Origin of the sequence: Buttiauxella sp. BIGb0471 (assembly GCF_024807715.1) — a bacterium.
Classification (GTDB): Bacteria; Pseudomonadota; Gammaproteobacteria; order Enterobacterales; family Enterobacteriaceae; genus Buttiauxella; species Buttiauxella agrestis.
Genome location: NZ_JANUEU010000003.1, coordinates 576,714 through 671,556, shown reverse-complemented (window position 1 = coordinate 671,556; position 94,843 = coordinate 576,714). Strand labels below are relative to the sequence as shown.

Annotated in this window: 93 protein-coding genes, 2 tRNA genes and 1 rRNA gene (1 of these 96 running past the window's edge); 54 read left to right on the top strand and 42 right to left on the bottom strand. The window is 49.7% G+C overall.

The features are described 5' to 3' along the window. Nucleotides 1-94: ribosomal RNA gene (gene rrf / locus M2371_RS13860) — 5S ribosomal RNA — on the top strand; the annotation flags it as partial. Nucleotides 95-191: 97 nt separating this feature from the next. Here rrf and M2371_RS13855 read toward each other — a convergent pair. The 5 genes from M2371_RS13855 to M2371_RS13835 form a co-directional block, all read right to left on the bottom strand. Beyond that, nucleotides 192-950 (bottom strand): amino acid ABC transporter ATP-binding protein, encoded by a 759-nt coding sequence (locus M2371_RS13855; RefSeq protein ID WP_034498941.1) that lies wholly within the window; start codon nt 948-950, stop codon nt 192-194. Between the two features lie 10 nt (nt 951-960). Further along, on the bottom strand, nt 961-2,061 hold the full coding sequence (locus tag M2371_RS13850; RefSeq protein WP_259267956.1) for an amino acid ABC transporter permease: 1,101 nt from the start codon (nt 2,059-2,061) through the stop codon (nt 961-963). Nucleotides 2,062-2,070: 9 nt separating this feature from the next. Next, a complete protein-coding gene (locus M2371_RS13845) occupies nt 2,071-3,252 on the bottom strand; it encodes an amino acid ABC transporter permease (protein WP_259267955.1) in 1,182 nt (393 codons plus the stop codon). A gap of 69 nt (nt 3,253-3,321) precedes the next feature. Further along, nucleotides 3,322-4,347: an amino acid ABC transporter substrate-binding protein gene (locus M2371_RS13840; RefSeq protein WP_172893083.1), complete on the bottom strand. Its 1,026-nt coding sequence runs from the start codon at nt 4,345-4,347 to the stop codon at nt 3,322-3,324. A 504-nt stretch (nt 4,348-4,851) separates the two neighbouring features. Next, nucleotides 4,852-5,073 carry a hypothetical protein gene (locus M2371_RS13835; protein ID WP_034498932.1) on the bottom strand — a complete coding sequence of 74 codons (222 nt, stop codon included), beginning with the start codon at nt 5,071-5,073 and terminating at the stop codon, nt 4,852-4,854. 481 nt (nt 5,074-5,554) lie between these two features. On the opposite strand from M2371_RS13835, the gene M2371_RS13830 reads away from it, so the two are divergent. Then, the gene (locus M2371_RS13830; RefSeq protein WP_072011214.1) at nt 5,555-5,878 is read left to right on the top strand and encodes a DUF1889 family protein; all 324 of its coding nucleotides are present in this window, start codon (nt 5,555-5,557) and stop codon (nt 5,876-5,878) included. Between the two features lie 89 nt (nt 5,879-5,967). Here M2371_RS13830 and fis read toward each other — a convergent pair whose 3' ends face one another. From fis to msrP, 11 genes are all read right to left on the bottom strand, one after another. Next, nucleotides 5,968-6,264, bottom strand: coding sequence for a DNA-binding transcriptional regulator Fis (gene fis, locus M2371_RS13825; RefSeq protein WP_000462905.1), 297 nt, complete (start codon nt 6,262-6,264; stop codon nt 5,968-5,970). 25 nt (nt 6,265-6,289) lie between these two features. After that, nucleotides 6,290-7,255 (bottom strand): tRNA dihydrouridine synthase DusB, encoded by a 966-nt coding sequence (gene dusB, locus M2371_RS13820; RefSeq protein ID WP_034498926.1) that lies wholly within the window; start codon nt 7,253-7,255, stop codon nt 6,290-6,292. A 374-nt stretch (nt 7,256-7,629) separates the two neighbouring features. Further along, nucleotides 7,630-8,370 carry a carbonic anhydrase gene (locus M2371_RS13815; RefSeq protein ID WP_172893089.1) on the bottom strand — a complete coding sequence of 247 codons (741 nt, stop codon included), beginning with the start codon at nt 8,368-8,370 and terminating at the stop codon, nt 7,630-7,632. A 168-nt stretch (nt 8,371-8,538) separates the two neighbouring features. Next, on the bottom strand, nt 8,539-9,420 hold the full coding sequence (gene prmA, locus M2371_RS13810) for a 50S ribosomal protein L11 methyltransferase (protein ID WP_034498923.1): 882 nt from the start codon (nt 9,418-9,420) through the stop codon (nt 8,539-8,541). A gap of 11 nt (nt 9,421-9,431) precedes the next feature. Further along, entirely contained in the window at nt 9,432-10,886 is a 1,455-nt protein-coding gene (gene panF, locus M2371_RS13805) for a sodium/pantothenate symporter (RefSeq protein WP_259267954.1), read from the bottom strand. Further along, nucleotides 10,876-11,118: a YhdT family protein gene (locus M2371_RS13800; protein ID WP_115627124.1), complete on the bottom strand. Its 243-nt coding sequence runs from the start codon at nt 11,116-11,118 to the stop codon at nt 10,876-10,878. Before M2371_RS13800 ends, panF begins: the two co-directional genes overlap by 11 nt. Before the next feature lie 116 nt (nt 11,119-11,234). Further along, nucleotides 11,235-12,581, bottom strand: a complete 1,347-nt coding sequence (accC, locus tag M2371_RS13795; RefSeq protein ID WP_034498918.1) for an acetyl-CoA carboxylase biotin carboxylase subunit — start codon at nt 12,579-12,581, stop codon at nt 11,235-11,237. A gap of 10 nt (nt 12,582-12,591) precedes the next feature. Continuing rightward, nucleotides 12,592-13,065, bottom strand: coding sequence for an acetyl-CoA carboxylase biotin carboxyl carrier protein (gene accB, locus M2371_RS13790; protein ID WP_034498916.1), 474 nt, complete (start codon nt 13,063-13,065; stop codon nt 12,592-12,594). Between the two features lie 21 nt (nt 13,066-13,086). Next, nucleotides 13,087-13,539: a type II 3-dehydroquinate dehydratase gene (aroQ, locus tag M2371_RS13785; protein ID WP_034498914.1), complete on the bottom strand. Its 453-nt coding sequence runs from the start codon at nt 13,537-13,539 to the stop codon at nt 13,087-13,089. Nucleotides 13,540-13,771: 232 nt separating this feature from the next. Beyond that, on the bottom strand, nt 13,772-14,371 hold the full coding sequence (msrQ, locus tag M2371_RS13780; RefSeq protein ID WP_172893091.1) for a protein-methionine-sulfoxide reductase heme-binding subunit MsrQ: 600 nt from the start codon (nt 14,369-14,371) through the stop codon (nt 13,772-13,774). A gap of 1 nt (nt 14,372) precedes the next feature. Beyond that, complete coding sequence (msrP, locus tag M2371_RS13775) at nt 14,373-15,377, bottom strand: protein-methionine-sulfoxide reductase catalytic subunit MsrP (RefSeq protein WP_259267953.1); 1,005 nt, start codon at nt 15,375-15,377, stop codon at nt 14,373-14,375. A gap of 298 nt (nt 15,378-15,675) precedes the next feature. Between msrP and csrD the strand changes: the two genes are divergently transcribed. The 8 genes from csrD to tldD all read left to right on the top strand — a co-directional run bounded on the left by csrD (nt 15,676) and on the right by tldD (nt 27,990). Next, nucleotides 15,676-17,616, top strand: coding sequence for an RNase E specificity factor CsrD (gene csrD / locus M2371_RS13770; protein ID WP_172893093.1), 1,941 nt, complete (start codon nt 15,676-15,678; stop codon nt 17,614-17,616). Between the two features lie 308 nt (nt 17,617-17,924). Beyond that, nucleotides 17,925-18,968, top strand: coding sequence for a rod shape-determining protein MreB (gene mreB, locus M2371_RS13765; RefSeq protein WP_034498906.1), 1,044 nt, complete (start codon nt 17,925-17,927; stop codon nt 18,966-18,968). Between the two features lie 67 nt (nt 18,969-19,035). Further along, nucleotides 19,036-20,061, top strand: a complete 1,026-nt coding sequence (mreC, locus tag M2371_RS13760; RefSeq protein WP_115627129.1) for a rod shape-determining protein MreC — start codon at nt 19,036-19,038, stop codon at nt 20,059-20,061. Next, entirely contained in the window at nt 20,061-20,549 is a 489-nt protein-coding gene (gene mreD / locus M2371_RS13755) for a rod shape-determining protein MreD (RefSeq protein WP_034498903.1), read from the top strand. Before mreC ends, mreD begins: the two co-directional genes overlap by 1 nt. 8 nt (nt 20,550-20,557) lie before the next feature. Next, nucleotides 20,558-21,151 (top strand): nucleoside triphosphate pyrophosphatase, encoded by a 594-nt coding sequence (locus M2371_RS13750; RefSeq protein ID WP_172893094.1) that lies wholly within the window; start codon nt 20,558-20,560, stop codon nt 21,149-21,151. Next, nucleotides 21,141-22,610: a ribonuclease G gene (gene rng / locus M2371_RS13745; RefSeq protein WP_034498898.1), complete on the top strand. Its 1,470-nt coding sequence runs from the start codon at nt 21,141-21,143 to the stop codon at nt 22,608-22,610. Before M2371_RS13750 ends, rng begins: the two co-directional genes overlap by 11 nt. Before the next feature lie 59 nt (nt 22,611-22,669). After that, complete coding sequence (gene yhdP, locus M2371_RS13740) at nt 22,670-26,470, top strand: AsmA2 domain-containing protein YhdP (protein ID WP_259267952.1); 3,801 nt, start codon at nt 22,670-22,672, stop codon at nt 26,468-26,470. A gap of 74 nt (nt 26,471-26,544) precedes the next feature. After that, nucleotides 26,545-27,990, top strand: coding sequence for a metalloprotease TldD (tldD, locus tag M2371_RS13735; protein ID WP_034498895.1), 1,446 nt, complete (start codon nt 26,545-26,547; stop codon nt 27,988-27,990). A 68-nt stretch (nt 27,991-28,058) separates the two neighbouring features. Here the strand turns inward: tldD and aaeR are convergent, their stop codons facing one another. Beyond that, the gene (gene aaeR, locus M2371_RS13730) at nt 28,059-29,000 is read right to left on the bottom strand and encodes an HTH-type transcriptional activator AaeR (RefSeq protein WP_172893097.1); all 942 of its coding nucleotides are present in this window, start codon (nt 28,998-29,000) and stop codon (nt 28,059-28,061) included. Nucleotides 29,001-29,159: 159 nt separating this feature from the next. Here aaeR and aaeX point away from each other — a divergent pair, with 159 nt between their 5' ends. The 5 genes from aaeX to M2371_RS13705 all read left to right on the top strand — a co-directional run bounded on the left by aaeX (nt 29,160) and on the right by M2371_RS13705 (nt 34,112). Continuing rightward, nucleotides 29,160-29,363: a p-hydroxybenzoic acid efflux pump operon protein AaeX gene (gene aaeX, locus M2371_RS13725; protein WP_034498893.1), complete on the top strand. Its 204-nt coding sequence runs from the start codon at nt 29,160-29,162 to the stop codon at nt 29,361-29,363. A gap of 28 nt (nt 29,364-29,391) precedes the next feature. Continuing rightward, complete coding sequence (gene aaeA, locus M2371_RS13720; protein ID WP_404979392.1) at nt 29,392-30,303, top strand: p-hydroxybenzoic acid efflux pump subunit AaeA; 912 nt, start codon at nt 29,392-29,394, stop codon at nt 30,301-30,303. Nucleotides 30,304-30,315: 12 nt separating this feature from the next. Then, a complete protein-coding gene (gene aaeB, locus M2371_RS13715; protein WP_259267951.1) occupies nt 30,316-32,277 on the top strand; it encodes a p-hydroxybenzoic acid efflux pump subunit AaeB in 1,962 nt (653 codons plus the stop codon). A 74-nt stretch (nt 32,278-32,351) separates the two neighbouring features. Further along, on the top strand, nt 32,352-33,806 hold the full coding sequence (locus tag M2371_RS13710) for an NAD-dependent succinate-semialdehyde dehydrogenase (protein WP_259267950.1): 1,455 nt from the start codon (nt 32,352-32,354) through the stop codon (nt 33,804-33,806). 33 nt (nt 33,807-33,839) lie between these two features. Further along, nucleotides 33,840-34,112, top strand: coding sequence for a hypothetical protein (locus tag M2371_RS13705; RefSeq protein WP_034498890.1), 273 nt, complete (start codon nt 33,840-33,842; stop codon nt 34,110-34,112). Nucleotides 34,113-34,180: 68 nt separating this feature from the next. Here the strand turns inward: M2371_RS13705 and yhcN (M2371_RS13700) are convergent, their stop codons facing one another. The 3 genes from yhcN (M2371_RS13700) to argR all read right to left on the bottom strand — a co-directional run bounded on the left by yhcN (M2371_RS13700) (nt 34,181) and on the right by argR (nt 35,696). Continuing rightward, the gene (gene yhcN / locus M2371_RS13700) at nt 34,181-34,447 is read right to left on the bottom strand and encodes a peroxide/acid stress response protein YhcN (RefSeq protein WP_172893101.1); all 267 of its coding nucleotides are present in this window, start codon (nt 34,445-34,447) and stop codon (nt 34,181-34,183) included. Nucleotides 34,448-34,577: 130 nt separating this feature from the next. Beyond that, complete coding sequence (gene yhcN, locus M2371_RS13695) at nt 34,578-34,841, bottom strand: peroxide/acid stress response protein YhcN (RefSeq protein WP_034498968.1); 264 nt, start codon at nt 34,839-34,841, stop codon at nt 34,578-34,580. Between the two features lie 384 nt (nt 34,842-35,225). Then, nucleotides 35,226-35,696, bottom strand: coding sequence for a transcriptional regulator ArgR (argR, locus tag M2371_RS13690; RefSeq protein WP_034498888.1), 471 nt, complete (start codon nt 35,694-35,696; stop codon nt 35,226-35,228). A gap of 433 nt (nt 35,697-36,129) precedes the next feature. On the opposite strand from argR, the gene mdh reads away from it, so the two are divergent. Further along, complete coding sequence (mdh, locus tag M2371_RS13685; protein WP_034498887.1) at nt 36,130-37,068, top strand: malate dehydrogenase; 939 nt, start codon at nt 36,130-36,132, stop codon at nt 37,066-37,068. A 70-nt stretch (nt 37,069-37,138) separates the two neighbouring features. Here mdh and degS read toward each other — a convergent pair whose 3' ends face one another. The 3 genes from degS to zapG all read right to left on the bottom strand — a co-directional run bounded on the left by degS (nt 37,139) and on the right by zapG (nt 40,248). After that, complete coding sequence (gene degS, locus M2371_RS13680; protein WP_034498886.1) at nt 37,139-38,206, bottom strand: outer membrane-stress sensor serine endopeptidase DegS; 1,068 nt, start codon at nt 38,204-38,206, stop codon at nt 37,139-37,141. A gap of 86 nt (nt 38,207-38,292) precedes the next feature. Beyond that, entirely contained in the window at nt 38,293-39,663 is a 1,371-nt protein-coding gene (gene degQ / locus M2371_RS13675; RefSeq protein ID WP_034498885.1) for a serine endoprotease DegQ, read from the bottom strand. Nucleotides 39,664-39,846: 183 nt separating this feature from the next. Then, nucleotides 39,847-40,248 (bottom strand): Z-ring associated protein ZapG, encoded by a 402-nt coding sequence (gene zapG / locus M2371_RS13670; protein ID WP_034498884.1) that lies wholly within the window; start codon nt 40,246-40,248, stop codon nt 39,847-39,849. Nucleotides 40,249-40,428: 180 nt separating this feature from the next. On the opposite strand from zapG, the gene zapE reads away from it, so the two are divergent. The 8 genes from zapE (at nt 40,429) to M2371_RS13630 (ending at nt 47,729) form a co-directional block, all read left to right on the top strand. Beyond that, entirely contained in the window at nt 40,429-41,547 is a 1,119-nt protein-coding gene (gene zapE, locus M2371_RS13665; protein ID WP_259267949.1) for a cell division protein ZapE, read from the top strand. A 248-nt stretch (nt 41,548-41,795) separates the two neighbouring features. After that, nucleotides 41,796-42,224, top strand: coding sequence for a 50S ribosomal protein L13 (rplM, locus tag M2371_RS13660; protein ID WP_034459800.1), 429 nt, complete (start codon nt 41,796-41,798; stop codon nt 42,222-42,224). Between the two features lie 14 nt (nt 42,225-42,238). Continuing rightward, a complete protein-coding gene (rpsI, locus tag M2371_RS13655) occupies nt 42,239-42,631 on the top strand; it encodes a 30S ribosomal protein S9 (RefSeq protein WP_034459799.1) in 393 nt (130 codons plus the stop codon). A gap of 323 nt (nt 42,632-42,954) precedes the next feature. After that, entirely contained in the window at nt 42,955-43,596 is a 642-nt protein-coding gene (sspA, locus tag M2371_RS13650) for a stringent starvation protein SspA (protein ID WP_034498882.1), read from the top strand. Between the two features lie 3 nt (nt 43,597-43,599). Continuing rightward, nucleotides 43,600-44,097, top strand: coding sequence for a ClpXP protease specificity-enhancing factor (gene sspB, locus M2371_RS13645; protein WP_034498881.1), 498 nt, complete (start codon nt 43,600-43,602; stop codon nt 44,095-44,097). A 185-nt stretch (nt 44,098-44,282) separates the two neighbouring features. Next, nucleotides 44,283-45,065: a transcriptional regulator NanR gene (locus M2371_RS13640; RefSeq protein WP_034498880.1), complete on the top strand. Its 783-nt coding sequence runs from the start codon at nt 44,283-44,285 to the stop codon at nt 45,063-45,065. Between the two features lie 180 nt (nt 45,066-45,245). Next, the gene (nanA, locus tag M2371_RS13635; RefSeq protein WP_259267948.1) at nt 45,246-46,145 is read left to right on the top strand and encodes an N-acetylneuraminate lyase; all 900 of its coding nucleotides are present in this window, start codon (nt 45,246-45,248) and stop codon (nt 46,143-46,145) included. A 90-nt stretch (nt 46,146-46,235) separates the two neighbouring features. Further along, nucleotides 46,236-47,729 carry an MFS transporter gene (locus M2371_RS13630; RefSeq protein ID WP_259267947.1) on the top strand — a complete coding sequence of 498 codons (1,494 nt, stop codon included), beginning with the start codon at nt 46,236-46,238 and terminating at the stop codon, nt 47,727-47,729. Between the two features lie 59 nt (nt 47,730-47,788). On the opposite strand, the gene M2371_RS13625 is transcribed toward M2371_RS13630, so the two are convergent. Together M2371_RS13625 and gltB are read right to left on the bottom strand one after the other, a co-directional pair. After that, nucleotides 47,789-49,207: a glutamate synthase small subunit gene (locus M2371_RS13625; RefSeq protein WP_034498877.1), complete on the bottom strand. Its 1,419-nt coding sequence runs from the start codon at nt 49,205-49,207 to the stop codon at nt 47,789-47,791. A gap of 9 nt (nt 49,208-49,216) precedes the next feature. Then, on the bottom strand, nt 49,217-53,674 hold the full coding sequence (gene gltB / locus M2371_RS13620; protein ID WP_259267946.1) for a glutamate synthase large subunit: 4,458 nt from the start codon (nt 53,672-53,674) through the stop codon (nt 49,217-49,219). Between the two features lie 680 nt (nt 53,675-54,354). Here gltB and M2371_RS13615 point away from each other — a divergent pair. From M2371_RS13615 to mtgA, 4 genes are all read left to right on the top strand, one after another. After that, nucleotides 54,355-55,287 carry a TIGR01212 family radical SAM protein gene (locus M2371_RS13615; protein WP_259267945.1) on the top strand — a complete coding sequence of 311 codons (933 nt, stop codon included), beginning with the start codon at nt 54,355-54,357 and terminating at the stop codon, nt 55,285-55,287. A 61-nt stretch (nt 55,288-55,348) separates the two neighbouring features. Then, nucleotides 55,349-57,697 carry an aerobic respiration two-component sensor histidine kinase ArcB gene (gene arcB / locus M2371_RS13610; protein WP_259267944.1) on the top strand — a complete coding sequence of 783 codons (2,349 nt, stop codon included), beginning with the start codon at nt 55,349-55,351 and terminating at the stop codon, nt 57,695-57,697. A gap of 235 nt (nt 57,698-57,932) precedes the next feature. After that, nucleotides 57,933-58,586, top strand: coding sequence for an isoprenoid biosynthesis glyoxalase ElbB (gene elbB / locus M2371_RS13605; protein WP_259267943.1), 654 nt, complete (start codon nt 57,933-57,935; stop codon nt 58,584-58,586). Then, complete coding sequence (mtgA, locus tag M2371_RS13600; RefSeq protein ID WP_259267942.1) at nt 58,583-59,311, top strand: monofunctional biosynthetic peptidoglycan transglycosylase; 729 nt, start codon at nt 58,583-58,585, stop codon at nt 59,309-59,311. The genes elbB and mtgA overlap by 4 nt, the downstream gene beginning before the upstream one ends. A 1-nt stretch (nt 59,312) precedes the next feature. Here the strand turns inward: mtgA and npr are convergent, their stop codons facing one another. The 11 genes from npr to M2371_RS13545 all read right to left on the bottom strand — a co-directional run bounded on the left by npr (nt 59,313) and on the right by M2371_RS13545 (nt 67,254). Then, a complete protein-coding gene (gene npr, locus M2371_RS13595) occupies nt 59,313-59,585 on the bottom strand; it encodes a PTS phosphocarrier protein NPr (RefSeq protein WP_034498868.1) in 273 nt (90 codons plus the stop codon). Then, nucleotides 59,582-60,436 carry an RNase adapter RapZ gene (gene rapZ, locus M2371_RS13590; RefSeq protein WP_034498867.1) on the bottom strand — a complete coding sequence of 285 codons (855 nt, stop codon included), beginning with the start codon at nt 60,434-60,436 and terminating at the stop codon, nt 59,582-59,584. The genes npr and rapZ overlap by 4 nt, the downstream gene beginning before the upstream one ends. Before the next feature lie 53 nt (nt 60,437-60,489). Beyond that, nucleotides 60,490-60,981 carry a PTS IIA-like nitrogen regulatory protein PtsN gene (gene ptsN / locus M2371_RS13585; RefSeq protein WP_172893111.1) on the bottom strand — a complete coding sequence of 164 codons (492 nt, stop codon included), beginning with the start codon at nt 60,979-60,981 and terminating at the stop codon, nt 60,490-60,492. Between the two features lie 82 nt (nt 60,982-61,063). Then, entirely contained in the window at nt 61,064-61,351 is a 288-nt protein-coding gene (gene hpf / locus M2371_RS13580; RefSeq protein WP_034498864.1) for a ribosome hibernation promoting factor, read from the bottom strand. A 22-nt stretch (nt 61,352-61,373) separates the two neighbouring features. After that, nucleotides 61,374-62,807: an RNA polymerase factor sigma-54 gene (rpoN, locus tag M2371_RS13575; RefSeq protein WP_172893112.1), complete on the bottom strand. Its 1,434-nt coding sequence runs from the start codon at nt 62,805-62,807 to the stop codon at nt 61,374-61,376. Nucleotides 62,808-62,855: 48 nt separating this feature from the next. Then, nucleotides 62,856-63,581: an LPS export ABC transporter ATP-binding protein gene (lptB, locus tag M2371_RS13570; protein ID WP_034498860.1), complete on the bottom strand. Its 726-nt coding sequence runs from the start codon at nt 63,579-63,581 to the stop codon at nt 62,856-62,858. A gap of 6 nt (nt 63,582-63,587) precedes the next feature. Then, nucleotides 63,588-64,151 carry a lipopolysaccharide ABC transporter substrate-binding protein LptA gene (lptA, locus tag M2371_RS13565; RefSeq protein ID WP_034498858.1) on the bottom strand — a complete coding sequence of 188 codons (564 nt, stop codon included), beginning with the start codon at nt 64,149-64,151 and terminating at the stop codon, nt 63,588-63,590. Next, nucleotides 64,120-64,695 carry an LPS export ABC transporter periplasmic protein LptC gene (gene lptC / locus M2371_RS13560; protein ID WP_034498856.1) on the bottom strand — a complete coding sequence of 192 codons (576 nt, stop codon included), beginning with the start codon at nt 64,693-64,695 and terminating at the stop codon, nt 64,120-64,122. Before lptC ends, lptA begins: the two co-directional genes overlap by 32 nt. Beyond that, a complete protein-coding gene (gene kdsC, locus M2371_RS13555) occupies nt 64,692-65,258 on the bottom strand; it encodes a 3-deoxy-manno-octulosonate-8-phosphatase KdsC (RefSeq protein ID WP_115627150.1) in 567 nt (188 codons plus the stop codon). The genes lptC and kdsC overlap by 4 nt, the downstream gene beginning before the upstream one ends. A gap of 16 nt (nt 65,259-65,274) precedes the next feature. Next, nucleotides 65,275-66,261: an arabinose-5-phosphate isomerase KdsD gene (kdsD, locus tag M2371_RS13550; protein ID WP_259267941.1), complete on the bottom strand. Its 987-nt coding sequence runs from the start codon at nt 66,259-66,261 to the stop codon at nt 65,275-65,277. 15 nt (nt 66,262-66,276) lie between these two features. Continuing rightward, nucleotides 66,277-67,254: a calcium/sodium antiporter gene (locus tag M2371_RS13545; RefSeq protein WP_115627152.1), complete on the bottom strand. Its 978-nt coding sequence runs from the start codon at nt 67,252-67,254 to the stop codon at nt 66,277-66,279. 230 nt (nt 67,255-67,484) lie between these two features. Here M2371_RS13545 and mlaF point away from each other — a divergent pair, with 230 nt between their 5' ends. From mlaF to murA, 7 genes are all read left to right on the top strand, one after another. Next, complete coding sequence (gene mlaF / locus M2371_RS13540) at nt 67,485-68,300, top strand: phospholipid ABC transporter ATP-binding protein MlaF (RefSeq protein ID WP_172893115.1); 816 nt, start codon at nt 67,485-67,487, stop codon at nt 68,298-68,300. A 7-nt stretch (nt 68,301-68,307) separates the two neighbouring features. Next, on the top strand, nt 68,308-69,090 hold the full coding sequence (gene mlaE / locus M2371_RS13535) for a lipid asymmetry maintenance ABC transporter permease subunit MlaE (RefSeq protein WP_034498957.1): 783 nt from the start codon (nt 68,308-68,310) through the stop codon (nt 69,088-69,090). A 4-nt stretch (nt 69,091-69,094) separates the two neighbouring features. Continuing rightward, nucleotides 69,095-69,646 (top strand): outer membrane lipid asymmetry maintenance protein MlaD, encoded by a 552-nt coding sequence (gene mlaD / locus M2371_RS13530; protein WP_034498847.1) that lies wholly within the window; start codon nt 69,095-69,097, stop codon nt 69,644-69,646. Between the two features lie 18 nt (nt 69,647-69,664). Further along, nucleotides 69,665-70,294, top strand: coding sequence for a phospholipid-binding protein MlaC (gene mlaC / locus M2371_RS13525; protein ID WP_172893116.1), 630 nt, complete (start codon nt 69,665-69,667; stop codon nt 70,292-70,294). After that, on the top strand, nt 70,294-70,596 hold the full coding sequence (mlaB, locus tag M2371_RS13520; RefSeq protein ID WP_034498843.1) for a lipid asymmetry maintenance protein MlaB: 303 nt from the start codon (nt 70,294-70,296) through the stop codon (nt 70,594-70,596). Before mlaC ends, mlaB begins: the two co-directional genes overlap by 1 nt. 125 nt (nt 70,597-70,721) lie before the next feature. Continuing rightward, nucleotides 70,722-70,976, top strand: a complete 255-nt coding sequence (gene ibaG / locus M2371_RS13515; RefSeq protein ID WP_034459734.1) for a BolA family iron metabolism protein IbaG — start codon at nt 70,722-70,724, stop codon at nt 70,974-70,976. A gap of 53 nt (nt 70,977-71,029) precedes the next feature. Further along, nucleotides 71,030-72,301 carry a UDP-N-acetylglucosamine 1-carboxyvinyltransferase gene (gene murA, locus M2371_RS13510; RefSeq protein WP_034498841.1) on the top strand — a complete coding sequence of 424 codons (1,272 nt, stop codon included), beginning with the start codon at nt 71,030-71,032 and terminating at the stop codon, nt 72,299-72,301. A 49-nt stretch (nt 72,302-72,350) separates the two neighbouring features. On the opposite strand, the gene sfsB is transcribed toward murA, so the two are convergent. Together sfsB and ispB are read right to left on the bottom strand one after the other, a co-directional pair. Next, on the bottom strand, nt 72,351-72,614 hold the full coding sequence (gene sfsB, locus M2371_RS13505; RefSeq protein ID WP_034498839.1) for a DNA-binding transcriptional regulator SfsB: 264 nt from the start codon (nt 72,612-72,614) through the stop codon (nt 72,351-72,353). Between the two features lie 224 nt (nt 72,615-72,838). Beyond that, a complete protein-coding gene (ispB, locus tag M2371_RS13500) occupies nt 72,839-73,810 on the bottom strand; it encodes an octaprenyl diphosphate synthase (protein WP_034498838.1) in 972 nt (323 codons plus the stop codon). Nucleotides 73,811-74,071: 261 nt separating this feature from the next. On the opposite strand from ispB, the gene rplU reads away from it, so the two are divergent. The 4 genes from rplU to cgtA all read left to right on the top strand — a co-directional run bounded on the left by rplU (nt 74,072) and on the right by cgtA (nt 76,932). Further along, the gene (gene rplU / locus M2371_RS13495; protein WP_034498836.1) at nt 74,072-74,383 is read left to right on the top strand and encodes a 50S ribosomal protein L21; all 312 of its coding nucleotides are present in this window, start codon (nt 74,072-74,074) and stop codon (nt 74,381-74,383) included. 18 nt (nt 74,384-74,401) lie between these two features. After that, nucleotides 74,402-74,659, top strand: coding sequence for a 50S ribosomal protein L27 (gene rpmA, locus M2371_RS13490; RefSeq protein ID WP_024549632.1), 258 nt, complete (start codon nt 74,402-74,404; stop codon nt 74,657-74,659). A 118-nt stretch (nt 74,660-74,777) separates the two neighbouring features. Then, nucleotides 74,778-75,743 (top strand): DMT family transporter, encoded by a 966-nt coding sequence (locus M2371_RS13485; RefSeq protein ID WP_034498835.1) that lies wholly within the window; start codon nt 74,778-74,780, stop codon nt 75,741-75,743. Between the two features lie 16 nt (nt 75,744-75,759). Beyond that, complete coding sequence (cgtA, locus tag M2371_RS13480; protein ID WP_115627160.1) at nt 75,760-76,932, top strand: Obg family GTPase CgtA; 1,173 nt, start codon at nt 75,760-75,762, stop codon at nt 76,930-76,932. Between the two features lie 51 nt (nt 76,933-76,983). Here cgtA and pmrB read toward each other — a convergent pair whose 3' ends face one another. From pmrB to dacB, 3 genes are read right to left on the bottom strand one after another with little or no spacing between them, the layout of a single operon-like run. Beyond that, a complete protein-coding gene (pmrB, locus tag M2371_RS13475; RefSeq protein WP_259267940.1) occupies nt 76,984-78,042 on the bottom strand; it encodes a two-component system sensor histidine kinase PmrB in 1,059 nt (352 codons plus the stop codon). After that, nucleotides 78,039-78,701: a two-component system response regulator PmrA gene (pmrA, locus tag M2371_RS13470; RefSeq protein ID WP_172893118.1), complete on the bottom strand. Its 663-nt coding sequence runs from the start codon at nt 78,699-78,701 to the stop codon at nt 78,039-78,041. The genes pmrB and pmrA overlap by 4 nt, the downstream gene beginning before the upstream one ends. A 3-nt stretch (nt 78,702-78,704) precedes the next feature. Further along, nucleotides 78,705-80,138 (bottom strand): serine-type D-Ala-D-Ala carboxypeptidase, encoded by a 1,434-nt coding sequence (gene dacB / locus M2371_RS13465; protein WP_172893119.1) that lies wholly within the window; start codon nt 80,136-80,138, stop codon nt 78,705-78,707. A 253-nt stretch (nt 80,139-80,391) separates the two neighbouring features. On the opposite strand from dacB, the gene greA reads away from it, so the two are divergent. Next, complete coding sequence (greA, locus tag M2371_RS13460) at nt 80,392-80,868, top strand: transcription elongation factor GreA (protein WP_034498827.1); 477 nt, start codon at nt 80,392-80,394, stop codon at nt 80,866-80,868. Nucleotides 80,869-80,974: 106 nt separating this feature from the next. Here greA and yhbY read toward each other — a convergent pair whose 3' ends face one another. Then, on the bottom strand, nt 80,975-81,268 hold the full coding sequence (gene yhbY / locus M2371_RS13455; RefSeq protein WP_034498826.1) for a ribosome assembly RNA-binding protein YhbY: 294 nt from the start codon (nt 81,266-81,268) through the stop codon (nt 80,975-80,977). Nucleotides 81,269-81,394: 126 nt separating this feature from the next. Between yhbY and rlmE the strand changes: the two genes are divergently transcribed. The 14 genes from rlmE to pnp form a co-directional block, all read left to right on the top strand. Further along, nucleotides 81,395-82,024, top strand: coding sequence for a 23S rRNA (uridine(2552)-2'-O)-methyltransferase RlmE (gene rlmE / locus M2371_RS13450; RefSeq protein ID WP_115627163.1), 630 nt, complete (start codon nt 81,395-81,397; stop codon nt 82,022-82,024). 56 nt (nt 82,025-82,080) lie between these two features. Continuing rightward, entirely contained in the window at nt 82,081-84,018 is a 1,938-nt protein-coding gene (gene ftsH / locus M2371_RS13445) for an ATP-dependent zinc metalloprotease FtsH (RefSeq protein WP_172893120.1), read from the top strand. A 109-nt stretch (nt 84,019-84,127) separates the two neighbouring features. Beyond that, entirely contained in the window at nt 84,128-84,976 is an 849-nt protein-coding gene (gene folP / locus M2371_RS13440) for a dihydropteroate synthase (RefSeq protein WP_259267939.1), read from the top strand. Then, nucleotides 84,969-86,306 (top strand): phosphoglucosamine mutase, encoded by a 1,338-nt coding sequence (glmM, locus tag M2371_RS13435; protein ID WP_034498822.1) that lies wholly within the window; start codon nt 84,969-84,971, stop codon nt 86,304-86,306. The genes folP and glmM overlap by 8 nt, the downstream gene beginning before the upstream one ends. Nucleotides 86,307-86,539: 233 nt before the next feature. Continuing rightward, nucleotides 86,540-86,869: a preprotein translocase subunit SecG gene (gene secG / locus M2371_RS13430; protein ID WP_034498820.1), complete on the top strand. Its 330-nt coding sequence runs from the start codon at nt 86,540-86,542 to the stop codon at nt 86,867-86,869. A 45-nt stretch (nt 86,870-86,914) separates the two neighbouring features. Beyond that, nucleotides 86,915-87,001, top strand: a tRNA-Leu gene (locus M2371_RS13425). Nucleotides 87,002-87,061: 60 nt separating this feature from the next. Then, nucleotides 87,062-87,138: transfer RNA gene (locus M2371_RS13420), tRNA-Met, on the top strand. A gap of 210 nt (nt 87,139-87,348) precedes the next feature. After that, on the top strand, nt 87,349-87,801 hold the full coding sequence (gene rimP, locus M2371_RS13415) for a ribosome maturation factor RimP (protein ID WP_034498954.1): 453 nt from the start codon (nt 87,349-87,351) through the stop codon (nt 87,799-87,801). Nucleotides 87,802-87,828: 27 nt separating this feature from the next. Continuing rightward, nucleotides 87,829-89,334: a transcription termination factor NusA gene (gene nusA, locus M2371_RS13410; protein ID WP_034498819.1), complete on the top strand. Its 1,506-nt coding sequence runs from the start codon at nt 87,829-87,831 to the stop codon at nt 89,332-89,334. Between the two features lie 24 nt (nt 89,335-89,358). Further along, nucleotides 89,359-92,043 carry a translation initiation factor IF-2 gene (infB, locus tag M2371_RS13405; protein ID WP_034498817.1) on the top strand — a complete coding sequence of 895 codons (2,685 nt, stop codon included), beginning with the start codon at nt 89,359-89,361 and terminating at the stop codon, nt 92,041-92,043. Between the two features lie 68 nt (nt 92,044-92,111). Then, entirely contained in the window at nt 92,112-92,516 is a 405-nt protein-coding gene (gene rbfA, locus M2371_RS13400; protein WP_034459684.1) for a 30S ribosome-binding factor RbfA, read from the top strand. Beyond that, nucleotides 92,516-93,460, top strand: coding sequence for a tRNA pseudouridine(55) synthase TruB (truB, locus tag M2371_RS13395; protein ID WP_172893122.1), 945 nt, complete (start codon nt 92,516-92,518; stop codon nt 93,458-93,460). Before rbfA ends, truB begins: the two co-directional genes overlap by 1 nt. Nucleotides 93,461-93,613: 153 nt before the next feature. Continuing rightward, nucleotides 93,614-93,883: a 30S ribosomal protein S15 gene (rpsO, locus tag M2371_RS13390; protein ID WP_002434239.1), complete on the top strand. Its 270-nt coding sequence runs from the start codon at nt 93,614-93,616 to the stop codon at nt 93,881-93,883. Nucleotides 93,884-94,128: 245 nt separating this feature from the next. Continuing rightward, on the top strand, nt 94,129-94,843 hold the 5' end (the start) of the coding sequence (gene pnp, locus M2371_RS13385) for a polyribonucleotide nucleotidyltransferase (RefSeq protein ID WP_147295619.1). The gene runs 1,415 nt beyond the window's last position; the window shows 715 of its 2,130 coding nt (coding positions 1-715); the start codon lies at nt 94,129-94,131; its stop codon lies beyond the right edge, outside the window.

Genomic DNA, 94,843 nt, shown 5'->3' with positions numbered 1-94,843 from the left:
TCCCACCTGACCCCATGCCGAACTCAGAAGTGAAACGCCGTAGCGCCGATGGTAGTGTGGGGTCTCCCCATGCGAGAGTAGGGAACTGCCAGGCTTCAAATAAACAAGAAGGCCATCCGAAAGGATGGCTTTCTTGTTATGGATTTTTGTCAGGAAAATAAGGCCACTATCGTGGCCTTTATCTTTGAATATCAATGAATGACCTGCGACAAGAAAGCTCTGGTTCGCTCTGACTTCGGATGTGCAAAGAACTCATCGGGGGGCGCTTGTTCAACAATTTCCCCTCGATCCATAAAGATAACTCTATCAGCTACCGTTCGTGCAAAGCCCATTTCGTGTGTTACACACAACATCGTCATGCCAGATTCTGCCAGGCCAATCATCGTATCAAGCACTTCTTTAACCATCTCAGGATCGAGTGCAGAAGTGGGTTCATCAAACAGCATGATCTTGGGCTTCATACATAACGAGCGAGCAATCGCCACACGCTGCTGTTGCCCACCAGAGATTTGTCCTGGGAATTTATGCGCGTGCTCGGCAATTCGCACGCGTTCCAGGTAATGCATTGCGAGTGCTTCGGCCTCTTTCTTGGGCATTTTGCGCACCCAAATCGGGGCAAGCGTGCAGTTTTGCAGTACGGTCAGATGTGGGAAAAGGTTAAAGTGCTGAAATACCATGCCAACCTCAGTCCGCACTTTCTCAATATTGCGTAAATCATCATTCAGCTCGGTTCCATCAACAACAATACGCCCTTGTTGATGCTCTTCCAGGTGGTTTATACAACGAATTGTTGTTGATTTACCTGAACCAGAAGGGCCGCATAGAACAATACGTTCACCTTGTTTGACCTTCAGATTAATATCTTTCAGTACGTGAAATTGCCCGTACCACTTATTAACATTCTCCAGCATGATCATCGCATCAGCGGGTTGCATAGTCATTTGGCTCATTTATTCATCCTCAGTGCGGTGCTCTTCCGGTGTTAAAACGTTTTTCAAGATGCTGGCTGTAGCGCGACATACTGAAGCAGAAAATCCAGTAGATAAGCGCGGCAAAAACATATCCTTCGGTCGACATGCCTAGCCAGGCGGGATCAACCGTGGCTTGTTGCACGCTACTGAAGAGATCAAACAAGCCAATAATGATCACCAGACTGGTGTCTTTGAATAGGGCGATAATGGTATTAACCAGGCCTGGAATGACCATTTTTAGGGCTTGAGGTAAGATAACCAGCCCCTGTGTTTTCCAGTACCCCAGCGCCAGAGATTCCGCCGCTTCATACTGCCCTTTTGGTAGCGCCTGTAAGCCGCCACGTACAACTTCTGCCACATAGGCCGACTGGAACAAAATCACGCCAACCAATGCGCGGATCAATTTATCAATGCTTGTCCCTTCGGATAGAAATAACGGCAGCATGACGGATGACATAAACAATACGGTGATTAGCGGCACGCCGCGCCAGAATTCAATAAACACCACCGACAAAATTCTGACGACAGGCATTGTTGAACGGCGACCTAATGCCAATAAGATCCCCAGCGGCAATGCTCCGGCGATCCCAACGGATGCAATGATCAGCGTTAAAGTTAACCCTCCCCACTGACGTGTTTCGACACGATCCAACCCTAAAAACCCACCGTACAATAAACCCCAAACAACCAATGGATAGACGACGGCCCACACCGCGATATAACGTCCCCGGCGCGGCATCGCATTCCAGAACATAGGAATGATGGAAGCCAGGCCAATCAAAAGCGCCAGGTTAATGCGCCAGCGCTGATCATGAGGATAAAGTCCGTACATAAATTGCCCAAAACGTGCATGGATAAACACCCAACAAGCACCTTCTTTGGTGCAATCAGCACGGCTTTCACCTATCCAGTTCGCTTGGAAAATCGTCCAGTTTAACAATGGCGGGATCAGCTCCCACATCATCCACAAACAGAAAATAGTCAGTAAGCTATTAGACCAGCTTGAAAAGAGATTCTTGCGTGCCCACTGCACAGCTCCGGACCGAACAGCTTTTGGGCGCGTGTGATGTGACATTAATACTTTTGTCATCGTGGTTCCTTAGCGCTCAATCAGGGCTATTCGCCGATTATAGATATTCATCAAGAGTGATATTGTCAGGCTGATAATCAGATATACCGACATCGTTATGGCAATAGTTTCAATGGCTTGACCCGTCTGATTCAGCACCGTTCCGGCAAATAAAGAAACCATATCCGGATAGCCAATAGCGGCCGCCAGAGAGGAGTTTTTCACGATATTGAGATACTGACTGGTAAGCGGTGGAATGATGACGCGCATTGCCTGAGGAATGATGACCTGGCGCAATGTGACCGGGTTAGGTATGCCTAATGAGCGCGCCGCTTCGTGCTGGCCATAAGGAACTGACTGGATTCCGGCACGAATAATTTCGGCAATAAAAGCGGAGGTATAAACCGACAATGCGAGAGTTAATGCCGCAAGCTCAGGAATAAGCACCATACCACCGCGGAAGTTGAACCCACGCAAAGCTGGGACATCCCAATGCAGTGCCGCGCCGAAAATCCATTGAGCCGCAATCGGCAGCAATATCAATAAACCCAAAGCAAAGGGCCATGTACGGCGCAATTGCCCAGTTTTTATCTGGTGCATTTTGTTGTAGCGAAACAGGCCCGCAGAAATGATCAATGCAGCCGCAATAGCAGCAATAAAGGCCAGTATTCCTTCACCTATTTGCGGAGAAGGGATGTAAAGCCCACGGTTGCTCAGAAAGAGAAGATCAAAGGCATTAACCGCCTGACGGGGGCCGGGTAAGTTGCGCAGTACTGCAAAATACCAGAAGAAAATCTGCAATAAAGGAGGGATATTGCGGAACGTCTCGATATAAAAAGTAGAAAGTTTGCGTAGAAGCCAGTTATCGGAAAGCCGGGCTAAACCGAGGAAGAAGCCGATAAATGAAGCAAATACGATGCATAATGCAGAAACCAAAAGGGTATTCAGCAGGCCGACCACAAACACCCGACCATAAGTATCGCCCTGCTCATAATCAATGAGATGCTGGACAATACCGAAGCCTGCGCTGCGATCCAGGAATGCAAAACCGGAGGTAATGCCACGATTGCTAAGGTTGGTGACGGTGTTGTGTATCAGGTAAATGGCAATGCCAGCGACGATGACGACCGCAATAATCTGATACAGCCACGCACGAACCGCAGGATTTGAAAAGGAGAGATCTCCTTTTAGGAGTGGGCGGCGATGGGACATAAGCGAACCTCAATAACATGAACTCAAACCCTGGGCACTACCGCGGCAGTGCCCATTTTGACGTCTCGCTTAGCGAACCGGTGGTGCGTACTGAATGCCACCTTTATTCCACAGATTATTTTGCCCGCGCTTAATCTTCAGTGGGCTATCAGAACCCACGTTATGTTCAAAGATTTCAGCGTAGTTACCCACTTGCTTCACGATGTTATAGGCCCATTTGTTATCGAGCTTGAGGTCTTTACCGAAATCGCCTTCTTTGCCTAACAGATGCGCCATATCTGGTGTTGTCGGGTTAGCGGCCATCTGGTCAACGTTTTTAGAGTCAACGCCCATTTCTTCGGCATTCAGCATAGCGAACAGCGTCCAGCGTACGATGGAGAACCAATCTTCATCACCGCGACGAACTACCGGGCCAAGAGGTTCTTTGGAGATGACTTCAGGAAGAACGAGCCACTCGCCTGGCGTACTCAATTTGATACGGAGGGCGTAAAGCTGAGACTGATCAGAAGCCAGCGTATCGCAACGGCCTGATTCCAGCGCTTTGGCTGATTCATCAGAACGGTCGAAGGTCACTGGGGTGTACTTCATGTTGTTGGCTTTGAAGTAGTCAGCCACGTTCAACTCTGTGTCTGTACCAGCTTGAATACAAACTGTTGCGCCATCCAGCTCTTTCGCACTCTTCAGACCTGCTTTGTTGTGCGTCAGGAAGCCGATACCATCATAATAAGTGACGCCAGTAAACATCATGCCCATGCCAGCATCACGAGAGGACGTCCAGGTCGTATTGCGCGACAGAATGTCCACTTCGCCAGACTGGAGGGCGGTGAAACGCTCTTTTGCTGTCAGCGGGGTGTATTTAACTTTCGAGGCATCCCCAAATACCGCAGCAGCAACACCGCGACAAACGTCTACATCAATGCCGGTAAACTTCCCGTTGGCATCAGCATAGGAAAAACCTGGCAGGCCATCGCTAATCCCGCATTGCACAAAACCTTTCTTTTTTACCGCTTCAAACGTGGTCCCAGCGTGAGCCTGCCCGACGATTGCGAATAATGCACCGGCTGCGACCAGAGTGGAGAGTAGCGTCTTTTTCATAATGCATCCTGTGTGGCGAAATTATCGTTATAAGTATTGGCGCTTGCGTGGCGCCGTTTTCCTGTCTGTGGCATCTGCCAGTCTTGTTAAAGCAAAGGGAGTGCCAAGATTGCGAGTCGCGGTATGCGTGTACTACGCGTCGCAGTTAGCTGAGTGTAGACAGGAAAAATCGCTCGCATCGCCCTGAAACGGTGCAAAAATGAAACCTACGCCACATTTCAGCACAAAAAAGTTTCAGTTTTAGATCATATGAAAAGAAGTAGTTTCTGACGTTAATATTAGCTTGGGTGCTATTAATGTTGGGGTGTGAGAAGCATCACGGCTCTTGATGCAACAAAACAAAAAAGCACGAAACTGAGTGATTTGTTTCACTCTAAAAGGGCTGCAGGGGCGACCTAAAAAGGAAGGGGCTATCTTTGCTTGCACTTAAAAGATGCAGAGGGATTTTCTCAATAAAAAAGCGCGCCCTGATTGGGCGCGCTTTTTGTAATTCGAACGGAATGCTTATTTAGTTAATGCAACGATACCAAGCGTTAAGCCTGCAATCGCAGCGGCACCACCGGCGATTGCGCCTGCGGTTTCCCAGTTATCCTGAGTCGTCCCTTTCATGCAGGTATTGGTGTGCACCAGGCGGCCCTGATCATCATAAACAGGCACGCAAGGTGACTCTGTTGCACAACCTGCCAGAAGTGTTGAAAGCAACGCAGCAGCAATTAGCTTTTTCATTTGGAACCTCATTGAAACAAACCCCGGTGAGGGATAACTCGCGCTGTGGGCTACGGGAAATCTACAAACCTGAACCGGCGTGAATATGGTGATTTTATCACCGTCATCACCCTTGCGAGAGAAGGGAATAATTGCAATTCATGTGCTGTGTAAACAAAGTGGAGAGAAGGGGGCAAAAGCAAATAAATGTGGAGAGAAAATGAATTTGAGAATTTTCGGATTTTAATCCGGCATAGCAAAGTAAAGTTATCGTGGTTAACACCGCGCTTCTCAAGGCGTGCCTATAATTCAACAGGCAACGCTTCCAACCATGCTCGTTCTTGCACCAGCAGCAACCACTTTTCAGATTTAAAAGTGACCATTTCCTCAGGAAGCGTTCAGTGTGTCACAACTATTTAAAAGGGTGTTCACCCATAATGGTAACCTTTTAAATCATATGGTTAACTGAGGGAGTCGGTGCATGCACAGACTCGTTTAAAATATGGACAATTTTAAGGACAAGAATATGCCAACTGTCATTGAAAAAGCATTGGACTACATTGGCGGTATGAATACATCCGCATCAACGCCAGATTCTATGGACGAAAGTACAACTAAAGGAATTTTTAAGTATCTGAAAGAGTTGGGCGTACCGGTTAGTGCTGCCGATGTGACGGCTCGCGGTGATCAGGAGGGATGGAATACTGAGTTCACGAAAAAGGTGGCCGGTTGGGCTGAAAAAGTTGAGTCTGAAAATCGTATTGTTATTAAAAACCCTGAATACTTTTCTTCCTATATGCGGGAAGAACTCAGAGCGCTAGTGTGAGTTTCTACACACGCGTATCACCAAAATTAAAAAAGGCGCTTCCCCATGCCGAGTAGCGCCTTTTTAAACAACAAGTTAACTGATTAATATCAGTTCATGCCGTATTTTTTCAATTTCTTACGCAGCGTGCCACGGTTGATGCCCATCATCAGGGCAGCGCGGGTTTGGTTGCCACGGGTGTATTGCATCACCATGTCCAACAATGGCTGCTCTACTTCAGCCAATACCAGCTCATACAGATCATTAACATCCTGACCATTCAGTTGAGCAAAATAGTTCTTCAGTGCCTGTTTCACGGAGTCACGCAGAGGTTTTTGGGTAACCTGATCCTGTGAGTTAACGGTTGAAACGGTTAGTACGTCAGAATTTACGCGTTGTTCGAACATAGTTCTGTCAGCTCTTTATTTCTAATTACGCAAGATTTTCGAAGTATGCCTCCAACGCCTCAAGCTGTTCGCTTGCATCCTCAATGGCGTTGAATGTGCGCCGAAACTGGTCATTTGGAGCGTGTTCCTGTAGGTACCAGGAAACGTGTTTGCGAGCAATCCGGTATCCCTTTGCATGACCATAAAAGTCATGAAGTTCGCGAATATGCCCGCAAAGTAAGCGCTTCACCTCTGCCAGAGGCAGGGGAGGAAGCAGCTCTCCAGTGTCCAGATAATACTGGATTTCCCGAAAGATCCAGGGTCTTCCCTGAGCTGCACGTCCTATCATCAGAGCATCAGCCCCTGTATAGTCAAGCACAGCTCTGGCTTTAAGCGGGTCAGTAATGTCACCATTCGCGATTACCGGAATGGAAACTTTCTGCTTAACTGCCCGAATGCTGTCGTATTCAGCATCTCCCTGAAATAAACAGGCGCGGGTGCGTCCATGAATTGTCAGAGCCTGAATGCCACAGTCTTCAGCCAGTTGGGCAATCTCTTCACAGTTACGGTGCGCCGTATCCCAGCCTGTGCGAATCTTCAACGTCACAGGTACATCAACTGCGTTAATTACCGTCGTCAGGATAGACTTCACCAGACTTGGGTATTGCAGCAGAGCGGAACCCGCGAGTTTGCGATTCACTTTTTTCGCTGGGCATCCCATATTGATATCAATAATCTGGGCGCCATTAGCCACGTTAATGCGTGCGGCCTCTGCCATCTCATCAGGATCACTACCGGCAATTTGCACGGTGCGAATACCTGGTTCATTCACGTGCACCATCCGTAAACGTGATTTGTCGCTCGCCCAAACTTCTGGGTTAGATGACATCATCTCCGAAACAGTAAGCCCCGCCCCCATCTCGTAACACAGCGTCCTGAATGGTCTGTCAGTAATTCCAGCCATCGGTGCTGCAATCAGTCGATTCCTGAGCTGGTGGTGTCCAATGCGCATGAGTTAAGAAATGACCATACTTGCCTGCAAGGCGGCGTATATTACGCATTTTTAGCCTCAGATGAAAGGCCAAACTTTGAACAATCAGCTGTCGCAGATCAATGAATCCGCATATGGAATAACAGCCAAAACAAATTAATTATAATTATCAGCAAGTTAATTTAATTTGGTTTATTTATGCTCTTTTTGATTTTTGTGAAGCCGGGAGGCAATCTTCACCAATTTTGACCGCTATCACCCTATAAACTGCTGCTTTGTTCACCGATTTATGCATTTTTATGTGAGAGAAATCTCGTTTTTTTGCGCGAAAACGCTAACGTCAGGCGGGAGAAAAGTAAATGAAAACGGGGTAAAAAACCCCGTTAATAGACTATCTATTCAACAACCACGCGGCCATGTAAAGGCTGTACAGGACGGTTATTATCGTGATGCATCACTGAGGTGAATTGTTTCAGTTGTTGCTCAGACAGCGTCACAGGGTGTTTCATCACCAGCCAACGGACACCTTCTGAACACGGTGGCGTTGTCAGCGAGCCACTGAAACGATAGTGGCTCAAGTCAGAGGGTAACAGTTTGTTGATATCGATTTTCTGGGTGAGTTCGCCAGACTCTTCTGCTTTCGCTGGCATCGCCTGCCAAAGCTTATTCAACTCGCTGTTTGCCGCTCCGGTTTCGAACATGACTGCAACCACAGCAAGCTCCCCGTCGGCATTCTTGTGCACCAGATGCATTTCCATATCGTAATGTTTGCCATGAAGCGTGTTCTCGCTTGGCGCATGGAAATGGAGCTGCTGGAGCTGGAAAGAGACGCCATCAATCATCACGCTATCTTTCGCATTGGCTGTAAAACCTGCCTGCACCGTATGACCGTTGTTGATGATGGTGGCCGGAGAGTCAACGTAGCGGGTTTTAAGCGGGTTAACGTGCGCTTTAAGCGTATTGTCGATATCAATCGGTGATTGATTCATACCCTGCTTGCACATTTGGTTCTCTGGGCTGATTTCGCTCCAGTGCTCTGGCGAACCTTCACCTTCGTAACTCCAGTGAGAGGCCATTGCTAAAGCGGGCAGCATTCCCATTGCGAGAACTGCCAGAGTGCGCAAAGTGGTTTTCATTAATTCATTCCCTGATAAATTTTATTAAATAACGTCGTTTAACTGACACATTTGAAACGGCGCATTATAAAACTCGGCTTTCAGGAGGCAGGGGCAAAAATGGCGGGGGCGTTACATTTAGGAATAAGTGAGGAGTAAAAGTGGCCAATTGGCCACTTTTAAGGGGACTTAGCGTTTGAAGCCGGTAATTCGGCACCATTCTTCTTTTTCAGCAACAGGGTCGAGAGTGAATTTATCCTGATACGCTTCGCAGACACTTTCAGCCTGGCTTGCCAGAACTCCAGAAAGCCCAAGGAAACCGCCCTGAACCGGGAGCACGCTGATTAATGGTGCTAACTCACGTAATGGCCCTGCCAGGATGTTAGCGACCACTACGTCGGCGCTCATGGCTTCTGGTTGGTCCTTCGGCAGATACAGTTCCAGACGCTCAGAAACACCGTTGCGTTCCGCATTGTCACGGCTGGCTTGAATCGCTTGTGGATCGATGTCGATACCAATCGCATGCGCTGCACCCAATTTCAGTGCTGCGATGGCAAGAATGCCGGAGCCACAACCGAAATCAATCACGGTTTTGCCTGCTAAATCTAAGCTATCAAGCCACTCAAGGCACAACGACGTTGTTGGGTGCGTGCCTGTACCGAACGCCAGACCTGGGTCGAGCATGACATTTACAGCGTTGGCGTCGGGCACATCACGCCAGCTTGGGCAAATCCACAGGCGCTGGCCAAAACGCATTGGGTGGAAGTTATCCATCCATTCACGTTCCCAGTCTTTGTCTTCGATTTGCTCGATTTTATGGTGGAAACCAACGCTCAGCAGTGGGCAGCTTTCGAGAATGGCGACCACTTCGTTCATGTCAGCTTCAGCGTCGTACAAACCGATCACATCGGTATCGCCCCATAAACGGGTTTCGCCAGGTAATGGCTCGAATACCGGTGTGTCATGGGTATCCTGAAAGGTCACGGATACTGCGCCGCTTTCGATCAGTGCATCGCCGAGCTCTTCAGCGGTTGCGCCGGTGGTATTAATTTTCAGTTGAATCCATGGCATAGCGAAACTCTTTATTTATCAGTAGTTGGAACGAGTGCTGGGGCGGGCAGTGGCTGACCGAAACGGTTGCCTACCAGGAACGCCAGCAAACTTAGTAACAAGGATGGCACAATTGGGTGGAAGCCAAATAGCTGGATTTTGAAGCTCGCCAGCGCGGCATAAAGCCCACCGCCAATAATCATCGCGCTCAGTGCGCCGACTGCATTAGCACGCTCCCAATAGAGGCCCAAAACCAGCGGCCACAGGAACACAGCTTCGAGCCCACCAAACGCCAGTAAATTCAGCCAGATGATCATCTCTGGCGGACGCCACGCCGCAAGCAACAACAGCGCGCCAAGGATCAGCGTGATCACCGAAGACATTCTTTTCAGGCGCGTCTCGTTATGGATTTGCTCCGGGCGCATATTGAGATAAAGATCTTTGACGATCGTAGCGGATGATTGCAGCAATTGGGCATTAATTGTCGACATGATTGCCGCCATCGGTGCCGCGAGGAAAATCCCCGCAGCAAACGGCGGTAGAACTGTGACCATTAATGTTGGGATAACTAAATCCGGTACTTTCAAATCCGGTATCACTGCACGGCCTAACGCACCCGCCAAATGCATACCAAACATCAAAATCGCCACCACAATCGTGCCGAGGATAATCCCACGGTGTACAGCTTTGCTGTCTTTATAAGAGATGCAACGTACTGCCGTGTGCGGCAAGCCTATCACCCCAAAACAAACCAGGACCCAGAACGATGTCATAAATGTTGGGGACAGGATGTCATCAGCCCCCTGAGGAGACACCAGTTTCGGGTCGATACGCTGGAGCGTATCGACCGCGTTATGCAACCCACCTGCTGCGTGAACAATGCCAACCAACAGCAAAATCGTTCCAACCAGCATCACCATACCTTGCATCGCATCGTTGAGAACGCTTGCGCGGAAGCCACCAAAAGCGGTGTAAAGGGCGATACTGATGCCAAAAATTAGCAATCCCGTTTCGTAAGGAATCCCTGCAGCGGTTTCCAGTAAACGCGCACCGCCGATGAATTGAACGGTCATGGCACCGACAAAAGCCACCAGCAGGCTAATACTTGCCAGCCAGACTAATAGTCGGCTTTGGTAGCGAGCGTACAGCATGTCGTTCAGGGTCACGGCATTATAGCGACGCGCAAGAATGGCAAACTTTTTGCCCAGAATCCCCAATGATAACCACACTGCCGGGAGCTGAATCATCGCCAGTAATACCCAACCAAGGCCGTACTTATAAGCCGCCCCTGGCCCGCCAATAAAGGAACTGGCGCTGATATAGGTTGCGGTGAGCGTCATCGCTAATACGAACCCACCCATCGAACGGCTGCCGAGGAAATATTCGTTGAGGAAATTACCCGTAGTGCGGCGTTTCATGGCGTACATAGAAATGCCAAAAACCACCAGTAAATACGCCACTAGCGGCAAAATGACTTCAAGCTGCATGATCATCCTCCAACGGAATATCACGGAAGATAAACTTCACCATCGCCCAGCACAGCAAAATAAACAGCAGAGGTACCAGCAGGCATGCCATTTCAAACCAGTGCGGGAGACCGGTTGGGCCGATTTGGTTATCAGGTAAGTAAGCAGCCACTAACCATGCTGCAAGGTAGAGAAGGGTGAGCCAAAGCGCCCAGCGGGCTTCTTTATGGGCCTGAACAAAACGCGCGTCCATTATTGTCCCTTGAGTTGGCGGAAAGCGGCGATTGTAACGCATAGCGACAAATTGAGGATCAAAAAAGAAAAAGGCCGGATAACCGGCCTTTTAACGATGTAACTACTTGAGAAAACTTAGTCCTGAAGACCCAATTTTTTCTCCAGATAGTGGATGTTAGTTCCACCGTGCTGGAAGTTTTCGTCGTTCATAATGCGGGTCTGCAAATCAACGTTGGTTTTAATGCCATCGATGATCAGTTCCGCCAGGGCGTTCTTCATACGCGCGATTGCCACTTCACGAGTTTCACCGTAACAGATGAGCTTCGCGATCATTGAATCGTAGTATGGAGGAACGGTGTAGCCGGAATAGATATGCGATTCCCAACGTACACCAAAACCACCCGGCACATGGCAACGAGTAATTTTACCAGGGCTTGGCAGGAAGGTATTCGGGTCTTCGGCGTTGATACGGCATTCAACCGCATGGCCACGAACCTGAACATCTTCTTGCTTGATAGACAGTGGCTGCCCAGCTGCAATGCGAAGCTGTTCTTTAATCAAGTCAACGCCGGTGATCATTTCTGTTACCGGGTGCTCAACCTGAATACGGGTGTTCATCTCGATAAAGTAGAACTCACCGTTTTCGAACAGGAACTCGAAAGTACCCGCGCCGCGATAGTTGATATCGATACACGCTTTAGAGCAGCGCTCACCGATGAATTTACGCAGCTCAGGCGTGATGCCTGGTGCTGGCGCTTCTTCAACAACTTTCTGGTGACGACGCTGCATAGAGCAGTCACGTTCAGCCAGATAAATAGCGTTACCCTGGCCATCAGCAAGAACTTGAATCTCGATGTGGCGTGGGTTTTCGAGGTACTTCTCCATATAGACCATATCGTTGTTGAAAGCAGCTTTTGCTTCCGCACGGGTCATATTAATGGATTGTTCCAGGTCTGCATCGCCACGTACAACGCGCATACCACGACCGCCACCGCCGCCAGACGCTTTGATAATAACCGGGTAGCCGATGCGTTTCGCATGGGCACGGTTTTTATCCATATCGCCGTCCAGTGGGCCGTCAGATCCTGGTACGCATGGTACGCCAGCTTTCTTCATTGCATTGATTGCAGAAACTTTATCGCCCATCAGGCGGATAGTATCAGCACGCGGGCCAATGAAGATAAAGCCTGAGCGCTCAACTTGTTCAGCAAAGTTGGCGTTTTCAGACAGGAAGCCGTAACCCGGGTGAATCGCCACCGCGCCAGTAATTTCTGCCGCAGAGATGATTGCCGGGATATTCAGATAGCTTTTTACGGACGGAGCAGGACCGATACAAACGGTTTCATCCGCCAGCAAAACGTGTTTTAAATCGCGATCCGCAGTGGAATGCACAGCGACAGTCTTGATGCCCAGCTCTTTGCAGGCACGAAGAATACGCAGGGCAATCTCGCCACGGTTTGCGATGACAATTTTATCCAGCATGTTCGCCTCGTTACTCGATGACGACCAGCGGCTCGTCAAATTCAACCGGTTGACCATTTTCAACCAGGATGGCTTTCACCACACCGGCTTTATCAGCTTCGATCTGGTTCATCATTTTCATCGCTTCAACGATGCAAAGCGTGTCGCCAACGTTAACTTTCTGGCCAACTTCAACAAATGATTTAGCATCCGGGCTTGGGGTGCGGTAGAAAGTACCGACCATTGGGGAACGCACGATGTGACCACTGACTTCAGCAGCCGCTGGCGCTTCCATTACCGGTGTTGCGGCAGGAGCAACAGCGCCAGCCAGAGTTGGCTGCGGCTGGTACATTGGAGCTGCATAAGCCTGTTGCATCATCGGGAAACCAGCGTTTGCCGGTGCGCGACTGATACGAACAGACTCTTCGCCTTCAGAAATTTCCAGTTCGGAGATGCCTGATTCTTCAACCAGCTCGATCAGTTTTTTAATCTTACGAATATCCATGAGTGGGTTCCGTACTCTTGTTTAGATGGATTTTGACAAGCGTTTTACCGCCGTCTGTAGTGCATATGAATAGCCGTCAGCGCCTAATCCGCAGATGACACCAACCGCTTTATCAGAAAGATACGAATGATGGCGGAACGGCTCGCGTGCATGAACATTACTGAGGTGGATCTCGATAAACGGGATATCCACGGCCAGCAAGGCATCACGCAGCGCAACGCTCGTATGTGTAAACGCGGCCGGATTAATCAGAATAAAATCGACAGTGTCTTTAGCCTGATGAATTCGGTCGATCAACTCATATTCCGCATTAGATTGCAGGTGGCTGAACGAGACATTTAACGTTTTCGCTTCGTCTTCGAGCGAGTTAACAATTTGAGCTAAAGTCAGCGTGCCGTACTTCTCAGGCTCACGTGTACCCAGCATGTTAAGATTCGGACCGTTCAAAAGCAAAATGTGAAAATTAGCCGACATCGTGCTGCCATCTCCTGCAATTTGTAGGTATTTTACAAAATATACCTAAGTTGCTCGGTTGTCACCTTCAGAGCCAGAAAATGGCCTGTCAGAAAAACCAAAGTCGCACATTATAACGATTTCGTAGCAATTGGCAGCTAAATACTGGTCTTATCAGGGAAGATGATCAACTCATATCCTTTTTAAGGGACGGGTTGATCACTTTTTTGCACGGATGAGCACATATCTGGAGTTATCGCCGCCACTGTCTGAATTTCTTGTAGCGCAAGGCCAGCAGAATGAATGCGCCCAGAGCATACAGCAGTGGTTGCGGGGAAATAACCTTCACTGACCACAGATAATGAACAGGTGCGAGGATAGCGACAAGATAGACGAGGTTGTGCAGTTTTTGCCAGCGCGGACCTAACTTTCGTTGCAATGATTGGGTCGACGTTGCCGCCAATGATAACAGCACCAACCAACTGATTATTCCTAAAGTTAAATACGGGCGCGTGACCAGTTCTCTTCCAAGCAGCGACAAATTGCTAATGCCCAACTCCAGCATCGCGTAACTGGTTAAATGAAGCGATGCCCAGGCAAAGCACCATAATCCCAACAGGCGACGGGTGCGAATCAGTAGCGGTTGTTTTCCGTAGCGGGCCAGCGGTGTGACCAGGAGCGTTGCCAGCAACAATTTTAGTGCCATTCTGCCGGTAAAATGTTGGATATCTTTTGCAGGATCGGCGCTTAAAAGCCCCTGGCTTGCCGCATAAAATAGCCACAAGAACGGCAAGAAGGCGGCGAGATGCAGCACCACTTTAAGCCAGGTAATTTGCTTCGCCGTGAGTCTCACGTTAGAAGTTCTCCTTCAGATTTAAGCCGCGATACAACGAAGCGACCTGATCGGCATAGCCATTAAACAGCAGCGTCGGCTGACGTTTCACATCGAGCACACCACCAGAACCAATGAATCTTTCGCTTGCTTGCGACCAGCGCGGGTGGTCTACGTTCGGGTTAACGTTGGCATAAAATCCGTATTCGTTGGGAGCGGCCATATTCCAGGTCGTGGGCGGTAATTCGCTTACTAATTTAATGCTGACAATCGACTTAATCCCTTTGAAACCATATTTCCACGGCACGGTGAGTCGAATTGGAGCCCCGTTTTGTGGCGGGAGGGCTTTGCCATAAACACCAACCGTGAGCAATGTTAAAGGATTCATCGCTTCATCGAGGCGCAGACCCTCCACGTAGGGATATTTTAACCCGCCGCCAATAAAGCGGTCTTTTTGCCCCGGCATTTGTTCCGGATCATAAAGGGTTTCAAAGGCGACATATTTCGCCTTGCTGGTGGGTTCAACCATTGCCAGCAACTTGCTCAATGGGAAACCGATCCACGGCACCACCATCGACCAGGCTTCAACACAGCGCATGCGATAGATTCGCTGCTCCAGCGGGAATTTCTTATACAGATCGTCCAGATCGAGAGTTTGGGGTTTTGCCACTTCGCCACTAATAGTGATTTTCCACGGCTCGGTTTTGAGGCTACCGGCGTTAGCGGCGGGGTCGGCTTTATCTAACCCGAACTCATAAAAGTTATTGTATCCGGTGACTTTGTCTTCTGGTGTCATGGCGAGTTTTGATTGCCACTGCTCGGGCTGGCTAAATTGCAGCGGTTTGCCCGACGGCGCTGGTGGCCTGTCATTGCCTTTAAACCAGGAAAGAATATCGGCATGTGTCGTTTGAGGAATGGAGAGCGCGGCGGCACTGATCCCCAGCGCTTTCAGTACCTGACGGCGTTTCATCATAAAAACGGATTCGGCTGTGACATCTGCTTCGGTAAAGCGCGTGACCTTCTTCATCTTAAACTCCTGCGTTGCTTAATACGTTAAGCATGACGGAGAACGAACAACCCTGCGAATATGTCACAAAAAATTGAAAATTAGACACTCTCAGGCAACGCTGGAATCACGTTCATGGGAAAAAAATGGCTGAAGGCTATACTTGAAATCTGGTGTGTAAAGAATGCCGGGTGCAACAAAGGGTGAAAATCTGTTCACTGCGTTTGCCAGGCCAGCGCTTTTGCTATGTAATGCCGCATCAGACGAGGCCTTAGGGTGTTTTGGCAGTATATCTTCACCAAACGGAGTTAACACAAGGATGCGATTAACGACGAAACTTTCTGCTTTTATGACACTACTGACCGGCCTCGCGATTTTTGTGACGCTCGTCGGCTGTTCATTAAGCTTCTTCAATGCGATGCACTTTAAAGTTCATCAACGCGTGGTTGCGGTTGCCACCATTATTGATAACGAACTGGTTTCAAGTTCCCCGCAAGATTTGATCAAACGCCTCAACGAAGTGATGGTCCCCATTGATATCACCGAGGTCGATTTCAAAATAGGCGATAACACCGTTTATCAACATCAACTGGCCCAAACCTATAGCTTGTTGGGAAACAGCTACAGTTTTCGCACCGTGACCGTTGAATTAATGAAGCATCCAGGGATGTTTCTGAGCCTGACATATCGCGACCCAGTTGCGAATTACTACAACTCTTTATTCACGACAGTCCCCCTTTCTATCACGGTCGGCTTCATGCTAATCGTGTTGTTCTTTGCTATTCGCTGGATGAAAAAGCAACTCGCCGGGCAAGAGTTACTGGAGGATAGGGCACGCCGTATCCTCAACGGTGAGCGCGGCGTTGGGGCGCGTGGTTCGGTGCTGGAATGGCCGCCTCAAGCCAGCAGCGCACTCGATTTGCTGCTATCCGATCTACAGAATGCCAGCGATCAACGGAGCAGAATGGATACATTAATTCGTGCTTTCGCCGCCCAGGATGCGAAAACTGGCCTGAACAATCGTCTGTTTTTTGATAACCAACTGGCCACTTTACTTGATGAGCAAGAACAAGTTGGTGCGCACGGGGTGGTGATGATCATTCGTTTGCCGGACTTCGATACCTTGCATGAAACGTGGGGGCGAAGTGCAGTAGAAGAATATTTGTTTACCATTATTAATATGCTATCGACATTTGTGATGCGCTATCCGGGTGCTTTGCTGGCACGCTACTTCCGCAGCGACTTTGCCGTTCTGTTACCGCATCGCACATTAAAAGAAGCCGATAGCATTGCCAGCCAGCTGTTAAAAGCCGTTGATTCGTTACCGCCGACACGGATGCTCGATCGTAATGACATGATGCACATCGGTATTTGCGCATGGCGTAGCGGGCAAACCAAAGAGCAAGTGATGGAGAATGCAGAGGTGGCGACGCGAAACGCTTCCTTGCAGGGAACCAACGGTTGGTCGGTGTATGACGATACTTTGCCTGAAAAAGGGCGCGGCAACGTTAAATGGCGTACGCTCATTGAGCAAGTCTTGCAGCGTGGTGGCCCACGATTTTATCAAAAGCCGTCGGTCAAGCGCGATGGCTATGTGCACCACCGTGAAATCATGTGTCGAATTTTCGACGGCGAGCAAGAAGTGCTGGCGGCGGAATATTTGCCGATGGTGAAACAGTTTGGTTTATCGGAGCAATATGACCGACAAACCATTGCACGTTTGTTACCGTTAGCCGGTTTCTGGCCAGAGGAAACGCTGGCAATTCAGGTCTCTGTCGAATCATTAATTCGCGTGCCCTTCCAGCGTTGGCTGCGTGATGCACTGATGCAGTCAGAAAAATCTTTACGCCGACGTATTCTTTTTGAACTTGCAGAGGCAGATGTTTGTCAACACATCAGCCGTTTACAACCTGTAGTTCGTTTAATCAAAGCGCTGGGAGCCAGAATTGCTGTGTCTCAGGCCGGTTTGACCGTAGTCGGTACGTCTTATATTAAAGAGTTGGATGTGGAGTTGATAAAACTGCACCCAGGGCTTGTGAGAAACATTGAGAAACGAACCGAAAATCAGCTGTTTGTTCAAAGCCTGGTGGAGGCATGTAACGGGACTCAGACGCAAGTTTTTGCGGTGGGAGTAAGAACTCGAAGTGAATGGCAGACACTGGTGGAGAAAGGCGTGACGGGTGCTCAGGGCGATTTTTTTGCCGCCTCACAACCCCTCGATAGCAACGTGAAAAAATATTCGCAAAGATATTCGGTTTAACCTGCCGTTTATAAATATTTCACGTAGAATAACGCGCGCTGCATCTCAAGGGGGCGAATACGCCTGCTGACCAGATTGTTGAAGCACGAAATGAACCCAGTTTGCTTCCTTGCACTGTTCGTTTAACCTACAGCGTTTGTTTATTTCCTCTGCATTTTGGGGATAAACGTGTCGAAGGTGTAACAGTCGTAGTAAACTGCACAATTTTTCACCATTGCAGAACATTTTTGCGCCTTGTCGCTGCAATGAGTGGTTGGTAAAGTAAGCGGATTTTGTTTCCGCCCCAGCTTTCAGGATTATCCCTTAGTATGTTGAAAAAATTTCGTGGCATGTTTTCCAATGACCTGTCCATTGACCTGGGTACCGCGAATACCCTGATTTATGTAAAAGGACAAGGCATCGTACTGAATGAGCCATCGGTCGTGGCCATTCGCCAGGATCGTGCCGGTTCACCTAAAAGTGTTGCGGCCGTAGGCCATGATGCTAAACAGATGCTGGGTCGTACCCCTGGCAATATCGCAGCTATCCGTCCGATGAAAGATGGCGTTATCGCCGATTTCTTCGTGACCGAAAAAATGCTGCAACACTTCATTAAACAAGTGCATAGCAATAGCTTTATGCGCCCAAGCCCACGCGTTCTTGTGTGTGTGCCAGTCGGTGCAACCCAGGTTGAGCGTCGTGCAATCCGTGAATCCGCTCAAGGCGCTGGTGCTCGTGAAGTCTTCTTGATTGAAGAGCCAATGGCTGCGGCTATCGGTGCTGGCCTGCCAGTTTCTGAAGCAACCGGTTCTATGGTTGTGGATATCGGTGGTGGTACAACTGAAGTTGCCGTTATCTCTCTGAATGGCGTGGTTTACTCCTCTTCCGTGCGTATTGGTGGTGACCGCTTTGATGAAGCCATCATTAATTATGTGCGCCGTAACTACGGTTCACTGATTGGTGAAGCAACCGCTGAACGTATCAAACACGAAATCGGTTCTGCTTACCCAGGCGATGAAGTGCTTGAAATCGAAGTGCGTGGTCGTAACCTGGCGGAGGGTGTTCCACGTGGCTTTACCCTGAATTCCAATGAAATCCTCGAAGCCCTGCAAGAGCCATTGACGGGGATCGTGAGTGCGGTGATGGTTGCACTGGAGCAGTGTCCACCAGAACTGGCGTCCGATATCTCTGAGCGCGGTATGGTTCTGACCGGTGGCGGCGCATTGCTGCGTAACCTCGACCGTCTGCTGATGGAAGAAACAGGCATTCCGGTAGTAGTTGCAGAAGATCCATTGACTTGCGTAGCCCGTGGCGGCGGCAAGGCACTGGAGATGATCGACATGCACGGCGGCGACTTGTTCAGCGAAGAGTAATCAGCCGCACGTAAGGGGCAGTCATCAAGACTGCCCTTTCTTGCTGGCCCTGGAATACGCATAGCCTATGAAGCCAATTTTTAGCCGTGGCCCTTCGTTACAGTTTCGCCTTATTCTGGCGGTGCTGGTGGCGATTGGTGTAATGATTGCCGATAGTCGCCTGGGTACGTTCAGTCAGATTCGAACGTATATGGATACTGCCGTCAGCCCTTTCTATTTTGTCTCAAATGGTCCCCGTGAATTGCTCGACAGCGTCTCGCAAACACTGGCATCACGCGACCAGCTAGAACTCGAAAATCGTGCACTGCGTCAGGAGTTGATCCTGAAAAACAGCGAATTACTGATGATGGGTCAATATCGTCAGGAAAACGCACGCCTGCGCGAACTGCTTGGATCACCGTTGCGTCAGGACGAGCAAAAAATGGTGACACAGGTTATTTCAACCGTTAACGATCCTTACAGTGACCAGGTGGTTATTGATAAAGGCAGCGTCAACGGAGTTTATGAAGGCCAACCTGTCATTAGTGATAAAGGCGTTGTTGGGCAGGTTGTCGCGGTAGCGAAACTCACCAGCCGCGTTTTGCTGATCTGCGATGCGACCCATGCGCTGCCCATTCAGGTTCTGCGTAATGATATTCGTATTATTGCGGCGGGTAACGGCTGCACTGACGATCTGCAACTGGAACATTTGCCGGCAAACACTGACATCCGCGTAGGCGATGTGTTGGTGACGTCGGGCTTGGGTGGTCGTTTCCCGGAAGGTTATCCGGTGGGTGTCGTTTCTTCGGTGAAACTGGATACTCAACGTGCTTACACCGTGATTCAGGCACGCCCAACCGCTGGCCTGCAACGTCTGCGTTATCTGTTGCTGTTATGGGGCGCGGATCGCGAAGGGAAAACCCCGATGCCACCGGATGAAGTGCATCGTGTTGCCAATGAGCGTTTGATGCAAATGATGCCGCAGGTTTTACCTCCGGCTGATTCTGTTGGCCCGCCAGCTCCGGCTCCTGTACCACCTCCGGCAACGGGAGTGGTACAGACTCCTGCGGTGAACTCTGGTTCTCCTGCTCCTGCGACTCAGGGAGGGCAGTAGTGGGAAGTTACCGTAGCCAGGGGCGTTGGGTAATCTGGCTCTCTTTCCTTATCGCCTTGCTATTACAAGTAATGCCCTGGCCTGACGATTTGAAAGTCTATCGTCCGGACTGGGTTTTACTGATCCTGCTGTACTGGATATTGGCATTGCCGCACCGCGTAAATGTGGGCACAGGTTTTGTGGTGGGTGCCATACTGGATCTGATCAGTGGTTCCACCCTTGGCGTGCGGGCGTTGTCTCTGAGCATCGTTGCTTATCTGGTGGCGTTGAAATATCAGCTATTCCGTAATCTGGCGCTTTGGCAACAGGCTCTGGTCGTTATGCTGTTGTCGCTGATGACGGATGTCATTGTTTTCTGGTCTGAATTTTTAGTCATCAACGTCTCTTTCCGTCCGGAAATCTTCTGGAGTAGCGTCGTAAATGGTGTGCTCTGGCCATGGATTTTCTTGCTGATGCGTAAAATTCGCCAACAATTTGCTGTGCAATAGGATTTAACATGACATCTTTGTATCTTGCATCGGGTTCCCCACGTCGTCAGGAGCTTCTGACGCAGTTGGGCGTCTCATTTGAGCGCATTATTACCGATGTTGAAGAACAACGACTTAATCATGAAAGCGCGCAACAATATGTTGTACGCCTGGCGCGTGATAAAGCGCGTGCGGGCGTGGCGCTTGCACCCCGTGATTTACCGGTTTTGGGTGCAGATACTATTGTTATCTACAACGGCAACGTGCTGGAAAAGCCTAAAGATGAACAAGATGCAGTTGCAATGCTGCGAATGTTGTCCGGCAACCAGCATCAAGTCATGACGGCTGTAGCGCTGGCAGATAGTGAATCGTTGCTGGATTGTCTGGTGACGACTGAAGTGACATTTCGTGCATTATCAGAACAAGATATCGCCGGTTACGTTGCCAGCGGTGAACCTATGGATAAAGCAGGTGCATACGGTATTCAAGGGCTTGGTGGCTGTTTTGTCAGGAAGATTAATGGCAGCTATCATGCAGTAGTCGGCTTACCGCTAGTTGAAACCTATGAATTGCTGAGTAATTTTCACGCATTGCGTGATGGACGAGGAAAACATGACGGCTGAATTATTAGTCAACGTGACCCCATCGGAAACTCGGGTGGCTTACATTGATGGTGGAATACTGCAAGAGATTCATATTGAACGCGAAGCTCGTCGCGGGATCGTAGGGAATATCTACAAAGGTCGTGTTAGCCGGGTGCTTCCGGGGATGCAGGCGGCATTTGTAGATATTGGCCTTGATAAGGCAGCGTTTCTCCACGCTTCTGACATCATGCCGCATACCGAATGTGTGGCAGGTGAAGAGCGAAAAAACTTCACAGTACGTGACATCTCAGAATTAGTTCGTCAGGGCCAGGATTTAATGGTGCAAGTGGTGAAAGACCCGCTGGGCACCAAAGGCGCGCGTCTGACAACTGACATCACGCTGCCATCCCGCTATTTGGTCTTTATGCCGGGCGCGTCACACGTGGGGGTTTCTCAGCGTATTGAAAGTGAAGCCGAACGTGAGCGCCTGAAGCGCGTCGTTAATGCCTATTGCGACGAACAAGGCGGATTCATTATTCGTACCGCGGCTGAAGGCGTTTGTGAAGACGATTTAGCGTCAGATGCAGCCTATCTCAAGCGTGTCTGGACTAAAGTCAGCGAGCGCAAAAAGCGTAACAAAACCCGCTGCCAGCTTTACGGTGAATTGGCGCTGGCACAGCGTGTGCTGCGTGATTTTGCCGATGCGGCACTCGACCGTATTCGCGTCGACTCCCGTCTGACTTACGACATGTTGCTGGAATTCACCGCAGAATACATGCCGGAAATGCACGAAAAAATCGAACACTACAGCGGTCGTCAGCCTATTTTTGACTTGTTTGACGTTGAGAACGAAATTCAGCGCGCGCTGGAACGTAAGGTCGAGCTGAAATCTGGCGGCTATTTAGTGATTGATCAAACGGAAGCGATGACCACCGTTGATATCAACACCGGCGCTTTTGTCGGCCATCGTAATCTTGACGATACTATTTTCAACACCAACATCGAAGCGACTCAGGCGATTGCCCGCCAGTTACGTTTGCGTAATCTGGGCGGCATTATCATTATTGATTTCATTGATATGAGTAATGAAGACCATCGCCGACGTGTGCTGCATTCGCTCGAACAGGCGCTGAGTAAAGACCGGGTCAAAACCAGTATTAATGGTTTCTCACAGCTTGGTCTGGTTGAAATGACGCGCAAACGCACTCGTGAAAGCGTTGAACATGTGCTTTGCAATGACTGTCCAACCTGCCATGGGCGCGGCACCGTGAAAACGGTCGAGACAGTCTGCTATGAAATTATGCGTGAAATCGTGCGTGTGCATCATGCTTATGATTCCGATCGTTTCCTGGTTTATGCATCACCTGCGGTAGGGGAAGCGCTGAAAAGCGAAGAGTCCCATTCGCTGGCAGAAGTGGAAATTTTTGTCGGTAAACAAGTCAAAGTGCAGATCGAGCCGCTCTATAATCAGGAGCAGTTCGACGTTGTTATGATGTAACTCGCTGCACGGATAGTGCAGTTTTGAGTTCCGCCCCGGCGGTAGATAAGGAGATATACGTGAGGCGACTGCCCGGCATTTTGCTATTCACTGGCGCTACGCTTATCGTTATCGTCGCACTGCTGGTGAGTGGTCTGCGGCTGGTTTTGCCGCATCTCGATGCCTGGCGGCCAGCGCTACTCGATAAAATCGAAGCCATGACAGGCACGCCTGTCGATGCCAGCCAGATAAAAGCAAGCTGGGAGAATTACGGCCCAACGCTCGATGTGCGCGATATCAAAGCGGGCCTGAAAGACGGCGGCGAAATGAGCGTAAAACGCGTCACGTTAGCGCTCGATCTCTGGCAAAGCCTGCTGCATGCGCGTTGGCAATTTCGCGATCTCACTTTTTATCAATTGCAGCTGCGCACCAACACGCCGCTGAGCCAAAACAAAAGCGACAGTAAATTCGAACCAGGCCAAATCAGCGATCTCTTTTTACGCCAGTTCGATCACTTTGATCTGCGTGACAGCTCGCTGAGTTTCTTGACCCTTTCCGGCCAACGCGCCGAACTCGCTATCCCACAACTCACCTGGCTTAACACAAAAAATCGCCACCGCGCAGAAGGGCTTGTGAGCTTGTCTAGCTTTACCGGTCAACATGGCCTGGCAAAAGTGCGCATGGATTTGCGTGACGAAAACGGTTTGCTGAATATTGGCAAGGTCTGGTTGCAGGCTGATAACGTCGACGTGAAACCGTGGCTTGGCCGCTGGATGAAAGATAATGTCGATTTGCAAACCGCTGAATTCACTCTTGAAGCCTGGATGGATATCAAAGATGGAGACATTTCCGGGGGCAACGTCTGGCTGAAACAAGGCGGCGCAAGTTGGGCGGGGAAAAGCACTTCGCATCAGTTGTCTGTTGATAATTTAATGGCCCACGTTAATCGTTCTGACGCGGGTTGGAACCTTGCTGTTCCCTCCACCAATATCACGCTTGATGGTAAAACCTGGCCAAAAGGCTCGCTCGCCCTGGCGTGGATTGCTCCACAAAATGTCGGTGGGAAAGAAAGCACTCGCAGTGACGAATTGCGCCTTCGTGCAACAAACATGGAACTGGAAAGTTTCACCGGATTGCTGCCTATCGCTGAGAAAATTTCACCAGACCTGGGCGAGATTTGGACCACTCTGAAACCGCGCGGACATATAGACGTGCTTGCGGTTGATATTCCTCTCCAGCAAACCGAAAACACGCGTATGCAAGGGCGCTGGAAAGAGGTCAGTTGGAATCAATGGAAGATGTTACCGGGCGTTGAGCATTTCTCCGGCTCGATTACAGGAAGCGTTGGTCACGGGCAACTGAATGCGCAGGTTCTGGATGCCAAAATGCCCTATGAAGGTGTGTTCCGCGCACCGCTGGAAATTGAACGTGGTGTCGCAACCCTTGAATGGCAGAAAAATGTCGAAGGTTTTCAGCTTGATGGTAAAAACCTTGATGTTAAAGCACGCTCGGTTTGGGCTGCGGGAGATTTCCGTTATTACCAGCCGAAGGATGGCGATCCTTGGTTAGGCATTCTGGCTGGAATCAGCACGCATAATGGCGCAGATGCCTGGCGTTACTTCCCTGAGAACCTGATGGGCAAAGAGCTGGTGGATTACCTCAGCGGCGCGATTCAGGGTGGCGAGGCGGATAATGCGACGCTGGTCTACGGCGGCAACCCGCATCTTTTCCCTTACCTGCACAACGAAGGCCAGTTTGAAGTCTACGTTCCACTGCGTAATGCAAAGTTTGCCTTCCAGCCGGACTGGCCTGCATTAGAAAATCTGAATATCACTCTCGATTTCATTAACGACGGTCTGTGGATGAAATCTGATGAAGTGAAACTGGGCGGCGTGACCGGGCGTAACCTTACGGCGATTATTCCGGATTACTCTAAAGAAAAGCTGTTGATTGATTCTGATATCAGCGGCCCAGGGAGTGCGGTTGGCCCGTACTTCAAAGACACGCCTCTTAAAGATTCGTTATCAGCCGCTCTTGATGAACTCCAGATTGGAGGCGATGTGAATGCTCGCTTACATCTGGATATTCCGCTTGATGGCACCATGACAACGGCAAAAGGCGATGTTCAGCTCAACAACAATACTTTGTTGATAAAACCGCTATCCAGCACCTTGAGCAATCTGACGGGTAAGTTCAGCTTTGTGAATGGCGATTTGAACAGCGAACCGCTGAAAGCGACGTGGTTTAATCAGCCTGTAACCATTGATTTTAATACCAAAACTGGTGATAAGGATTACCTGATTGGTGTTAATTTGCTGGGCGACTGGCAGCCAACAAAAATGGGCATTTTGCCTGAGCCTATCAATAAAGAGTTGAGCGGTAACATTCCATGGAAAGGTGATGTTGCGATAAAACTCCCTTACCGTGGTCAGACAACTTATCAGGTCAATGTCGATGCGGATCTGAAAAATGTAAGTAGTCACTTACCTGCACCTGTCGATAAAGCCGCGGGTCAGCCTCAGCCGTTGAAAGTCGCGGTAAAAGGCGACCTGAATAGCTTTAATCTGACCGGTAGTGCTGGTGCAAAAAATCATTTTTCCAGCCGTTGGTTGCTTAGTAAGAAGCTAACGCTTGATCGGGCTATATGGGCTTCAAATAGCCAGACCACTCCGCCTTTGCCTGAGAACTCGGGGCTGGAACTTGATCTCCCTGCAATGAACGGTGCGCAGTGGCTGGCGCTGTTTAGCCAGGGAGCTGCTGATAGCGTCGGTAATTCAGCGTCATTCCCGACGAATGTCACCTTGCGAACCCCATCTTTGACGCTTGGCGGCCAGCAGTGGAACAACCTGAGTCTGGTTTCCCATGCAATACCGGGTGGCACACGTGTTGAAGCACAAGGCCGTGAAGTGAATGGCTCTCTGACGATGCAAGATAATGCACCGTGGCGGGCAGCCATCAAGTATCTCTATTTCAACCCTGACTGGAATAGCGGCTCCACGAAATCAGCCAGTCATCCACTCCTTGATGAACGTGGTTCAATTGATTTCCGGTCCTGGCCTGATGTGCAACTGCGTTGCGCTGAATGCTGGCTAATGGGGCAAAAATTTGGACGCATGGAAGCTGACTTTGCGTTCAAAGGAAACACCCTGGAATTAGATAATGGTTTAGTGGACACCGGATTTGCGAGGCTAACCGGCACCGGGCAATGGGTTAATAGCCCGGCTGAAGAACGTACCTCTATAAAAGGTAAACTTCATGGCGGCAAACTGGATGCAGCGACTAACTTCTTCGGCGTTAAAACACCGATTCAAGGTTCGTCGTTCGACGTAGATTATGATTTGCACTGGCGAGATAAACCCTGGCAGCCTGATGTGGCGACATTAAACGGTATCCTGCACGCCAAATTAGGCAAGGGTCAGATTGCAGACCTCGGCACGGGGCATGCCGGGCAATTATTGCGTCTGGTCAGTGTCGATGCGTTGATGCGCAAACTGCGTTTTGACTTCAGCGATACTTTCGGAGATGGCTTCTACTTCGACTCGATTCGCAGCACGGCGTGGATTAAAGACGGTCAGTTACACAGCGACGATACGCTGGTGGATGGCCTGGAAGCGGATATCGGCTTGAAAGGTTCTGTGGATTTGGTTCGACGCCGTCTTGATGTCGAAGCGGTTGTGGCACCGGAAATTTCCGCGACTGTCGGCGTTGCGACTGCCTTTGTGGTTAACCCAATTATCGGGGCTGCTGTGTTTGCTGCCAGTAAAGTGTTGGGGCCGCTGTGGAGCAAAATCTCCGTGCTGCGCTACCACATCACCGGTCCAGTAGACCAACCGCAAATCAATGAAGTGCTTCGCCAGCCAAGGGTTAACGACGCTAAGTGATTTGACGCGGACGGCTAATTGCCGCAAGCTCAATAGATATCTCCAATCGATAGACAAATAAGAGTAGCGAAACGATGAGTCTGAACCTGGTAAGTGAGCAGTTGCTGTCTGCGAATGGCTTAACCCATCAAGATCTTTTTTCCATTTTGGGACAATTGTCCGAGCGTCGTCTCGACTATGGCGATCTCTATTTCCAGTCCAGTTATCACGAATCCTGGGTGCTGGAAGACCGCATCATTAAAGATGGCTCTTATAACATCGATCAAGGTGTTGGCGTGCGTGCCGTTAGCGGTGAGAAAACCGGTTTTGCTTATGCCGACCAGGTCAGTCTTTTAGCGCTTGAACAGAGTGCTCATGCTGCACGAAGCATTGTGCAGGAAAAAGGGAATGGTCGTGTCCAGACTTTAGGTGCGGTGCAACATAGCGCGCTTTATACCAGTGCAGATCCGCTGCAAAGCATGACGCGTGAAGAGAAGCTCGACATCCTGAAACGTGTTGATAGCGTGGCTCGTGCGGCAGATAAACGCGTTCAGGAAGTCACGGCCAGCCTGACTGGCGTCTATGAATTGATTCTGGTGGCGGCAACTGACGGTACTCTGGCGGCAGATGTTCGCCCTTTGGTACGACTTTCTGTCAGTGTTCAGGTTGAAGATAATGGCAAACGCGAGCGCGGTTCTAGCGGCGGCGGTGGTCGTTTCGGTTATGAGTTTTTCCTTGAAACCATTGATGGCGAAGTTCGCGCTGATGCCTGGGCGAAAGAAGCTGTGCGCATGGCGCTGGTGACTCTTTCTGCCGTTGCAGCTCCAGCGGGCATGTTCCCGGTGGTACTTGGCGCAGGTTGGCCTGGCGTTCTGCTGCATGAGGCGGTAGGCCACGGTTTAGAAGGTGATTTTAACCGTCGCGGGACTTCCGTATTCAGCGGTCAGATGGGCCAGTTGGTTGCTTCTGAACTGTGTACCGTTGTTGATGATGGCACCATGGCAAACCGCCGTGGTTCAGTCGCCATTGACGACGAAGGCGTTCCGGGTCAATACAATGTGTTGATTGAAAACGGCGTGCTGAAAGGCTACATGCAGGACAAACTCAATGCTCGCCTGATGGGTGTTGCGCCAACGGGGAATGGCCGTCGCGAATCTTATGCGCACTTGCCAATGCCGCGCATGACTAACACCTACATGCTGGCAGGTAAGTCGACGCCGCAAGAGATCATTGAATCCGTGGAATACGGTATTTATGCCCCGAACTTTGGTGGCGGGCAGGTTGATATCACATCCGGTAAGTTTGTGTTCTCAACATCCGAAGCGTATCTCATTGAAAATGGCAAAGTCACAACGCCAGTTAAAGGTGCAACGCTGATTGGCTCCGGCATCGAAACCATGCAGCAGATTTCGATGGTCGGTAATGACCTGGCACTGGATAACGGCGTCGGTGTGTGCGGCAAAGAAGGGCAGAGTTTGCCTGTCGGTGTCGGCCAGCCAACGCTTAAAGTCGATAACCTGACGGTTGGCGGCACAGCGTAATACTCTACTTTCGATAGTCATAAACAGCCGGGTTAATCCCGGCTGTTTTATTTTCAATACTGCCCATTTTACCCCACGTCTTTACCGCGCCCTTTGCTGTCACGTACGCCTTGATAAAGATGCGAAACCTTCACGAAATACTCGGTCAGGTAGTTAATACAAACCTGTACTTTCAGAGGCAGCTTATCTTTTTCGGTATACAGTGCGTACACCGGACGAGGATCGGATTGATAGCTCGGCATTAAGATCTCAAGCGTCCCTTCATTGATCTCATCGATCACCCACATCAGCGGAACGTAAGCGATCCCGGCACCTATTTTTAACCAGCGGCTTAACGTCATGGGATCGTTGGTGACGAATCGCCCTTGCGGGATCATCTTCGTGGTAAGCCCTTCGGGCGCGATCAACTCGAATTCATTGTGCGGGCGAATGCTGTATTCAAGCCAGGAATGGCTGGCAAGATCGGCGGGCTTTTCTGGCGTGCCGTTTTGTTGCAGATAACTTTTCGCGGCACAAATTACCATCGGCATCGATCCGAGGCGTGTGGAGAACAGGCTTGAATCCTGCAAAGCACCGACACGAATAACCACGTCCAGACCATCGGCAATCAGGTCCGGCGCTGGGATACCCGTCACCAGGTTTACCGTCAATTCCGGGTATTCTTTGAGCATGTCAGCGGTCATGGACGCGAGGACATTTTGTGCCATAGTTGAAGAACTGCCGATACGTAGCGTGCCGATGGGCGTGTTGTTGAATGCATAAAGCTGCTCATGTACTGCTTGCGCTTCATGCAGCATTTTACGGCAGCCAAGAAAGTATATTTTACCGGCCTCGGTTAGCCCAATGCTGCGTGTGCTGCGGTTTAGCAACTTAACTTGCAACTCGTCTTCGAGTTTTGAAACCGTTTGGCTGATGGACGACACGCTCATTTCTAGCTGCCTGGCCGCGGCGGTAAAAGAGCCAAGTTCGACAACTTTGGCGAAAACCGACATGCGCTTAAGTCTTTCCATTGTTCACTCTGAGTGAAAAGTGATTTAGATCACAGATTATAGATAACGGGCTAACTATTGCGGTAATATATTATTAACAACACGACCCGTATCATTCGTTAGCTCAGCATTCCTGGCTGTCCCAGGGTTTGTGTCTTCTGTATTTTCTGCAAGGTTAACATGAGTCTATTTCCCGTTATCGTGATATTCGGTCTTTCTTTTCCGCCGATATTCTTCGAGCTGATTTTATCGCTGGCGTTGTTCTGGTTGGTTCGCCGTCTGCTGACTCCGACGGGAATTTATGATTTTGTCTGGCACCCGGCATTATTTAACACAGCGCTTTATTGCTGCCTGTTTTATCTGATCTCGCGCCTGTTTGTTTGAGGTTGATGTGAAAGCACTTACAACAAAAATGATCCGCACTGCCATCACACTAATTCTGGTGCTACTGGCTTTCATCGCTATCTACCGCGCCTGGGTGTTTTATACCGAATCACCGTGGACGCGTGACGCCCGCTTTACCGCAGACGTTGTCGCGATTGCACCCGATGTCTCTGGCTTAATTACCGATGTTAAGGTCCACGACAACCAACTGGTGAAGAAAGATCAGATTCTCTTCACTATCGATCAGCCTCGTTATCAGAAAGCTTTAGAACAAGCCCAAGCCGATGTTTCCTACTACCAGGTTTTAGCTGGCGAGAAGCGCCGTGAAGCCGGGCGTCGTAATTCATTAGGCACGCAGGCGATGTCGCGTGAAGAAATCGAACAGTCCAACAATGTGCTTCAGACGGTTTTACATCAGTTAGCCAAAGCTGAAGCAACCCGTGATTTAGCCGAACTGGACTTGCAACGTACCATCATTCGCGCACCAGCAGAAGGTTGGGTAACTAACCTGAATGTGTATACCGGAGAGTTTATTACCCGTGGCTCAACCGCTGTGGCGCTGGTCAAACGTGGCTCTTTCTACATTCTTGCCTACATGGAAGAAACCAAGCTTGACGGTATTCGCCCAGGATACCGGGTGCAAATTACACCGCTTGGCAGCAATCGTGTATTACGTGGAACGGTCGATAGCCTTTCTGCCGGGGTGACGAATGCCAGTAGCACCAGAGACAGTAAAGGTATGGCGACTGTTGATTCCAACCTGGAATGGGTGCGTCTGGCGCAACGTGTGCCGGTGCGAATCCATCTTGATGAGCAAGAAGCTAACCTTTATCCCGCCGGGACAACGGCAACGGTCGTAGTGACTGGAGATAAAGACCGTGATACCGACCACGACTCGGTATTCATCAAATTCATGCATCGTCTGCGTGAGTTCGGCTAAGCATAGGTTGATATGTATTTTATCTCGCGGTTACATCTGCGCTTTGCCATCAAGCTGGCCTTTGCCATCGTATTGGCAATGTTTGTCGGGTTTCATTTCCAGCTTGAAACCCCGCGCTGGGCGGTGCTGACAGCAGCTATCGTTGCGGCAGGCCCGGCGTTTGCCGCAGGCGGTGAACCCTATTCCGGCGCAATTCGCTACCGCGGGATGCTGCGTATTGTCGGCACCTTTATCGGTTGTTTTGCTGCTCTGTTTATTATCACCTTACTGATTCGTGCACCGGTAGTGATGCTGCTGGTGTGTTGTATCTGGGCTGGTTTTTGTACCTGGATTTCCTCACTGGTTAAAGTCGAGAATTCTTACGCGTGGGGGCTTTCCGGCTACACGGCGCTGATTATTATCGTCACAATTCAGGCCCATCCCCTTTTGACACCGCAGTTTGCGGTTGAGCGCTGCAGTGAAATCGTGATTGGTATTGTTTGCGCGATTCTTGCTGACTTGCTCTTTTCTCCACGTTCCATCAAACAAGAAATTGATCGCGAGTTAGATAATTTGCTGGTGGACCAATATCGGCTGATGCAGCTGTGTATTGCTCACGGCGATAAAGAGGTGGTTGATAAAGCGTGGGCAGGGCTTGTACGCCGCACCACGGCTCTCGAGGGGATGCGTACCAATCTCAATATTGAATCTTCTCGTTGGGGCCGGGCGAACCGCCGTCTGAAGGCAATCAATACCATTTCGCTTACGCTCATCACGCAGGCTTGCGAAACCTATCTGATTCAAAACACGCGGCCGGAATTCGTCACACCAGAGTTCCGTACGCTGTTTGAGGCGCCCGTGGAAACCGCTGCTGATGTCCATAAGAAGATGAAGGTTATCCGCAAATTCATTTTCTACGCCGGTGAGAAAAATACTCCCGTTACTATCAGCAGTTGGACTGGTGCAATCACCCGCTACCTTTTGCTAAAACGCGGTGTGGCCGGCAACACGCGTATAAGCGTTGTGGAAGAGGAAGTACTGACCCAGGAAGTGGTGGTCAAAGTGCAGTCTGCCGAAGGCCATCACGCAATGATCAACTTTTGGCGCACAACCGTTTCTTGCCTGCTTGGTAGCTTGTTCTGGTTGTGGACAGGCTGGACATCAGGAAGCGGAGCTATGGTTATGATTGCCGTCGTGACATCGCTGGCGATGCGCTTACCCAATCCGCGTATGGTGGCTCTCGACTTCTTATATGGGATGCTGGCGGCATTACCGCTAGGCGCTTTCTACTTCCTGGTTGTCATTCCTTCTACGCAACAAAGTATTCTACTGCTGTGTATTAGCCTCGGTTTGCTTGGTTTCTTTATCGGGATTGAAGTACAGAAACGACGTCTGGGCTCGATGGGCGCATTGGCTGGGACAATCAACATCATTGTTCTCGATAACCCGATGACGTTCCACCTCAACACTTTCCTGGACGGCGCGTTGGGGCAAATCGTGGGCTGTTTCCTGGCATTGATGGTGATATTGCTGATTCGCGATAACTCGAAAGAACGCACCGGTCGTACATTGTTGAACCAGTTTGTCTCGGCTGCGGTTTCAGCACTCACTACCAACAAAAATCGCCGTAAAGAGAACCATCTTCCTGCACTGTATCAGCAACTTTTCTTGTTGCTTAATACCTTTCCGGGGGATATCGACCGCTACCGTTTAGCGCTGATCTTGATTATTGCTCACCAGAGATTGCGCGATGCGCCGATTCCGGTGAATGACGATCTTTCTGCTTTCCATCGCCAACTGCGCAAAACGGCAGATCGCGTAATTTCAGCATCCAGCGACGACAAAAGGCGGCGTTACTTCCAGCAACTGCTGGAAGAATTAGATATCTACCAGGAAAAATTGCGTATCTGGGAGGCGCCATTACAGGTCACCGAGCCGGTACGACGATTAGCCGAGGTGCTGCATAAATACCAGCACGCATTCATCGCCGCCTGACCCGAGCCGACGCCATGCGTCGGCTTTTTTGTATCTATACTTACCAGATGCACAATTCATAACAGGAGAAAACTATGACAAATCAGGCACTCCAGGACAGTGAATTATTTAACACCGGTTATCTGGTCAATGGTGAATGGCGCAAACTCAGCGCAACCTTCGATGTTCTCAACCCCGCTACCGGCGAAGTTGTCGCGAAAGTGGCAAAAGCCGGTAAAAAAGAGGCGGAAGAAGCGATTGCCGCTGCGGCTAAAGCTTTCCCTGCATGGCGTGCAAAAACCGCCAAAGAACGTTCCACGATTCTCTATAAGTGGTTCCAGTTAATTATTGAGAACAAAGCCTGGCTCGGGCGCTTAATGACCACAGAACAAGGCAAACCGTTGAAAGAGGCGGAAGGCGAAGTCGAGTATGCCGCAAGCTTTATCCAGTGGTTTGCCGAGCAAGCCAAGCGTGCAAACGGTGAAATTATTCCTCCGGCGAAACCCGGCTCGCGAATTTTAGCCACCCGGGAGCCTATCGGCGTAGTTGCGGCTATCACGCCGTGGAACTTCCCAATGGCAATGCTGACTCGCAAACTCGGCCCGGCGCTTGCAGCGGGTTGTACCGGCGTGATTAAACCTGCTAATAACACTCCGCTGTCTGCATTTGCATTGCTGGCTCTGGCGAAGAAAGCCGGTGTCCCGGATGGTGTACTCAACGCTGTGGCGGGGAATACGCAAGAAATTAGCGATGCAATTATGGCCAGCCGCGACGTTCGCAAAATATCATTCACCGGTTCCACTGCAGTGGGTAAAACCCTGGTGCGTAATGCGGCTGAAACAATGAAAAAGGTTTCGATGGAGCTTGGCGGCAATGCGCCGTATATCGTCTTTGAAGACGCTAATATTGACGAAGCCGTGAAAGGGGCTGTCGCGAATAAATTCCGTAATGCAGGCCAGGTCTGCGTTAGCGTTAACCGTTTCTTTATTCACGAAAAGGTCTACGATCAGTTCGTTAACAAACTCGCTGATGCCGTTAAAGCCCTGAAAGTGGGTAATGGTCTCGAAGAAGGCGTTGTTGTAGGGCCATTAATTGAAAAATCTGCGGTCGATAAAGTCCGTGAACATGTTGAAGATGCGCAGGCGAAGGGCGGAAAAGTGCTGGTAGGCGGGAAGATCCATGAATTGGGTGGCAACTTCTGGCAGCCAACGGTGATAGTGGATGCCAACGATGATATGAAACTCGCGCAGGAAGAAACCTTTGGCCCGTTGGCCGCCTGCTTCAGTTTCAGAACGGAAGAGGAAGTGATTGAGCGAGCGAATAACACGCCATTTGGTTTAGCGGCCTACTTTTATACTCAGAATCTGGCCCGCGTATTCCGCGTCTCGCAAGCGATTGAAAGCGGGATGATTGGTATTAACGAATGCGCCGTTTCGACCGAGTTGGGGCCGTTTGGTGGTGTGAAAGAATCCGGACTGGGTCGGGAAGGTTCCGTGTTAGGTCTGGATGAGTTTCTCGAAGTCAAAACCTTGCATATTGGCGGGCTATAGTCACCACAATGCGAATGGGTTAGGTGGCAATCTATGAAAAAATACACCTTTGATTTTAGTCAGATAGAAGATCAGCCGGGATTCTATCGCCACTTTATCCAGGTTTTTCAACTTGAGAAAAAACAGGTTCACGATCTCGATAGTTTGTGGGATGTCGTCGTTGGGGATATTTTGCCGCTCCCGGTAGAGATTGAATTTGTTCATCTGCCAGAAATGCAAAGGCGGCGGTATGGCGCTTTGATTTTGCTTTTTGACGAAGCGGAAGAGGAGCTGGAAGGGCAATTGCGGTTTAACGTGCGTGGCTAACGCTGATTTAAACCCATAAAAAAGCCCCCGCGAGCGGGGGCAAAGTCGCCAGATTTGACGACGAGGGTTTATTTATACAGTTCAGCGGTGGCGTGCCAGGTATCGCCCGAACGTGCTTCGGTAATGCGATAAGCAGAGGCACCTTCCTGAGTCGCTTTCTGTGATAATTCATGACGCATATCCATTGGCGCACTACCCACCTGGCTTACTGAAATACTGCCCATGGATTGCATGTTTTGAGCTTGTTCGCTAGTGACCTGATGCGCGGCTGCATTAGCGCCGAAAGAGATCACGGAGAAAAGGCTAAGTGCCGCGATGGTTAATTTGGTTTTCATGATGTCTACTCCTGAATAAGTTTTTCAACGACCGGAAGGGCTTAACTGCATTTATTGTTCTTGGGGTCGTCATTTTGTTTAAACGGTATATCACTATTATTTATGGCTAACTTCTTATGGCTACCGACTGTTATTTGTACAGCTCAGCAGTTGCGTGCCATGCATCGCCAGAACGTGCTTCGGTGATACGGTAAGAAGAAGCACCTTGTTCTTCAGCTTTTTTATTCAACATCTGGTGCATATCCATTGGTGCGCTACCTACCTGGCTTACAGAAACGGAACCCATTGACTGAAGGTTCTGCGCTTGTTCAGCGTTGATAGAAGTGGCTGCGAATGCACCAAATGACAGCATTGAAAGCAGGCTAGCGGCTACTACAGTTGATTTCATGTTCATGATTTTTACCTCGTCGTATTCTTTTATTGGGGTCTTCATTTCGTGACCCTCATCACAAAATCAAGTATACACTAATAACTCACAAAATTAATACCCTGCTAATTATTCTCTATGAAACTTTACAATAATAGAGGCTCTTGATATTACGTAAAGTTATTAAAAAGTCGTATATGTTGCTGTTTTAATGTTAAATATAAGTAAAAACAATGAGATGCCAGACTTTGATTTTTTGTGCGGTTTATCACATAACTAGCTGATGCAAGCAAGATTTAGGCTTAGGAAGAAGTTAAAACCGGGAGTTACTGACAATGGATGTGAGCAGGGGGATTGTTACGAAAGTGTTGTTCCCGTTGTTCATTCACAACGGGAATGGAGTATTAACGCTTACAGTTCTTGTTCAAACAGCACCAGGATCGCTTCATACAATTCTTTCACAGTGAAGTTTTTCGCGGGAGTGGTAAAGATAGTGTCATCCCCGGCAATGGTTCCCAGAATACCTTCCGCTTTACCTAAAGAATCCAGCAGGCGCGCAATAAGCTGCGCAGCACCAGGACTGGTATGAATGACCACCACGGCATCATTGTAATCAATATCCAACACCAGATTTTTTAGCGGGCTGGAAGTGGTTGGCACGCCAAGCTCTGCCGGTAAGCAATACACCATTTCCATTTTTGCGTTGCGGGTACGCACGGCGCCGAACTTTGTCAGCATGCGAGAAACTTTGGACTGATTAATATTTTCAAAACCATCGTTTTGCAATGCATGGACGATCTCGCCCTGAGAACTGAATTTCTCTTCTTTTAATAGTGCTTTGAATGCTTTGACTAATTCTTCTTGTTTTGAGGAAATACGCATAGGTTACCCATTTAAAGGTCAACAAAGATAACATTATTATGCATTTAAATGAATTATTATGCAAATGAATGGCAGGTTGTCAGCCTGAAATAATGTTATGAAAGAGGCGGATTTTATCAAATTTTGTTATCGAGGAACATGCCTTCGTCACGACTCGAAAATATGTAGGTAAGTAAATCAAATGTTATCAAAATGATGTTGTTTTGCTGCGTAGGGAGGGGTAATGTAACCGCCGTTGATGTGACAACATCAGGTTGTGACCGGGCGCTCAGGCGTCGTTTCCACCCGGTGAGTAAATGCAGCAGTAACGCTTCAGGGATGCGTAACTTCGCAAACCTTAAGCGGGAAGATTGTAATTACCCCTTCTCTGGATTATGGTCGCCACCGCATGGAGTTACGGCACCTATTTGCTAACCATAATAAGGAGTTTAGGATGAAAGTTGCAGTCCTCGGCGCAGCAGGCGGAATCGGCCAGGCGCTTGCCCTTCTACTCAAGACCCAACTGCCTTCAGGTTCAGAACTCTCTCTGTATGATATTGCACCGGTAACCCCAGGTGTTGCAGTCGATCTGAGTCATATCCCTACTGATGTGAAAATTAAAGGTTTCTGCGGTGAAGATGCTACACCAGCGCTGGTGGGTGCTGATGTCGTTCTTATCTCCGCCGGTGTCGCTCGTAAGCCAGGTATGGATCGCTCTGACCTGTTTAACGTCAACGCGGGAATCGTTAAAAATCTGGTTCAACAGATTGCTAAAACTTGCCCGAAAGCCTGTATCGGTATCATCACGAACCCGGTGAATACCACTGTTGCTATCGCAGCTGAGGTGCTGAAAAAAGCAGGTGTGTACGATAAGAACAAACTGTTTGGCGTGACTACGCTAGACATCATCCGCTCCAACACCTTTGTTGCGGAACTGAAAGGTAAACAGCCGACCGAGATCGAAGTCCCTGTCATCGGTGGCCACTCTGGCGTGACTATTCTGCCATTGCTGTCTCAGATCCCAGGCGTAAGCTTCACCGAGCAAGAAGTTGCTGACCTGACTAAACGTATCCAGAATGCGGGCACTGAAGTTGTGGAAGCGAAAGCGGGTGGCGGGTCTGCAACTCTGTCAATGGGTCAGGCTGCTGCACGTTTTGGTCTGTCTCTGGTACGTGCGCTGCAAGGCGAAAGCAACGTGGTTGAATGTGCGTATGTAGAAGGCAACGGCGAGCACGCTCGTTTCTTCTCTCAGCCATTGCTGCTGGGCAAAAACGGTATCGCTGAGCACAAGTCTTACGGCAAACTGAGTGCGTTTGAGCACCAGGCGCTGGAAGGCATGCTGGATACTCTGCAGAAAGACATTACCCTTGGCGAAGAGTTTGTTAACAAATAAACCCTGCGCTTAAGCGAAAAAAAACCGGAACACTGATTCCGGTTTTTTATTGCCTGCAATTCACTGCTTATTAGTTAGTGGCTGGATATTCCTGAATCGTTACCTGCAACGTCAGCTTTTTATCTTCACGCATCACTTCAACAGGAATGACTGAGCCTGGGCGAATCTCCGCTACCTGGTCCATTGTCCCCAATGCGGATATAGCCGGTTTATGGTTCACGGAGATAATCACGTCATTAACCAAAAGACCTGCTTTTGCTGCCGGGCCATCAGGGGTAACTTCATTAACGATGATCCCTTGAATTTGATCGATACCCGTTGCCGGGCCATGCAATGGCGTAATCTCACGGCCGCCAATACCAATATAGCCACGAATTACGCGTCCATCGCGGATCAGCTTATCCATAATTTTTGTCGAAAGCTGAGTCGGGATCGCAAAGCCGATACCTTCAGGGGTTTCGCCATCGTTGCTTTTATCAAACGACAATGTATTTATGCCCATCAGCTCGCCGAGGGAATTGACCAGCGCACCACCGGAGTTACCATGATTAATCGAGGCGTCCGTTTGCAGGAAAGACTGGCGGCCAGAAGGGCTAAGGCCAATACGGCCGGTAGCACTAATAATCCCCTGAGTAATAGTTTGCCCGAGGTTATACGGGTTACCAATCGCCATCACGACATCGCCAATATGTGGCATGCGTTTATTATTGATAGGGATGACAGGGAGATTGGTGGCGTTAATTTTCAGCACTGCTAAATCAGTCAGGCTATCTGAGCCAACCAATAAAGCTTCAAACACTCGGCCATCTTGCAGAGCAACGATGATTTGCTCGGCATCATTAATGACGTGTTTGTTAGTAATGATGTAGCCGCGTTCATCCATGATGACGCCAGAGCCGAGGGTTTTAATTTCTAACTGATTTTGTGAATTGTTCCCAACACTACGGTTGTAAACGTTAACCACAGCAGGCGCAGCGCGTCGCACCGCAGTGTTGTAGCTCAGCGGAGTTTCATCGGCACTGTCAAACTTCGAGGGTGCTAAGGGGATGATTTTCTGGCGCAGTGAAGGTAACGATACCAACAATATGCCAGCCACAATCAGGCCAATCACCACCGAGCGTAATATCTTCAGAAACATGGATTTGTATTAGTTAATAATAAGCCGGGAGCAGAATAGCATGAGTTAATCGGACATCGTATAGAGATGTCCGATTACTGAGCAGATTAGCGTACTAAGAGATAGATACTTTCTTCGCCGCGAGCCACATGCAAAGCAATAACGTCTGGTTTAGTTTCCAGAACCTTACGCATCTCCGCAATGCTTGAAACTCTTTCGCGGTTTACACCAATGATGAAATCGTCTTTGTGCAGTCCCGCTTGTGCGGCTGGCGTACCTTTTTCAACGCTGTCGAGTTTGACGCCTTTAGTACCATCTTTGAGCTGACCATCGCTTAACGTCGCCCCCTGCAAGGCTGGCATAATTAGCTCGGCGTTCGCAGATGATGCGGTGCTCTTATCAAGCGTAACACTCACTTCAAGTGGTTTGCCGTCGCGCAGCAAGCCTAGTTTCACTACGGTTCCAGGCTCAGTAGTGGCAATTTTTGCGCGCAATTCGGCAAAGCTACTGATGGTTTTACCATTCAGGCTGGTAATCACATCACCCGCTTTCACGCCTGCTTTTGCTGAACCCGATTGCGGTAAGACTTCGCTGACAAATGCGCCACGTTGGGTGGTCAGGTTGAATGCTTTGGCAATATCAGCACTCATCTCGGTGCCTTTAATACCAAGCAAGCCACGCTTGATCTCGCCAAATTGCATCAACTGTTTGGCCAGAGTCTGCGCCATATTGCTGGGGATAGCAAAGCCGATACCGACGCTGCCGCCGCTTGGTGCGAGGATGGCGGTGTTAATACCAATAAGTTCGCCGTTCAAATTCAGCAATGCGCCGCCGGAATTACCACGGTTAATAGAGGCATCGGTCTGGATAAAGTTTTCCAGCCCTTCCAGGTTCAGACCGCTACGACCTAAAGCCGAAACAATCCCTGACGTTGCCGTTTGCCCCAGGCCGAATGGGTTTCCGACCGCAACGGCAAAATCCCCAACGCGCAGCTTATCGGAGTCGGCAACGGCGATTTGAGTCAGGCCACTCGCGTTCTGAATTTGAATCAGCGCGATATCACTTTGGTCATCGCCGCCAATCAGTTTGGCATCAAATTCACGCCCATCATTGAGCTGCACGCTGATTTTTTCGGCATGATTGATGACGTGATTGTTAGTCAGCACATAACCTTTTTCGGCATTAATAATCACGCCTGAACCCAAACCCTCAAAAGGCTGGGCTTCTGAAGGAGGCATGTCATCGCCAAAGAATTTCTTAAACTCTTCCGGGACTTTCTGGGCAGGTGCTGCCGCTGTCCCTTCTACCTGAACACTCACCACGGCAGGTAAAACTTTTTCCAGCATCGGTGCAAGGCTTGGCAAAGCCGGTTGACCCGGAATTTGTGCTGGCAACGCCGCATTCACCTGAGATGTCACACCGAACGTCAGTCCGACGCTTAACGCTAAGGCACTCAACAACAGTGTTTGTTTCTTCATTGATGGCTTGCTCTCGTGACCTGAACCTGGAAAAGGAAAACCCGATAACACTCCGATGTTATTGAAATATCAGCCGGGTAACAATGCTGTTATAGAGTGAAGTAACACAAGTAAATGATAGCTGTGCTGGAGAGAGATTGGGGTACGAAAGCGGTACCCCAAGAAAATATTCTGGATTTGTGATTAATCGCGTTTTGCGCGTTCGGTACGCAGCAAACCGGATGCGCCATCAGAGTAGTCACGCGGCATCTGCACCGGTGCCTGATCGTTGCTGGCTTCAGACTCAGCAAGGCGATTGCGGAATGGATTCTCTTCGGCTGACATTTCAGGCAGCAGGCTGCTGGAGCTTTTTGCCATGTGTTGATAAAGCTGGCGATAATCATGTGCCATGTTGTCCAGCAACTCGGCGCTGCGGGCAAAGTGGCTGACTAACTCTTCGCGGTACTCTTCAAGTTCTGCTTTGTTTTTCTCAATCTCGTACTGCATTGCCTGCTGCTGACGCAGCTTGCGGTTGCCAAAACGCATAGCAACTGCACCAACGATGATGCCAACAACTAACCCAATTAGCGCATATTCCCAGGTCATGAACTTCTCCCGTTGTCTTGTGTTTCCGTAGGGTAATGTAGCCACTATAACCGTTAACCTAAGAGAAGTGGAATCCTGACGCAGCATCGCTTAGGGTAGAACGGCCTTTTTTTCGACAACCGTCCCTTTTTGAGCATTAAGTAAACGGCAATCCGATTTTTAAGGAAATACCATAATACCATGCAAAATCTCTCCCCAGCATCGCGCTATCAACAAGCCCTGAATGAGGGCAGCTACCAACCTGATGATGTTCAGCGTGAGGCCGTAACCCGGTTGGACGCTATCTGGCAGGCTTTGAGCCAGCAAAAGCCGACTGAGCCTGTGAATGGTGGTTTCTTTGGCAAACTCTTTAGCAAACGTAATGTCGCGGTGAGTCAGGAATCGGTTCGCGGGTTGTATATGTGGGGCGGAGTAGGGCGCGGAAAAACCTGGCTCATGGATATGTTTTTTCAGAGTCTACCTGGCGAACGCAAGTTACGGCTGCATTTCCACCGTTTTATGCTGCGAGTCCATGAAGAGTTGGCGGCGCTTCAGGGGCAAACCGATCCCCTGGAAGTGATTGCTGACCGTTTCAAAGCAGAAACAGACGTTCTATGCTTCGATGAATTTTTTGTCTCTGACATTACAGATGCCATGCTGCTTGGCACGCTGATGCAAGCTTTGTTCGCGCGTGGGATCACGCTGGTGGCTACATCTAATATTCCGCCTGATGAATTGTACCGTAACGGCTTGCAGCGCCCGCGCTTCATCCCTGCGATTGATGCCATTAAACGGCACTGTGAAGTGATGAATGTCGATGCCGGTATTGATTACCGACTGCGAACGCTGACTCAGGCACACCTCTGGCTTTCTCCGTTGAACGACGAAACCGCGCAGCAGATGGAAAAACTCTATGCCGCGTTAGCAGGTACGGCGAGGGAAGGGGAACCGGTGCTCGAAATCAACCACCGCCCGTTAGCCACGTTAGGTTTGGCGAATCAGACACTGGCGGTAGATTTCAATACGCTGTGCGTTGACGCCCGCAGTCAGCATGACTACATCGCGCTCTCACGCCTCTTCCACACTGTGATTCTATTTAATGTGCCCGTGATGAACACCCGTAACGAAAATGAAGCGCGGCGGTTCATTGCGTTGGTGGACGAGTTTTACGAGCGTCACGTCAAATTGGTGGTTTCAGCGCAGGTTCCGCTGTTCGAGATTTACCAGGGGGAGAGATTGCGCTTTGAATTCCAGCGCTGTCTGTCGCGTCTGCAAGAAATGCAAAGTGAAGAGTATTTACGCTTGTCGCATATGCCGTGAACCGCAGTTTGAACGCAGAGTGACCATAAAGTGTGACAAAAACTACAAAAAGGTTCGACCTTTAGGGGCGACTTCCCTATAATCTTGCGACCCCACGTTACAACCAAAGTTTTTTTCCCAAAACTTGGTCGTGCTGGCATTGGCTATTCGAAGGGGTAGGTTTGCCGGACTTTGTCGTGTGAACCTTGAACTGATTTTAAACGTTTGGGTGAACACCTACGTGTAACTATATATTGGGTAAGCTTTTAATGAAAACTTTTACAGCTAAACCAGAAACCGTACAGCGCGACTGGTTCGTTGTTGACGCTGACGGTAAGACCTTAGGTCGCCTGGCTACTGAATTGGCTCGCCGTCTGCGCGGTAAGCACAAAGCGGAATACACTCCGCACGTTGATACTGGTGATTACATCATCGTTCTGAACGCAGAAAAAGTTGCTGTAACCGGCAACAAGCGTACTGACAAAGTGTATTACCATCACACCGGCCACATCGGTGGTATCAAACAAGCGACCTTTGAAGAGATGATTGCCCGCCGTCCTGAGCGTGTGATTGAAATCGCGGTTAAAGGCATGCTGCCAAAGGGCCCGCTGGGCCGTGCTATGTTCCGTAAACTGAAAGTTTACGCGGGCACCGAGCACAACCACGCGGCACAGCAACCGCAAGTTCTGGACATTTAATCGGGATTATGGCAATGGCTGAAAATCAATACTACGGCACTGGTCGCCGCAAAAGTTCCGCAGCTCGCGTGTTTATCAAACCGGGCAGCGGCAAAATCATCATCAACCAACGTTCTCTGGAACAGTACTTCGGTCGTGAAACTGCCCGCATGGTAGTTCGTCAGCCGCTGGAATTGGTTGATATGGTTGAGAAATTCGATCTGTACATCACTGTTAAAGGTGGTGGTACTTCTGGTCAGGCTGGTGCGATCCGTCACGGTATCACCCGCGCTCTGATGGAGTACGACGAGTCCCTGCGTGGCGAACTGCGTAAAGCTGGTTTCGTTACTCGTGATGCTCGTGAAGTTGAACGTAAGAAAGTCGGTCTGCGTAAAGCACGTCGTCGTCCTCAGTTCTCCAAACGTTAATTGTCCTCTGCTCTTGCAGAATACAATTCGCGAAAAGCCCGGTCTTGTACCGGGTTTTTTTATGCCTGAAAATTATATTTAGCGTTGCTAACTATTTGATGTTGAATGTATTTCAGACGAATTCCAGATCCATTCCCCACAAAACCCGTAAAATCTGGTAAACTATCAACCAATTTTCTGCCCAAAGGTCGGCATCCGGTTGTTTTCGCCTTGTTTTCTGGCGACTGGTGGTTTTCCGGCGTATCTGGGTATCAAACGGTCAGGTTAGTTGCCGCTTTCTGCGGCCATTAGCAGTAATTTTCTGAATAAACTTGGAGGTTTTCATGGCTGTCGCTGCCAACAAACGTTCGGTGATGACGCTGTTTTCCGGTCCTACTGACATCTATAGCCACCAGGTACGTATCGTCCTGGCTGAAAAAGGTGTTAGCGTTGAAATTGAGCATGTGGAAACGGATAACCTGCCTCAGGATCTGATTGACCTCAACCCAAATCACAGCGTACCGACCCTGGTTGACCGCGAACTTACTCTGTGGGAATCCCGCATCATCATGGAATATCTTGATGAGCGTTTCCCGCACCCACCATTAATGCCGGTTTACCCGGTTGCACGTGGTGAAAGTCGCCTGTACATGCATCGTATCCAGAAAGACTGGTATTCCCTGATGCACATCGTGATGAACGGTTCTGCTCAAGAAGCTGATGCTGCACGCAAGCAATTACGTGAAGAATTGCTGGCAATCGCACCTGTATTTACTCAGAAACCTTTCTTCCTGAGTGATGAGTTCAGTCTGGTAGATTGCTACCTGGCACCACTGCTGTGGCGTTTGCCGCAGATGGGTATTGAGCTGACAGGCGCAGGTTCTAAAGAGATGAAAGGTTATATGACTCGCGTATTTGAGCGTGATTCATTCCTCGCTTCTCTGACCGAGCCTGAGCGCGAAATGCGTCTGCAAACCCGGGGCTAATTGATGGATATGTCACAATTGTCACCACGTCGTCCGTATCTACTTCGTGCTTTTTACGAGTGGCTGCTGGATAACCAGCTCACACCGCATCTGGTGGTGGATGTGACATTGCCTGGCGTACATGTTCCTATGGAATATGCTCGCGACGGGCAAATTGTCCTGAATATTGCACCACGTGCAGTAGGAAACCTGGAATTGGCCAACGGTGATGTGCGTTTTAACGCGCGCTTCGGTGGTGTGCCACGCCAGGTATTTGTTCCTATGGCCGCGGTTCTGGCTATTTATGCTCGTGAAAACGGCGCTGGCACAATGTTCGAACCAGAAGCCAGTTATGACGAAGATGTTGAAAGTCATAATGATAACGAGCAGTTGTCGTCTGATTCAGAAATGGTCATGCAAGTGATTGATGGCTCACGCCCCGATCACGATGAAGATGACAACGACCCGGATAACGAGCCACCTCCACGTGGTGGTCGTCCGGCGCTGCGCGTAGTGAAGTAATTCAACGATATTATCCGCGTAGCTTGCCAGTAAAAATGCAAATCGAAGCCAGTCTCAGGACTGGCTTTTTATTGCCTTAAATAAACCTGGCAACTGCATCTTTACGTAAGCCAAGATTTGCTGTGTTATGATTCGACAATACTATTTGTCATGCTTCTTCCCTAAAACGGCCAATTCCCGACGCTATGAGCACATTTGACGAGCAACCATCTGAGATGACAGAAACCATCGGGCATACGATGCGCCGTCGTCCTCTTGCGCGTAAAAAACTCTCGGAAATGGTGGAAGAAGAACTTGAGCAGATGATTCGCAGACGTGAGTTTGCAGAGGGTGAGCAATTACCGTCTGAACGTGAGCTGATGGCATTTTTTAATGTTGGACGCCCTTCAGTGCGTGAAGCCCTGGCAGCACTAAAACGAAAAGGTTTGGTGCAAATCAGTAATGGCGAGCGCGCTCGCGTATCTCGCCCTTCAGCAGATACCATTATTGGTGAGTTATCTGGCGTGGCAAAAGATTTCCTTTCGCGGCCAGGTGGCATTGCCCATTTCGAACAGCTACGTATGTTCTTTGAATCCAGCCTGGTCCGCTATGCCGCTGAATTCGCGACAGATGAACAAATAGCCCGCCTTGCAAAAGCGCTTGAGCTGAATAATCAGGCTCTGGATGATAACGAACTCTTTATTCGATCCGACATCGAATTCCACCGTGAACTGGCAGAGATCCCTGATAATCCGATCTTCATGGCCGTGCATGTTGCCTTGCTCGACTGGTTGATCGCCGCGCGGCCAACGGTTGCTCAGGATATTTTGCATGCCCATAATAATGTGAGCTATCAGCAGCATATTGAAATTTATAATGCAATTCTGGCACGCGATCCTGATGCTGCTGACAGTGCATTAAAAGCCCATTTAAAAAGCGTTTTCGCCTCCTATTACCCCACGCCCCGTAAACGCACCGCAAAAAAATAGCAGTGCTAATTTGAGATCCTCCCCACGTCTAAGTAAGTAATTTCTGATCACCCATCATTATTTCATATGAGCCAGATCTCATCCTGACCTCTTCGATATGTGGTGTTTACTTTTTGATCTGGTATAACAGGTATAAAGGTATCCCGTATCATTTAAATATCAGACAACAAAGAGGCGTTTATGGCACAGAATCTTCGCGGTGTGATGCCCGCATTGCTTACTCCGTTTAACCCGCAACAACAGATCGACACCGACAGTTTGCGCCGTCTGGTTCGTTTCAATATCGAGCAGGGTATCGATGGCCTTTATGTCGGTGGTTCCACTGGCGAAGCATTTTTGCAGACCACACAAGAACGTGAGCAAGTGCTGGAAATTGTCGCCGAAGAAGCGAAAGGCAAGGTGACGTTAATTGCACATGTGGGGGGTATCAGCACTCATGAGAGTCAGACGCTGGCGAGTGCCGCACATCGTTATGGATTCGACGCCGTCTCAGCGGTCACACCATTTTATTATCCGTTCAGCTTCAATGAACACTGCGACCACTACCGCGCAGTCATCGATTCGTCGGGTGGGCTGCCGATGGTGGTTTACAACATTCCGGCTCTGAGCGGTGTGAAGCTCTCGCTTGAACAGATTGATACTTTAATCAGCTTGCCGGGCGTTGGGGCGTTAAAGCAAACCTCAGGTGATCTCTACCAGATGGAGCAGATCCGTCGTGCTCATCCGGATCTGGTGCTCTACAACGGTTATGACGAGATCTTCGCCTCTGGCCTGTTGGCAGGGGCTGACGGCGGTATTGGCAGCACTTACAACGTAATGGGCTGGCGATATATGGCCATTAAAAATGCCTTACAGGAAGGCGATGTTCAACGAGCCAGACAGCTTCAAAGTGAGTGCAACAAGGTCATTGATTTGCTGATTAAAGTCGGTGTTTTCCGCGGGCTGAAAACAATTCTGCATTATATGGATGTGCTGGCAGTGCCGCTTTGTCGCAAACCTTTTGCACCGGTTGAGGAGCAATATCTGCCTGAGCTTAAAGCACTCGCGACGCAGCTTCAGAAAGAACGCGCCGCGCTCTGAATGGCATATGCAAACCGTGGTGCCGTAAACCATACCTAATCAGACCTAACCAGAGGGCGGGTTTTTGCGAACTCGCACCGGGAGTGCTTTATGAATAACACTGCCCAACAGATCCCGTGGTACCGCCATTTAACTAAGCCGCAATGGAAAGCATTTTCAGCAGCATGGATTGGCTACTTATTGGATGGTTTTGATTTTGTCTTGATAGCGTTAGTACTGACTGAAATTCAAAGTGAATTTGGCCTGACAACTGTTCAGGCGGCGAGTCTTATCTCAGCGGCGTTTATTTCACGCTGGTTTGGTGGGCTGGTATTAGGCGCGATGGGCGATCGCTATGGCCGCAAACTCGCCATGATAACCAGTATCGTGTTGTTTTCTTTCGGGACGTTGGCGTGTGGTTTCGCTCCTGGTTTTACCACTATGTTCCTGGCCCGGCTACTGATTGGCATGGGGATGGCGGGGGAATACGGCTCCAGTGCGACCTATGTGATTGAAAGCTGGCCGAAACACCTGCGTAATAAAGCGAGTGGCTTTTTGATATCTGGCTTTTCTGTCGGCGCAGTGATTGCCGCTCAGGTATATAGCGTTGTGGTTCCAGCATGGGGTTGGCGCGCGCTATTTTTCATCGGTATTTTGCCTATTATTTTCGCGCTGTGGCTGCGTAAAAACATCCCTGAGGCTGAAGACTGGAAAGAGAAGTTTGCTGATACAAAACCGACCAAAACCATGGTGGACATTTTGTACCGTGGCGAGCATCGGTTTATAAATATCGGCCTGACCATTGTCGTCGCAACAGCGCTTTATTTCTGCTTCGCCGGTAATCTTGGCAATGCGGTACTTGTCGCAGTATTGGGTTTAATCTGCGCCGCCATATTCATTAGCTTCATGGTGCAAAGCAGCGGCAAGCGCTGGCCGACCGGTGTGACCTTAATGGTCGTCGTATTCTTTGCCTTCCTCTACTCCTGGCCGATTCAGGCGTTGCTGCCAACCTATCTGAAAACGGAACTGGCCTACAACCCAACAACCGTGGCGCATGTTCTGTTCTTTAGCGGATTTGGTGCCGCTGTCGGCTGTTGCGTGGGAGGATTCCTGGGGGATTGGTTAGGTACACGTAAAGCCTATGTCTGTAGCCTGCTGGTGTCTCAACTACTGATCATTCCTGTTTTCGCCATCGGCGGCGGAAATATCTGGGTCCTGGGTTTACTGCTGTTCTTCCAACAGATGTTAGGCCAGGGAATTTCAGGGATTTTGCCTAAGTTGATTGGCGGTTACTTTGATACTGAACAGCGTGCTGCGGGACTTGGTTTTACCTATAACGTTGGTGCATTAGGCGGGGCACTCGCTCCGATTATTGGCGCCACTATTGCGCAACGTCTTGATTTAGGGACTGCACTGGCATCGCTTTCGTTTAGCCTGACATTCGTGGTTATTTTGTTGATTGGCCTGGATATGCCATCGCGTGTTCAGCGCTGGATCCATCCGCAGGCGGTGCGAACGCACGATGCCATTGATGGTAAACCATTTAGTGGAGCAATTAAGATGGGCACGGCTAAGAGTCGGGTCATGCAAAAAGCGGTGAAATAACAAAGCATAAAAAAGCCCGGTGACTTTAGTATCACCGGGCTTTTTTGCATTTTAGTTTGTTAGACTTCGAGGAAGTTCAGGATCCCGTCAGCGGCTTTACGGCCTTCGGCGATAGCTGTAACCACCAGGTCAGAACCACGAACGGCGTCACCACCGGCAAAGATTTTCGGGTTGCTGGTCTGGAATGGGTTATCGCTGCCTTCCGGTGCCAGAATACGTCCCTGGCTATCCAACTCAACGCTGTGTTTTTCTAACCACTGCATGGCGTGAGGACGGAAACCAAACGCCATAATGACGGCATCGGCAGGGACAACATGCTCAGAACCGGCAACGATCTCTGGACGGCGGCGGCCATTGGCATCCGGCGCACCCAGCTCGGTACGCGCAACTTTCACGCCTGATACGCGACCATTGGCATTCACTTCCACACCAAGTGGCTGCACGTTGAACTGGAACTCAACACCCTCTTCACGCGCATTTTTCACTTCGCGTTTAGAACCTGGCATGTTCTCTTCATCACGACGATAAGCACAGATAACGTGCGTTGCGCCCTGGCGAACCGAACTACGCACGCAGTCCATCGCGGTATCACCACCGCCAAGTACCACAACACGTTTGCCTGACATATCCACATATGGCTCTTCTGGTGAATCACCGAAGCCCATAATTTTCTTGGTGTTAGCGATGAGGAACGGCAGAGCATCAAATACGCCTGTCGCATCTTCATTTTCTAAACCACCACGCATGGACTGGTAAGTCCCCACGCCCAGGAATACCGAATCAAACTCTTTCAGCAGGTCGTCAATGTGAACATCGCGGCCAACTTCAGTATTCAGTTTGAATTCGATACCCATGCCGCTAAAGATCTCACGGCGTTTAGTCATCACTTCTTTTTCCAGTTTGAACGCTGGAATACCGAAGGTCAGCAGGCCACCAATTTCTGGATGGCGGTCATAAACTACCGCTTTCACACCGTTACGCGCTAACACGTCGGCACATGCCAGGCCAGCAGGACCAGCACCGATGATAGCGACGCGTTTACCGGTTTGTTTCACGCCAGTCAGGTCTGGTTTCCAGCCCATCTCAATCGCTTTATCGTTGATATAGCGCTCGATGTTACCGATGGTCACGGCTCCAAACTCATCATTGAGCGTACAAGAACCTTCGCACAGACGGTCTTGCGGGCAAACGCGACCACATACTTCCGGCAGGCTGTTTGTCTGGTGAGACAGTTCAGCCGCTTCGATAATGCGCCCTTCATTGGCCAGTTTCAGCCAGTTGGGAATGTAGTTATGTACTGGGCATTTCCATTCACAGTACGGGTTGCCGCACGACAGGCAGCGATCTGCCTGCGCTTTAGCCTGGCCTTCTGAGAACGGCTCGTAAATTTCCACAAATTCAATTTTACGGATCTTGAGCGGTTTCTTTGGCGGATCAACGCGCTGTAAGTCGATAAATTGATAAACGTTTTGACTCATCGTGACCTCTTACTGCGCCTGCACCCGCAACTCGGCGGCGCTTCGACTACGGTGACCCAACAATGCTTTGACATCACTGGACTTCGGTTTAACCAACGTGAATTTCGAGGCAAATGCCGGCCAGTTAGCCAGAATTTCTTCGCCGCGCTGGGAACCCGTCAGCTGCACATGCTCGGTAATCATACCGCGCAGGTGTTCTTCGTGGATGGCCAGTTCTTCAACATTGATAAGCTCAACCAGCTCAGGGTTAACGCGTTTACGGAAATCGCCGTCTTCATCGAGCACATAAGCGAAACCACCGGTCATACCTGCACCGAAGTTCACGCCTGTTTTGCCGATGATGCAGACAATACCGCCAGTCATGTATTCACAACCGTTATCGCCAATGCCTTCAACCACAGTAATAGCACCGGAGTTACGCACGGCGAAACGCTCACCTGCGCGGCCAGCAGCATAAAGTTTGCCACCGGTTGCACCGTACAAACAGGTGTTACCGATGATAGTCGCTTCATGGCTGCGGAAGGCCGAGCCAACCGGAGGACGCAAGGAAATCAGACCGCCTGCCATACCTTTGCCAACATAGTCGTTAGCATCGCCAGTCAGATGCAATTCAACACCACCCGCGTTCCACACACCGAAGCTCTGCCCGGCGGTGCCGCTGAAATGCGCTTTAATCGGATCGGCAGCCAGACCCTGATCGCCATTATGCGTCGCGATATAACCTGACAGCGTGGCACCCACTGAACGGTCGGTGTTGCGGATATCAAACCAGAACGTTTTGCTCTGCTTGTCGTCGACATACTGTTTCGCCTGAGCGAGCAGTTGCGCGTTCAGGTCGCCTTTATCAAATGGCGGGTTATTCTCGGTGCAGAACACCGCTTTGCCCGGCATAGGCTCAGCCGTTTTCAGCAGGTTAGACAGATCCAGGTTTTGCTGTTTAGCAGTAAAACCATCCAGCTCTTTGAGCAGATCGGTACGGCCAATCAGGTCGACCAGACGCTTCACGCCTAACTGCGCCATCAACTCACGGGTTTCACGAGCAATGAATTCAAAGTAGTTAGTCACTTTGAACGGCAGGCCGTGATAGTGGTTTTTACGCAGTTTTTCGTCCTGAGTTGCAACACCGGTTGCGCAGTTGTTCAGGTGGCAAATACGCAGGTATTTACAACCTAACGCCACCATCGGGCCGGTACCGAAACCAAAGCTTTCTGCGCCAAGAATCGCCGCTTTGATAATGTCTAAGCCGGTTTTCAGGCCGCCATCAACTTGCAGACGGATCTTATGACGCAGACCGTTAGCCACCAGTGCCTGTTGTGTTTCCACCAGGCCCAGTTCCCACGGGCAGCCGGCATATTTCACGGATGACAGCGGGCTTGCACCTGTACCACCGTCGTAACCGGCGATAGTAATCAGGTCGGCATAAGCTTTAGCCACACCGGTCGCGATGGTGCCAACGCCTGGTTCGGAAACCAGTTTGACGGAAATCATCGCTTTCGGGTTGACCTGTTTAAGGTCGAAAATCAGCTGCGCCAAATCCTCGATAGAGTAAATATCGTGATGCGGCGGTGGCGAAATCAGCGTAACGCCAGGCACGGAATAACGCAGTTTTGCGATATACGGCGTGACCTTATCACCCGGTAGCTGGCCGCCTTCGCCTGGTTTTGCACCTTGCGCGACTTTAATCTGGATAACATCAGCATTCACCAGGTAAGCCGGAGTGACGCCGAAACGACCAGAAGCGACCTGTTTGATACGGGACACTTTATTGGTGCCGTAACGAGCAGGGTCTTCACCGCCTTCACCGGAGTTAGAATTCCCGCCGATGCTGTTCATTGCTTCTGCCAGGGATTCGTGTGCTTCCGGGCTTAATGCGCCGATAGACATCGCCGCAGTGTCAAAGCGCTTGTACAGCTCAGTGGCTGGCTCCACGTCTTCGATTCTGACTGTTTCACCTTGCGGATCGAGTGCAAGCATATCGCGCAGTGTTGCCACCGGGCGCTCGTTCACCAGCTTCGCGTACTCCTGATAATCTTTGTACTCGCCGCTGTTAACTGCTTTTTGCAGCGTCTGAACCACGTCAGGGTTATAAGCGTGATATTCGCCACCGTGGACGTATTTCAGCTGACCACCCTGATCCAACGGCTTACGGGCGAGCCATGCGCGTTTAGACAGGTTCAGCAAATCTTGTTGGAAGTCGTTGAAGCCTGCACCACCAATACGGCTAACAACGCCCTGGAAGCACAGCTCAGAAACTTCTTTATGCAGGCCAACCGCTTCAAACAGTTTCGAGCAACGATAAGAGGCGATAGTCGAGATGCCCATTTTGGACATGATCTTGTACAGCCCTTTATTGATGCCGTTGCGGTAGTTCTGCATCACTGCGCGGTAAGATTTTTCAATCGCGCCGTTATCAACCAGTTTCGCCAGCGTTTCGTAGGCGAGGTACGGGTAGATTGCCGTCGCGCCAAAGCCGAGCAGAACAGCGAAGTGGTGCGGGTCACGCGCACTTGCCGTTTCAACGATGATGTTGGCATCGCAACGCAGGTTTTTCTCAACCAGGCGAGTCTGAATCGCACCCACAGCCATTGGCGCAGGAACCGGCAGGCGATCTTTCGCGATGTTACGGTCGGACAGCACCAACAGAACAGTACCGTTGCGTACCATGCGCTCAGCTTCATCGCACAGTGCTGAAACTGTTGCGTGCAGTGACTGAGCAGAAGCATCGTAAGTGATGTCCAGCGTGTCTGCGCGATAGTGCTGTTCTTCAAGCGAGGTCAGCTGTTGGAAATCAGACCACAGTAGAATTGGCGATTTGAAGCTCAGGCGGTGCGCCTGGCCTTCTGCTTCACAGAAGACGTTCATTTCACGGCCAATGCTCGTCGCCAGAGACATTACGTGTGCTTCACGCAGCGGATCGATTGGCGGGTTGGTCACCTGCGCAAACTGCTGGCGGAAGTAGTCGTAAATAATACGTGGCTGGCTGGAGAGCACGGCAAATGGGGTATCGTCACCCATTGAACCGACCGCTTCCTGGCCATTTTCACCCAACACGCGAATGACAGAATCCAGCTCTTCGCTGCTGTAGTTAAACTGTTTTTGGTAGCTTGCGAGCGTATCGTCATCCATCTCGCGCGAGCCAACTTCTTCGTCTGGCAAATCTTCAAACGGCACCAGGCGACGAACGTTGTTCTCCATCCACTCTTTATACGGGTGGCGGCCTTTTAAATCGGCATCGGTTTCAGCGGAATGCAGAATGCGACCGATACGCGTGTCGATAACCATCAACTCGCCAGGGCCGACGCGGCCTTTTTCCACCACTTCGTCAGGCTGGTAATCCCAGATCCCAACTTCAGAAGCGCAAGTAATCAGCTTATCTTTAGTGATGACGTAGCGCGCCGGACGCAGGCCGTTACGGTCCAGGTTACAGGCGGCGTAGCGCCCATCGGACATAACGATACCGGCCGGACCATCCCATGGCTCCATGTGCATGGAGTTAAAGTCAAAGAACGCACGCAGCTCGGGATCCATGTTCGGGTTGTTCTGCCAGGCTGGTGGCACTAACAGACGCATTGCACGAACGATATCCATCCCGCCAGCCAGCAGCAGCTCAAGCATGTTGTCCATGGAGCTTGAGTCAGAGCCCGTTTCGTTAACGAATGGCGCTGCGTCATGCAGGTCTGGGATCAGTGGAGTCTGGAATTTATAGGTACGTGCACGCGCCCACTGGCGGTTACCGGTGATGGTGTTGATTTCACCGTTGTGTGCCAGGTAGCGGAACGGTTGAGCCAGCGGCCAGCGTGGCACGGTGTTGGTGGAGAAACGCTGGTGGAACAGGCAAATTGCTGATTCCAGGCGTAAGTCCGCCAGATCCAGGTAAAAGCGCGGCAAATCTGCCGGCATACACAGACCTTTATAGATATTGACCAGGTTTGAAAGACTACATACGTAGAAGTCTTTGTCCTGAATACGTTTCTCAATGCGACGGCGAGCAATGAACAGGCGACGTTCCATATCACGTGGACGCCAGCCAGCCGGGGCATTAACAAAAATTTGTTCGATGCGAGGCTTTGAGGAGAGGGCGATTTCACCGAGTACGTCTTCATTGGTTGGCACTTCGCGCCAGCCAACAATCGACAGGGTCTCGTTTTGCAACTCTTCTTCAACGATGCGGCGGCTTGCGCTCGCCAGAGCGTCGTCTTTATTTAAGAAAATCATGCCGACGGCATAATTTTTTGCCACACGCCAGCCACGCTCTTCCGCAACGATTCGGAAGAAACGGTCAGGCTTTTGTAACAGCAGGCCACAACCATCACCGGTTTTACCATCGGCGAGGATTGCTCCACGGTGTTGCATTCGGGCCAGTGCGTGAATAGCAGTACGCACTACCTTGTGGCTAGGTTCGCCTTCTATGTGGGCGATCAGGCCGAAACCACAGTTATCCTTCTCAAGGGATTTATCGTACAACATATCAGTGAACCTCCCCAGGCTCTACGTGATTCCCGATACCGATTGCGTCCAGACGCAGCAAGGGCATGGCGACGGGGTTTGCGCATCTACGCTTACCTCGCGTGTCGCCCTCTTTATGTCTAACGCATCCGGTTGCACAAGTATTGAGGACTTGCTTTAGAGGGAATCTTAATTACTGCATAAATATGATGGGCACAGAACCCATCCAGAAAGCTTCCAGCGGATTTCCAAGTTATCGGGAAAGCGCACACAGGTCAAATGGCATTCTTATTTATACGAATATGTGCTAAATGACATTTAACATTATGAAATTAAACATTTTATTATCATTTTTATCGTATTTAAACGGCAGGGGAATCGCTTGGGTTATGTGATCTCTCTCACTGTATGAGAGGCTGCAAAATTCCAGACCATGCTGGCAATGATGTTATTGGCAGGATCTTATGCTAACAACGCGGTTTCGCGTGTTGTATGACACTGTTTTTCACAAGGTGACATATTCTTTAAAAATAGCGGGTCAACATAAGGAAAAGTAATCATCTTTTAGATGCGTAAAATTGCACTAATTGTGAATTTATATTCAATAGATAAAGCTGCGCCGGAGCGATTGATCCAGGTCATCGCTAAATTGGGCAGATAATGGCAGGCTACGTCCCTTTTACAGGGCGGCCCATCAGATTATGCAGTTACAAAAATTAGTCAATATGTTTGGTGGCGATCTTCAGCGTCGGTATGGTCATAAAGTCCATAAACTCACGCTGCACGGCGGTTTTAGCTGCCCAAATCGTGATGGCACAATTGGTCGTGGCGGTTGTACTTTCTGCAATGTTGCGTCATTTGCGGATGAAGCCCAACAAAATCACTCTATCGCCGACCAACTCGAGCGCCAGTCGCAACTCGTCAATCGCGCTCAACACTACCTTGCCTATTTCCAGGCATACACCAGCACATGGGCCGAAGTGCAGGTGCTGCGCTCGATGTATCAACAGGCTGTCAGCCAGGCGAGCATTGTGGGGTTATGCGTCGGGACACGCCCGGATTGCGTACCGGATAGCGTGCTGGATTTGCTCAGTGAATATCATGAAAAAGGCTATGAGGTCTGGTTAGAACTGGGACTGCAAACGGCACATGATAAAACGCTGCATCGTATCAATCGCGGGCATGATTTTGCCTGTTATCAGGAAACCACTCGCCGCGCTCGCGCACGTGGCCTGAAAGTCTGTAGCCATCTGATTGTCGGCCTGCCGGGTGAAGGGCAGGAGCACTGCATGGAGACGCTGGATAAAGTGGTTGAAACCGGCATTGATGGCATCAAGCTCCACCCTCTGCACATAGTGAGTGGCAGCACGATGGCTAAAAGCTGGCAGGTAGGGCGCTTACAGGCAATTGAATTAGAAGAGTATGCGACAACTGCCGGGGAGATGATTCGCCATACTCCGCTTGATGTCGTCTTCCATCGTATTTCGGCTAATGCCCGCCGACCCACGTTGCTGGCACCGCTGTGGTGTGAGAACCGCTGGAGCGGAATGGGGGCGATTGATAGCTATCTCAATGAGCACGGTACGCAAGGCTCGGCACTCGGTACCCCGTGGAACCCGACAATTCTGTTGTAAATCCTGAGCGTGAGATCTTTTTGCGGTATATTTAGCAGATTGAAGGCGAGGGAAACGTTCCATGAAGCAAATCCGGTTACTGGCACAATATTACGTTGATTTGATGGTGAAGCTCGGATTAGTGCGCTTCTCTTTGTTGCTGGCCTCCGCCCTGGTGGTGCTGGCTATCGTGGTGCAAATGGCCGTGACGATGCTGTTGCGCGGCCAGGTTGAAAGCATTGATGTTGTGCGCTCCATCTTTTTTGGCCTGTTAATTACGCCATGGGCCGTCTATTTCCTTTCTGTGGTCGTTGAACAACTCGAAGAATCGAGGCAGCGGCTGTCAAAACTGGTGCAAAAACTCGAAGAGATGCGCGAGCGAGATCTGAAACTCAATGTGCAGCTCAAAGACAATATCGCGCAATTGAACCAGGAAATTGCTGACCGTGTGAAAGCGGAAGACGAACGTCAGACGATGCTTGAGCAGCTCAAAGTTGAGATGCAGGAACGCGAAGAGACGCAAATCCAGCTTGAGCAACAATCTTCTTTTTTACGGTCATTCCTCGATGCCTCTCCAGATTTGGTTTTCTATCGTAACGAAGACAAAGAGTTCTCAGGCTGTAACCGCGCGATGGAACTGTTGACCGGTAAAAGTGAGAAGCAGCTGATAAGCCTGAAACCGGAAGATGTCTATTCGCCAGAAGCGGCGCAGAAGGTTATCGAAACCGACGAGAAAGTGTTCCGTCATAATGTGTCGCTAACTTACGAACAATGGCTGGATTACCCGGATGGGCGCAAAGCCTGTTTTGAAATTCGTAAAGTGCCTTATTACGACCGCGTGGGTAAACGCCATGGTTTAATGGGCTTTGGCCGCGACATTACCGAGCGTAAGCGTTACCAGGATGCGCTTGAACGCGCCAGCCGTGATAAAACCACATTCATTTCGACGATCAGCCATGAACTGCGTACGCCGCTAAACGGTATCGTCGGCTTAAGCCGCATATTGCTTGATACCGAGCTTAACCCGGAACAAACCAATTACCTCAAAACGATTCATGTTTCAGCGATAACTCTGGGTAATATTTTCAACGATATCATTGATATGGATAAGCTTGAGCGCCGCAAGGTTCAGCTTGATAACCAACCAATCGATTTCACCAGTTTCCTTGCTGACCTGGAAAACCTTTCTGGTTTGCAGGCGCAGCAAAAAGGACTGAAGCTGGAAATGAACCCGACATTGCCGCTGCCACATAAAGTGGTGACGGACGGTACGCGCCTGCGCCAGATCCTCTGGAATCTCATCAGCAACGCCGTGAAATTTACGCCAAAAGGTGGCCTGGTTTCGGTGCGCGTGCGTTATGAAGAAGAAAATACCTTACGCTTTGAAGTCCAGGATTCTGGCATTGGCATCCCGCAGGATGAGCAGGACAAAATCTTCGCTATGTACTATCAGGTGAAAGATAGCCACGGCGGTAAACCGGCAACGGGTACCGGGATTGGTTTGGCGGTGTCGCGCCGCCTGGCGAAGAGTATGGGCGGTGATATTACCGTCAGCAGTAAGCCGGGCGAAGGCTCGCTATTTACCTTGACCATTCAGGCTCCTCGCGTGGCGGATGAAATCGAAGACACGCTCGACGATGACGAAATGCCTCTGCCTGCATTGCACGTTCTGCTGGTGGAAGATATTGAACTCAACGTGATTGTTGCGCGTTCGGTGCTCGAGAAACTTGGCAACAGCGTAGACGTTGCGATGACAGGTAAAGAGGCGCTGGAAAAATTCACCCCAGGTGAGTATGACCTGGTGCTGTTGGACATTCAGTTACCTGATATGACTGGGCTGGATATTTCCCGGCAACTGACCACGCGTTATGCGCGTGAAGATTTACCACCGCTGGTGGCATTGACTGCTAACGTATTGAAAGATAAAAAAGAGTATCTGGATGCTGGCATGGACGACGTGCTGAGCAAACCCCTCTCGGTTCCGGCGTTAATGGCGATGATCCAAAAATTCTGGGACAACCAACAGTCAGAGTCTAAGAAGGAGTCTCAAGTGCCTCAAGTTAATAGTGAAAAACAGCAAGCATTGCTCGATATCCCCATGCTTGAGCAGTATATGGAGCTTGTCGGACCAAAACTGATTACTGATGGGCTGGCGATGTTTGAAAAAATGATGCCGGGCTACCTGAGTGTGCTGGACTCCAATATGACGGCTCGCGACCAGAAAGGGGTTGTGGAAGAGGGGCATAAGATTAAAGGCGCTGCGGGTTCTGTAGGGTTGCGCCATTTGCAGCAAGTTGCCCAGCAAATTCAGTCACCGGATCTACCAGCCTGGTCGGAAAACGTGGGTGAATGGATTGAAGAGTTGAAACAAGAATGGCAGCACGATGTTGACGTTTTGAAGGCTTGGGTCGCAAACGCTCCCAAAAAATGACCCCGGATAAACCGGGGTGCGCGAATTCTGCGCCAACACCAGGGAAAAAGTAGGCTGCGCCGTTGAGTTATAAGTCTTTATCCAAATGGCGCAGCCGATAATCTCGTGTGCTGCTCAGGCATTAAGATAGCAAATCTTAAATAGTTTGTTACATGAAACAGTAAAATGTGTGAAGCATAGCGATCAAATCGTCATAACTAATGATGGAAGTCGCGTGATGAAAAGGAATAGCTGAATGAAGAAGATTGGTGTGGTGCTCAGTGGTTGCGGGGTCTACGACGGAAGCGAAATTCAGGAAGCTGTTATTACCCTGTTAGCAATCGCTCGCTCTGGCGCTGAAGCTGTTTGCTTTGCACCCGACAAACCTCAAGCAGATGTTATTAATCACCTCGCTAATAATGAGTCTTTAGAGCATCGAAATGTGCTTGTTGAGGCGGCTCGAATCACCCGTGGATTGGTGACGCCATTGGCGCAGGCCGATGCCAGCAAATTGGATGCGCTGATCGTTCCCGGTGGTTTTGGGGCAGCGAAAAACCTGTGCAATTTTGCAAGTCTTGGCAGCGAGTGCGTGGTTGATGCTGATTTGCGTCGCCTGGCTCGCGATTGCCACGATCAGGGCAAGCCGCTCGGCTTTATCTGTATTGCCCCGGTGATGCTGCCAAAAATTCTCGATGTTCCGGTGCGTTTGACCATCGGCACTGATATTGATACGGCAGAAATTGTTGAAGAGATGGGGGCTGAACATGTTCCGTGCCCGGTTGATGACATCGTGGTTGATGAAGAACACAAAGTGGTGACGACGCCTGCTTATATGCTGGCCACACGCATTGATGAAGCGGCATTGGGTATAGAAAAACTGGTGGCTCGCGTTGTGAGTATGACTGCATGAAGAAAGGGCGTGTTGCGCTCTTAGGCACCCTCAAGCGTTGGCTATTACGCTTTGCGCTGGCGCTGGTGGGAGTTTGGTTGGCAGGGATAATCCTGTTCAGCTTTATGCCGGTACCGTTTTCGGCAGTTATGGTCGAACGGCAATTCAGCGCCTGGTTCTCAGGTGATTTTGGTTACGTGGCGCATTCCGATTGGGTCAGCATGGACGAAATCTCACCGTGGATGGGGCTTGCAGTTATTGCGGCAGAAGATCAGAAATTCCCGGACCATTGGGGGTTTGATGTTTCCGCGATTGAAAAAGCCATTGCACACAATGAACGCAATGAAAATCGCGTTCGCGGTGCGTCAACGCTTTCCCAGCAAACGGCGAAGAACTTGTTTTTATGGGATGGGCGGAGCTATGTTCGCAAAGGCCTGGAAGCGGGTTTAACACTCGGTATGGAAGTGGTGTGGACGAAACGCCGGATCCTGACTGTTTATCTGAATATCGCAGAATTTGGAGAGGGGATTTTTGGCGTGGAAGAAGCTTCGCAGCGTTACTTCCATAAACCAGCAAGTCGCCTGACGGCCTCGGAAGCCGCTTTGCTTGCCGCAGTATTACCTAATCCAATCCGCTTTAAAGCGAATGCGCCTTCAGGTTATGTTCGGCAACGCCAGCAATGGATTTTGCGCCAGATGCGCCAGCTAGGTGGCGAATCGTTTATGGCGCAGCATGAGTTGAAGTGAGTTAATCTTCGTCAAAACCGGCATTGAACAGCGCGATAACCGCGTTCAATGCTTGTTCTTCTTCAGGCCCGGTGACTTCAATTTCAATGTGGCCACCTTTGGCTGAATCTAGCATCAGTAGTGCAATCACACTATTAGCTTCGGCTTCGGTTCCGGCCTCGTTACGCAATATCACTTCGGCATCAAAACTTTGCACCAGTTCGAATAGTTTCATAGCCGGGCGCGCATGCATGCCCAGCTTATTGGTGATCTCAACGGTTTGTTTTACGGTCATGGTTTGCGTTTTTCCAGCGTACGGTGACGGGACTGCACGTTTTTCCCGCGTGAGCGGAAATAGTCTGCCAACTGCTCTGCAATATAAACCGAACGGTGTTTACCGCCAGTACAACCAATCGCTACAGTCAAATAGCTGCGGTTGTTGGTTTCCAGCATCGGTAACCAAAGCTCAAGATAGCTACGCGTCTGGTAGATAAAGTTGTGTACTTCGGTATGACGATCAAGGAACGCCGCAACAGGCCTGTCGAGACCCGTCATTGGACGCAGTTTTGGATCCCAGTGCGGGTTTGGCAGGAAGCGCACGTCAAATACGTAATCTGCATCAATCGGAATGCCGTGCTTAAAGCCGAAGGATTCGAAGACCATCGTCAATTCACGTTCACGCTTGCCGAGCAGACGAGTCCGTAACATTTCCGCGAGTTCATGCACCGACATTTCAGAGGTGTCGATGATTAAATCGGCTCTGGATTTCAACGGTTCCAGCAGATCGCTTTCTTCATCAATCGCACTCTCCAGCGACAAGTTTTTACTGGAAAGCGGGTGTAAACGGCGTGTGTCGCTATAACGACGAATCAGCGTGTTGCGATCGGCATCGAGGAACAGCAATTGCGGAGAAAATGAATCAGGTAGATTGGTCATCGCCTGTTCAAAAATTTCCGGGTTTTCCGGCATGTTACGCACGTCGATGCTGACTGCCGCAGAAATTTGTCGTTCTGCGAGAGTTTTGGCAAGATCAGGCAACAGCACCACTGGCAGGTTATCTACACAGTAGAATCCCATATCTTCTAGTGCACGCAAGGCTACAGACTTCCCTGAACCAGAGCGGCCGCTGACAATCATCAGCACCATTTTATCACTCCCCCAACTTCTCTTGCTGTGGCACGTACATGACCGCAGCCAGATTATTCACTTTCACTACCATGTTCGGTTTCGGTAATGATCTGATAAAGCTCTTCATCGCTCTGCGCTGAACGCAGTCGTCGGCAAATCGTTTTGTCCGCCAGACGTTTTGCTACCAAAGACAAAGTGTGCAAATGTGTTTTTGTCTGATCGGCCGGAACAAGTAGCGCAAACATCAGGTCGACCGGCTGATTATCAATAGCATCAAACGCGATAGGGGTTTCCAGTTTAATAAACACCCCTACGGCGCGGGTGGTATCTTCTTCCAGTTTTCCGTGAGGAATGGCGATACCATTGCCGATACCGGTACTACCCATGCGCTCACGCGTCAGTACCGCCTCAAAGACGACTTGAGGTGGCAGACCGAGCTGTTTCGCCGCGAGTTCACTGATAATTTCCAGCGCACGTTTCTTACTTTGGCAATGTACATTGCTACGGGTACATTCTTTGTTCAGGACATGACTAAGTTGTAGAGCAGAATCGTTGTTCATCATAAGTTCACCTAAGCACTCTGTTGTGGCAACGGCCCGTTACTTCCGTAACGAGCCGTGAATGCCAAAACCGTTGCCTGGATTATCAGTGTTGTTTTAGTTTATCTTTATGTTTGGTTAACTGGCGCGCCAGTTTATCAATCAGACCGTCAATCGCTGCATACATATCCTGCCCTTCAGCGCTGGCATGTATTTCACCACCATTGATATGAAGTGTTGCGTCGGCAATATGCGTGACTTTTTCCACTTTTAACACAATATAGACTTGGTTAATCCTATCGAAGTACTGCTCCAGTTTGGCAAACTTCGTGCTCACAAAATCGCGCAGTGCGTCAGTGATTTCGACGTTTTGTCCTGTAATGTTGAGCTGCATAGTGTCTTCCTTATCGGTTAAGTCACACCAGTTGTTTACGCTGGTTTGACGGTGGTATGGATAAAGACTCTCGGTACTTCGCAACAGTGCGGCGTGCCACCATGATCCCCTGATCCGATAGCATAGTCGTTAACTTGCTATCACTCAGCGGTTTCGCAGGGTTTTCCGCAGCAATTAATTTCTTCACCAAAGCCCGAATAGCCGTGGAGGAGGCTTCACCGCCGCCCTCGGTATTGACATGACTTGAGAAGAAATACTTCAATTCAAAAATGCCTCGCGGACTGTGCAAATACTTTTGCGTGGTCACGCGGGAAATGGTGGATTCGTGCATTTCGACCACTTGGGCGATATCAGCAAGAACCATCGGTTTCATATGCTCTGCACCGAACTCAAAAAAGCCTTGTTGCTGTTCAACGATGCAGCGGCTAACCCGCAGCAAGGTATCATTGCGGCTTTCAAGGCTTTTGATCAGCCACTTCGCTTCTTGCAGGTTACTGCGAATAAATTGTGAGTCGCTGTCATTGCGGGCATTGGTGCCCATAGCAGCGTACTGTTGATTTATTTTTAGACGTGGGATGCTGTCGGCGTTGAGTTCTACCGTCCAGCGGCCCTGAGTTTTTTTGACCAACACATCAGGGATGACATACTCTGGTTCGCTGGTCTGAATGGACTGGCCCGGACGCGGATCAAGCGACTGAATCAGGCACATTGCCTCTTTCAGTACTTCTTCTTTCAGGCGCGTGACGCGCATCAGGCTGCGGAAATCATGGTTGGCGAGCAAGTCGAGATGTTCGCTAACAATCACGCGAGCTTCGGTTAACCAGGGTGTTTCCCGCGCGAATTGTGAAAGCTGTATCAGGAGGCAATCACGAAGGTCGCGTGCGGCGACGCCGACAGGATCGAAGCGTTGCACGCGTTTGAGCACCGCTTCCACTTCGTCGAGGGTGATTTCTTCATCGCCCATGCTTTCGAGAATTTCATCCAGCGAAACGGTCAGATAGCCCATTTCGTCAACGGCATCAACAATAGACGTTGCAATAGCGGTGTCGGTATCAGAAAACGGGGTGAGATCGACCTGCCACATCAGGTAATCCTGGAGTGACTGGGTAGTTTCTCCCTGATAAACCGGTAACTCGTCATCAATATAGTCAGTTCCGGTTCCCGATGGTGTACCTGCGGTGTAAATTTCGTCCCAGCTGGTATCCAACGGTAACTCGTCGGGCATCTCTTTTTGTTCGAGCGCCTCACGAGTATCTAACGCTTCATTTTCACGAACTTCCTGAGTTTCAATTTCTTCATGCAGATCGGTTTGCTCAAGCAGTGGGTTACTTTCCAGTGCTTGCTGAAGTTCCTGCTGTAATTCTAACGTCGACAGCTGCAACAGACGAATTGCCTGCTGTAACTGTGGCGTCATAGCAAGTTGTTGGCTGAGCCGTAATTGCAAACCTTGCTTCATATTCAGAGCGAACTTCCTCAGGTGTAATCGTTAATTATTCCTACCCTATCAGAGTCTGAACTCTTCGCCCAGATACACGCGTTTAACATGCTCGTCTTCCAGGATCTCAGCTGGAGTGCCGTGGGCGATTAAATGGCCCTGGCTTACGATGTAAGCGCGTTCACATACGGCTAACGTTTCGCGTACGTTATGGTCAGTTATCAGCACCCCAAGCCCGCTGTCGCGTAAATGCTCGATGATTCGCTTGATGTCGATAACGGAAATTGGGTCAACACCTGCAAAAGGTTCATCCAAAAGAATAAATTTTGGATTTGCTGCCAATGCGCGAGCAATTTCAACACGGCGACGCTCACCACCGGACAAAGATTGCCCGAGGCTATTACGCAAATGCTCAATGTGGAACTCTTCCATTAGCTCATTGGCGCGGTCTTCACGCTGCTCGGTAGAAAGATCATCACGGATTTGCAGCACGGCCATTAAGTTATCGAACACGCTTAAACGGCGGAAAATAGACGCTTCTTGAGGCAAGTACCCAATGCCACGTCGTGCACGTGCATGAAGCGGCAGCAGGCTGATGTCTTCATCATCAATAATAATGTTGCCCGCATCACGCGGAACAATACCGACCACCATATAAAAAGTGGTGGTTTTCCCTGCACCGTTAGGGCCGAGCAAACCGACAATCTCACCTGATTTAACAGTCAGACTAACGTCTTCTACAACGCGGCGGCCTTTGTAGGCTTTAGCGAGATTTTTTGCAATTAAAGTAGCCATAACGAATTAGTTACTCTTTTTCTGCGCAGGGGCGGGGGCCGGAGCCTTGCCGTCTTTTTTCTGCAACTGAGAAGGAACCAGAACGGTCGTAACACGTTTCCCTTTTTCGCTAAAGGCCTGCATTTTCTGCTCTTTAACGAGGTAAGTAATTTTGTCGCCTTTGATATTGCTGTCGACCTGCTCCAGATAGGCATTGCCGGTCAGCACGACAAAATCGTTTTGCAGCTCATAGTGCATAGTCGATGAGTGGCCGCTAACGGGTTTGCCGCTATCTTGCATCTGATAGAAAGTGGCTGGATTACCGTAGCCATCAATCACTTCTTTACCTTGCTCGCCGCCGGGGCGTGTGACAACGACTTTATCGGCATTAATCTTGATACTACCTTGCGTCACAACCACATTGCCGGTGAAGGTGACGACGTTGCCTTGCATATCCAGCGACTGTTGGTCAGATTCAATGTGAATCGGCTGATCGGTATCACCGGTCAGCGCAAATGCCGAAAAACTGGCGGCTAAAAGCGTACTGGTCAGTACTAAATTACGGCTGAGTTTGTTTATTCTGGATTTCATAGGATGTTCTAACCTTTTCAATCAGCTCGGCATTTTTGCTGCGTAAATTACCACGCATTTTGAGGCCGGTGGAGTTAAAGCTGGTTCCGTACAAGGTTACCTGGTCATCAGAGGCAACATCCTGAGTGACTAAATTAACCTGCGCATTATCCGTGGTAATTTTGCGTAGCTGCGAATCTGGCGTCAGAGCTGTAAGCACCACATTCCCATACAGATACAGCATCCGATCGTTAGTAAGTTTGGCGCGATCTGCTCGTAATGACCAGGTGGCGACTTTGTTTTCGTCGTATTGCGTCATCACCGGATTGGTGAACCACGAAACGGCGGTTTCGGAAAAATATTCAACGTGCTCAGCAACCAGTCGGTAATTTAAAGCCCCTTCAGGACTGTAGGCGAGAGTCGTGGAATGTTCACTTTTATAGGTTGGTTCATTCGTGTTCACTGTTGGAGGCGCAACGGCGTCTTTGTCGACCAGATTCACACCGATCAAAATCAGCACCAGCAATGAAAGCAGGATGATAACCCAACGTCTGGTCTTACTCATATAGATAGCCCTTTGGCCTCATCAAGCTTACCTTGTGCCAGTAACAGCAAGTCGCAGACTTCACGCACTGCTCCACGGCCGCCAGCAATACGCGTCACGTAGTCGGCACGAGGAATGAGTAAAGGATGTGCATCCGATACCGCAACGCTCAAACCGACTTTTGCCATCACAGGCCAGTCGATTAAATCATCACCCACATAAGCCACGTGTTCAGCTGGGATTGCGAGCTTATCTAAAAGATCCTGAAAAGCCACAAGCTTATCGGACTGACCTTGATAGAGATGCTTGATACCCAGCGTTTCACAACGGTCTTCAAGCAATTTTGCTTTACGACCGGTAATAATCGCGACGTTTATGTCTGATGTCAGCGCACAGCGAATACCATAGCCATCACGCACATTGAATGCTTTCAGCTCTTCGCCACTGTTGCCCATATAAATCAGGCCATCAGACATCACACCGTCAACGTCTAAAATGAGCAGGCGCACATTAGCGGCCCGCTCCATAACGCGCGCACTTACCGGCCCATAACAAGTGGCAAGAGACGCTTCATGGTTACTCATTAAGGCTAATCCTTTGTTAAACCACGCCTGCGCGTAGCATGTCATGCATATGTACCACACCGAGTAGTTGGTCGCCATCTGCAACCAATACCGAGGTAATATGGCGAGACTGCATCAAATTCAATGCATCAACCGCCAGGACTGTTGGGCGAACGCGAATTCCGCCGACGGTCATGACATCTGCGATATTCAGGGTGTGGAGATCTACGCCCATATCAAAGACACGACGTAAGTCACCATCCGTGAAGATCCCTTCGATTTTCATCAGGTCATCACAGATTACGGTCATCCCCATATTTTTACGCGTTATTTCCAGTAGTGCATCACGCAATGAAGCATCTTTACTGACATGCGGTATTTCATCGCCGCTGTGCATGATGTCGCTGACACGTAATAACAGTTTACGACCCAATGCGCCGCCTGGGTGAGAAAGTGCAAAATCTTCTGCGGTAAAGCCGCGGGCTTTGAGCATCGCAACAGCAAGTGCGTCACCCATGACCAATGTGGCAGTGGTGCTTGATGTCGGAGCCAGGCCCAGCGGGCAGGCTTCTTGTGGCACTTTCACGCACAGATGGATATCCGCCGCTTTGCCCATCGAACTTTCGGGACGGCTGGTGATGCAAATGAGTGGCACCTGCAAGCGTTTGAGAACGGGGATCAGCGCCAGAATTTCGTTCGACTCGCCAGAGTTTGAAATAGCGATGACAATATCTTGCGCGCTCACCATGCCGAGATCGCCGTGACTGGCTTCACCAGGATGGACGAAGAACGAAGGTGTGCCGGTACTGGCAAACGTCGCGGCCATCTTTTTACCGATATGCCCTGACTTGCCCATGCCCATAACGACCACTTTGCCCTGGCAATAGAACATTCTTTCACAGGCTTGCGTGAAATCTGAATTGATGTATTGCTCGAGCTGATCCAGGCCTTCACGTTCGATCTTCAGGACATCTCTGCCTGCTTGTTGAAAGTCAAAACCCGGTTGTAAATTAATCTGTGACATAATTTCCGTTCCGTTTTACCCAACGACCGGTGATGCAAGAAACCACAGCACCGCAATCCATACGAAGAAGCTACATGTTAACAGAGCACCTGCGGTCTTGCCGATAGAGCGAGGCTTACGCCAGCAAAGTACGGCGAAAATGGCACTAACAATCAACATGACCCAATAGTCCCGAGCAAAAGCGAGCGGGTCTATTTCGCCTGGCGCGATTAACGCCGGAATGCCCAGCACCAGAACAATATTGAAAATATTCGAGCCAATGATATTACCAATCGCAATATCATCTTCGCCTTTACGGGCTCCAGCGATCGTCGTGGCTAACTCTGGCAGGCTCGTGCCTACCGAAATAATCGTCAGGCCAATCACTAATTCGCTCACACCAAAGTAATGAGCCAGCACGCTGGCGTTATCGATAACCATGCGTGTCGCCATCGGCATAATGATTAGGGCGACGGCCAGCCATAAAAATGCAACAGGGCGATTACCTTCTCTGGGAAGTTCTGCCAGTTGCTCGCGCGTTAAATTGTCAGAGCCTTCATGCCCGGCGAGGCGTGCTATTTTAATGGTAAACAGCAGATACGCTATCGCTACAGCAATCAAAATTAAGCCATCGACGCGGCTTAACTGATTATCAAAAAGCAGCCAGCCAATAATTGCACTCACGACTAACATTAGGGGCAATTCGCGACGAAGAATATCGGAATTCACGGTAAATGGGTGTAAAAGCGCAGCTAAGCCGAGAATCAGCAGAATATTGGTGATATTCGAACCCAGTGCTGTTCCCACCGCCAGATTCAATTGACCATGAAGGGCGGCAGAGCTTGCGACGAGAAGTTCAGGCAACGAAGTCCCGATGCTGACGACGGTTAAACCGATAAGCAGTGGTGGAACCCCAAAACTGCGGCAAAGAATGGACGCGGCAAACACCAGTCGGTCGGCGCCATAGACGACCAAAAGCAAACCAATGATTAACAGAGCTGTAGCTAACAGCATTCAAAATCCTTTATTCAGGTATAATCGCCGGTCTTGTGCTGTGAAAGTACCGGCAGAGCGTACAGATCTGTAGGGCTGAGCATAATTCTTAATTCTGACTTTATGCGGCAGAAAAGTAAAACAAATGCCAGTTTTCGCTAATCGGGACGGGTAATATTCTGTAAAAATGATGGGTTGGAACTGAGTTTCCGTTCAATGCCTCGTCCGTGAACTTGATAAAAGGAAAGATGATGAGCCAGACGCAGACGAATCTGGTCGAAATTCGCGGTGTTAGTTTTACCCGCGGCAGTCGGCGCATCTTTGACAATATTTCACTGAACGTGCCGCGCGGCAAGATTACCGCCATAATGGGGCCTTCAGGTATTGGTAAAACAACACTACTACGGTTGATCGGTGGACAAATTCAGCCCGACAGCGGTGAAATCCTGTTTGACGGTGAAAATGTACCCGCGATGTCGCGCTCACGTTTATACACTGTTCGCAAACGCATGAGTATGCTGTTTCAATCTGGCGCGCTATTTACCGATCTCAATGTCTTTGAAAATGTTGCATATCCTCTTCGGGAGCACCGCCGCTTACCGGAAGAGTTGCTGCGTAGCACCGTGATGATGAAGCTTGAAGCGGTTGGATTACGTGGAGCCGCTAAACTGATGCCTAACGAACTGTCTGGCGGTATGGCCCGACGGGCAGCACTTGCCCGTGCCATCGCACTCGAACCCGATTTGATTATGTTTGATGAGCCATTCGTTGGCCAGGACCCTATTACTATGGGGGTATTGGTAAAACTGATTTCAGAATTAAACAGTGCGTTGGGTGTGACCTGTATTGTAGTTTCCCACGACGTGCCTGAAGTGCTTAGCATTGCCGATTATGCCTATATTGCGGCGGATCAGCACATTGTAGCCGAAGGGACTCCAACAGCTTTGCGTGAAAATAGCGATCCACGTGTACGTCAATTCCTCGATGGTATTGCCGATGGACCTGTACCGTTCCGTTATCCGGCAGCGGATTATCGGGATGACTTATTATCAGAAACAGGGAGTTAAGTTGCTCATGCTCTTTAATGCACTGGCATCGTTCGGGCGGCGGGGATTGAAAACCTGCGCGTCATTTGGTCGGGCCGGGATAATGCTTGTTAATGCGGTGGTGGGGAAACCGGAATTCCGCAAACATGCGCCATTACTCATTCGCCAGATTTACAATGTTGGCGTTTTGTCGCTGCTAATCATCATTGTGTCAGGCTTGTTCATCGGCATGGTTCTAGGTCTGCAAGGTTATTTGGTTCTGACAACTTATAGTGCGGAATCAAGTCTCGGCATGTTGGTCGCATTGTCGCTACTGCGTGAACTTGGGCCTGTTGTTGCAGCTCTATTATTTGCCGGGCGTGCAGGTTCAGCGTTGACTGCGGAAATTGGCCTGATGAAAGCGACAGAGCAACTCTCCAGTATGGAGATGATGGCGGTTGACCCGGTGCGTCGCGTCGTTTCACCTCGATTTTGGGCCGGTGTCATTTCGTTGCCACTGCTGACGCTTATCTTTGTCGCTGTGGGTATCTGGGGTGGCGCATTGGTTGGCGTTAACTGGAAGGGAATTGATGCAGGGTTCTTCTGGTCTGCGATGCAAAATGCCGTCAACTGGCGTACCGATCTGGTTAACTGTGTCATCAAGAGTGTGGTGTTCGCGATAACAGTGACCTGGATTGCATTATTCAATGGCTACGATGCCATTCCTACGTCCGCAGGGATTAGCCGGGCAACAACACGTACCGTTGTGCATGCCTCACTGGCCGTTTTAGGTCTGGATTTTGTGCTCACAGCACTGATGTTTGGGAATTAAGTTCATGCAAACTAAGAAATTTGAAACTGGGGTTGGCGCATTTTTAATTATCGCATTGGCTGCCATCGTCTTCTTGTGCCTGAAAGTGGCAAATGTCACTTCGTTACGCAGTGAGCCAACATACCGGGTCTACGCGACTTTTGATAATATCGGTAGCCTGAAAACGGGTTCTCCGCTGCGCCTCGGTGGTGTGGTGATTGGCCGCGTTGACGATATTACACTTGATCCGAAAACGTACTTACCTCGCGTCACCATGGATATCGAAACACGCTATGACCGCATCCCGGATACCAGCTCGCTGGCGATCCGCACCTCGGGTTTACTGGGTGAGCAATATCTTGCCCTAAACCTCGGTTTTGATGACCCTGAGCTTGGGTCATCTATCCTTAAAGAAGGTGGCACGATTCAGGACACTAAATCGGCGCTGGTACTGGAGGACCTGATTGGTCAGTTCCTGTATAAGAGCGGCAATGGTGATAATAAGAATTCAGGGGATACCCCTTCGCAGAATTCAGAGAATAATAGCGCAGAGCCACAGCCTGGCACGACGCACTAATCTAAGAGGACGAGTGTTATGTTTAAACGACTTATTATGATTGCTATGTTGGTTATCGCACCACTGGCGCATGCCGTGGATCAGAGCAATCCTTACAAGCTGATGGGCGAAGCGGCGCAAAAAACGTTTGATCGTCTCAAAAACGAACAACCTAAAATCCGTCAAAATCCTGACTATCTGCGCGAGATCGTGGGTCAGGAGCTTCTGCCGTATGTGCAGGTTAAATACGCAGGTGCGCTGGTATTAGGTCGTTACTATAAAGATGCAACGCCTGCGCAGCGTGAGGCCTATTTCAAAGCATTTGAAGAGTATCTGAAACAGGCTTACGGCCAGGCACTTGCTATGTATAACGGGCAATCTTATCAAATCGCCCCAGAGCAACCGCTGGGTAATGCCACCATTATTGCTATTCGCGTCACTATCATTGACCCGAATGGTCGTCCACCGGTGCGTCTTGATTTCCAGTGGCGTAAGAACAGCCAGACAGGCAACTGGCAGGCTTACGATATGATTGCTGAAGGTGTAAGTATGATCACCACCAAGCAAAATGAGTGGAGCGATATCCTACGCACCAAAGGGATTGAAGGTTTGACGTCTCAACTGCAATCAATCTCTAAACTGCCAATCACTCTGGAAAATAAAAAGTAATGGCCGACGAGCTTAGCTGGCAGTGTGAATCTGAAACCTTGCATCTGACAGGTGAGTTGGACAGCGATACCGTGGGGCCGTTATGGCGTCAGCGTGAGCAAATCATGGCGGGTATCAAGGTTTTGAATCTTTCAGGCCTTTCGCGCGTAGATACCTCAGGTTTAGCGCTGCTGATTCATCTTGTGGCCTTTGCTCGACGCCAAAATGTGGAGGTTGAGCTTCAGGGTGCAAGCGATAACCTTCAGACTTTGACCAAACTTTATAACCTACCTGAAGACATCCTTCCTGCTTTTGCAGGCTAGTGTTTTCATAGCGTTACTATCATTGCCCCTGATCTAATTGGATCAGGGGCTTTTTGCTTATTTAAGCCAGCGCCACTTTCCTCTAAGATGTGTGGCTTGTTTCATTAATCGACGAATTATATCCCATGGAAAATCATGAAATTCAGACAGTGCTGATGAACGCACTGCCCCTACAGGAAGTCCACGTCTCAGGCGATGGCAGCCATTTTCAGGTGATTGCGGTGGGTGAGTTATTCGCCGAGTTAAGTCGCGTGAAGAAGCAACAAACAGTTTATGCGCCATTGATGGAACTGATTGCAGATAACCGTATTCATGCGGTTTCCATCAAGACCTATACTCCGCAAGAGTGGGATCGCGATCGTAAACTTAATGGTTTTTGAGCAATTCGCCACGGCGGGTTGTAACGATTTGAATTTAATAGAGAGCAGTTTCAATGGATAAATTTCGAGTTCACGGGCCAACCCGACTGAGTGGTGAAGTGACGATCTCCGGGGCGAAGAATGCCGCTCTGCCGATCCTCTTTGCCGCTCTATTGGCCGAAGAGCCAGTTGAGATTCAAAACGTTCCAAAACTGAAAGACATTGATACCACAATGAAGCTGTTAAGCCAGTTGGGTACCAAAGTTGAACGTAACGGTTCAGTGTGGATCGACGCCAGTGAAGTTAATATTTTCTGTGCGCCGTACGACCTGGTGAAAACCATGCGTGCTTCTATCTGGGCGCTTGGGCCGTTGGTTGCACGTTTTGGCCAGGGTCAGGTTTCTTTACCTGGTGGCTGCGCAATCGGCGCACGTCCGGTCGATTTGCACATTACAGGTCTTGAACAACTTGGTGCAGAAATCAAACTGGAAGAAGGCTACGTTAAAGCTTCCGTTAATGGCCGTCTGAAAGGCGCGCATATCGTGATGGATAAAGTAAGCGTTGGCGCTACTGTTACCATCATGAGTGCTGCTACGCTTGCTGAAGGCACCACCATCATCGAAAACGCTGCCCGCGAGCCAGAAATCGTTGATACGGCGAACTTCCTGAATACTCTGGGTGCGAAAATCACCGGTGCAGGTACTGACCGCATTACTATCCAGGGCGTTGAACGCCTCGGTGGCGGCGTTTATCGCGTCGTGCCTGACCGTATTGAAACCGGGACTTTCCTGGTTGCTGCGGCCATTTCTGGTGGCAAAATTGTTTGCCGTAATGCTCAACCAGACACGCTTGATGCCGTGCTGGCGAAACTACGCGAAGCTGGCGCTGATGTAGAAGTTGGCGAAGACTGGGTGAGCCTGGATATGCACGGCAAGCGTCCAAAAGGCGTGACAATCCGTACTGCGCCACACCCTGGTTTCCCAACCGATATGCAGGCTCAGTTTACCCTGTTGAACCTGGTAGCTGAAGGTACGGGCGTTATCACTGAAACCATCTTTGAAAATCGTTTCATGCATGTTCCTGAGCTTATCCGTATGGGCGCTCATGCAGAAATCGAGAGCAATACCGTGATTTGCCACGGCGTTGAAAAACTGTCTGGTGCGCAAGTGATGGCAACAGACCTGCGTGCTTCGGCAAGCCTGGTTTTGGCGGGTTGTATCGCCGAAGGAACGACAGTTGTTGACCGCATTTACCACATCGATCGTGGCTACGAGCGCATTGAAGATAAACTTCAAGCGTTAGGTGCGCAGATTGAACGCGTGAAAGGTAGTGGCAGCGGCGAATAAATTTTTCTGCTGATACTCAAAAAGAGAAAACCGGGCTTGCCCGGTTTTTTTATCGTTTACGCATCAAACAAGCTCGATCAATGAACTGATCGGTTTGCGGATCGTAATAACGAGAGGGCCAAATTACCCACGGCGAAATATCTAACGCTTGTGCGATGATTAACTCACCTTTGGGCCAGGGGCGCGTCAACGCGTTAGCCAGCGTCGATGAACTCAGGCCTGCTTTCCTTGATTCAGCTGCCAGAGATGTTCCCCGTTTACGTAACCCTGCGATGATGTCTGCTGGGTGCCAGTCAGAATTTTTACTTTCCATGTTTCTCCCTGAAACCGCTTCGTTTTACCGGTTTACTCAAGAGCATTTATAACATGACAATCATCCAAAAGATTCCAATAAATAACGTAAAAAATTAAATCTGTGTGAGCCCACACAAAGTGAATGAAAACCAATGAAAACAGATTGCTATGAGGTTGGTGACTGAGGTGGTGGATAAATTTATTGGAAACTTAGCGCGCCATTAAAATGGCGCGCCAGGAAGTTTAACGGTCGCGTTGAACAGCCATATGAGCAAGAGCAATTAAAGCCTCTTTATGCTCACTTTCTGGAAGAACGGCTAAAGCCGCAATTGCTTTATCCGCTTCTTGCTCTGCGCGTAATTGAGTCCACTCTAGAGAACCACAGGCCGCCATCGCATCCAGTACGGGTTGAAGTAAATGACGCCCGTTGCCTTGCTCAATGGCTTCACGAATCATTTTTTCTTGCTCTGCGTTACCGTTACGCATTGCGTGCAGCAACGGAAGAGTCGGTTTGCCTTCATTCAGGTCATCACCAACATTCTTGCCCAGCGTTTGCCCGTCGGCACTGTAGTCAAGCAGGTCGTCAATCAGCTGGAAAGCGGTTCCCAGATAACGACCATAATCCTGTAATGCTTTCTCTTGCTCTTCAGTGGCATCGGCCAAAATACCGGAACATTGCGCGGCTGCTTCAAACAAACGTGCCGTTTTGCTGTAAATCACCCGCATGTAACTTTCTTCTGTAATATCGGGGTCATTGCAGTTCATCAATTGCAGAACTTCACCTTCGGCAATCACGTTTACCGCTTCGGACATGACCTCAAGTACCTTGAGCGAGCCGAGTTGCGTCATCATCTGGAAGGCACGGGTATAAATAAAATCACCCACCAATACGCTGGCAGCATTGCCAAATGCGGCATTGGCTGTAGCCTTGCCGCGGCGCATGTCTGATTCATCTACCACATCATCATGCAGCAGCGTTGCTGTATGGATAAACTCAATGAGCGCAGCAATATTCACATGCGCGTTGCCCTGATAACCCAGCGCGCGAGCAGCAAGAACGGCGATCATTGGACGGATACGTTTACCACCGCCACTGACGATGTAATACCCTAACTGATTGATCAATTGGACATCTGAGTTCAACTGCTCAAGGATGACCGCATTGACTCCCGCCATATCTTGCGCGGTTAACTCATTAATTTTTTCTAAATTCATCGCAAAAGTCTGGCTTAAAGTCCTGTTTACCACATGTCTTTACGGAATCACGTGAGGGTAGAGGAGTAATAATGTAGTACAGATTGTACTGAAAAAACGAGGCAGATAAACGGCTGGTGTGATGTTGCGTTTTTTTTCTACCATGTTTCATGACAGGGCTTGTCAAAGGCTCTCGTTTTGCGTAATATTCGCGCCCTATTGTGAATATTTATAGCGCCACCTGAAACATACGTAAGGTGCGTGCGGAAAGCGGAGTTTTATATGTACGCGGTTTTCCAAAGTGGTGGTAAACAACACCGAGTAAGCGAAGGTCAAACCATTCGCCTGGAAAAGCTGGACATCGCAACTGGCGAAGCAGTTGAGTTCGCAGAAGTTCTGATGATCGCTAATGGTGAAGAAATCAAAATCGGCGTTCCTTTCGTCGATGGCGGCGTAGTTAAAGCTGAAATTGTTGCTCATGGTCGTGGCGAGAAAATTAAGATTGTTAAGTTTCGTCGTCGTAAACACTACCGTAAGCAGCAGGGTCATCGTCAGTGGTTCACTGATGTGAAAATCACCGGCATCAGCGCTTAATACAGGGGAGCATATTAAATGGCACATAAAAAGGCTGGCGGCTCTACTCGTAACGGTCGCGATTCCGAAGCTAAACGTCTGGGCGTAAAACGTTTCGGCGGTGAAGCAGTTCTGGCAGGCAGCATTATCGTTCGTCAACGTGGTACTAAATTCCACGCTGGCACCAACGTAGGTTGCGGCAAAGATCATACTCTGTTCGCTTTGACTGACGGTAAAGTTAAGTTCGAAGTTAAAGGTCCGAAAAACCGTAAATTCATCAGCATCGTTGCTGAATAAGTTTTTCGCGTCCCGGTAACGGATAAAAGCCCCGCAACACGTTGCGGGGCTTTTTACATTCTGCGACCGGTAAATCAATGAAGTATATTCTTCAGATTTCGGGTTGCAGGAATAGATAATGAAACAGCAGGCAGGCATTGGCATTCTGTTGGCACTAACTACAGCAATATGCTGGGGTGCTTTGCCAATCGCGATGAAACAAGTCCTGACGGTAATGGAACCGCCGACAGTCGTCTTTTATCGCTTCCTGATGGCAAGTTTGGGTTTAGGTACCATTCTCGCTATACGCGGGAAATTACCGCCCTTGCGCCTGTTCCGAAAACCACGTTGGTTGGTATTACTTGCCATCGCAACGGGGGGATTGTTCGGTAACTTCTTGCTGTTTAGTTCGTCTTTGCAGTACTTGAGTCCAACGGCATCTCAGGTTATTGGCCAGCTTTCCCCTGTGGGAATGATGGTGGCAAGTGTGGTTGTGCTTAAAGAGAAAATGCGCGGCACACAGGTCATCGGCGCCATAATGCTGCTTTGTGGCTTGGTGATGTTCTTTAACACTAGCCTGATAGAAATTTTTACCCGCCTGACAGATTACACCCTTGGGGTGATTTTTGGTGTTCTGGCGGCGACAGTGTGGGTCACCTATGGTGTGGCGCAGAAGGTATTATTACGCCGCCTGGCCTCGCAACAGATCCTCTTTTTGCTGTACACTTTATGTACTCTTGCGCTTTTGCCGCTGGCTCAGTTGGATAAAGTCTTCCAACTCAGTCAATGGCAACTGGCATGTTTAGTTTTCTGTGGCCTGAATACACTGGTTGGGTATGGGGCACTGGCAGAAGCCATGGCACGGTGGCAGGCGGCACAGGTTAGCGCCATTATTACGCTAACCCCGCTGTTTACTTTGCTATTTTCAGATTTATTAGCGTTAGCCTGGCCCGATTTCTTCGCCATGCCGATACTTAACCTTGTGGGTTATTTCGGCGCGTTCGTCGTGGTTGCAGGTGCAATGTATTCAGCCATTGGTCACCGTCTTTGGGGACGTTGGCGCAAAACCGAAGCTGTTCTTCCAGTACAACGTTCGGGCGAATGATTTACGGAGAAGTAAAATGAAGTTTGTTGATGAAGCAACGATCCTGGTCGTAGCAGGTGATGGCGGTAACGGCTGCGTTAGCTTCCGTCGTGAAAAATATATTCCCAGGGGCGGCCCGGACGGTGGTGATGGCGGCGATGGTGGCGATGTTTGGCTTGAGGCGGATGAAAACCTCAATACCTTAATCGACTATCGCTTTGAAAAATCTTTCCGCGCTGAACGTGGTCAAAATGGCCAGAGCCGTGATTGCACCGGTAAACGTGGTAAAGATATCACCGTAAAAGTCCCAGTAGGTACGCGTGTAATCGACCAGGGCACTGGCGAAACCATGGGTGATATGACCCAGCACGGTCAGAAGCTAATGGTAGCTAAGGGCGGTTGGCACGGTCTGGGTAACACCCGTTTCAAATCCTCTGTAAACCGTACGCCACGTCAGAAAACCATGGGTACGCCGGGTGAGAAGCGTGATATTCAGCTTGAGCTGTTGCTGCTGGCTGACGTCGGCATGCTGGGTTTACCGAATGCGGGTAAATCCACTTTTATCCGTTCTGTCTCTGCGGCTAAACCAAAAGTAGCGGACTATCCGTTTACCACATTGATTCCAAGCCTTGGCGTTGTTCGTATGGATAACGAGAAGAGCTTTGTGGTTGCCGATATTCCAGGGTTAATTGAAGGTGCCGCTGAAGGTGCAGGCCTTGGTATTCGCTTCCTGAAACACCTTGAGCGTTGCCGTGTGTTATTGCACCTCATCGATATCGCGCCAATTGATGAATCTGATCCGGTTGAAAATGGCCGTGTCATCATTGGTGAACTGGAAAAATACAGCGAGAAACTTGCTGAGAAGCCACGCTGGTTGGTCTTCAACAAATGCGATTTGATGAGCAAAGAAGACGCAGAAGCGCGTGCGAAAGAAATTGCTACTGCGATGGGTTGGGAAGAGAAGTACTACCTGATTTCAGCGGTTAATCGCGAAGGCGTTAATGCACTTTGCTGGGATGTGATGGACTTTATCATTGCTAACCCGAAAGTTGCCGAGCTTCAACCTGTCGCGCCAGAGAAAGTTGAGTTTATGTGGGATGATTATCATCAGCAGCAACTCGATGCGGTGGAAGCAGAGGAAGACGAAGACTGGGATGACGACTGGGATGAAGATGACGACGAAGGCGTCGAAATCATCTATCAGAAATAAAACGTTATCCAATAAAAAGCCGGGAAGTTTCCCGGCTTTTTTATGTCTCAATTATTGGTTTTGCGCTGGGATCCAGCAGCAAGCTTGTAGCCCAATGCCATCCGCTCCGCTATCTAACGTCAATTTCCCGTTATGAAGATGAACAATACGCTGGACAATATTCAGTCCCAGCCCGCTGCCACCATAGCGTTGATCCATACGGCGGAAGGGATCGGTTATCGTCTGGCGATGTTCTTCGTCAATACCTGGTCCCTGGTCGGAAACCCCCAGCACTGCGCCATTTCCCTGAGTCACTAATGACACCGTGATGGTGCTTTCTGTTGGGCTATAGCGGGATGCATTTTCCATCAGGTTCCGCAACATCAGGCGAAGCAGCACTGCATCTCCTTGCACCATATCAGCACTTTCGCTTGGCCAGATAATGTTTTGCCCACGCAGGGCAACCATCTCCTCCATTTCCATTTTGAGCGGGGCGATGATGTCGCGATTCCAGTTCAATGTATCGTATTGACCGCTTGCCAGCGCTTGCCCTGCACGCGAGAGCATCAACAACTGTTCAATGGTATGCATGAGCTGATCGATGCGCTCCAGCAGCATAGGGGCTTGCTGAATGCCTGAGTTGGCCATTAACTCAAGGTGCAAACGCAGTCCGGCCAGTGGCGTGCGTAATTCGTGGGCGGCATCAGCAGTAAATAAACGTTCTTGCTGGATAGTATTGTCCAGACGTGCCAGCAACTGGTTTAGCGAATTAGTTACAGCCACCATCTCATCCATGTCTGAATACATAGGCAGAGGTGACAGGTTGTCGGCCGATCGATTAGCAAGGCTGGTGCGCAGGCGATTCAACGGACGTGTAATCCAGGTGATTGCCCAGAATGAGAAGAATAGCGTGAATCCAATCATCACCAGGGAAGGAACCAACAGAGATGCAATCGCCTCCCGGATTTCCTTCTCTACATGCTGGTTTCGAGCTTTGGCTGATAGCGTTTCACTGACCAGAAAACTGATTTGCTCACGGCTTTCATGCCACAACCAAATAACGCTGATTAACTGGAAAAACAGTAAGATAAGCGCGAGGAGAATCATTAACCTCTGGCGCATACTGTTCATTTTCGACTCTCCAGCCGATAGCCCACGCCACGTACGGTTTTGATTCTGTCCTTGCCTAATTTACGCCTGAGATTGTGAATATGTACCTCAAGCGTATTGGAGCCAGGATCGTCCTGCCAGCTGTAGATATCTTGCTGTAATGTCTCGCGGTGTACCGTTTGCCCGATACGCATCATCAAGCGTGTCAGTAATGCGAATTCTTTAGGCGTGATCTCGACGGGGTTATCTTGCAATAATACCTGCTGAGTTTGCAGGTTGAGAGTCAGGTCATCATGCTGGAGAAGGTTATCGCTATGGCCTTGATAACGGCGAATCAGTGCCCGGGTGCGGGCTTGTAATTCGGCTAAAGCAAAGGGTTTAACCAGATAATCATCAGCGCCTGAGTCCAGGCCATTAACACGGTCTTCCAGCGCATCACGTGCTGTAAGTATTAGCACTGGCGTGCTAATACTGCGACGGCGCCACTGCCTGAGCAGCGTAGCGCCATCTTTGTCCGGCAGGCCAAGATCAAGGATTACCAAGCCGTATTCACCGCTTTCAATCAGCGCATCTGCTTCAGCAGCTGTTGTTGCGCAATCCAGAGCATAACCCTCGCTGTTCAGTGCCAGCACCAGGCCTTCCCGTAACAGTAAATCGTCTTCAACAATCAGCAGTTTCATAACTTAATTATTCTGGTAGATATCCTTATAGAGGCGACTTTCAAAGCGCACTAACGGGATACGACGGTTACGTTGATCGGCAGGCTCTACAGCATAACCTGACAAATATTGCACAAAGGCCATGCGCTGGCCGCTGGCAGTGGTAATAAATCCTGCAAGGTTATAGACCCCTTGCAGTGAACCTGTTTTCGCCGAAACTTTTCCATCAACACCCGCCTGATGAAGACCTGCGCGGTACTGTAATGACCCGTCATAACCCGCTAACGGTAACATTGAAATAAAGTTAAGCTCAGTGTCATTCTGCGCGATGTATTGCAACACTTGCATCATCGTGGCTGGAGAAATGAGATTGTGGCGAGATAAGCCTGAACCATCCACAACAATACTGTTACCTAAATCGACACCTGCTTTCTGCCGCAGAATTTGACGCACTGCGTCCGCGCCGGCACGCCAGGTTCCCGGCACACCAAAGCGGTTATGGCCGATGGTACGAAAAACGGTATCGGCAATCATGTTGTCTGATTTCTTCAGCATGACCTTTAGCAAATCGTGCAAGGGTGCCGATTGTTTGCTGGCGATAACAGTTCCTGGGGTATTAGATAGCGTCTGACGTAATAGAGTTCCGCTATAGCTGATTCCCGCCTCCTTAAGCTCGGCTTTTAAAATCGCGCCTGCGTAACTTGCGCCATCCTGAATCGCAAATGCGAGTGGCAGTGGGTCGGCGCGTTGAGTCATACAGCCGGTGAGCGTAAAGCGATTCAGATCCCCAGGAACGACATCCAGCTCGCAATACTGTGCGTCCGGAGAGCCTTTGGCGAGGGTACGAACCTGGCTATTCATCACGACAGGGTAGTAAGAGGCAATGCGGATAAAGGCTAAATCGTCCGCTTTAGGTGCGCTGTAGAGCGAAACGGAAAAACAATTTCGGTCAACAATGGCCGCCGCCGGTGGGGCGCTAAAGCATTGCGTCATGTCATTCCACGGCCAGCCAGGCGCTTTGTCATGACTGGCAAAAATGGAAGTATCGATGAGCACATTGCCCTGAATTTGCTGGACGCCCGATTTCTTCAGAACCGCAACCATGTTGCGAATATCCTGGCGTTTTAGCGTCGGATCGCCGCCAAATCGTGCAATAAGGTCGCCTTGTAAAACACCGTTGCTCACTTGAGCCCGGCTTTCAAGGGTGGTAGTAAACCTGAAGTCTGGACCGAGTTGTAGCAGTGCGGCTAGCGCAGTAATGACTTTCTGGGTACTGGCAGGCAGCGCCATCTGTTGACTGTGATAGTCAATCGACGGAGCGGGAGCACCCACTTTTTGCACCATCAAAGCCAAATTCGCACCAGCAGGCAACTGGGAAGTATATTCTTCAATGTTGGCAGCCTGGACGGTAAACACCACAGCACTGGTCAATCCAATGACAAATCTAAAAAATCGCATAATCTCGCGGTAACAACCTGGAAACGTGCCGTCATACTACGGTGCATCGCAGTGCAAAGTAAACGATGACCCTCAGGGAACTCCAGGGTAAAATACAGGTCAAGTTGGAAACCGTTCCTGACCTGGCGCTTTGCGCCGGGTCAGTTTTATTTTGCTTAGTGCCAGGGGTTTGCCTTATTAATGCAGACTCGGCTCTGGATTCAGGAGTGCCGCAGGGCAGTTCTGAACAGGATAGTTTTGAAGAGGTATAACAATGCAACCTATTCCGATGACCCTACGTGGCGCAGAAAGATTACGTGAAGAGCTGGATTTCCTGAAGTCCGTACGCCGCCCGCAAATTATTGCCGCGATTGCTGACGCCCGCGAACACGGCGATTTGAAAGAAAACGCTGAATATCATGCCGCGCGTGAGCAACAGGGTTTTTGTGAAGGCCGTATCCAGGACATCGAAGCTAAGCTCTCCAACGCTCAGGTTATAGATATCTCAAAAATGCCAAATAATGGCCGCGTTATTTTCGGTGCGAGTGTGACTGTTTTGAACCTGGACAACGACGAAGAGCAGACTTATCGCATTGTTGGCGACGATGAAGCTGATTTTAAACAGAATCTTATTTCGGTGAACTCACCGATTGCTCGTGGCCTTGTGGGTAAAGAGCAGGATGATGTTGTTGTTATCCGGACCCCGGGTGGCGATGTAGAGTTTGAGATAGTTAAAGTGGAATATTTATAATTTCTGCTACGCTTTTTTATGGCGTGGAGTATTGTAAAGAAAGGAAAAAGGCCGCACCGCGGCCTTTTATCAACTAACAGAGCGTGGCATTTTGCACACTCTCTGCTTATTTCGGCAGAGAAATCTTGCGCTCTTTAGACGGGCGATAGAGCACCAGCGTTTTACCGATAACCTGTACATTACAGGCGCCGGTTTCACGCACGATGGCATCCACGATCAAGGTTTTAGTTTCGCGATCTTCAGTTGCGATTTTCACCTTGATTAACTCATGATGTTCGATCGCTTGTTCAATCTCGGCCAGTACCCCTTCGGTCAAACCGTTATTGCCAAGCATGACTACAGGCTTGAGCGGATGTGCAAGACCTTTCAGGTGCTGTTTTTGTTTAGTACTCAGATTCATCGTATTATTTGCTTACGTTGGGATTGAAAACGGTTCATTCTACCGCCATCTCTACTGTATCGCCAAATCGGCTGTGCTGATAACTCTACAGCCTGCTACTCACGATGAACAAAGTTGGAAAATGAGATGACAGGTAAAAAGCGTTCTGCCAGCTCTGGTCGCTGGCTGCAGGAACACTTTAGCGATAAATATGTAATTCAGGCGCATAAAAAAGGGTTGCGTTCCCGTGCCTGGTTTAAACTTGATGAAATACAGCAAAGTGACAAACTTTTTAAGCCAGGAATGACTATTGTTGATCTTGGTGCGGCTCCCGGAGGCTGGTCACAATATGTTGTGACTCAAATCGGGAACCAGGGGCGAATCATTGCTTGCGATCTTTTACCAATGGATCCTATCGTTGGTGTTGATTTCCTTCAGGGCGATTTTCGTGATGAACTAGTCGTGAAAGCTCTGCTGGATCGTGTTGGTGACAGTAAAGTTCAGGTTGTCATGTCAGATATGGCTCCAAATATGAGCGGGACACCGGCAGTTGATATTCCTCGGGCCATGTATTTAGTAGAACTGGCACTGGAAATGTGTCGTGATGTTCTGGCACCGGGCGGTAGTTTTTTAGTGAAAGTGTTTCAGGGCGAAGGTTTCGATGAATACCTACGAGAAATTCGCTCCCTGTTTACGACAGTTAAGGTTCGTAAACCGGACTCTTCTCGTGCCCGCTCACGTGAAGTGTACATTGTAGCGACTGGGCGAAAATTATAGTCCCCTGACGCTGTTTGTTAACACAGTTGTAATATGAGGTTAATCCCTTGAGTGACATGGCGAAAAACCTAATACTCTGGCTGGTCATCGCGGTTGTGCTGATGTCTGTGTTCCAGAGCTTTGGGCCCAGCGAGTCAAACGGCCGTAGGGTGGATTACTCCACTTTCCTGTCTGAAGTGAATCAGGACCAGGTTCGTGAAGCGAGTATCAATGGACGTGAAATCAAAGTTACCAAGAAAGATAGTAACCGATACACGACTTACATCCCCGTTAACGATCCTAAACTGCTTGATAACCTGCTGACCAAAAATGTGAAAGTAGTAGGCGAACCGCCTGAAGAGCCAAGCTTGCTGGCTTCTATTTTCATCTCCTGGTTCCCAATGCTATTGCTAATTGGGGTCTGGATCTTCTTTATGCGTCAGATGCAGGGCGGGGGTGGCAAAGGTGCCATGTCGTTCGGCAAGAGCAAGGCGCGTATGCTCACCGAAGACCAAATTAAGACCACTTTTGCTGATGTTGCTGGTTGTGACGAAGCAAAAGAAGAGGTTGCTGAACTGGTTGAGTACCTTCGTGAGCCAAGCCGTTTCCAGAAACTGGGCGGTAAAATTCCGAAAGGCGTGCTGATGGTTGGCCCTCCTGGTACCGGTAAAACCTTGCTGGCGAAAGCTATTGCAGGTGAAGCGAAAGTGCCGTTCTTTACTATTTCCGGTTCTGACTTCGTAGAAATGTTCGTCGGTGTGGGTGCATCCCGTGTTCGTGACATGTTCGAGCAAGCCAAGAAAGCGGCACCATGCATCATCTTTATCGATGAAATCGACGCCGTAGGCCGTCAGCGTGGCGCGGGTCTGGGTGGTGGTCACGATGAACGTGAACAAACACTGAACCAGATGCTGGTTGAAATGGATGGTTTCGAAGGTAACGAAGGTATCATCGTTATCGCTGCGACTAACCGTCCAGACGTACTTGACCCAGCATTGCTGCGTCCGGGCCGTTTCGACCGTCAGGTTGTGGTTGGTCTGCCAGATGTGCGTGGCCGTGAGCAAATCCTGAAAGTGCATAGCCGCCGAGTGCCACTGGCTCCAGACGTCGATCCAGCAATTATTGCACGTGGTACTCCAGGCTTCTCCGGTGCTGACCTTGCAAACCTGGTCAACGAAGCTGCTCTGTTTGCTGCCCGTGGCAACAAGCGCGTAGTGTCGATGGTTGAATTCGAAAAAGCGAAAGACAAAATCATGATGGGTGCGGAACGCCGCTCCATGGTGATGACGGAAGCGCAAAAAGAATCCACCGCATATCATGAAGCAGGGCATGCGATTATTGGTCGCCTGGTTCCAGAACACGATCCAGTGCATAAAGTAACGATTATTCCTCGCGGTCGTGCGTTGGGTGTAACGTTCTTCTTGCCGGAAGGTGATGCAATCAGCGCCAGCCGCCAGAAATTGGAAAGCCAGATTTCTACGCTGTACGGCGGTCGTCTTGCTGAAGAGATTATTTACGGCGCTGAGCATGTTTCTACCGGTGCGTCTAACGACATCAAAGTAGCGACATCTATTGCCCGTAACATGGTCACCCAATGGGGCTTCTCTGAGAAACTCGGTCCGTTGCTGTATGCGGAAGAGGATGGCGAAGTATTCCTGGGTCGTTCCGTGGCGAAAGCAAAACATATGTCCGATGAAACTGCGCGTATCATCGATCAGGAAGTGAAGCTGTTGATTGAGCGTAACTATGCTCGCGCACGCCAGCTCCTGAATGAAAATATGGATATTCTCCACACCATGAAAGACGCATTGATGAAGTATGAAACCATCGATGCGCCTCAGATTGATGACCTGATGAATCGTCGCGATGTGCGTCCGCCAGCAGGTTGGGAAGATTCAAACAACGGCAACAACAATTCTGATAATAACGGTACACCACGTGCACCGCGTCCGGTCGATGAACCGCGCACGCCGAATCCTGGAAATACTATGTCAGAGCAGTTGGGCGATAAATAAGTCGTCACTGCCAGATGTTAATGCAGTAATCTATAAAACCCTGGGCTTGTCCCGGGGTTTTTGTTTTTTTGTTTTTTTGTTTTAACCAAAGTCTATGCAGGGAATTTTGATGAAACTCACCGCACAGGGCACTACGCTCGATCTCTCGCACCCTCATATCATGGGGATCTTAAATGTCACACCCGATTCTTTTTCTGACGGTGGGCAGCACAATTCATTAGTGGAAGCCGTGAAACACGCGAATGCGATGATTAACGCTGGCGCGACGATTATTGATATTGGTGGTGAGTCCACGCGCCCCGGTGCGGCTGAAGTGAGTATCGACGAAGAGTTATCCCGTGTGATTCCTGCTGTGGAAGCCATTGCCCAGCGCTTTGAAGTGTGGATTTCTGTGGATACGTCGAAACCTGAAGTGATTCGTGAATCAGCAAGAGTCGGTGCGCATATCATCAATGATATTCGTTCCTTGCAAGAACCTGGCGCACTTGAAGCCGCCGCAGAAACAGGGTTACCTGTTTGCCTGATGCACATGCAGGGCGAACCTAAAAATATGCAGCAAGCGCCGCATTACGATGATGTCTTTGCCGATGTGAATCGCTTTTTTATCGACCAAATCGCTCGCTGCGAAGCAGCCGGAATCCCAAAAGAAAAATTGTTGCTCGACCCGGGCTTTGGTTTCGGTAAAAATCTAACCCATAATTATCAACTTTTAGCCCGACTCTCCGAATTCCACCACTTTGGCTTACCGCTGTTGGTGGGGATGTCGCGTAAATCAATGGTTGGCCAATTGCTGAACGTCGGACCGGATCAACGTCTGAGCGGCAGTCTTGCTTGCGCGGTAATATCTGCAATGCAAGGGGCTAATATCATTAGAGTTCACGATGTAAAAGAGTCAGTCGAAGCGATGCGCGTGGTGGAAGCCACACTTTCAGCGAAGGAAAAAAAACGCTATGAGTAACCGTAAATATTTTGGCACAGATGGCATCCGCGGTCGTGTAGGCGATTCTCCAATTACCCCTGACTTTGTGCTCAAGCTCGGCTGGGCTGCAGGTAAGGTATTAGCGCGCCACGGCTCGCGTAAAATTATTATCGGTAAAGACACCCGTATCTCTGGTTATATGCTGGAATCTGCTCTGGAAGCCGGTCTGGCGGCAGCAGGGCTGTCTGCCTCTTTCACTGGCCCGATGCCAACGCCTGCCGTTGCTTATCTGACCCGTGCATTCCGTGCTGAAGCAGGGATCGTTATCTCTGCATCCCATAACCCGTTCTATGATAACGGAATTAAATTCTTCTCCATCGACGGTACTAAATTGCCGGACGAAGTCGAAGAAGCTATCGAAGCGGAAATGGAAAAAGAAATTACCTGCGTGGATTCAGCGGAACTGGGCAAAGCCAGCCGAATCGTTGACGCTGCGGGTCGCTACATTGAATTCTGTAAAGGCACATTCCCGAACGAATTAAGCCTCAACAGCCTGAAAATTGTTGTCGATTGTGCCAACGGTGCAACGTACCACATTGCGCCAAATGTGCTGCGCGAGCTGGGTGCAACGGTTATTACTGTGGGCTGTGAGCCTAACGGCGTCAACATCAACGAAAAATGCGGTGCGACTGACGTGCGTATGCTTCAGGAGCGTGTGCTGGCTGAAAAGGCTGATATTGGTATCGCGCTTGATGGGGATGGCGACCGTGTCATCATGGTGGATAACCTGGGCCATAAAGTTGATGGCGACCAAATTCTTTACATCATTGCTCGCGAAGGTTTGCGTCAGGGCCAATTACGCGGTGGCGCTGTCGGTACGCTGATGAGCAATATGGGACTGGAACTGGCACTCAAACAGCTGGGTATTCCGTTTGCTCGCGCAAAAGTGGGCGACCGTTATGTTCTGGAAAAACTTCAGGAAAAAGGCTGGAGAATTGGCGCTGAAAACTCAGGCCACGTAATTCTTCTGGATAAAACCACTACTGGCGACGGTATCGTTGCAGGTTTGCAAGTACTCACAGCAATGGTGCGTAACCATATGAGCTTGCATGACTTGTGCAGCGGAATGAAATTATTCCCGCAAATTTTGGTTAATGTACGCTTTACCGCAGGCAGCGGTGATCCACTTGAACACGACTCAGTGAAAAAAGTGACTGCTGAAGTTGAAGAGGCGCTAGGCAATCGTGGCCGCGTGTTACTGCGTAAATCCGGCACAGAGCCTCTCATCCGCGTAATGGTGGAAGGTGAAGATGAAGCGTTGGTCATTGAATATGCCAACCGTATCGCTGATGCTGTAAAAGCAGTGTAAAGTCACGTTTGGTTATTGTGTGAAAAGGCGGCATTTGCCGCCTGTTTTCCAGGCGAAAGCGGGTGTGTTGCTGTTTTTTTCCGCAGTCAGCGAAATGTGAATAAATTGCCCTTGCGCAGTTCGAAGGCTTTGGTTAGTATTCTCACCCGCTTCAGTGGGTAAACTTAAACGTATCCGCTTGACTGGTTTGAAGCTTTGGTATGCGGTAATACCGCAAGGAACAGGTTGATAATATGTACGAAGCTCTTTTAGTTGTTTTCCTTATTGTAGCCTTGGGCCTTGTGGGTCTTATCATGCTGCAACAAGGTAAAGGCGCTGATATGGGAGCCTCTTTCGGAGCAGGCGCTTCCGCTACGCTGTTTGGTTCTAACGGTTCTGGTAACTTCATGACCCGTATGACCGCTGTGTTAGCAACGCTGTTCTTTATCATCAGCCTGGTACTGGGTAACCTCAATACCAACAAAACCGATAAAGGAAGTGTGTGGGATAACTTAACTCAGCCAACAAAAACTGAGTCACAGCCAGCGGCACCTACCAAGCCGAGCAGCGATATCCCGCAGTAAGTAGTAAGCTTCTGTACGGTAAGAAATGATTACCGTACGCAAAGTGCCGAGGTGGTGGAATTGGTAGACACGCTACCTTGAGGTGGTAGTGCCCGATTGGGCTTACGGGTTCAAGTCCCGTCCTCGGTACCAAAATATCTGCATTTCTTGCATTTTATGCAATATCGGCGTAATATTTGCCACGTTTTCGGACGCGGGGTGGAGCAGCCTGGTAGCTCGTCGGGCTCATAACCCGAAGGTCGTCGGTTCAAATCCGGCCCCCGCAACCACTTTCCCTGAGAGTTATTTTTCAAATATACTGTGAACACCAGTTGGTGCCTCGCGAAGAATTTAGAAAAAAATTCTCCTGGATGGTGTCCGGGCCGCAATCGCGGTGTACAGGGTTCAGTTATATAAAGCCTCGATTTATCGGGGTTTTTTGTTATCTGACTTCAGAATAACTGGGCTATATGCCCTTTTTTTATTTCTCGGGGGTGGGCTTGTCCACATTAGAGCAAAAATTAACAGAGATGATTTCAGCACCGGTCGAGGCGCTGGGCTATGAATTAGTCGGTATCGAATTCGTTCGAGGTCGCCAATCTACGCTGCGCATCTATATTGATAGTGAAGCTGGCATCAATGTTGATGATTGTGCTGATGTCAGTCACCAGGTAAGTGCAGTTCTGGATGTCGAAGACCCTATCACTGTAGCTTACAACCTGGAAGTTTCCTCACCAGGCCTTGATCGCCCAATGTTCACCGCAGAGCATTACGTTCGCTTTACCGGCGAAGAAGTGAGCATTGTGTTGCGAATGGCTGTGCAAAACCGTCGTAAATGGCAGGGTATAATTAAAGCCGTAGAAGGTGAGATGATCACGGTCACGGTGGAAGGTAAAGATGAAGTGTTCGCGCTGAGCAACATCCAGAAAGCGAACCTGGTACCCCACTTTTAATAGTTTGGATTGAGGTGAAAACCCAGGATGAACAAAGAAATTTTGGCTGTTGTAGAAGCAGTTTCCAATGAAAAATCACTGCCGCGCGAGAAGATTTTCGAAGCGCTGGAAAGTGCACTTGCAACAGCGACCAAGAAAAAATACGAACAAGAGATTGATGTGCGTGTCAGCATCGATCGTAAAAGTGGTGACTTCGATACTTTCCGCCGCTGGGTTATTGTTGAAGAAGTGACCCAACCTACGCGTGAAATTACCCTTGATGCAGCTCAATTCGAAGATCCAGAGCTGAATGTTGGCGGATACGTTGAAGACCAGATCGAATCTGTGACTTTCGACCGTATCACTACTCAGACCGCAAAACAGGTTATCGTACAAAAAGTACGTGAAGCTGAACGCGCAATGGTAGTTGATCAGTTCCGCGAGCTAGAAGGTGAGATCATCACAGGCGTGGTTAAGAAAGTTAACCGTGATAATATTTCGCTTGAAGTTCGCCCGATCGATGGCTCTAACACGAGTGCTGAAGCAGTAATTCCTCGCGAAGATATGTTACCGCGTGAAAACTTCCGCCCAGGTGACCGTATCCGCGGTGTGCTTTATGCTGTGCGTCCGGAAGCTCGCGGCGCTCAACTGTTTGTTAGTCGTTCCAAGCCTGAAATGCTGATCGAACTGTTCCGCATTGAAGTGCCGGAAATCGGCGAAGAAGTTATTGAAATTAAAGCTGCGGCGCGTGATCCTGGTTCTCGTGCGAAAATCGCTGTGAAAACCAACGATAAGCGTATCGACCCAGTAGGGGCTTGTGTTGGCATGCGTGGTGCGCGTGTCCAGGCTGTTTCTACTGAACTGGGTGGCGAGCGTATTGATATCGTGTTGTGGGACGATAACCCAGCGCAATTTGTTATCAATGCTATGGCTCCAGCAGACGTAGCTTCCATTGTTGTTGATGAAGACAAACATACAATGGACATCGCGGTAGAGGCAGGCAATCTGGCACAAGCTATCGGTCGTAATGGTCAGAACGTACGTCTGGCTGCTCAACTGAGCGGCTGGGAACTCAACGTTATGACTGTTGATGACCTGCAAGCTAAGCATCAGGCTGAAGCACATGCGGCCATTGATACCTTTACTAAATACCTCGAAATCGACGAGGACTTCGCCACTGTATTGGTAGAAGAAGGTTTCTCCACTCTCGAAGAACTGGCCTACGTGCCAATGAAAGAGCTGCTGGAAATTGATGGCCTTGATGAAGATACAGTGGAAGCATTACGTGATCGCGCCAAAAACGCCCTCACCACGCTGGCATTGGCGCAGGAAGAAAGCCTGGGCGATAACAAACCTAAAGAGGATCTGCTGAACCTCGAAGGTATGGATCGCAATCTGGCCTTTAAACTCGCTTCGCGCGGTGTGAGCTCGCTGGAAGACCTGGCTGAGCAAGGTGTCGACGATCTGTCAGATATTGAAGGTTTAACTAACGAGAAGGCCGGTGAATTGATTATGGCTGCTCGCAATATCTGCTGGTTTGGCGGCGAAGCGTAATAAACTGTAGCAGGAAGGAACAGCATGACAGATGTAACCGTAAAAGCGCTGGCCGCAGAGATTCAGACCTCCGTGGACCGCCTGGTACAGCAATTTGCTGATGCAGGGATCCCTAAGGCTGCTGATGATTCTGTCTCGGCCCAGGAGAAACAAACATTACTGGCGCACCTGAACCGTGAACATGGTTCTGCGCCAGATAAGTTGACATTACAGCGCAAAACGCGCAGTACTTTAAACATTCCAGGTACCGGTGGGAAAAGTAAATCGGTACAAATCGAAGTCCGCAAGAAGCGCACCTTTGTGAAACGTGATCCGCAAGAGACTGAACGTCTTGCCGCGGAAGAACAGGCGCAGCGTGAAGCGGAAGAGCAAGCCCAACGTGAGGCGCAGGAAGCTGCCAATCGTCAGGCGCAAGAAAAAGCTAAACGTGAAGCTGAAGATAAAGCTAAGCGTGAAGCCGCTGATAAAGCGAAACGTGAAGCTGCGGAAAAAGACAAAGTGAGCAATCAACAAGACGATATGACGAAAAGCGCCCAGGCCGACAAAGCCCGCCGCGAAGCAGAAGCTGCCGAGCTGAAGCGCGCTGCTGAAGAAGAAGCCCGTCGCAAATTAGAAGAAGACGCCCGCCGTGTAGCTGAAGAGGCCCGTAAAATGGCTGAAGCTAACGCAGGTGTATGGACGGAAGAAGAGAAAGTGGAAGACGACAAATCTGATTACCATGTCACCACCTCTCAGCATGCTCGCCAGGCTGAAGACGAAAACGACCGTGAAGTTGAAGCAGGTCGTACTCGCGCTCGCACTGCGACAACTAAAGCACCACGCCAGAAAAAAGGCGGCAAACACGGCGAGTCTAAAGCTGACCGTGAAGAAGCTCGTGCTGCAGTTCGTGGTGGTAAAGGCAAGCGTAAACCAAGTTCACTGCAGCAGGGCTTCAACAAGCCTGCACAGGCAGTTAACCGTGACGTCGTAATCGGCGAAACCGTTACTGTTGCAGAACTGGCTAACAAAATGGCTGTTAAAGGCTCTCAGGTCATCAAAGCAATGATGAAACTGGGTGCAATGGCAACCATCAACCAGGTCATCGACCAGGAAACCGCACAGCTGGTTGCCGAAGAGATGGGCCACAAAGTAATCCTGCGTCGTGAAAACGAACTGGAAGAAGCGTTGATGAGCGACCGTGACACTGACGCAGTTGCTGAGTCACGTGCGCCGGTTGTTACCATCATGGGTCACGTTGACCACGGTAAAACTTCACTGCTCGACTACATTCGCTCTACTAAAGTAGCGTCTGGCGAAGCGGGTGGTATTACCCAGCACATCGGTGCATACCACGTAGAAACTGACAACGGTATGGTTACCTTCCTGGATACTCCGGGCCACGCAGCGTTTACTTCTATGCGTGCTCGTGGTGCTCAGGCGACGGATATCGTTGTTCTGGTTGTTGCTGCAGACGATGGCGTAATGCCACAAACTATCGAAGCTATCCAGCACGCGAAAGCGGCGCAGGTGCCGGTAGTTGTTGCGGTGAATAAAATCGATAAGCCAGAAGCTGATCCAGACCGCGTTAAGCAGGAACTGTCTCAGTACGGCATCATGCCAGAAGAGTGGGGCGGCGAAAGCCAGTTCATCCACGTGTCTGCTAAAGCAGGTACAGGTATTGACGAACTGCTGGACGCAATCCTGCTGCAAGCTGAAGTTCTTGAACTGAAAGCAATGCGTGACGGTATGGCGAGCGGTGTGGTTATCGAATCCTTCCTTGATAAAGGTCGTGGTCCGGTAGCAACTGTTCTGGTTCGTGAAGGTTCCCTGAACAAAGGCGACATCGTTCTTTGTGGTTTCGAATATGGCCGTGTTCGTGCAATGCGTGACGAAATGGGTCGTGAAGTGACTGAAGCGGGTCCGTCTATTCCTGTTGAAATCCTGGGTCTGTCCGGTGTTCCGGCAGCGGGTGATGAAGTAACAGTTGTTCGTGACGAGAAAAAAGCTCGTGAAGTTGCTCTGTATCGTCAGGGTAAATTCCGCGAAGTTAAACTGGCTCGCCAGCAGAAATCTAAGCTGGAAAACATGTTCGCCAACATGACCGAAGGCGAAGTGTCTGAAGTGAACGTTGTGCTCAAAGCAGACGTTCAGGGTTCTGTTGAAGCGATCAGCGATTCCCTGCTGAAACTGTCTACTGATGAAGTTAAAGTTAAAATCATCGGTTCAGGCGTGGGCGGTATCACTGAGACTGACGCAACGCTTGCTGCAGCTTCTAACGCTATTCTGGTTGGCTTCAACGTACGTGCTGATGCATCTGCACGCCGCGTAATTGAATCTGAAAGCCTGGATCTGCGTTACTACTCCGTCATCTATCATCTGATTGACGAAGTTAAAGCAGCAATGAGCGGTATGCTGTCTCCGGAACTGAAACAACAGATCCTCGGCCTGGCCGAAGTTCGCGACGTGTTCAAATCGCCTAAATTTGGCGCAATCGCAGGTTGTATGGTTACCGAAGGTGTGGTCAAACGTCACAACCCAATCCGTGTACTGCGCGACAACGTTGTTATCTATGAAGGCGAGCTGGAATCTCTGCGCCGCTTCAAAGATGACGCGAACGAAGTTCGTAACGGTATGGAATGTGGTATCGGCGTGAAGAACTACAACGATGTGCGTGTTGGTGACGTGATCGAAGTATTCGAAATCATCGAAATCCAGCGTACTATCGCCTGATATCAGCCGAGTACATAGCTAATATCTTTAGGGGGCCGAGCGCCCCCTGATTTTATGGAGAATTTATTATGGCGAAAGAATTTGGTCGCCCGCAGCGTGTTTCTCAGGAATTGCAGAAAGAAATCGCAATCATCCTGCAACGCGAAATTAAAGATCCGCGTCTGGGCATGATGACCACCGTTTCTGGTGTCGAAGTGTCACGTGACCTGGCTTATGCCAAAGTGTTTGTAACCTTCCTGAACGATAAAGACGAACAGGCTGTTAAAGAAGGCATCAAAGTTCTGCAAGATGCTTCTGGTTACATTCGTTCTTTGCTGGGCAAAGCAATGCGCCTGCGCATCGTGCCTGAATTGACCTTCTTCTACGATAACTCGTTAGTAGAAGGTATGCGCATGTCGAATCTGGTTTCCAACGTCATCAGAAATGATGATGAGCGCCGTGTAAACGATACGGATGACAGCAAGGAGGATTAATGAGTCGTCCTCGTCGTCGTGGTCGTGATATCCACGGAGTGCTGTTGTTAGATAAACCTCAGGGCTTATCTTCCAACGATGCGTTGCAGAAAGTTAAGCGTATTTATAACGCTAACCGTGCCGGTCATACCGGAGCGCTTGACCCGCTTGCAACCGGAATGCTGCCGATTTGCCTCGGTGAAGCGACAAAATTCTCGCGCTATCTGCTGGACTCCGATAAGCGTTACCGTGTTATTGCCCGCCTTGGGCAGCGCACTGATACTTCTGATGCTGATGGCACAGTCGTTCAGGAGCGTCCGGTAGCCTTTACCGAGAAACAGCTGGCGCAAGCGTTAGAAAGCTTTCGTGGTGAAACACAGCAAGTTCCATCAATGTACTCTGCACTGAAATATCAAGGCAAGCCACTTTATGAGTATGCGCGTCAGGGTATCGAAGTGCCGCGTGAAGCGCGGTCTATCACGGTTTACGAACTTCTGTTTATTCGCCATGAAGGCAATGAACTTGAGTTGGAAATTCACTGTTCTAAGGGAACGTACATCCGGACCATCACTGATGATTTAGGTGAGAAACTCGGTTGTGGTGCCCATGTGACTTTCCTGCGTCGCCTTGCAGTAAGCAAGTATCCAGTCGAACGCATGGTAACGCTTGAGCAATTGCATGCATTGGTAGAGCAAGCACAAGCGCAAGAAATTGAGTCATCCGTGCTGTTAGATCCGTTATTGATGCCAATGGATAGCCCTGCGTCGGATTTCCCAATCGTGAATTTATTACCTGCTGTTGCGGGTTACTTCAAGAATGGGCAGCCGGTGCAAGTCTCGGGTAGCCCAGCAGAAGGGCTAGTCCGCGTCACCGAAGGTGATGAAGGCAAATTTATCGGCATGGCCGAAATAGACGATGATGGACGCGTTGCGCCTCGTCGTCTGGTCGTTGAGTATCCGCTCTGACACCTGGAGTTGCCTTGCGATAAGCGGTGGCTACAGGTAAAATGGCGCGGCTTAACTTTCATACCTTTGTTTAACATTGTTGTGAAAGTGCACTGGAGTTGCTGAATTAGAGATCGGCACTCTATCTTTTTATCTATAATTTTGGAGTTTAAAATGTCTCTAAGCGTTGAAGCTAAAGCTAAGATCGTTTCTGAGTTTGGTCGTGGTACTAACGACAGCGGTTCTACCGAAGTTCAGGTTGCACTGCTGACTGCACAGATTAACCACCTGCAAGGTCACTTTGCAGAGCACAAAAAAGATCACCACAGCCGTCGTGGTCTGCTGCGTATGGTTTCTCAGCGTCGTAAACTGCTCGACTACCTGAAGCGTAAAGATGTAGCACGTTACACCAGCCTGATCGAGCGTCTGGGTCTGCGTCGCTAAGTCTTGCGAGTTTCAGAAAAAGGGGCCTTTTAAGGCCCCTTTTTTCAACCATATGGCAGCAATTCTATGGAAACTAATGTATTGTTGCAGGGTGTGATCTTTGTTGCAGAGGTTCGCGCGGCTAATGAGAGGCTTTATCCGCATGGGCGGGTCAGGGTTGTCATTAGTCGCGAGGATGCGATGAAGGTCGGGTTAAACGGAGCAAGTGCAATCACCTGCTACCAAAGATTATTAAGGATATTATTTTGCTAACTCCGATTGTCCGTAAATTTCAATACGGTCAGCATACGGTCACAATAGAGACCGGTATGATGGCTCGCCAGGCTACCGCAGCAGTAATGGTAAGCATGGACGACACAGCTGTATTCGTGACCGTAGTCGGTCAGAAAAAAGCGAAAGCAGGTCAAGACTTCTTCCCACTGACTGTTAACTATCAGGAGCGTACTTACGCTGCTGGTCGTATCCCAGGCAGCTTCTTCCGTCGTGAAGGCCGTCCAAGCGAAGGCGAAACACTGATTGCGCGTCTGATTGACCGTCCAGTGCGTCCGCTGTTCCCGGAAGGCTTCGTGAACGAAGTTCAGGTTATCGCGACCGTTGTTTCTGTGAACCCACAAGTTCACCCAGACATCGTTGCCATGATCGGTGCTTCTGCAGCTCTTAGCCTGTCTGGTATTCCATTCAATGGTCCAATTGGTTCTGCTCGCGTGGGCTACATCAATGACCAGTACGTGCTGAACCCAACTGCTGACGAACTGAAAACCAGCAAGCTGGATCTGGTTGTTGCCGGTACCGAAGGTGCTGTGCTGATGGTTGAATCAGAAGCTGAACTGCTGAGCGAAGACCAGATGCTCGGCGCGGTAGTGTTTGGCCACGAACAACAGCAAGTTGTTATCCAGAACATCAACTCTCTGGTTGCTGAAGCTGGCAAACCGCGTTGGGACTGGCAGCCAGAAGCTGTTA

Bases quoted from the DNA above. Each gene is read 5' to 3' on its own strand.
- yhcN (WP_172893101.1), bottom strand. From the start codon at position 34,447: ATGAAAACCAAATTAACCATCGCGGCACTTAGCCTTTTCTCCGTGATC.
- hpf (WP_034498864.1), bottom strand. From the start codon at position 61,351: ATGCAGCTCAACATTACAGGACAAAACGTCGAAATCACTGACGCACTG.
- csrD (WP_172893093.1), top strand. From the start codon at position 15,676: ATGCGATTAACGACGAAACTTTCTGCTTTTATGACACTACTGACCGGC.
- prmA (WP_034498923.1), bottom strand. From the start codon at position 9,420: ATGCCATGGATTCAACTGAAAATTAATACCACCGGCGCAACCGCTGAA.
- aaeR (WP_172893097.1), bottom strand. From the start codon at position 29,000: ATGGAAAGACTTAAGCGCATGTCGGTTTTCGCCAAAGTTGTCGAACTT.
- sspA (WP_034498882.1), top strand. From the start codon at position 42,955: ATGGCTGTCGCTGCCAACAAACGTTCGGTGATGACGCTGTTTTCCGGT.
- M2371_RS13750 (WP_172893094.1), top strand. From the start codon at position 20,558: ATGACATCTTTGTATCTTGCATCGGGTTCCCCACGTCGTCAGGAGCTT.
- secG (WP_034498820.1), top strand. From the start codon at position 86,540: ATGTACGAAGCTCTTTTAGTTGTTTTCCTTATTGTAGCCTTGGGCCTT.
- lptB (WP_034498860.1), bottom strand. From the start codon at position 63,581: ATGGCTACTTTAATTGCAAAAAATCTCGCTAAAGCCTACAAAGGCCGC.
- greA (WP_034498827.1), top strand. From the start codon at position 80,392: ATGCAACCTATTCCGATGACCCTACGTGGCGCAGAAAGATTACGTGAA.
- ptsN (WP_172893111.1), bottom strand. From the start codon at position 60,981: ATGATGAACAACGATTCTGCTCTACAACTTAGTCATGTCCTGAACAAA.
- M2371_RS13800 (WP_115627124.1), bottom strand. From the start codon at position 11,118: ATGGACGCGCGTTTTGTTCAGGCCCATAAAGAAGCCCGCTGGGCGCTT.
- M2371_RS13830 (WP_072011214.1), top strand. From the start codon at position 5,555: ATGGACAATTTTAAGGACAAGAATATGCCAACTGTCATTGAAAAAGCA.
- truB (WP_172893122.1), top strand. From the start codon at position 92,516: ATGAGTCGTCCTCGTCGTCGTGGTCGTGATATCCACGGAGTGCTGTTG.
- aaeX (WP_034498893.1), top strand. From the start codon at position 29,160: ATGAGTCTATTTCCCGTTATCGTGATATTCGGTCTTTCTTTTCCGCCG.
- mreB (WP_034498906.1), top strand. From the start codon at position 17,925: ATGTTGAAAAAATTTCGTGGCATGTTTTCCAATGACCTGTCCATTGAC.
- infB (WP_034498817.1), top strand. From the start codon at position 89,359: ATGACAGATGTAACCGTAAAAGCGCTGGCCGCAGAGATTCAGACCTCC.
- rplU (WP_034498836.1), top strand. From the start codon at position 74,072: ATGTACGCGGTTTTCCAAAGTGGTGGTAAACAACACCGAGTAAGCGAA.
- rlmE (WP_115627163.1), top strand. From the start codon at position 81,395: ATGACAGGTAAAAAGCGTTCTGCCAGCTCTGGTCGCTGGCTGCAGGAA.
- ibaG (WP_034459734.1), top strand. From the start codon at position 70,722: ATGGAAAATCATGAAATTCAGACAGTGCTGATGAACGCACTGCCCCTA.
- msrP (WP_259267953.1), bottom strand. From the start codon at position 15,377: ATGAAGAAGGTCACGCGCTTTACCGAAGCAGATGTCACAGCCGAATCC.
- gltB (WP_259267946.1), bottom strand. From the start codon at position 53,674: ATGTTGTACGATAAATCCCTTGAGAAGGATAACTGTGGTTTCGGCCTG.
- M2371_RS13625 (WP_034498877.1), bottom strand. From the start codon at position 49,207: ATGAGTCAAAACGTTTATCAATTTATCGACTTACAGCGCGTTGATCCG.
- M2371_RS13845 (WP_259267955.1), bottom strand. From the start codon at position 3,252: ATGTCCCATCGCCGCCCACTCCTAAAAGGAGATCTCTCCTTTTCAAAT.
- M2371_RS13485 (WP_034498835.1), top strand. From the start codon at position 74,778: ATGAAACAGCAGGCAGGCATTGGCATTCTGTTGGCACTAACTACAGCA.
- rpsO (WP_002434239.1), top strand. From the start codon at position 93,614: ATGTCTCTAAGCGTTGAAGCTAAAGCTAAGATCGTTTCTGAGTTTGGT.
- murA (WP_034498841.1), top strand. From the start codon at position 71,030: ATGGATAAATTTCGAGTTCACGGGCCAACCCGACTGAGTGGTGAAGTG.
- M2371_RS13850 (WP_259267956.1), bottom strand. From the start codon at position 2,061: ATGACAAAAGTATTAATGTCACATCACACGCGCCCAAAAGCTGTTCGG.
- M2371_RS13640 (WP_034498880.1), top strand. From the start codon at position 44,283: ATGAGCACATTTGACGAGCAACCATCTGAGATGACAGAAACCATCGGG.
- M2371_RS13815 (WP_172893089.1), bottom strand. From the start codon at position 8,370: ATGAAAACCACTTTGCGCACTCTGGCAGTTCTCGCAATGGGAATGCTG.
- panF (WP_259267954.1), bottom strand. From the start codon at position 10,886: ATGCAGCTTGAAGTCATTTTGCCGCTAGTGGCGTATTTACTGGTGGTT.
- degQ (WP_034498885.1), bottom strand. From the start codon at position 39,663: ATGAAGAAACAAACACTGTTGTTGAGTGCCTTAGCGTTAAGCGTCGGA.
- folP (WP_259267939.1), top strand. From the start codon at position 84,128: ATGAAACTCACCGCACAGGGCACTACGCTCGATCTCTCGCACCCTCAT.
- mlaC (WP_172893116.1), top strand. From the start codon at position 69,665: ATGTTTAAACGACTTATTATGATTGCTATGTTGGTTATCGCACCACTG.
- aaeB (WP_259267951.1), top strand. From the start codon at position 30,316: ATGTATTTTATCTCGCGGTTACATCTGCGCTTTGCCATCAAGCTGGCC.
- zapE (WP_259267949.1), top strand. From the start codon at position 40,429: ATGCAAAATCTCTCCCCAGCATCGCGCTATCAACAAGCCCTGAATGAG.
- M2371_RS13835 (WP_034498932.1), bottom strand. From the start codon at position 5,073: ATGAAAAAGCTAATTGCTGCTGCGTTGCTTTCAACACTTCTGGCAGGT.
- ftsH (WP_172893120.1), top strand. From the start codon at position 82,081: ATGGCGAAAAACCTAATACTCTGGCTGGTCATCGCGGTTGTGCTGATG.
- pmrB (WP_259267940.1), bottom strand. From the start codon at position 78,042: ATGAACAGTATGCGCCAGAGGTTAATGATTCTCCTCGCGCTTATCTTA.
- rng (WP_034498898.1), top strand. From the start codon at position 21,141: ATGACGGCTGAATTATTAGTCAACGTGACCCCATCGGAAACTCGGGTG.
- nanA (WP_259267948.1), top strand. From the start codon at position 45,246: ATGGCACAGAATCTTCGCGGTGTGATGCCCGCATTGCTTACTCCGTTT.
- aroQ (WP_034498914.1), bottom strand. From the start codon at position 13,539: ATGTCGGCTAATTTTCACATTTTGCTTTTGAACGGTCCGAATCTTAAC.
- pmrA (WP_172893118.1), bottom strand. From the start codon at position 78,701: ATGAAACTGCTGATTGTTGAAGACGATTTACTGTTACGGGAAGGCCTG.
- arcB (WP_259267944.1), top strand. From the start codon at position 55,349: ATGAAGCAAATCCGGTTACTGGCACAATATTACGTTGATTTGATGGTG.
- rpoN (WP_172893112.1), bottom strand. From the start codon at position 62,807: ATGAAGCAAGGTTTGCAATTACGGCTCAGCCAACAACTTGCTATGACG.
- M2371_RS13705 (WP_034498890.1), top strand. From the start codon at position 33,840: ATGAAAAAATACACCTTTGATTTTAGTCAGATAGAAGATCAGCCGGGA.
- aaeA (WP_404979392.1), top strand. From the start codon at position 29,392: ATGATCCGCACTGCCATCACACTAATTCTGGTGCTACTGGCTTTCATC.
- mreC (WP_115627129.1), top strand. From the start codon at position 19,036: ATGAAGCCAATTTTTAGCCGTGGCCCTTCGTTACAGTTTCGCCTTATT.
- sfsB (WP_034498839.1), bottom strand. From the start codon at position 72,614: ATGGAAAGTAAAAATTCTGACTGGCACCCAGCAGACATCATCGCAGGG.
- lptA (WP_034498858.1), bottom strand. From the start codon at position 64,151: ATGAAATCCAGAATAAACAAACTCAGCCGTAATTTAGTACTGACCAGT.
- M2371_RS13710 (WP_259267950.1), top strand. From the start codon at position 32,352: ATGACAAATCAGGCACTCCAGGACAGTGAATTATTTAACACCGGTTAT.
- cgtA (WP_115627160.1), top strand. From the start codon at position 75,760: ATGAAGTTTGTTGATGAAGCAACGATCCTGGTCGTAGCAGGTGATGGC.
- elbB (WP_259267943.1), top strand. From the start codon at position 57,933: ATGAAGAAGATTGGTGTGGTGCTCAGTGGTTGCGGGGTCTACGACGGA.
- kdsD (WP_259267941.1), bottom strand. From the start codon at position 66,261: ATGTCACAGATTAATTTACAACCGGGTTTTGACTTTCAACAAGCAGGC.
- dacB (WP_172893119.1), bottom strand. From the start codon at position 80,138: ATGCGATTTTTTAGATTTGTCATTGGATTGACCAGTGCTGTGGTGTTT.
- glmM (WP_034498822.1), top strand. From the start codon at position 84,969: ATGAGTAACCGTAAATATTTTGGCACAGATGGCATCCGCGGTCGTGTA.
- rpsI (WP_034459799.1), top strand. From the start codon at position 42,239: ATGGCTGAAAATCAATACTACGGCACTGGTCGCCGCAAAAGTTCCGCA.
- kdsC (WP_115627150.1), bottom strand. From the start codon at position 65,258: ATGAGTAACCATGAAGCGTCTCTTGCCACTTGTTATGGGCCGGTAAGT.
- M2371_RS13545 (WP_115627152.1), bottom strand. From the start codon at position 67,254: ATGCTGTTAGCTACAGCTCTGTTAATCATTGGTTTGCTTTTGGTCGTC.
- mlaD (WP_034498847.1), top strand. From the start codon at position 69,095: ATGCAAACTAAGAAATTTGAAACTGGGGTTGGCGCATTTTTAATTATC.
- rbfA (WP_034459684.1), top strand. From the start codon at position 92,112: ATGGCGAAAGAATTTGGTCGCCCGCAGCGTGTTTCTCAGGAATTGCAG.
- lptC (WP_034498856.1), bottom strand. From the start codon at position 64,695: ATGAGTAAGACCAGACGTTGGGTTATCATCCTGCTTTCATTGCTGGTG.
- argR (WP_034498888.1), bottom strand. From the start codon at position 35,696: ATGCGTATTTCCTCAAAACAAGAAGAATTAGTCAAAGCATTCAAAGCA.
- sspB (WP_034498881.1), top strand. From the start codon at position 43,600: ATGGATATGTCACAATTGTCACCACGTCGTCCGTATCTACTTCGTGCT.
- mdh (WP_034498887.1), top strand. From the start codon at position 36,130: ATGAAAGTTGCAGTCCTCGGCGCAGCAGGCGGAATCGGCCAGGCGCTT.
- ispB (WP_034498838.1), bottom strand. From the start codon at position 73,810: ATGAATTTAGAAAAAATTAATGAGTTAACCGCGCAAGATATGGCGGGA.
- npr (WP_034498868.1), bottom strand. From the start codon at position 59,585: ATGACCGTAAAACAAACCGTTGAGATCACCAATAAGCTGGGCATGCAT.
- M2371_RS13855 (WP_034498941.1), bottom strand. From the start codon at position 950: ATGAGCCAAATGACTATGCAACCCGCTGATGCGATGATCATGCTGGAG.
- yhcN (WP_034498968.1), bottom strand. From the start codon at position 34,841: ATGAACATGAAATCAACTGTAGTAGCCGCTAGCCTGCTTTCAATGCTG.
- accC (WP_034498918.1), bottom strand. From the start codon at position 12,581: ATGCTGGATAAAATTGTCATCGCAAACCGTGGCGAGATTGCCCTGCGT.
- nusA (WP_034498819.1), top strand. From the start codon at position 87,829: ATGAACAAAGAAATTTTGGCTGTTGTAGAAGCAGTTTCCAATGAAAAA.
- yhbY (WP_034498826.1), bottom strand. From the start codon at position 81,268: ATGAATCTGAGTACTAAACAAAAACAGCACCTGAAAGGTCTTGCACAT.
- zapG (WP_034498884.1), bottom strand. From the start codon at position 40,248: ATGACCTGGGAATATGCGCTAATTGGGTTAGTTGTTGGCATCATCGTT.
- rapZ (WP_034498867.1), bottom strand. From the start codon at position 60,436: ATGGTGCTGATGATTGTCAGCGGCCGCTCTGGTTCAGGGAAGTCTGTA.
- accB (WP_034498916.1), bottom strand. From the start codon at position 13,065: ATGGATATTCGTAAGATTAAAAAACTGATCGAGCTGGTTGAAGAATCA.
- M2371_RS13630 (WP_259267947.1), top strand. From the start codon at position 46,236: ATGAATAACACTGCCCAACAGATCCCGTGGTACCGCCATTTAACTAAG.
- rplM (WP_034459800.1), top strand. From the start codon at position 41,796: ATGAAAACTTTTACAGCTAAACCAGAAACCGTACAGCGCGACTGGTTC.
- dusB (WP_034498926.1), bottom strand. From the start codon at position 7,255: ATGCGCATTGGACACCACCAGCTCAGGAATCGACTGATTGCAGCACCG.
- fis (WP_000462905.1), bottom strand. From the start codon at position 6,264: ATGTTCGAACAACGCGTAAATTCTGACGTACTAACCGTTTCAACCGTT.
- mlaB (WP_034498843.1), top strand. From the start codon at position 70,294: ATGGCCGACGAGCTTAGCTGGCAGTGTGAATCTGAAACCTTGCATCTG.
- rpmA (WP_024549632.1), top strand. From the start codon at position 74,402: ATGGCACATAAAAAGGCTGGCGGCTCTACTCGTAACGGTCGCGATTCC.
- tldD (WP_034498895.1), top strand. From the start codon at position 26,545: ATGAGTCTGAACCTGGTAAGTGAGCAGTTGCTGTCTGCGAATGGCTTA.
- M2371_RS13840 (WP_172893083.1), bottom strand. From the start codon at position 4,347: ATGAAAAAGACGCTACTCTCCACTCTGGTCGCAGCCGGTGCATTATTC.
- mlaE (WP_034498957.1), top strand. From the start codon at position 68,308: ATGCTCTTTAATGCACTGGCATCGTTCGGGCGGCGGGGATTGAAAACC.
- M2371_RS13615 (WP_259267945.1), top strand. From the start codon at position 54,355: ATGCAGTTACAAAAATTAGTCAATATGTTTGGTGGCGATCTTCAGCGT.
- mlaF (WP_172893115.1), top strand. From the start codon at position 67,485: ATGAGCCAGACGCAGACGAATCTGGTCGAAATTCGCGGTGTTAGTTTT.
- degS (WP_034498886.1), bottom strand. From the start codon at position 38,206: ATGTTTCTGAAGATATTACGCTCGGTGGTGATTGGCCTGATTGTGGCT.
- mtgA (WP_259267942.1), top strand. From the start codon at position 58,583: ATGAAGAAAGGGCGTGTTGCGCTCTTAGGCACCCTCAAGCGTTGGCTA.